This is a genomic window from Paenibacillus sp. FSL R5-0345, from assembly GCF_000758585.1.
Classification (GTDB): Bacteria; Bacillota; Bacilli; order Paenibacillales; family Paenibacillaceae; genus Paenibacillus_AQ.
Genome location: NZ_CP009281.1, coordinates 749,731 through 865,073 on the forward strand (window position 1 = coordinate 749,731; position 115,343 = coordinate 865,073).

The window sequence follows — 115,343 nt, forward strand, 5'->3', positions numbered from 1 at the left end:
TTCTTTTTAGATCCGAAAGTGGAAGAGATTAAAGTAGAAGCAGGGTCACGAGAAGTAATTAGTCAGCAGAATCTATGGATTGGTGAGCCTAAGATAGAAGACCTTATCAGTTATTTAAAATGCCCTATAACAATAGAGGGATTAATGAGTAAGTTGACTGAAGTTCCAAGACAAAACGTTATTATTAATGAGGATGACCCTCATCTAGCGTTTCAGGATTTTGTATTGAATGAAAACCCTTTTGACTTTGCTGCTTTAAGTAAATCTAAAGGGAGCTATTTAGGAGAAAAAGTTGGTAGAAATCAACCCTGTCCTTGTGGTAGCGGTAAGAAATTCAAAAAATGTCATGGCCAATAAATAAAGATGTCAACACCAAAAGTTCATTGAGAGAAGTTTGTTAATTATGGCAGATCAAATAGCACTCTACCCAACACATATGTGCTATTCACTACAAATGATTGAATTGCATCGGTGTTATAGCTCCTCAAATGAGGGGCTATTTTTCATATAAGAAGAAAATTTATACTTAATTTTAAGTATAAATTGGGCGGTTTTGTTATGGAAAAACCAGATTTAAAACACGAAGCAAAAATTATTACCACATTAGAAGGCTTTCAGTCTTTACAGGCAAGTAGTAGAACAGGGGGAAGTGCCGTTTGATTGAAGAAAGAACTCAAGCAGTTCATGAGGTTAGATGAACTGACTAATGAGACGGTGCAAGTTTTATTGATAAGATTGAAGTTCAAGCGGATGGTTAGGTAAACATTTATTACAAGTTTACCGCCACGCTCTTCTTACGGCTTTAATTACAGTGACAGACACTCAAGTCATCTGGAGTACGTTGCGATGTTGGAGATTCTCTTGAGAATCAATGTTGAAATTCCTCTTATAAATAGGATGTTAGAGGTGTTCTATTAAGATGATGGGAAAGGAATTCAACTTTTATAGAAGTTAAATAATCATGTCATTTACTTTAAAAGATGAACTGCTCGATTTGTTTTAATTCTTCTCCTTTTTAAGTCGCTGTTACTTTTACCGGATTCTGAATTTTGTTAAGGTTTAGTGATGTAGTAGGTAACGGATTTTAATCTTGCTATTATTATAATTGAAATGGACATTGTTTTTGTTTGGAGAAATCAGCATAAATTGCCGACCTACATTAAATTAGACTTCTTTTTCACAGAGTTATCTCTCACTCACTCTCCCCCAGCAACTCCCCAACAGAAGTATCCAGCGCTTTCGCAATGGCAACCACCTCATAATCCTGCACAAGTCTATGTTGACCTTCCAATCGAGATAAACTGGTTGGGCTGATGTCTAAACCGAAAGTTTGCAACTTGGCGAGGAAGTCTTTTTGCTTCATTTGCTTAGCTTTTCGAATAGCTATAACTCGGGTCCCTATGATGTTTTTGTCACCTGGGGGCTCTTTTCGATGTCTCATTTCCGTGTCACCTCACAATTTAACCAAATTGTATGCGAGGTAAAGGTTGTTTTAATGCGAATATCGAACTAAAATAAAATAAACCGATAAACGCATTAAAGTCTCTGCACATCGTCTATAGACATAGCTTTTCCAGGAAGGTGGGGGTGCAATGCAACATCTGAAGCGCAAATATGAGGAGGAAAAGCGAAAGCTGAATGTACTCGGACAGAAATCACTGGAGCAGGGAATTCCGTTAAGCAGCAATGAAGCGGTTCAGGCTCAGAGTCGTAAGGTTGACGAACTCATTAATCGGATGTACCAAGAAAAAAACGGACATGCAGCATCATTTCGTTTGAGTTTCTATCTTGGAGGGGATATGTTGAGCTTTCCTGCATGGTTTTTACAGACGATTCAAGGTCGATTGGATGAGGTGACCGCACAGATTGAACATCAATCCGAGCCTAGGCATGTTTTTGAAGAAGAGCGCAAAGCTTTTCAAGCGTTGTTTGACTCCATGGACATTGCAGGTATGCCAGAGTTTGAGTACTGGGAGGATAAGCTTCAATTGAAGCAAGCCATTCTTTATGAACGTCTATATCTACAAGGACTAAAGGATGGCATGCAGCTTGCAAATGCCTTTAATGCCCCTTCAGTTCTCACGGACTAAGACATGCCCTGTTGCTGCCGGAAAAGCACATAGGGATCGGAACCATAGGGGATAAACGCATACTTTATTTTCGGACTGTCCATGCGATAGTCTTTTTTTGTATATATGTTTGGAATTTTTGTTTTTTTCGATGCTGTTCATCCAAAAAGTGAGCAAACTTCCATTCATAATCTGAATAAAGGTAAACCTTCCCATATTGTCGAATAACCATACATATTGTAAATCTATATCAGATGAGGTTTTGCTATGTTTAAAGCGCTATTGTCTCTCTTTAAAAAATCCGACACTAAGCCACCACAGGCAGTGCGTAAGTCACAAACTCCCAAGTCGAAACCGAAGGTTGCTTCCACACGAATTGGAGAGTTAGGTGAGCATAAAATCAATATTCAACTCGACCAGCTACCTAAGGAGTGTAAATCGTTAAGCGATCTAATGCTCCCTAATCCCAAGTCTCGAACAGGTTACACCCAGATTGATCACATCGTTATCTCCCCGTATTGCATATTTGTCATTGAGACGAAAAACTACAATGGAGAAATTAAAGGTGGGCGAACGGATCAACAATGGTCAGTGAGCAACCGTTACAAGCTGTATAATCCGCTGAAGCAAAACTATGGACATATTAAGGCTATCGAGAGCCTGATACAAGGTAAAGCTACAGTGAAATTTATCTCTATAGTTTCATTTACGATGAGATGTCGGTTCAGTATTGATCCGGAGCTTCGGAAAATCCACTCAGACGAACTGGTTGTCTATGATGTGGAACTAAGTGAGTTTATCTCTAGGAAGCTGATCAGTTTAAAAACAGGAACTCCTGAACCTTCTATCTCTCCGGCGCAAATACAAACGATTTATGAGCATTTGCTTCAGGCCAACATAACCGATGCGGAGATTCGCAAGCTTCACGTACAGAGAATAAAGCAAAAAAACTAGAAGTACCTATGAGTTACCTATCATTGTACTAAGGGAGTTAACATAAATGATCAAACAACTACGAAGCTGGTGGAAGGATACAGAGATCCCTAACTTAATCGGTCGGAAAAAGGTGGACTTTTCCATTTTTCGTGATGGCACTCATATTCCAGTTGAGTTTCATCCAGATTTTTTGGAAGCTAACCAAGGTCAACAGCCTAGTTTAGGTGAAGGGCGAAAAGTTAAGCTGATCCATGAAGATGGGAACTATGAAGCCACATTATTTAAAATTGATCAAGTATCTGCTGGTCGGGAAGCTCTTCAACTCCGTTATAACGGAAATCAAACGTTGAAGAATTTGTTAATTGAAACCTTCTCGCATTCATATTCCTACATTATGCAAGAGAGAACGAACCAACAAGCAGATGATGCGAAGAGACCTCAGGTTGTTGTTCCTGAAGATCAAGCTGAATACATAGATTTCTTTGCCACAGGAGTTCCTTTCGAATACCGTTTAAAGTTTATAACGTTTAAGTCGAAGCCTAATGTTTGGTGGGTGAATCAGGGAACGACTATTCAAGCGGAGAAGGAAGAGGGGATTCTATGGGCGCCCTTACTGAATTCGCAAGGCCGAAAGCTATATCATTGGGAGACGATGAAGGAAGTTAAACAAGGAGATATCATCCTCCATTATTCAAATAAAGCTATTCGTTATGTAAGCCAGGTAACAGATGCGGCGGTGGATGCACCCAAACCAGGCTCTATGGCCAATACGAACTGGCAAGAGGATGGTCGTTTGGTTCGAACGGAGTATGTGGAACTCACTCCACCCATTATGCTACAACAGTTTAATCAGCAAATTATGCAAGTGAACTTAACCCAAGGTCCGCTTCATTCTGGAGGCGGAGTTAATCAAGGTTATTTGTTTCGCTTTTCAAGACAAGGACTTCAATTGCTTCAATCGCTAACTCCAGAGGTCACTTGGCCTGATTTTACCATTTTAGATCAAGATGAGGCTGCCTCCAATACGGAGAGCCCGCATGAGGTGATTCCTATTCTACCGCCATCAGATTCTAGTATTACAACATTGCTCCACCAAATCCAATCCCACATCCGTCGCAAAGGTTTCTTCTTCCCTGAGCAACTTATTGAAAACTTTTACCTCTCGCTAAAGACTAAGCCTTTTGTCATCCTGGCGGGGATATCGGGTACAGGGAAGACTCGATTGGTGAAGCTGTTTGCAGAGGCTCTTGGTGCAACGGGGAATAACGGTCAGTTTACTTTGATTCCAGTGCGACCGGATTGGAGTGATCCTGCGGATCTGCTGGGGTACAAGGATCTTTCGGGCAGGTTCAAACCGGGTCCGCTTACGGAAGTATTAGTAGAGGCGCGGAAGCCGGAGAATGGACATAAGCCATATTTTATCTGTTTGGATGAGATGAATCTGGCGCGGGTAGAGCATTACTTCAGTGACCTGTTAAGTGTGCTGGAAACGCAGGACTGGCGGGAGGGGAAGATCCAGACTCAGGATCTCATATCTTCTACCATGCTGGATACGTCTGAGGATCAAGTGAAGTTTGGCAGCCTAGGTGTCCCGGAGAATGTGTTCTTGATCGGGACTGTGAACATGGACGAAACGACACATTCTTTTAGCAAAAAGGTACTGGACCGAGCTAATACACTGGAGTTCAATTACATCAATCTGCAGCAGTATCCGGACATGAGTGAGCAGGAAGAGACGGATGATCCCGCTGATCTTGCCGAACTGAACCATCTTTTTCTGCGCTCCGATTATTTGCAGCTAGTGGATGCCTATGATGCCAACAAAGAGCTAGTTGTCCGGACGACAGAGAGATTGGTTATGATCAATGCTTTGCTTGAGGATGTCCATGCTCATGTAGGTTTCCGGGTACGCGATGCGATTTGCTTCTATATGATCTATAACGAACGGTACAAGCTGATGAGTGAGGAAGAAGCTTTTGACTGGCAACTGCTGCAAAAGATACTGCCGCGCATTCAAGGGAGCCATTCTTCGGTTCGCCGGGTATTGTTGAACTTGATGAAAGGGGCTCTTGGTACAGGATCTGGTGTGACGGTAAATATTGAAGATCTTATGGACAATGATGCTTCTCCACTCTACCTGAGATGGGCTGCTGGACAAACTCCCCCTACAGCCAAACATCCACAAAGTGCGCGTAAATTGGCTTTTATGCTTAGGAGGCTGGAGGAAGATGGATTCACCTCATACTGGCTCTCTTAATCAGGCGGTAGAATTGCTCCGTGTAGAAACGGAGCTTTTTACGCTTTTTCTTCAAGGAAGGCCATATCATCCTACTGTGGAGACCTTGCAGCTTCATCGTTCTTCTAGTCAGGAGTGGGTAAATGCTCAGTTTGGGATTACATGCTCCGAACGGCTTGGTAATGTTCAGATTAAAGTGTTTTCTCCTGAAGCTCACGGGATGGTGGACTGGCAGCCGGGGGAGTCTGTTTTTCCTTGTTTTTATGAGACACAGTCGTATGAGCTGGTGATCCAGAGGAAGACCGCTGCTAACCTCTCTTTTTATCATGAAAATGTGCTGCTTCGGCAGGCAATTAAGCCCCTAGGTGAGTCTATTCTTGCGGGTGTGCTGAACTTTGGGAATGAGGTCGGTTTGACGGAATGGGAGATCCGCAGTTCGGGACAGGCTTTGCTGCGGGTAGAGATGGAGATCTTCCCCTCTAAAATGGATTACAAGCTGGATTACCAGAATATTTTAAATGAAGTGAATGAGCAGATTTATAACTTGGCTTTTGATTTTTTGCGCAAAACCTACCAACTAACAGGCTTGCGGGAGACGCAGCATCAGAGCCTGACGGAGTTTTTCACCATACTTCAGCATGTGTTTAGACAGCTCTTGGATGCCGTTGAGCGGATTAACAAGAATCCCAATTACGCTCTGCTTCAGGACCGCCGACTAGTGGATGCCAATCGGGTCAAAAAGGCAGGAAGAGAGAACATCCGCGAGCTCGCGAAGCATCCCGAACGATTAAGAGAAGACATGAACCATGGATTCTTGACCATCGGCAGCCGAAATTACACAGCCACACATTTAATGGAGACACGAAGACGCCTCGCCTATGATACTAATGAGAACCGGTTCATCCGCTGGATGCTGGAACGCATTCATGGAAAGCTGAAAGAGCTCAAGGGTCGCTGGAAGATTAAAAACCGAACCCCAGATCCATTACTTATAAAAAGGTTAGACAACATGCTCACTCAACTAGAGCGGGTGCTCAAGATGGATTTTTTGCGTGAGGTTGGAGTACTGAGGCAGATGTCCGTTACACTGGTGCTGCAGATGGCCCCTGGATACCGCGAGGTCTATCGCTGTTATCTAATGCTGCTCAAAGGCTTGTCGATCCAAGGTGATCTGCTGCGCCTGTCTATGAAGGATGTCGCGCAGCTCTATGAATACTGGTGCTTCCTCAAGTTGAATCAGCTTCTGGGTCAGAAGTATAAGCTGGTGAAGCAGGATATTATTAAGGTGAATCGGAATGGTATTTTTGTTACACTTGACCGCTCGCAGAGCGCTAAGATGGTGTACGAGAATCCAGTTAACGGAGAGCAGTTCATCCTGTATTATAATGCGATTCCTAGCTCGGATAAGGCACCGACGCTCAATCAGCGTCCGGATAATGTACTGACACTCAAGAAGAAGGATGCTGGCAAAATCAAAGAGTATAAGTATGTTTTTGATGCGAAATACCGGTTAAATCCGGCTTATGAAGGCACTTCCTATCACGGGACTTATAGACAACCTGGCCCTGAAGAGGATGATATCAACACGATGCACCGCTACCGGGACGCCATAGTGTATCAGGAGAAAGACTCGGGGGAATACGAACGAAGTATGTTCGGTGCCTATGTGTTATTTCCCTATCCGGATGAGGAGCGGTATAAGACCCACCAATTCTACAAAAGCATCGAGCTATTGAATATTGGCGCTTTGCCGTTCCTACCGAATTCTACAAGCCTGGTGGAGCAATTCTTAGATGAGATTATTCAGGATAGTCCGGAAAAAGCTTACGAACGCTCGACTCGTCCACGCGGTACGAAAGAATACTATGCCAACCAACTCGCGGGCAAAAATGTGCTTGTTGGTTCTGTCCGGGGACCTGAGCAGGTGGAGGTGGCGAGACAGCATTCTTTTTACCATGTACCTTTGAAGAACCTTGCAAGCCAGAAGATAATAACCCAGATCGAATATGTAGCTATGTGTCAATCCAGAAGGAAATTCTTCGATCCTGCAAAGACAGGAATTCATTGGGTGGGTAAAGTGGTAGATTGGGAAGTGGTGAAACGAAAGGAAATAAAGGAGATTGTCTCTGAGCCTCATAAGGAAGAGAAAGATTATGTTAGATTCACTGTTGAGGAATGGATACCTTTAAAGCCTCACATTGCTTTAGGGGGACAGGGAATAAATACAGTCCTTTACACAAGCAAATATGTCCTAGACCGAGCGCTGGAAATCGCGGAGCTTCGCTTAGAAACGGAGGAAGATCTTCGTGAATGGCGTGAGAAGCGCCGAAAGGGCAGAGTGAAGGTGAAGGTGGATCATGAGCAGTTTGTGGATTTAGGGAAGGTTGTGGAAGTTCGGAATATTTAAAGTTAGTGAAAATGAAGTAAGGTTATTGTCCTGCTAATCTATCAAGCTTCCCGCTGGATAATGGCAGGATTTTTTATATTGGGTAAAGTTATGAAATCATTGAATTATAGCGCTGAGCTTCTCCCCTTCTCTCCCACACATATATCCACCCCGCAACTCAAGTATCACCGTTTTCGCAGATTGTGATCTTTCACCCGTTTCTCACCATCCCACAATCATCAAAAGATTAGTTAAAGGTTTAGGCTTTTCTACGTATTAACATATGTAAGTTTCTTCGCAACAAATTGCACAATTCGTTTAGCTTTTCGATGAAGGTGAGGTGTAAGGAGGGGGAGATGGAGGTTATCCAGGGTACTGTGGACCGTTACAAGAATATCGAAAGATCACGTGGTGCCATGATGTCAAAAGAGGAATTTACCCGGATGTACGATACGTACTACAAACGTGTTTACAAATATATTAGTTATCGTATTAATAACCACCACGTGTCAGAGGACATTTGCAGTCAGGTGTTTGAGACGGTGATGTGTAAGTATTATAGCTTTTCAGAAGAAAAATCGAATTTTGAGGTTTGGCTGTTTGCCATTGTAAGGAACGCTGTGACGGATTACTTCCGGGGGCAGAAGAAAAGAAGCTACACCTCACTAGATTCTTTGCTGGAGCTCATATTTCCCAAGCCGTCTCCGGAGGAACTGGCGATTCGTGAGGATAATAATCAAGCACTGTTCAAGGCGCTCTCCAAGCTACGTGAGAAGGAACGTAATATCATTGCAATGAAATATGGGGCTGGACTGAAAAATTCCGAAGTCGCACAGATCATGGGCGTCAGTGAGTCCAATATTGGTGTCGTATTGCATAGAAGTCTGAAGAAACTGCATATTTCCTTAAAAGCAGGAGGATTCAACCATGAATAAGAAAAATGATGATCTCACAAAATTCAGCAAAACCATAGAGCTGCTTGAGAATGTTGAACAGGATAACACAGCCGCCAAGGAAAGAATTTATAACCGTTTAGTATACAAGCTGGACCATGGAGCTCTTGAACTCAAATCAGAGAAAAAGGACGGGATAACGATGAAAAAAAGTAGCTGGAGAAATGCAATAGTGATTGGCAGTGCAGTAATTTGTCTGGGTGGCGCATTCTCTGCAACCTCCTATGCACAGGATATGTTCCAATCGATCATGGCAAAGTTTGAAGTAGGAAATCTCGAAATCACGCAATACGATAAGGAAATCCCTTCGGCTGGACAGTCAATGACTCCATCTGAAGAGGGAAAAGGCGGGGAGAATGTTGCCATTGAATTGCCGGTTGCAGCTAAGTTGAGTCTGGATGAAGCACGTGCGGAGCTTGGAATGAACTTCCCGGCACCAACCTGGATGGCAGACTATGAGTTTGTGAATGTTGTTCTTCAGGGGACCAGCATGGTTGAAGTGCAGTATAACTCCGGGGATAAAGCTGTTAATTTCCTAATCTCCAAGGGCGGCGACAATGGGATCAGTACTACGGAAGAAGTGAAGACAGAAATAATTAACGGGACTAAAGTTTATTTTGCAAATGGAATTGTGATTTGGGAAAAAGATGGCTTTACCGTTGAACTTTACGCTCAAGAAGACTTTGACCAAGCTACACTTGGGAAGATCATCGAAAGTTTTAGCATCGGTGCTCCTGTACAGTCCTTAGGAACTGAAGAAGTGAAAGAGAATTTGCAGAAGAATGAAGGGGTAGTTGCAGCTCCAGCTTCGGTTCCAGTTGTAGATTCAAAATAAGATGGTCTACTCAGGGTAGAGATGCCCATAGATACACATAAAGAAGACGCTAGGGGATTTCCCTGAGCGTCTTCTTTATATCGTTTTCGTTTTCAGCTTTTCTAAAAGAACTTTCCACCAGTGAATAGATTGCTCTAGTTGAGAATCGTAGTAGCTCTCCATGAAATCTACGACTTCTCGAGTGGAGCTAACTGCATCTATTTGATGGTAAATTTGATTTAATTGATCTTTTTTTATAAGTGACTGTTCAATTTTCTTCTCGATAATCGGGATCACTTTGTCAGTCTCTACAAAACGAAGATTCACAAGAGCGACAATCATATCTGAAATAGATTCTGCATTTTCTATTACCTGATAAATTTTGAGCGGGAGCTGCTTGCGCCCTTTATCAGTAATGGAAAACACCTGTTTGTCTGGGCGATGTTCTTCTTTGATAATCTCTACCTGTTCAACTAAGCCCTGTTTCGAAAGGGATTCAAAATGATAATACAGTTTGCTTTCAGATAGATTTAGCAATTTATCAAATGGAATAGGGGTGGATAGTTCTTTTTTTAATTTATAAGGATAATTATTTTCATCCATTAACTTACTTAAGATATAAATTTGAATTGACATCACAGAACCCACTCCTAATTGTTGGCTAAACTCTATCTTACCAAACCTAGGCGGTTATTTCAGCTGTATTTTTAACTTCAACGGGCAGTATAGTTTCTTTAGTCAGAGGTACAGGTTTATGAACAAACCGGACGATTACAACGTTAATCATCATAGCCCCGGCAAATACGCCTGCTAATCCCCATAAGAATGGTGCTGGGCTGATGGAACCAAACATTTGTGCCAAATAAGCTTGTACAGAATAATACATCGGTGTAATGCGGCCGAACCAATCGTATGGTGTATACATCATATCACGAGGCATGGTAGCACCATTGGCGATGGTTTGCATGAGCAGGATTGGAATATTTAAGACCATACCGCCTTCGCCAACTAGGAAGACCATAATCGCACACACGTTAAATGCAGCCATATACATTAGAATTTGCTGAGCAGCAACTGGTAACAGTAAGGATAGGTCTACATCTGCAATAGAGAATGCAATGGCTAAAGCAACGACTGTTGATAATACAGCGATTAATAAAGCTGTGAATTGAACGAACATAAACAGTTTTGTCTTGCTTGCTTTCCCGCGGTTCGCTTTAAAAGAAGCAACTAATTGCATGGAGGCAATCATTGCCCCAACATAACCAGCCATAGTTAAGAACATAGGTAACATGTTGTTGTGCATGCCGTCCGGAACATCATTGATGACAACATAATTCCCGACATAACTATTTTCAATTTGTGTAGCCATTGCGGTGGCTTGTTCTTCTGGTACGTTAAAGTTCATTAACACACCTTTTGCGGTTTGCTCTGAGAAGTTCGCGCTTAATTGTTTGTTAATTTCTCCTACAACGGAAGACATGGCTGAAGATACCATGGTGGCAGAAGCTTCATTGACTGTGAAATCAATACTTGCGGATACCTTACCGCTTTGAACGTTGGCGGAAAATTCTTCTGGAATATGGACAACTAGAGCTAACTTATTATGTTCTAATTCATCCATCGCCTTTTTATTCGATACATCGGTTTTTATCGTTTTGAATGGTAAGCTCTCCGAAAACTGACTCGAAATCTGAGCCCCATATTGACCTGCATCATCGTTGACGATAGCAATTTTTAAATCATCCATGTTCCCTGGAAGTGCTGTATACCCTGGTAAGAAAATACCAAGCATCGCAATGGCATAGAACACACCCATAAAAATAGAACCAATGGCCCCTTTGGACTTCAAAAACTGTGAAAACTTCAACTGTATACCTTCTTTCTTCTGAATAACACTTTTATTTTAGTACTCTAATTAAAGTACTTTTAACTGAGTGAGATTTATAGTACGATAATTCATTAGAAATGTCAAATTTAAGATACAATGGGTAAGTAGTGACTGAATCATCATTCGGATTGTTACATTGATATATAGTAGATGTGTTAATGTATGAATTAAAAGTGAATAACTGAAGGGACTTCGGACATGAAAAAGGTTATTGTAATTGGTGCAGGGATATTAGGGGCTTCAGCAGCTTATCAGATCAGTAAGCTAGATGCTGAAGTCATCATTATAGATCGTAAAGATGTTGGACAAGCAACAGATGCAGCAGCAGGGATTATTTGTCCATGGTTGTCTCAACGAAGAAACAAAGCATGGTATCGTCTTGCTAAAGAGGGAGCAAGCTTTTATCCAGCACTTATTCAAGAGTTGGAAGAGGCTGGAGAAACCGAGACTGGATACGCAAAAGTTGGAGCGATATGTATCCATGATGATTTGAAAAAGTTACTCGCGATGAAAGAAAGAGCGGAACTGCGCAGAGAGGACGCCCCTGAAATAGGGGAACTTACGATGCTGACGGATCTTGAAGCGCAAGAGAAGTTTCCATTATTATCGGAAGGCTATCATGCGCTTCATGTATCGGGTGCAGCAAGAGTGGACGGACGTGAATTACGTGATGCTTTGCTAAGAGCGGCACAGCGTAACGGTGCGCAAATGATTGAGGGAGATGCCATTTTAGAGCATGATGATCATGAAATTAAAGGGGTTAGTGTAGGAGAACAGACATTCACAGCGGATGAAGTGATTGTGTGCGCAGGGGCTTGGTCCAACGCTTTGCTTCATCCGCTTGGGATTATGCTCCAAGTACGTTATCAAAAAGCCCAAATTATGCACTTGAAGCTTGCTCAAGGGGCCAATACAGAGCAATGGCCTGTAGTAATGCCGCCTACAGATCAATATATCCTTGCATTTGCGGATCAAAATATCGTGGCAGGTGCTACTCACGAAAATGATGTCACAGGTTATGATACCTCAGTAACCGCAGGTGGAATGCAAGAAATCTTAAATAAAGGTCTTCAAACGGCTTCCGGTCTTGCAGATTGCAGCCTAAATGAGGTTAGAGTAGGGTTCCGCCCTTTTACTGCAGATTTTCTTCCCGTGTTAGGAAGGGTTCAAGGATGGAATAAACTAATTGTTGCTAATGGACTAGGATCATCCGGATTAACGATGGGACCCTTTCTTGGTGAGCAGCTAGCCAAGCTAGCCATGGATCAACAGGTAGATATTCAGCTTGAAGACTATGCATTAGAGCATGCGATAAATTGATTAGAACGAGCACGTATAAAAAAACCATCTATATAAGGTGAACTAAAAAACATTCTAAAAAGGAAAAGTGATGGAGGGGAAGTTTGGAACTGTAGGAACGTAGTGACCGCCTTTGTCACCGGATTTCAACCATGAAACATGGTAATAATCAAGAAATCTGGTGACAACAGCGGCCGGAAGTCCAAACATTCACCGCAGTCACGCACTTACCTTAATAGAAAAATCTTAAGTTCAACTAATATAGCGAAGGCTTTTTTTATCCTTTATACTGAAAAGACCAATTTATCTTCCTAGGAGTTGTCTAACGAACCATGATAAAGAAAGAAGTCGCGCATATACGCAAGCAATTTAAGCTGGATCACGACATGATGAGTATTTACGATATTCTCAACGTGTATATTATGAAGGAAAGCAACGAGATCTATCATTGGGAGCGCCTGCCATTTGGAATGGTGGACAGAGAAAAGCAGGAGCTGTATATGGGCAATTTCAAAAAACTGCTGACAGGTGAGTTAGATCAGAAGCTGTTCGAGTTGAAGTTTCAGGCGGAAGCGGAGGAGCCAGCGCAGGTGATGCTTCACCAAGCTTTGGTGACAGGGGATCCAGATGAATGGCAGGACCTGATGCTGCTGCTCGTGGACAGAATGATGGCGGATACTCATTATGAACGCGATACGGTGATCACTTTTGTTCGCGGACAGTATTACCGCCCGACCAAAGATAGAAACGATGAAGCCGAGGAAAGTGAGAAAAACGAAATGTTCGCGCATCCGTTTATTCTATGCAGCGTGAATTCCACGGAGAAGCAACGGAAAGCTCTCTTATTTGATTATGTGGAGCGGGAATTCAAGTACAATGTCATTGTAGATCCGATCGTCAAGCTAAGTACACCGGAGCAGGGCTTCTTTTACCCAAGTGTGACGGACAATTATTCCGATGTGAACCGCATTCTGTATTGTACAGGTAAATCGAACTTCCCGGATCCGCATTTCGTCGGAGAGGTCTTGAATGCCGAAAGATCCATGACGGCACTGGAAGAGAGAGCGATATTCGAGGACATCGTGAAGGAAGTGGCGGGCGAACAGCTTGATGCAACCACCCTCGCACAGGTGTACGAGGAGATCCATCAGGTCATCGAAACCAACGACGATAAGGAAGAACCTCCAAAGCTCGATTATAGAGATCTGGAACGCGTACTGACGGTAAGCGGCGTAGAGAACGTGACAACGGAAAAAGTGGAACGGGCGTTTGAAACGATCGTTGACGATAAGCATTATGAGATGAAGGCGAGTAGCGTGATGCCGAAATTCACTACCAAATCGATTAAGATCGAAACAAAGGTAGCTACGATTTCGGTCAGTCCGCAGGATTTAAAATATGTGAAACAGGTAAATCATCATGGGAGACGTTGTATCTTGATTGAGGTCGACGAAGATGCCGTGATCGAAGGATTTACACTTACTACAGAGACGCTTTAGACTCTTTTAACAGCGGGCTATCCTTAAAGTCTTTGATCAGACTTGGGATAGCCCTTTTTGTATTTGGATCAATTACGGTGCTTAAAGATATAGTTGATATATTCTTTTGCGCTACTATTAATTTCTTCATCACTGGTATGGAGCTGTAGCCTTGAAATAGGTTGCGCATCGTTTGGATCAAACTGATTTACAGAATTGTTATCAAACTATTAAAAAAAGTAGGGTTGTTCAAATCCCTTGGTAGAGCCAATGAAAGTGTTCCTAGTAATTTTGTAACCGCTCTCCTAAAAATGAGTTGGCATTATTTAGCATCTAATATTCCTCTGAATTGGATATTTTATTTATATATTGTTTTATTTCAATAGGATAATGTTACCTCACCGTAACACTGTCCTAGGTTGCTAGGAATATAATAAGTCTGTATTCGACACCAACCTTTATAAACCATCGGAGGAAACACAATGAAAATTAAGAAAACATTATCCGTTGCATTATGTGTAGCAGCTGTCGCATCTTTCTCATCTCAAGCAATGGCAAATCCTGTCGCAACGCCAACAAGCGCAACAGTAGCGCCATCTGTTAATCAAGTAGGACAAAAGTTTACACTAGCTGGTGTCCAAACAAATGCAAACACAGTATTGATTGCAACACAAACTACGGATATTAATTTGGATGGAGTTAAAGATACGTTATATCTCATCGGCGACAAAAATGAATCTCCTGATTTCGACAACATTAATCTCATTGTGGTAAACGGCAAAACAAACAAAGTGTTAAACGCAGGGATTAAAGACTTCGGTGGTTTGAACGCGAAAATCAGCTATGTGAGTGATTTCAATAATGACCATGCACTTGATGTGATGATTACTGCGTACTCCGGTGGCAACCAAGGTTCTACCAATGCTAGAATCGTAACTTTTAAGAATGATACCCCTTCTATTATTCTGGGCGGGGATTTGAAGGTGAAGGGCGAACGGGCATTATTCAGAACATTAGAAGCGGTTGATGTGGAAAATGATGGCGTGAACGAGCTGCTTGGAATCAGAATCCTCCATGGCGAAGCTACTTCAGTGGTAACAGGCTATGAAAAAGTATGGTTCGCATACAAAAATGGCGAATTCGCAGCTACCAAAAGTGAAACTACCAAAGAAGATCCATTCAAGCAACCTGCACTTGGTGAACTGACTGTTGGACAACCTTTCGCATTGCAAGGTGTTAAAACAACAGATAAATCGGTTCTTATCCGTAAACAAGTCAACGATGTAAACAAAGACGGTGTTAATGATAAAATCTATCTGATCGGTGACAAAGCTGATGAGCTTGGTTATGTAACCAACATCAACCTGGTGGTTGTAGATGGCAAAACAAACACCGTGAAGGATGCAAAAATCAGCGGTTTCGATGGCTATAAACCAGAAATTCAATGGATTGGTGATTTCAACGGGGACAAAGCAAATGATGTCATGTTTACAGCATTCTCCGGTGGTAACAACGGTACGACCGATGCTTACATATTGTCTTTCGCAGGTGATAAGGTACAGCCGCTTTTGAGTGTAAAGCCTGTTGTGGATGGTAAAACAGCATTTTTCAACACTTTAGAGCAAGTGGATCTTAATAAAGATGGTGTATATGATCTGGTAGGGACTAGAAAAATTCGCGGTAACGCTGAAGCTATCGTTCTTGGCGAGGAAAAAACAACCTTCACCTTCAAAGATGGTGCCTTCAAGGTTGTGGGTACAGAAACCATTAAATCCGATAGCAAGCCAGCGACTACACCAGCTACAACTACAACAAGTGAATACACCGTTGGCAAACGCTTTGAGCTTAAGGGAGTTCCAACGACAGCAAAAACAATTTTGCTAGCGAAACAAACAATGGATGTAACAGGTAATGGCGTTGCAGATAACGTATTACTGATTGGTAACAAGGATGCCGCAAATGGTGGCTTGGTTACAGATATCAACATCGTCGTTCTAGAAGGTAAAACTAAAAAAGTGATTAACAGTAATATCAAAGGCTTCGAGGGTTACCAACCAAAAATCAACTTCATTGGAGATTTTAACGGAGATAAATCTAAAGATGTCATGATTACTGTATACTCTGGTGGTAACAGCGGCAGCACCAATGCTTACGTAGTATCCTTCAAAGACAGTAGTGTTAAAGTTCTTCTTAACGAGTACGTGAAAGTGAATGGCAAACGTTCGCTCTACAATACAATGAAGGCTTCTGATGTAGACAAAAACGGAGTCTATGAAATTGTTGCAACAAAAACGATTCACGGTGGAGCTACTTCCGAAGTGAAAGGCGAAGAAACCTCTGTTCTGGCTTACAAAAATGGAGCATTTCAAGTCAAATCGACGACTGTGAAGAAATCTAAATAATCTTATAGCACAACCTAACAATGAGAGAGTTTCCAGATAGCCATAAATAAGTGGTTACTGAGGGACTCTTTTTTGTGTTTTTAGTTGGATTAACTTATGTACTTGGTGAGCACGTCTAAAACTAAACTCTCCCTTGCTCAATAAGTCTACTTAAGCGATTCAAGGCGTGGGATTGGGATGAAGCATCCGTTATACAACGTCTAGAGACCAAAGAAGAAATAGAATTCGCCTATAACTGTATGAAAAAAGAATATGATACGTTCGATAAGATTTCGGTCAGCACAGGATCGATTATTTTCGAGGATTCTTTAACGTTGGATTTAGGGGGCATCACTTGCCAAATTCTCAAGGTAGGAGGGCCGCATGAAGCAGACTCTTGTGTTGTATATGTTAAAGAAGCAGAGGTTTTATTTGCAGGTGATGCACATAGTGGAGATTATTATCATGGAGAAGGTAAGATTGATCCCATAAAAATGAAGGAATATGTTGAGTTTTTAACAACTCTTTCATTTACTACGTATATCCCAGGACACGACGCCCCTATGAGCAAGGAGCAAATCATTCATGTGCTAAGTAGATTTTGTGAAATGAAGTAAACAGGGACTCCCTTTCCCTATACCCACCCCGTAAACTCCAATATAGATGCTTTTGCAGATTGAGCTTCGGAATGTGCACCTTTTCGCCATTGTTTGGGTGATTCGCCCATAAGCTTCGAGAAGCATCGGTTGAAGCTGGAAATGGACTGAAATCCGACTTGTTCGGAGATGGAGAGGATGGAAGCATCCGTGCTTTTTAACTGCTTGCAGGCCTCTTCAATACGGGTACTGTTTAGAAAATCGAGAGGTGCAGTTCCCATGATCTCGTGAAACTTTCTTCGAAAATGAGTGGTGCTTAGATGACACAGATCAGCCAGGTCAGCGATGGTGATAGGTGTCATATAGTTTTTAGTGATGTATTCCAGAACCGGAGAGATGACAAAATCGCCTTTCAGGTTATGCTCTATTTCTTGTTCTGCCAAGGGTTCATTCCGGGAATGGATTCTAAGCAGTTCTATATAAAGCGATAATAATAAGCCGTAGGCACTTTCTTGATAGAAAGGATTTTTGTGCTTCAATTCCTCTACGACCGATGTCGCAAGGGTATAAACCTTGGGATGTTCCTCCTTGTTCAAAATACAGTTCATTCCCTGGATCGCCCACAAATTTGGTTCAAAGTCACTGTAAGCGCTTTTGAATGAATGCTGAAAAAGCTCCTCTGGCGAGAAAAAGATATAAGACCAAAGACTGGCTTCATTTGGCGAACTATACGTAGTATGAGGCAGATACCTAGGGATGAAGGTCACATCTCCGGCTTTAAAAGGTACAGATTCTCCTTTGATCTCCATGATGCCGCTATCCGAATGGCAAATGCCAATCTCAAGATGGTTATGAAAATGGAGATGTTCACTTTTAATATCGGAAATCTTCCAACGTTCACCGCTTAACAGTAGAATAGGGAAGTTTATCGGCAGGCTGTAGTGGCGGTATTCAATGACGGGCCTCTTTTTTCTGGGCATATTCTCAATACTCCCATTCTTATTACGTAGGTTGAGTAGATTATAGGTTAACGTTATACCAAATTCAACTATATAAAGAGAACTTGATATTATACAATTTGAGGAAAAGTGACGGAGGAGAAGTTTGGAACTGTAGGAGCGTTAGCGTCCGCCTGAAAGCTTTCCATAGGAAAGCTCGCTTCGGAAGCATAAGCAGTCTGCAGATTTCCACCGCGAAGAGCGGTATAAAATCAAGAAATCTGCAGACAACAGCGGCCGGAAGTCCAAACATTCTCTGTAGTCACGGCCAATCCCGAAATATAAGAACCACTAGTAAATGGTCGAAATTGCACAGTTTAGTTATGAATATGCTTAGAATCAGACTATTTTACTCCTTACAATAGAGTTAGTAAAGCGTTTACATAGGACGGACAGCTCTCAGCGCCAATGGGGGCGTGTGCGAAAGAGAGGAGAATCAAGATGCTTCAATTAACTTATGACAGAGAAGAGATTCTAAGCGTCATCGACAAGGTCGTTAGAAAAACAATGACGATGGATTTAACATGGGACTGGCCATGTGGTGTGGCTTATTATGGGGTATCCAGAGCTTATGCAACTACAGGAAATAAAGAGTATTTGGATATGCTTGTCCAATGGGCAGATGAATATATCGAGCTGGGTCTGCCGAATTGGACGGTAAACACCTGTGCTATGGGCCATATGCTGATCACCTTATATGAAGAAACAGGCAACCAGAAATATTGGGATATTGTGATGAGCAAGGTGGATTATCTTCAGCATAATGCGCTCAGATTCGGAGATCATGTGTTACAGCATACCGTTTCTACTTCGAATGATTTTCCAGAACAAGCGTGGGCGGATACGTTGTTTATGGCGGCATTTTTTCTGCTCAGAGTAGGAAGTAAATTAAATGATCAGGAAATGATCCAGGATGCTCTGAATCAATATTACTGGCATATCAAATACCTGCAAGACCCTAGCAGTGGCCTTTGGTACCATGGCTACAATAATGTGAAACAGGATCACATGTCAGGACTATATTGGGGCAGAGCAAATGCTTGGGGCGCATATACCATGTCGCAGGTCAAAATGCTTTTGAAAGACTGGTATTTGTATCCGCAATGTATGGATGTGGAGTGTTCACTGCGCGATCAACTGGCGGCACTTAAGCTTGTGCAAACGGAGAACGGCCTGTGGCGGACAGTGCTTGATGACGAAGAATCTTATGAAGAAGTATCTGCCTCTTGCGGGATAGCGGCTGCAATGATCAATAATGGCAACCCACTGCATACCAAATATGTGCAAAAGGCTCTAAAGGGCGTCTTGAACAATATCAGCGAGGATGGACGAGTACTGGGAGTATCGGGTGGAACAGCGGTTATGAAGGATCGGGAAGGCTATCGCAATATTCCAAAAGACTGGATTCAAGGCTGGGGTCAAGGCTTAGCACTCTCTTTTCTGTCCGATATGCTTAAATAGGAGGGATCCAAGTTGTCCAAGCAAACAACCGGGGCCTTTACACTGCCGGGCGAATCCGGTTATGAGGCACTGACCTTAGAGTTAGCTGAACGTTGGGGTGCCGATGTCATCCGTGACAGTGACGGCACGCAGTTATCTGATGAGATTATAAACGCAGGATACGGCATTTATTCTACAATTTGTATCATCAGAGATCATAACGAATGGGCATCCCAGAACCCTGATAAGCTGCAGCAGAGCTTTTTAATTACCAATCCGAAGATAGCGGTCGAGGATTATTTATCCATCTATTTGATGGAGGACTTTTTCGCTGAGCAATTTCGAGTAAATGATTCCAAAGAGGCGTTTAAGTACTGGCAGGTTTATGACCGAACTACAGGTGAAGAGATTCCAAGAGATCAGTGGAATTATGAGCGGGAATCAGGAAATGTGGTCATTACTGGCATTGCGCCTTGGCATAAGTATACTGTCAGCTTCATGGTCTACCGGATTTGGGAAGAGATCTCCATGTACAATCACACCACGAATCATTGGGAAAAAGAGCATTTGATGCAGATTGATCCCATCTATGTTGAAACGCAAAAATATTTACTCCATTGGATAGAAGATTGGTGTCATAAGCATAAGGAAACAACAGTGGTTCGGTTTACCTCACTCTTTTATAATTTCGCCTGGATCTGGGGCAGCAATGAGCGCAATCGCCATTTGTTCTCGGACTGGGGTTCATACGATTTTACGGTAAGCTCAAGAGCGCTTGATCTGTTTGCTCGGAAATATGGGTATTCGCTCACGGCCGAGGATTTTGTGAATGGTGGAAAATATCGAGTCAGTCATATCCCGGCGCAGCAGCGCAAGCTGGACTGGACGGCATTTATCAATGATTTTGTCATCGGATTTAGTAAGCAGTTAATTGATATAGTGCATAAGCACGACAAGCTGGCGTATGTTTTCTATGATGATAGTTGGGTTGGTATGGAGCCTTACAATGATCGCTTTGAGGAGTTTGGCTTCGACGGAATGATTAAATGTGTGTTCTCAGGGTTCGAGGCAAGAATGTGTTCAGGTGTAAAAGTAGATACCCATGAGATTCGGCTGCATCCCTACTTATTTCCGGTTGGATTGGGAGGGCTTCCTACTTTTATGGAGGGAGGTAACCCTACACTAGACGCCAAAAAATATTGGATCAATATCCGGCGTGCTCTACTCAGAGAGCCTATAGATCGAATTGGATTGGGCGGTTACTTGCATCTTGTAGAGCCTTACCCGGATTTTTGTGATTACATCGAAAAGATTGCAGGTGAATTTAGAGAAATAAAAGAGCTGCATCATAAAGGCAAACCGTATCATATGAAGACTAAGGTAGCCATTCTGCACGCTTGGGGCAAATTGCGATCTTGGACCTTGTCCGGGCATTTCCATGAAACGTATATGCATGATCTGATTCATATCAATGAGGCTTTATCTGGATTGCCGATTGAAGTACAGTTTATTGATTTTGAGGATATCCGTCAGGGAATTTTAAAAGATTATGATGTAGTGATCAACGCCGGCTCTGCTGGTTCAGCATGGAGTGGTGGAGAACACTGGAGGGACAGCAAGTGCGTGGACTTACTGACAGAGTGGGTGTATGAAGGTGGTACTTTTATAGGCGTGAATCAGCCTTCGGCGCTTGAAGGGTATGACAGCTTTTTCAGAATGGCACATGTTCTCGGTGTGGATGAGGATACAGGCTCCAGAGTAGCGCATGGAAAATGGACATACGAAGTGAAGGATGAACTTGGTTTAGTTCCTGCTGGGACTACCATTAAGCCCAAAAACAACCCTAATCTTACCGATGGATCGGCAGCAGTTGTGAATGAAACGGATGGTCTAATAACACTGTCTACTCATGCTTTCGGTAAAGGAAAGGGGATCTATCTTCCTTCGTTCCAATTAAGCTTTGAGAATACAAGATTGCTGCTGAATTTGATTCGTTTTGCGGGTAATGAGTTCACAGAAGCAAAGTACATTACAGATAACTTATATACAGAGTGTGCTTATTATCCGGCAAGTAAAATCCTCGTGGTGATTAACAATAGCAGTGAACTTCAAAGCACTACGGTTCAAACGGAGTATGGGCAACAAACCATGACATTAGATCCGTACGACACGATGATAAGAACAATTGGCGACTAGTAAAAATCGATGTAGGAACGGAAAAGCGATCCACGAGTATAAGACTTAAAAGCTCAAGCCTGCGGCAGTCAGTCTGCGGATGCTTGGGCTTTTTTTTTGCAGCGATAGACCATTCGCTCTTACCTACTCTAAGAAAAATTGTAACCAACGAAAAAAAACTATGCTTCCCCTCATGATAAATTGAATAAAGACTGATAAAATGAGGAATGGTTGAAAAGAGATCGGGATAACAGTGCTTTACTATATAATTTTTAAATAGACAGGTGAGGAAATGGTAGGTAACAAAGGAATAACAGATCAAATAAAAGAAGATAACTACAAAGTATTCGCTTTGCTTAGCCAGTATTTAAATCATTCACCAGACTTTATTCACGAAGATGAAATTGGAGAGATCGTAAAGTGTGGCGTAACTTATGAATACGCTTTTGGTCTACTATTGGCTTCTGCTTTTGGGATGGACACGGTTGATAATGCTGAGGATAAGGAATTGTTCAACAAATATTTTAACAATATGTTTCATAAGCTTGATGCAAATGAATTTTATGACAATCCATATTATAAGAATATCAAGATACCAACTATAAAGATTGGTAACAGTGATTTGAAATATGAAACCTATAAACCTTTTGAAGGGTTTGTATGTAACGATATCGTGCAGACAGCAGAGGGAAGACAAATTCCTCAAATCGGCTTTTTTGAAACGGAATTTAGCTTTCCCGCAGTATTAGAAAACGATAGGATCTGGATGACGATTACGCCTAATGAAATAGAAACGATGAAAGAAGCAGTGGATCAAGCGTTTGGGAATGTCCTTACTTTTGGACTGGGGCTTGGCTACTATGCATATATGGTATCTGAAAGAGTTAATGTTGAAAGCATTACGGTTGTTGAAATGAATGAAGATGTCATCAAGTTGTTTAATAACTATGTATTGCCACAATTCAAAAATGCTCACAAGATTAAGATTATCAAAGCAGATGCCTTCGAATATGCTCAAAAATATATGTCTAAGGGAAACTATGATTTTGTATTTACCGATTTATGGCATGATGTTTCGGATGGAATAGACATGTATTTAAAAATGAAAAAATTCGAAAAAGAAAGCCCTGATACTGTATTTACGTATTGGATAGAACAATCTATTTTATGTTATTTATAAAAAGAAGCTCAAGCCTGCGGTTATCTGCGGATGCTTGAGCTTTTTTGCTGTGTTGCACCGATTGACCCTTGCTATATTTTGAAGTTTTGTACGGTAAACCGGGTTAGACGTCCCGAATTTAGATCATGCTATGTGTTGAATCTGTTTATTTTATACATGTGGAGGAGGCCTTCCCTTGGATTGGCAGGATTTAATATTTAAATTCGTTGGTGGACTTGGGATTTTTCTGTTTGGTATTAAATATATGTCGGACGGGCTTCAGAAATCCGCTGGGGATAAAATGCGAGGCCTGCTTGAGAAGTATACATCCAATCCGATTTTGGGTGTTCTTGTCGGTATTAGCGTAACCGTATTGATACAATCTTCTACGGGGACAACGGTTTTGGCGATCGGGCTTGTAAATGTGGGACTGATGACTTTGCGTCAAGCTATTGGTGTAGTCATGGGCGCCAATATCGGAACAACAATGACAGCGTTTATTGTAGGGATCAAGATTGAAGAGTATGCCCTTCCCATTATTGCAGTAGGTGCTTTCTTCTTGTTCTTCATTCACAAAAAGCGATACCAGTATATTGGACAGATTATCTTTGGCTTTGGTACCTTGTTCCTTGGCCTTGGTACGATGGGAGGGGGACTTAAACCACTTCGGGAATTGCCTGCATTTACAGATTTTATGATTGAGCTGTCTCACCAGCCCGTCTTAGGCTTGATTGTCGGAACGGTATTTACAATGATTGTTCAGAGTTCGAGTGCAACGATTGGTATTCTACAGACAATAGCTGACGAAGGCATGATTAGTTTGCGGGGAGCTTTACCGATCTTGTTCGGTGACAATATCGGAACAACAATAACGGCGGTGCTTGCATCGATCGGTGCGACGGTGGCTGCTAAACGTACGGCTCTCGTACACGTTATTTTTAATATTGTTGGGGCAATTCTCTTCACGATCCTGTTACCGGTCGTATATAACATTGTCCTGTGGCTTGGAGAAGGTGTGAATATCCGTATGCAGATTGCTTATGCTCATGGTTTATTCAACGTTACAAATGCATTGATCTTCCTGCCTCTTATTCCAGTGCTGGCTTGGATCGTAACAAAGGCTATTCCAGGACAAATGCAGGAGATTCAGTTCAAAGCGATTTATCTGGATGAACGTTTTCTTGCGACACCTGCTATGGCTCTTGGACAAGCTCAGCATGAGATTGTACGGATGGGACAATATGCATACGAATCCCTTCAGGATGCAACAGGGTTCTTTTTCAATAAGGATACTAAATCTGCAGAGTTGGCACTTCAGAAGGAAGAGCTAGTAAATGAGCTGAACCGTAAAATCACCGATTATATCGTGAAAATTCACCAAAAGGGTCTTTCTCCGGGAGAATCTGAGAAGGCAACAGGCTGGTTCCAAACCGTAAGTGATCTGGAACGAATCGGCGACCACGCTGAGAATATAGTTGAACTAGGCGAATTCAGAATGACGAACAAGCTGGAGCTATCAGCCGAAGCGGCCGCTGAGCTTAAGGAAATGATTGAGGTTGCGAATCAGGCTGTGAATAAAGCACTAGTTGCCCTTGAACATAATGACAAGGATATAGCTAAAGAGGTGCTTCAACTTGAATTAAAGCTGGATGATCTGGAAATAGAGTACCGTAAGAATCATATTCAGCGTTTGCATAAGGATTTGTGTTCTGTTGGAACGGGGTCCATTTATCTTGACCTGCTGACCAATCTGGAGCGAATTGGTGATCATAGTAAGAATATTGCACAGTTCGTTTTACACGAGTAATAAAATGCACCTCTAAGAATAGACATTGGATAACCTCTTCTGGGTTGTGCGATAAAATTCTGGGAGGTGTTTTTTTGTGGCGAGTAAGGGATAGAAGAAACTTGATCTTATATTGATAGATACTGAGTTTCCCTTTCATGACATACAATAACGATATTATGAAAATCGATTATTCGAAATAAGCAGATACGCAAAAGGAGGGACAATCATGCTCTCAAAGATGACCATTCTAAATGAGGTGGGTGTTCTCGTTAATACAATCGATCAATTGTATACATCCAGCATCATTAATCGCAGAGGTAAGACAGCAGATGGCGAATTCTCCACAGAAGTAATTGCTGAGGAATTACTGAGACTGGATATAAAAAATCGACTGAAGGAGATCAATGAAGTAGTAAGAGAGAAAGGGTATCGCGTGGCAACGCATAACGGGGTTGTTACTACCGGGCATAAGGAAGAGGACTCTAATCGAAAAGAAGAGCGAGTTGCCATCCAATTATTTAACTTGAGTCAAAGTGGTACAATATTCGATCATATTGGAAGGATTATCGACTACCAGGTCCCTTTAAAAAATAATAGGGCAGATAAAGGATTAGGCAAGATTGATTTAATTTCTTTGGTGGATGATTGTATTGTTCTGATCGAATTTAAAATTAAAGAAAATCGAGAAACCCTCTTAAGATGTGTTCTTGAAATCGCGACATATTATCAGGTGCTGTCAAAGCCCAAGTTGTTGGAGAGTTATTCAAATGATTTTGGATCACCTAAACGCATAAAGAAAGCGGTTTTGATCGTTTTAGATTCCTTACAATATAAGGAGATGTTAGAACTTCGTAATGGGGAAAGAAGGCACTTGGAAAAGCTTATGGATGCGCTGGAGGTCCAAGTGTTTTGTATGGATCCTGTAAGTTTCGAAGTGCAGACGGTGTTTATTCATGAGGGACTTTGTAATCCGAAATCCGAAGGATGAAGCTGTACGGCTTCAGATTTACCGTTGGTTATGAAATAGTTCAATTAGTATTTACTAGACGACTTTGGTCGTCTTTTTTATTTTGCAAGGACTTCAGACCTACTTTGTTGAATTAATACTAATAAGGTAATATTTACATAACTATAGGCATATATTGAAATTTCAATTTCTTTATTTTATTTCAACAGAGGGAGTTTAGGGGAATGATAAGAATTTGTATTTGTGATGACGAGCAATTACATAGCTCCAAATTAGAGAAGATCATTATGGATAGTCTGGTCTTGTATCAAAACATAGAGTTAGATATTGATATTTATGAATCCGGAAAATCATTATTGAAAGCCTTAAATGCTAGAAACGAAGAGTATCAAATATTATTCTTAGATATTGAAATGGGGATTCTAAATGGAATTGAGGTCGCTAGGGAAATTAGAAAAATAGACAAAAATATGATTATCATTTATGTTACGAGCTATGACAATTACACTATGGAAAGCTTTGAAGTTTCACCTTTTCGATACATACTAAAACCTATACAAGAAGAACAAATAAGTAAAGTATTACTTCACGCAATTGATGAGGTCAGAAGGAATAACCAGTACTTATTCTTCAAAACTCAAAATCTTAACTATCAAATTAAAAGCGAGACGATTCTATCCATTTCCTCTGAGAAAGGTAGGATTATACATGTTGTAACCGTTAATGACGAATTTTCATTCTATGGCACAATAAAAGAGATTGAAGAAATGCTTGATCCATTATCCTTTATAAAAGTAAATCAAGGCACCATTTTAAATTTAAATTACATACATATTGTTTCAGGGACTGATATTATTCTCACCAATAAGGAAAGTTTTGCAATTAGTAGAGGGCAGAGGAAAATAGTTAAAGATGCCTATAACCATTTCATAAAAAGGAGGATTGGCTTTTGAGACATATTGAGGTTATAAGTATTGCGGTTCTAGCTATTCTCTATACGCTTGTTCAGGTCACATCAATTTCTATTTATTTTAATGGATTTCTTAACCTCAGAATATCAAAGTATAAATTCTATTCTTTAACCTTTCTTTCTATGGGAATCATAAAATTATTGTCTAATGACACAAACGCTATGGTCAGGTTGCTTTTATTTGTTGTTCTTTTAAGTATCTGTATATTGTACTCATTCTACGGATCAATGGCTCGGAAGATTTACCACATTATCTTTTTTACACTGATAACTACGCTTGCAGATTTAGCTCTGTCTATCATTACATATAATTATGATCAGAAATTTGAAGGCCAGTTATTTATTATGCTTGTCGTATATTTTAGTGCAAACTTTTTATCATTGTTAATTGTAATGTTGTCAGCAAAGCTGCTGCTCTATTTTAGATCTGATAATGAGATCGGATTAAGTAATAAGGAATGTTTGTTATTAAGCATTGTTCCCTGTCTATCCTTATTGAGTATATATTGGATTTTCCAATATAAAGATATTAATCAATTCGTTCCTTGTATTTTCTTGTTAATTGTTAATGTATGCATCATGCTGATCTACAACAGTTTAGAAGGGAAAAATTTTCTTATACATAAGTACTCCATAATGGAGACACAAAATAAATATTACGAAGAGAGCTTAGAGAATCAAAGGGAAATGTCTAAGCTAAAACATGATCTGAAAAATATTTTATTAAATATAGCCTATGGATTGGAGAGAAAAAAAACAGACGAGGTAAAAGAGGAGCTACAGGAGTTATTAAAAACCAATGTATTCTCATATAGATTATTAACCGGATGTATACCCATCGATGCTATTCTTAATAGTAAGCTAGAACAAACCAAGAAATATAATATAGAATGCACTTTAGACCTCCAAGTTCCTCATGACTTATTTATAGAACATACCATTGATCTAGCGGCCATTTTAGGGAATCTTTTAGATAATGCTGTTGAAGCCGTACTTAGATTAACAGAAGAAATAAAAAAGGAAATTGAAATTAAAATAAAGTTTAGCGAAGGTAAATTATTCATAATCATTGTGAATTCGTCGAATCATGTGAATGTGGACTTCTCCTATGGCCGATTAATCTCTGAAAAAGGGAAAAATAGGTACGGCATTGGAATCAGCAGTATCAATGAACGAGTCAAAAAGTTAAAAGGATACTCAGACTTTTCATACGATGAGGGCTATTTTAATTCAATCGTAGTTTTACCAATTCCATAAGAACAAACGGTGGCGATTTCCCATTCATAATAATTGAATGGGAAATCGCCTTTTTGTTATGCAGATTACAACGAGTATTATGCCGATTACAACGAGCAACAAAAAAACAGAAAATATTGGTTTATGATTTCAGCATAAGGAATGAAATGTGACGAATAGTTCCCACTAATAAAAAATGAAAAGTGAAATAGGAGGATGGAAAAATTGTATTTCACGGATAGAGTAATGGATTTCCAGCTTGATGATGAGAGTATCTTATTAATAAATACAATCTCTAGTGCATTTGACATTATTGATTCAGATACTTATGAACGGATTGAGGAAATGAAGAAGGGATATTCCAATTTTGATGATAAAGATGAGCTGATGCAAACTTTAATTAAGAGGGGCTACGTGTTTGAACAAAAAGAGAAAGAGCAAGAGTTCATAAGAAAGTATGCTGAGATACACCAAAAGTATATTGAGAAAAATCTGGTTCGCAGCTTTACCATTTGTCCCACGATGGGTTGCAATTTAAGATGTACCTATTGCTTTGAGGGGGACGAGAATCTAAGTAATAAAAAAGTAATGACTGAAGAACAACTAACTATAATCCTTAATTATATTGATACTTGCATTACTGCACAAACAGAGATTGACACGCCAAAAACATCGATTTCCTTGTTTGGAGGAGAGCCCTTGTTACCTCAAAACATGCCAATTGTACAAAAGACACTTGATTTTGCAAAAGCAAGGGACATCGAAGTGAGAATTGTAACGAATGGAACAACAATAAAATACTACAGTAAGCTTTTGAAAATGTATGATAATGTCATCGTTCAGATCACCTTGGATGGTTCAAAGTCTATTCATGATGTCAGACGAATTGGAGTGAGTGGAAGAGGAACCTTTGATCTCATCGAATCAAGTATTGATTTACTGACTGAAATGAAAATAAAAACGCATTTGCGAACAAACATAAATCAAGATAATATCGATTCTTTAAGCGATTTGGTCCATTTTATCAAGGAAAAGAAATGGGTGGAATCAGGCTATGTATATCCTTATGTGGCACCAGTATTAGAATATTGTGACGGTTCGAACAACTCTATGAAAGAGAGTGAGTTATACTCCAGAGTTCTTGAAATCGAACCCACATTAGGATCTGAAGATTCGATAATTAAAATGGTTGTTTCTCCATGTGTGAATTACCTACAATCCTTCTTTGATTCAAATAATCAAATGAAACCTTGGAAGCTAAATTATTGTGAGGCTACTTCTGGTGGTAATTTAGTATTCTCTCCCGATGGAAATATTTCTACTTGCTTAATGCTAGCCGGTAAGGGGCATCATCAAATCGGATCCTATGACGGGGAAAGTGTAAAGCTTGATCCAAATCTTGAGGGAATGTGGAAAGATCGAACTATACTACGAATTCCACAATGCAAAGAATGCAAATACGGTTTGATTTGTGGTGGGGGTTGTCCTATAGCAGCCATAGACATAAACCAGGATATTGATTGTCCTGTATGCAGTGATATTGAAGATACAATGAAAGCTTTTGTGAATACAAGAAAGCGTCAAATTCTACAAAAGGTGTGATGAGCATGGAGGGGCTGCTACAAGTAAAGCAATATGAAACTAGACAAGAGCTTGATATAGACGGTAATAGCTTTTATATATTATCGTTTGATCAATCCAGCCATATCAAAGTATCACCTAGAGCAAAAGAAATCATTGATAAGTTAGATGGAACGAACAGTAATGAGGAGATTATTAATGATCTCAATGCAAAAGGTATTAGTATTACAGACAAGGAATTCGATTATTTTATTAAAAAATTTCTTGTTCCTAAAAATATGATGACAAATTCCTCTAACAAATCTGGTGAGAAAAAAAAAAGCTACCTTTGGTTACATCTTCCGATCATTGAGTCATCGAAGTTCCGTGGACTATATTCAATACTGAAATATCTACTCTATAGTCGATGGGTTGTAATCCCATTGCTGATCATTGTAAGTATTTGTGGAGTATTTTCGGTGATGCATCTTTCAAAATATCCAACGGATATTTTTAATAACCTGAACACTATTCTTGTTATTTTTTTAGTGTATCTCTCCATGTTTATTCATGAGCTGGGGCATGCAACAGCAGCTTATAAGTACGATGTTAACGTTGGGAAAATAGGTATCGGAATTTATTTAACCTATTTTGTGTTCTTTATTGATATGACAAATACCTGGCGTTTAGATAAAAACAAAAGAATTATCAATGATGTCAGTGGGATGTACTTTCAAGTGCTCACTACAATTCCAATATTTGTGTGTTATATGATATCACATAATATTTCTTTACTTATCGGCATTGTTCTTATTCTAATGACGTCGGCGATGAACCTTATACCATTCTTAAGAATGGATGGATACTGGCTGTTGTCGGATTATCTAAATGTTCAAAATATTCAGGTCAAAGCGTTTAAGTCAATCAAAGAGATGACTGTAGAATTAATAAATGCAAAGAGAGCAAGAAAAATGGATGAACACTATTCAATCAGTAAGTCTGTATATGTGTATGGTATTTACAGTAGTGTATATGTACTTACTACATGTTTGATTATTCTGTCACTTCTGTACTCTGTCATGGGCTTAATTCAAAATCATGATTTGTTAATCAACAAATTTATATCCTTACAGCAAAATATAATACATGGAAATATATCTAATGTTTTAGTTGATCTAAATAACCTATTTATTCTGTTTATACCGGTGATCTTTGTTGTTAGCCTGTTGGCATCCTTCTTAAAAAGACTTTACCTCACTTTGAAAATTAAAGGAGGCTTGAAGGCACAATGATTGAGTGTGTAAATGTTAAAAAAGATTTTAGCACTGATAAAAATGTGCAGCATGTTCTAAAGGGAATTGATTTAACCATTGAGCAAGGCGACTTCATCACCATAATGGGGAAATCGGGAAGTGGAAAAACGAGTTTTTTAAATTGTATTTCATTGTTAACAGATGTAACAGAGGGTCAGATCTTAGTGGATGGAAGATCCATTGATACCAAGAACAGAAAAGAGATCGAACAGATCAGGCAAGATTACATTGGACTTGTATTTCAAAACTCAAATCTAATCCCTTGTTTGTCACCCTTAGAAAATTTGATTATTGCTATTCATGAAAATTTATCGTATGCAAAGAAAAAGAGTCGTGCAATGGAAATGCTAGAAAGAGTGGGATTAACAAGCAAACATAATCATAAGACACCGACACTTTCTGGTGGGGAAATGCAAAGAGTCGCCATTGCGAGGGCCTTAATTAATAATCCCAAGATGATTCTATGTGATGAACCAACAGGAGCTTTAGACGCTGCCACCGGCAAGAGCATAATGGACTTCCTTCTAGAAGTAAGTGCTTCTTATAACAGCGCATTAGTGATAGTTACTCATGATCATTCCATTGGAAGTCTGGGTAAACGACAATATTTAATGAATGAGGGGTTGTTAAATGAAATATAGAGAATTATTTAAACTCTATAATCTTAAAAACCTAAACCAAAATAAATGGTCAATGTTTTTTATAGCCCTTTCAATTGTAATTACAATGACCGTTTCGCTTATTTTGCCTCAAATAAGAATGAGTAAGCAGGAATACATTAATCAGGCTATGCAAGAATCTAACCCTGCTGATCTTGTAGTCACACAATCTTTTCCTTCTAAGAGCTTTGATAAAGCTATAAGCGCATATGAGCAGGAAGGAATTCAAACCTCCTATGTTCATTCAGCCCCTGTCTATCTTAAAAATGAAAATAACCAAATGATGCTCTATCTTCTATCAGGTTACGAAAATTTATCCGAGGATGAGGTTGTAATCTCTGAAGGATTGGCGAACAAGCAGCATTTAAATGTAGGAGATACAATCCATCTAATAGGAATTAAGGAACAAGATAAAGCTTTAAAGATCACGAGAATAGAATATCTCCCTATTGATGTTGTGGATGATGCCCAGGTTTCTGGTTATATCAAGACTAAAAATTTAGAATCCTCCTATCATTCTGACGCTGGATTAGTATTTATTTCTGGTAAATCCGGAGAGTTATTGAAACAAGAACTGCAAACCCTGGAGTCTGGTTATAAATACAAAACAATTGAAGATAGAAGAAATGAATTATTCTCAGACTTAGATAAACAGATTATGGCTTTGAATTTGATTAGTACAGTAGGGTACTTATTAGCAATCGCCGTGTTGATTAGTGGAATTACGATGTTGATTGTGAGAAGCCAAAAAGATATTGCTGCGTTCATGCTAATTCCTATCAAGATGAAGGACATTATTAAGGCAATGAAATTAGAGATCAATATCTTGATCTTTACCCCATTAATCTTGTCCGTTATTTTCAGCATTCCACTCGCAAAAATGATTTTAGCTGCGGAAAATATTAGTGTTAATTACACAGCCGCTTATATGATAAATATTCTTAAATTTGTAGTCTTTAATATTTTGGTATTCCTTTTGTACAGAAATGTTGCTCTAAAGTATATGGTCAATCTAGATCCTGTTCTTATTGTCAAAGGAGATCATGGTCTCCCTAAAAGGAATAGGCTAAGAAATTTCGGGATTATTCTATCTCTCCCAGTTGTCTTTTCCGTATATGCAGTTTTATTGGGTAGTGGTACATCCATGGCGAGTAACTTTATTTTATTAATTACGTTATGCGCTATTTTTATAGGGATATTACTGCTCATTGAGCTGATTACAAGACTTCCAGTATGGAAATATCATCGTAGTACCTTATATACATTTAAAGAAATCAAAAAAAATAAGCTCGTTTTTGTAATAGGGATTTTAAATTTAACCATGATGCTTTGGTTTATTCTAATAGGCTTTGGGTTAGCAAATACCTTGAAGGAATCTGTTGATATGGGGTATCAACAATCCTTACCCTATAACTATTTAATGAAGACAAGTGATGAAGAGGCTCTAAATCAGTTGTTGGTTAACTCCGGTGATATAAAGACATTCACGATAATGCACTATATGGATGCAAAGATAGAAAATGATGAGGTCTCCAACAAACAAGTTCGTATCAATGAAATTGACCAAAAGAACTATACCTCAAAATTTAAAATTACCGAGGGGCAAGATGTCTTTGAAGGAAATCCAAGAGAAATACTCATCTCAAAAGCATATGCAGACGCCTATAAAATCAATATTGGAAATACCCTGGAAATTACGAACGAAGAGAAAACTTTGAATTATAGAGTAAAGGGAACCTACGATTCTGCTGGTATCAATAATAATTGGATGTTGAAAGCTTCCGAAAATCAATATAGCGATACAATTTATTTGGTAAGAGCAATAGATGATGGATTCCTTAATGAAGTGAAGGATAGCTATATTGCTAACATGAATGTAGTTGGAGATTACCTGTTATCTAAAATGGATTCATTTTTAACTAGTTTTAAATATATCTGTTTTCTTTTCATCGTGGCAGCAGTCATATTTAACGTTAATTTACTTAGCTTAATGAATGATCTCAATAGAAAAGAGTATGCAATCATCCGGTCTTTAGGCATTGGTAAGAAAATTCTTGTGAAGCAATATATGATCAAAGCCATAATTAGCATAATATGTTCGCTTACGATGTCATTGGTTCTATTTTCTGTAGTTATATCCGTTGCTATTTCAGCTATTTCTAAAGGAAATGCAATTATTGATGGAAGTATGTATGTATTTATCATTGTTATATCTGTTTTGTTTGTACTTGTAGGAAATATATCTCTTTTCAGTGGAAAATATAATGATTTAGAAGTGATTAGAGAATGAAACTAATTATTCATATGACAACTGCGACAACTATTGTTACTTTTCTACAGTAACTAAATAAATATGAATGTTATATGTGAATTCATTTATGCCATCAATTGTTTCCGCTAATTCAAAATGAAAGGAGTGGAAGGTAAATGCATTCTTTAAACGCCACAGAATCCCTTTGGACTGATGAATCCGTAGAAAATTTGGAAACGAGAGAAGAGTATGGTTGTTTCTGCTTCTCCATTTGTTTCTCACTATGCTTCTGTTTCTGTTTCTAATTTAAACTAAATATTTCTAACTGGTTAGGTTTTCTTGGTAACAATAGTTGTGATATTCGTTCAAAGTAGTTAACCAGTTAGAAATATGAAGAAAGCAGTATGTTAGTACTTTTAAGCAGGAGCAAGGGGAGTAAACTTGAACCTGCTTAATTATTTTTTGGGGTGAAAAGTAAGGAGGGAGAAAGTTATGATTCCATTAGTTGTATTAGTTGTTGTATTTGCTTTATTGACTATAACGCTATCATGTTTATGGCTCTACAACGATTGTTTGTATCGAGGGATAAATCCTTGGATTTGGGTATTATTAATGATTGCGACCACTCCCATATTGGGATTCATTTTATATTCGCTTATCGGAAAAAGAGGAATATCAATTACGGGTAAGTCTATAAAGAATAAGTATATAGGATCTGCGGTTTTTATTACCATACTGTTGCTAATCTTTTCAAGTATCGGATTGGCATTTTATTCAGTGACATAAGTAGTACAGTTAGATTTAGCTGAGAGTGCTCTGTAGAGTTTCTACAGAGCTTTTTATTATTGTATAGTTCATTTCATTATTTTACCGGCTATGTTACTATGTCTACGATCTAAAAGGAATAATTTTGAATCGTAGGAGGGTTTTATGGAAATCGGTGCGATCACTTTTATTGTAAAAGACATGGAAAAGATGGTTACATTCTATCGGGATGTCATGAACATGGCTTTGGAATGGGATGGCGGCGTATTTACCGGGGTCCAGCTTAAGAGTGGTGTGTTCTTTAATTTATGCCAGCGGGATGTGCTTAGTATCTCAGGGCTAGGTTATCCTAATGGGTTGAATGGGACAATGGAGGTCTCATTTGGCGTTCCCTCGCCTGAGGAGGTCGACAAGGAATTTGATCGTCTGGTGACTGCCGGTGCAACGCCTATAAAAGAACCTATTTCGCAGCCTTACGGGTTGCGTGAAGCTGTTGTGGCTGACCCAGAAGGCAATTTGCTTGAGATCGTAGCGGGCATTCCAGAAAATTAATATCTGCGAACAACCGAGCGAAAGGAGGGACACTTTTGAGAACCCCAATAACTAACGTAAACTGGTTAGAACACCAAGAAATCATCATGCACGACTTACTCATTCAAGAAGCCACTTTAACCACCTATCCGATGGATGATGGCTTTGAAGCTGAGGTTCTAAAGATCAGTTCAGGCCAGGAAAGCTTTGTTTTGAAAACATGGAGTAAGAGCTCCAAACCAGATGTTCAGTTTCAATATCGATTATTGGAGGTCCTGTCCGAACGAGGAGTAGCCGTCTCTAAGCCAGTGGGCTGGGGGATTAATCCGGATGGGGATAAGGTGTTGTTAACAAGCTTTGACGGAACGCCAATTCTTAAAGTGAATGATAAGACAATGAAGAAGCTCGCGAGCATTTTAGCCAGAATTCATCAAATAGATATTGCTGAGCTTGAACATATACAACTACCTAAGTACGACTTCGTCGATTACTTTTTTCCTGAAGTGAGCGAGCACGCAGATCTTAAACAAGCACTGATTTCTCTGGTAAAGAAAACGCCAATGAAACAGGACCATATCATTCATGGAGATTTTCACTTAGGAAATATAGTTGAGGAACAAGAGCGGTTTACCGTCATTGACTGGACGAACGGCCAGTTGGGAGACCCAAGATATGATTTTGCATGGTCATTTATTCTGCTGAAAATCCACCTATCTGAGCGTTATGCCCGTGTGTTTCGTTCTGCTTATCTATTGGAGAATGACATGGAGCAGGAAGAGCTTGAGGTCTTTGAAGCATGGGCTTGTCTTAGATGGATCTTGCTGAATAGACGAGGTAGTACACCTAAAGGACCTAATGTAACGAAGAGGGTAAAGAGTTTAATAGGAAGTAATCAATTCTTAAAGGATTTGGAATTCGTAGGGTTTAAATGATCTTTTCCGCAATGAATATTTAACAATACTGACCGCAATCCTTTGCATGGAGGGCGGTCTATTTGCGTTTGTTCACTGCGGGGTCCCGGCACACCCAATTTTCATTGAATATTCAGTTTGGGTATTTATAATGCTTTTATGAATCAGAGCATGTGCTTGTATAGGACTTCGACTGTGAAAAGGAGGGTTTCCATGGTAAGGGCAATTCAAAAAAAATTATATCTCATCTTTGCATTCTTCATTGGACTGTTTATCGCTTCCTCCTTTTTTATCCGAGCGAAATATAATTATTTCGTATATGGGGACACGCCAGTTTTGGAAAAGCAACAGCTGGGCCTTTTTATTCTAGGGATTGTGGTGGTGCTGGCGTTAAGCGTTATTTTGTATAAAATATGCCTGAAGCTTAATCCGTACAGTTGGAAAATCGTCATTCCAGCCACATTGCTGTGTTCTTTTGCCATTCAGATCGTGATCATTTTTCTGTTTCCTCGCTTGCCGACGGATGATTCGCAGACGGTGCTTTCACTGGCACTCGATATGCTGTACAGGAATGATTATTCATCTTTTGACACGACGGGTTACTTGCATATGTTCCCGTTTAATTTCTCGATTGTTGTGTATTTAAAAACGTTACTACAGTTATTTCCGGATAATTATTTGGTGATCAAAATATTCAATATTCTATTTACACTCTTAACCTCGTTAATGATTTACCTGCTGTATAAAGAGCTCAATGAGAAGTCAAAGGATCGTGACTATGGCATTCTCGTGTTTGCTGCAACCTATATTCCTTCTTTGTTTATGAGTAATTTAATCTATAACGATGTGATTGCTACAGCCTTTCTAACAAGTGCTTTATATTTCGCTGTGAGATTTATAAAAAGAAAGTCCATAAAGGATATCCTCTTCGCAGCCATCCTTCTGGCAGTCGGCAACTATTTCCGAAGTATCGGTGTTATTGTTCTGATTGCTGTGGTGGTCAGTCTTTTGTTCAACATGCGTGCGATCGGGGTGAAAAAAGCTCTAGGCGCTTTGTTTATCACGATTTTATTGTTCAATACTCCGAGCTGGACGCAAAATGCTGTGCTGCAGGCGACGAGTGTTGTAGATGAACCGATTACTACAAATTCCGCACCTATCTATATGTGGCTAAATATGGGGGTCAATCTGGAGACGTTTGGGTTCTGGGATAACTGGCAGAGCTATACGATCTATCAGCAGGAGGCAAATTATAATAAGGCAGAAAGTACGGAGCTATTTAAAGAGGAAATCAGTAATAAACTCTCCGAGGCGAGCCTAAGCGACTTAGTGAAAATGTATTATAAAAAGATCGTTTGGACCTGGACGGAAGGCACATACCAGATGGAACGATATGGGCTGGGAAATGACGGATCATCCAGTAACGGCGGAAGAATGGGCTCTATCATGGACCGTTATAGCTACACTAACGCTGCAACAGATTTGTTTAAGGCGGACTCAAGTTACAGAAGCGGGCTGCTGTGGTTACTGTATGTTCTAAATTTCCTGATGTATGTTTGTATACTCATTCGTTTAATCGGTGGAATAAGAGCGAAAAGATATGAGGAGTCCTCTTTGATTCTTGTGGTGCTAGGCTTTATCGGATTCTATCTACTATGGGAGATTAAGTCTCGGTATATCTACCCGGTGTATCCGCTGCTGATCGTGTTATCCTATATGGGCTTTAAAGATGTATATGATTATATGTTAAAAAGATATTTTTCACGTTGACCATTTTTGCTCGGAAAGAGGGGGTTCAAAGATGCGGATTAAGCGATATCTCGCTTTGCTCATAGCAGTGCTAAGTTGTTCCATGGTGCTCGTCTCTTGCGATGCCATCAGCGCGCAGAAGATATCAAGTACAGATTCTGGTTCGAGGGCGAACGGGGGACAGGGCTTTAACGGTGGTCGGGGTAAAGATGGAGGTGTCTCTCCCGGCATGAATGGCGGGACAAGAAGAAATGGCAGCCAGGGTACGGATGGTGGCAGCGGGCAAAGCGGGCGGCAGTGAAAAATTTCATGAACTTGCCCCAAGCCTACGAAGATTAAGTGTGATAGGATAAAGTTACGTATAAATTCCCCGCAGGGGTAAGAAAAGAGAAAAGGGAGCATCATGAGAATCATTATATCGCCTGCCAAGAAGATGAAGATGGATACGGATTTTATGGATTGCCGCCAGATGCCGCAATTCATAAGCGAGTCACAGACTCTTCTGGCCTTATTACAAAAGTTGAATTATGAAGAAGCCAAATCGCTATGGAAATGCAATGATGCCATCGCCACGTTAAATGTAGAGCGGATTCGGGAGATGGATGTAACACGGAATCTTACACCGGCTATCTTTTCTTATGAGGGTATCCAGTATCAGTACATGGCACCTGGGGTACTTCAAATGGAGGAGCTGGAATATCTTCAGCAGCATTTACGGATATTGTCCGGGTTCTATGGAATCGTCCGGCCGTTTGACGGCGTTGTTCCGTACAGGCTGGAGATGCAGGCTAAGCTTAGCGGACCAGGTTTCAAATCTATCTACGAGTTCTGGAACAGGAAGCTGGCAGATCAGCTATTTTCGGAAACTGACATCATTCTGAATCTGGCCTCCAAGGAATACAACAAGTGCATCTCCCCGTATGTTGGCGGAAACGTTCGAATGATTAGTTGTGTATTTGGGCAGGAAATCGGCGGTAAGATCGTTGAGAGAGCGACTCTAGTCAAGATGGCCAGAGGTGAGATGGTACGCTTCATGGCTGAGCGGCAAATCACCTGTGTGGAGGATATCAAAGGCTTCGACGGGTTTGATTTCAGCTATGCGGATGAGCTGTCGGATGAGACTACGTATGTGTTTATACAGAAAAAGAATGAAGAGAGTAAGTAGTATACGGTGGGTAATCTTGAAGACGGTTGAACGACCAGCTTCAGGGTTACCTTTATTTTTTGCTCACCAAACGAGTTGTTAAATTTTAGGATTGTTGAAGGGGAAAGATTGCGGTGTAGAGAATAATGTTCGGATGGAATAAGAACAGGTGAAAGAGGAGGGCTTATGATTTTTAAAAGAGATCCATTGGACAAACAGAGCTTACTTAAAGAATTGGATTCACTAGGCTATTCCGACAGAGTCAAAAAAGTAGCGATATTAGGCCGTGATCATCTTGGATCTGCACAATACTCCCAATTACTAGCCTCTTTACTGGAGGATGGCGTTTATGAAGCACGTCTTGCTTTAATCGGTGCGATTGCAACACATGATGCCCCTATTATTCTGTCAGCACTGCGGCATCCCATGGCAAGTATCAGAAATACGGCTGCGGGTCTTTTGGCAAAGGTGGCTTCAGATGCTGATATTGAACGTGAGCTCCCCCATTTATCCCATGATTGCCGCCGCAAGCTGCTGCACAGTATTTCACAGATTAACCGTCAGAAATTAGCGGAACGCTTATTACCTGTAGTGTATGCCCGGTGGGGAGCGGAGGAAGCCGCGATTATATTGCAGGCCTGTTATTCGGCAACGGTAAGTAAATGGCTTGCTGATATCGGATATGCCATAAAAGACTGGAAGAAATTATCCAGCCGGCATTTTGACGTAGTAGCGAAATACTTCGAAACAACGCTAGAAAGCACACCACCCAGGGAAAAGGGATATGTCTGGTGGAGGTTCTCATCAGCTATGGAGATCCTATGCAATCTGAAGGCGGATCTGGTACTTGCGTGTGCGATGAATCATGGACCCGAGGGTGTCATACATCCTGCGTTAAAGGAGCAACTTGGCACGCTTGTACGCCAAAATCCGAATAAGGTGTATCAGCTGCTGACACGAACGGAGTCGCGGAGCGATCTGATTTCTTATGGTGTGCCTGAAGGGGTACTAAAAAGAAAAAAATATTTATCCATGGATCAATGGATTGAGATAGCGAAATTACTCGCAGATCACCCGATGCATTTAGCGAAGTTGCTGCATAATATTGCACCTTCCAACCGTAAAGTGATTTTTGATGCCGTGTATGAAGAAGATAAGCGCCGTGAACGCGTTTTTCCAGAAAGATTATTATATGTATTACCACATGCCTTGCGTGACAAGGAAGCCACCCGGATGCTTGGCCTTCGTGAAATCAATGATGACCGGGAGAGAACAATCAGACTCACTGCTTGCCGTTCTATTCTTCATTCAAGAGCGGGGCTTGAACAAGCAACAAAGGTATCCAGTTCAGAAGAACGTTCCACGGCGCTTATGCAACTGATAAGAAGTACGGTTCTGTCGAGACAGGGTATGCATGAGACTTTGGTATTTTTGAGCCGGATTAGAAATGAGCAGGATCCTGTTCGAGGTTTTGTGTTTAAGGAGCTTTCTGAAAGTCCTGCGTCTGTGTTCACCGATGCCCATGTACAAGAACTTACTAGGCTTGTTGATAGTGTTATAGATGCCAGAGATACTTCATATGGTACGAAGTTTTCCGTTCAACAACTGGCATTTGTTATTCTCCGGCATAACGCATTAAATCCTCACAGTGAGTTGTTCAAGTTCTCTTTAAATACGATCCGGAAACTGGCCCAGCAGAACGGACAGCTTTCACTTCCATCATTGGAGAAGAATTTACCCCAAGGAGTGGAAGAGGTCATCTTTGATGAAATCTATACATTAGCTGTACAGGGCAACAAAAGAGAAGACTACAATCTAGTGCTTAGCCTGGCCAGCTCATTTGGTAAAAGAGGCTACGGTATTGTAAAACTTCAAAATTTGTTAAAGGAAGCAACGAGAGCAAAGGCAGATTCTACAGCTATACAAGCAGTCAGACATTGGCTTTCGCCTCATACAACCCGTGATGCCAGAGTTAAGGAACTATTAGCTTTGGATAAATCGTATATTACGATCCATGAAGTATTCCAGCATCTGCATCAAAAACGTCAAGAATGGCTCGATCCCTTTATTTCGGGGGCTGCCATCAAAGGTAAATTCTTATCAGGTAAAACGATCTATCTTGTGCCAGCTACGGACGGATTCAACAGGTGGCTGCCGCGCCAGCAGCAAGCATTAAGTTCCTTATTAGAAAAAATCGCATTCGTCGATGCTAAGCGTAACCATTGGGAGCGTTCGAGAGTTATTAAGATCATGGCAAGTATGCCTGATCTTGGTCCGGATAGATTACTTGAGCTTTTACAGGATAAGGAAGTAACTGTAGTAGAAGCTGCACTTCATGCCCTTTCACTTATGGAAGAACCGGAGAAGGCACTTTCCGTTCTGCTGGAGAATCTGGATGGGGACCGGGCCCGTGTAGCCATGTACTCGATACCCAGATGCATCCGTAGAGTGAATCCAGTGTTACTGGTATCCATGCTGAAAGAGCTGCTGAATCGGGATAAGCTGAAGATCACTATCAGAAAAGAGGCCATCCGCTTACTGGGTGCTTATAGAAGCGATGACAGCATTCCACTATTGATAAACGAGTTCGAGAAACCAAATGGACACAAGGATGTAATCATTGCCATAGGGCATGCTGCGAAACAGCTTTTAGATGATGAGCGCGCTTGGAAGATTTTAAGTGCAATGGCCGCTTCATCAGAAAGTGATATCGCAAGAAGCTTGTTATCCCAACAGCCTAATGATCTTCCGCTAGACTATAGACTTCGCTATTTAAAATTAATCATTGAAATCGGAAATCATCCGGATGGGTTTGTCGGCAAGTATGCTTTCAGTTCTATGATGTGGTGGACCAATGGAAATGAAGGCATTGTTGCAGCTGCCACTGCTCAGGCTATTACGGATTTGAAAGACAGCACTAGATGGGAATTTGCCATGAACACGCTAATGCAAACCTGCCGCGATGGTAAGATCAATGAGGTTGTAATCGGCGTTTGTCAGAAATTAGCTAGTGCGGCGATAAAGGATGAATGGAATGCAACTACCAGTAGAGATTTGCCTCATCGGCAACGTCTCCTGAAACTTATCAACCAGCTGAACGCTTTGCCAACAATCACCCGGGTACACCTTAAACCTTTGTATACGGGATTGATTGAGTGTCTAACATCGGAGGAGACTTTACAGCAAGTTGTGATGAAGCTTTATATAGCAGTAATAGACTGGAATAATGTGAAGGAATCCGCCACGTATCTGAATCAGATGGTTAACAGTATTTCATATCAACCGCAGCTGTTGAGTGATGCCTACAAGCAGGTTGCGTATAATTTAAAAGACAGCATAGGCTACTGGAGTCCAGAGACTTTATTGGAAATTGTAGATGTGCTAGGGTCTGAGGGTAGTTACGAATCTCAGTATATTGGACTTTCGTTGCTTGAGGTTGCCGGAAGTGCTCTACTCTGGAGTCCAGAGCCTGCAGAGCGTTTGCGGGTGTACAGAAATCACACGAATATTGCGGTTCGCTCACTTGCGCTAAATATTTGGACGGTAATAGATTAGTTTTCATATTTTTAAGAATATATAAACACCAAAAAAGCTTAGGGCGATTTACAGCCTGAGCTTTTTTTGGTGTTTATTGAGTTATGCTTCCATCTTCTGTGCCGTGTAGAGGCGGTAGTAAAGCCCCTTTTGTGCGATAAGCTCATCATGTGAGCCGCTTTCGGCAATACCTTTATTAGATACATACATAATACGGTCGCAGTTTTTTACGGTGGACAGGCGATGCGCGATAATGAACGAGGTACGTCCTTTAAGGAGCTCATTCAGACCTTTTTGCAGCAAACGCTCAGTCTTCGCATCGATCGATGAAGTGGCTTCATCTAGTATGAGAATTCTCGGATCAGCCAAAAGCGTTCTTGCGAACGAGATGAGCTGCCGCTGTCCTTGAGATAGTTTGGAGCCGCGCTCGTTGACCTCTGTCAGGTAGCCTTGATCGAATTCACGGATGAATTCATCGGCACAGACGGCTTTCGCTGCGGCGATTACTTCTTCCTCGGTGGCATCGAGTTTACCGTAACGAATATTGTCCAAGATCGTACCGGAGAAGATGAAACTATCCTGTAGCATAATTCCCATTTGGCTGCGCAGAGACTTCAGTGTAACCTGCGAGATATCCTGATCGTCGATAAGAATCTTACCGCTGGAAATATTATAGAAGCGCGAGATCAGATTGACGACCGTAGTTTTGCCTGCACCTGTTGGTCCCACCAGAGCGATGCTTTCTCCCGCTTTGATCTTAAAGGAGATATTCTCCAGAATATTGAGTCCTGGGTCATAGGCAAAGGTCACATCGTCGAAAGTGACATGGCCCTCTACAGGTCGAAGTGTCTTCGCGTCCGGAATATCACTGACGGTAACTGGTTCATCCAGCGTCTCGAAGATACGCTCAAGATAGGCAACAGCGTTGATGAAGTTATTGTACAGGTTCGAAAGATTCAGAATCGGCTGCCAGAAGCGGGCAGCGTAGCTGCTCATCGCCAGAATGACGCCGAGGGTCATGTCTTGTGGACTAAGTGTTAGTAGGCCTACAAGGAAAATCAATGATGTAACGATCGTAGACAAGTTGTCTACCGAGAATGGAATAAGCATGTTGTAACGTAGAGCCTTCATCCATTCTGTACGGAAATTACCCGCCAGACGTGTGAAGATTCCTTCGTTACGTTGTTCCCGGGAGAACATTTGCGTCACACCAATACCGCTGATGCTTTCTTGCAAATAGGCGTTCAGGTTGGAGCTCTTATTGGATACCGCTTGCCAAGCCCGGCGTTGCCGAGTTTTGATCAGCATCATGATGCCAAAGAATACCGGAAGTCCTGCAAGGATGACAAATGATAGACGTACGTCAACGGCGAACATGAAGGCTGCAATAAAGAGCAAATTCACGATTTCTAGAATAAAGTTGATAATACCGTTGGACAGTACATCGGAAACGGCGTTGACATAGTTTACGACCCGGATGAGAATCTTGCCCTGCGGCCGGTCGTCATAATATTTGAAGGGCAACTCTTGCAGATGCTTAAACAAATCTGTACGGATATCAAAAATAATATCCTGCCCAACACTCGTCATGATGCGTGATCGTATAGTAGCCAGATAAACACTGACCACAATGGTCAGAAGCATCAGTCCAGCCCAGCCCAGCAGCGCAAGCTTGGCTTTTGCCGGAATGGTTACGTCGATCACATGCTGCATGATCAGTGGAGCCGATAGGGATATAGCCGCTGAAAGCGCACTGAGTATAAATGCAACAATCATTGGCGTTTTCTTACGTTTGATGTATACCATCGCACGCCGGAAGTGTTTTATATTAAACGGCGATTCCAGATTCTCATCGACGTCGAATTTATTCCTTGCCACTTGCGGTCACCTGCCTTCCAATACCCTCGTTCTGCAGTTTAAACACATCGTAGTAGTAGCCCCGTTTCGCCAGTAGTTCGGCGTGGGTACCTTCTTCAACCAGCTTCCCGCCATCCAGAATGAGAATGCGGTCAGCCTGCGCGGTCGTAGATACACGCTGCGCGATAATAATCTTCGTGCAAGGGTAATCCAGCTCGCGTAGACTTTTCTGAATATGTTCCTCCGTCTCCAAATCGACAGCAGAGGTCGTATCATCCAGAATTAGGATCGGACGGCGTACGGCCAAGGCACGTGCTAAAGCGATACGCTGTTTTTGACCTCCGGATAGACCGACTCCGCGTTCCCCGACAACGGTATCATAACCTTCAGGCATTTTGGTAATGAAGTCGTGTGCGGCCGCGAGCTCGGCATAGCCTTTTGCATCTTCTTCCGGAAGATCAGGATCGCCATAGGCAATGTTTCCATCAATAGTATCAGAGAACAAGAGTACATCTTGGGTCGCCATACCAATATTATCGCGGAGCTCATCGAGCTCTAGCTTTCGGACATCAACGCCGTCGACAAGTACGCGCCCCTCGGCTACATCATAGAATCGAGGAATCAGATTGATGATTGTTGTTTTGCCTGATCCGGTCGAGCCCATGATTGCTATAGTTTCACCAGGTTCAACGGTAAAGCTAACATCGTCAAGTACGATAGCGCTGTCATATTTGAAACGAACATGATCGAACTCAATACGGCCTTCGTAACGGCGTTTAGTAGTGGACTTATGTTCATTTATAATATTTGGCTTGGCGTAATAGATATCAACAATTTTGGATAAGCTCGCAAAAAAGCGCTGAATATCGTTGATAATAATACCGATGTTGCGCATAGGGTTGGATACAGCCCAGATCAGCGACGAGAAAGCCGTGAATTCACCGAAGGTGATCCGGCCGTTCATTAGGAACAAACCACCCACCAACATAAGAATTACGTTGAAGCCCTGAGCGAATGATTCCAGATAAGGAAAGTAATCAAGCCATACAAGGGCGGCCTTTTTGTTCGCCGTGGAATAGTTGACATTCTTCTCTGTGAATTTTTGGACCTCGAACTCCTCGCGGGCAAAAGCCTTAACCACACGGTTTCCTGAAATATTCTCCTGAGTTGTCGTGTTAAGCTGGGACAACCGCTCACGCAGGTCGATATACATAGGACGAACGCGTTTAGCAAATATGTAAGCCACAATAAAAATGGGCGGTGACAGGATTAGCATCCACAACGTCAGCTGAGCATCTATAGTGAAAAAATAGATAACAGCGGCGATGAAGATCGTTAGCGATTCAATGATCGTTTTGAAAATCCATGCCATCGAGTGCCGAACCATATCCAGATCCCCGGTCATCTTGGTCATGAGATCGCCGGTTCGGTTATGGTCGTAATATTCTCTGTCCTGTCCTTGAATCTTGTTGTACAAAAAAATACGGATATTGTACATCATGTTTTGCGAGGACTTTTCATACTGCATGGTTGTAAAATAAGCAAGTCCTGTACGCAGTAGAGAAAATCCAATCATGCCTAGGCAGAGCATAATTAATAATTGCCGTTCTTGTGTAAGATTCTGCAGGGCATTGTCACCCGCAATAAACGTATCGACAATGCGCTGACTGATGTACGGGTTCACGATCGTAAGACTTGAGCCCACCACCGAGAGGCAGAGCGCCAGAATATACCGTGTCCGGTTCCCCTCTAAGTTCTGCCAAAGCCATTTCAGTTCGAACATCTGATCACCTGTTTCTGTTTGTTCTTTCACTCTTGCCTGAAAAGAATGAATAAATCAAGGTGATTATAACACTATCAAATGACTAAGTATCGTTTACGGAAAAATTTCCTTGTTACATTATTGTTACAAAAAAATGAACTTATTAATGATGTGAATTTTACCTTGCATAATGAGGGTTTGCCATTCGGGCTTGGGCGTTCTAATTATGATAAACTGAAACAATGTAAAGTAATTAGGCTTGGTTTGGATAGAGACAGGAGGATGAGGAATGAGCTTTGTTGCTGTAAAAGGGGAGTACAAGCGTTACAAAATGGGTGAAAGTGTGATTGTTGCCAACGACGGAATTGATTTTGAGATAAATAAAGGTGAGTTTGCAGTGATTGTCGGTCCCAGCGGTGCAGGTAAATCGACGGTGCTTAATATTCTTGGCGGGATGGATTCTGCCGACGAAGGCCAGGTCATTGTGGACGGTACGGACATAGCCAAGTTCAGTGCCAAGGAGTTGACAGGCTACCGCCGCAATGATGTGGGTTTTGTGTTCCAGTTCTACAACTTAGTGCCGAATCTTACCACGCTAGAGAATGTTGAGCTTGCTTCTCAGATTTCCCCGCGTGCACTAGATGCGCGTAAGGTGCTGGAGGATGTGGGACTGGGCGCGCGGCTGGATAATTTTCCGGCTCAGCTGTCTGGTGGCGAGCAGCAACGTGTCGCTATTGCCAGAGCGCTAGCTAAACAGCCGAAGCTGCTCCTATGCGATGAGCCAACAGGTGCACTAGACTACAATACCGGCAAGCAAGTGCTCAAGCTGCTTCAGGATACCTGCCGCAATACAGGGACGACAGTCATTGTAATCACGCATAATCTGGCGATTGCGCCAATGGCAGACCGGGTTATTGAGATTAACAATGCTAAGGTACGGAAGATGGTAACCAATCCTTCGCCAGTATCTGTTGAAGATATCGAATGGTAAGGAGAAGTCACCTATGAAAAAGCGAGCGTTGTGGAAAGATATTTTTCGCGAAATTAGGCACACGAAAGCCCGGTTTATTTCGATATTTGCAATCATTATGCTGGGCGTTAGTTTTTTTTCCGGCATCAAGTCAGCCGGTCCAGATATGCTGGATACAGCCGGAACCTTTTACCAAGAGACGAGACTGATGGATTTGAAGGTGCAGACCAACTATGGTCTGACCGAAGAGAACATAGATCTGCTGAGTGATGTACCGGGTATCGACGAAGTTCAGCCGGGTTACAGCGCGGATGTATTCAGTGGCGATAATGCCTTGATACTCAAAGTTCATTCTTACAATTCAGATAAACCTCTTAACCAGTACAGCATAATTGAAGGTCGTCTTCCGGAGAATTCCGGAGAAATGGTATTGGATGACAAGCTGGTCGAAAAGTATGCACTAGGTGACAAGGTAACGTTCAGCGGAGCTGGAACGGATGCGGAGTTGTCGAACAACTTCGAAACCCTTGATTATACCGTAGTGGGCTTTGTGCGAAGCCCACAATTTATAGAGAAGAGTACCCGGGGCACCAGCGGAATTGGTAAAGGGACGGCGGATGCATTCGCAGCAATCCCGGAGTCAGATTTTAAGCTCCCGGTCTATACGGAAGCCTATCTATCCTTCAAGGATACAATCGGAGTGAAGGCTTATTCACCAGAGTATGAGGAATTGATCGAACAGCATACCAAGGCAGTAGAGCAGGCGCTGTCCGGCGTACCGGAAGCGCGTCTTACTGAGATGCGTGCGGAAGGTGAGAAAGAGCTGTCCAGTGGACGTGACAAGGTAGCCGCCGCCGAGCAGCAGCTCGCTGACTTAAAGCGCCAGCCAGAGGCGGTGCAGCAGGAACAAGCTGCAAATATGAAAGCCATTGCGGATGGACTGGTCTCAGCCAAAGCGGAATTGGCTGCAGGGGAGCAAAAGCTTGCAGAGCTAGCGCTTCCCAAGATCTATATCACTGACAGAAACGCCAATCCGGGATATGCCGAATATAAAGACAACGCTGACCGGTTGTCGGCAATTGCGAGCGCGTTCCCGGTATTCTTTTTCCTGATTGCTGCACTGGTCAGTCTGACAACCATGACCCGCATGGTCGAGGAACACCGCCTGCAGATCGGGACACTTAAAGCACTTGGGTATGGCAATCGTGACATTATGGCCAAATTCTTAGTTTATGGTACGCTTGCCAGCTTGGCGGCTTCGGTTGCAGGGCTTGCCCTCGGTTTTACCATGTTTCCGACCATTATCTATAATGCGTACAGTTCGCTTTATAATCTGCCGAATCTTATCAAAAGCTTCTATCCGTCATATTCCATCATTTCTATTATAGTGGCGCTAATCTGTACAACATTGACAGCTTGGATTGCCGCGCGGGTAGAGCTACGTAGCAACGCATCCGTATTGATGCGTCCGAAGGCGCCAAAGAGCGGGCAGCGGATTTTGCTGGAGAGAGTTACGTTTGTATGGAAACGACTGAGCTTTGTTCAAAAGGTTACCGCACGGAATTTATTCCGCTATAAGCAGCGGATGTTCATGACTGTGTTCGGCGTGGCCGGCTGTACGGCGTTGATTCTGACCGGGTTTGGTCTCAAAGACTCGATTGGCAGCATTGCACCTCAGCAGTTCGGTACGATCATGAAATATGATGCACTTGTGGCGCTGCATGAAGATGCGTCTGCGGATGCACGGGATGCCTATGAGCAATTGATCACTGGCGAGTCCAGCATAACCGGATCATTAAGTGTGGCGCAGGAAACGATGAAAGCGCACAGCAGTGGTGTAAATGATCAGGATGTGCATCTGTTCATTCCTGCATCTGTTGATGCTATATCCGATTATGTAGAGCTGCGGGATCGAGTGAGCGGAGAAAAGCGGATGCTCACAGACGAGGGAGCGATAATCTCGGAGAAGCTGGCTAAATTATACGGGCTTGAACTCGGTGACCTGTTGAGTGTGGTGGACAAGGATAACGAGACATTCAAGATTAAGGTGGCAGGGATTACAGAGAACTATGTAATGCACTATGTCTATATGACACCTGCGTATTATTCTTCCGTATTTGGACAAGAACCGGTGTTCAACACAGAGCTGCTGAACTATACCACGCACGATAAAGCATGGGAGGACAAGTTCGGCGAGAAGCTGACAGACAATGAAGGAGTGGCTGCGGTCAGCTTTTCAAGCAGCGTAGGCACTGCCTTTGACGACACCATGAAGAGTATGGACGTTGTAACCTTGGTGCTCATTGTATCGGCTGCTGCTCTTGCTTTTGTTGTCCTCTACAATTTAACTAATATCAATGTCTCTGAGCGGATCAGAGAACTATCAACCATCAAGGTATTGGGATTTTATGATAAGGAAGTAACGTTGTATATTTACCGCGAGAATTTGCTGCTAAGCTTACTCGGCATTGTTGCCGGATCGGGTCTTGGCATTATATTGCACAGCTTCGTCTTGAATACTGCTGAGCTGGATGCGACGATGTTCGCGCCGATCATCAAGTGGCCAAGCTATGTGTATGCCGCGCTGTTAACACTGTTATTCTCAGGCATAGTCATGGCATTCATGCACATTAAGCTCAAACGGATTCATATGATTGAGGCGTTGAAATCAGTAGAATAAGCGCAGCGTCCACACCAAAAACTAAAGTTAATTCTACTTAAACACAAAGGACCGCTTCGAACAGCCATTGTTATGGCTGCTCGAAGCGGTCTCTTTTGATTTGAGAGGTGACGTAATCTTCTAACGTGAGTCGATCGATAACTTCATATGCAAGATAGGAAATGGATTACCTTGCTCATCCAGTGCAGAACGCTCAAAAACTTCAAAACCCATATGCTCATAGAAACCTAAGGCCTGCGGATTTTGTTCATTTACATCGACGTAGTGTACGTCTAGTGTCTGTATGGCATAAGCAACGAGTGATTTACCGATGCCTTTTCCCATTGCAGCAGGTTCTACGAACAGCATTTCAATCTTGTTATCCTGAACCCCTATGAAGCCAAGGGATTGGTCATTCTCATCTATAAAAGTAAGCAGATGATTTATATGCTCCAACCCCTGTAGAACCAGTGGACGCAACGCATCAATGTCCTGTTCAGACAAGAATTGATGCGTATGCCGCACGGATGATTCCCAAATATTCAGTAGACGGTATAAACATTCTTCATTCCTATTGGTGATTGGTTGTATCGAGTCCATGTCTTCCCTCGCATTTCCACTTAATTCGAAGAAGATGAGGCTGCAGCCGCAGCCGACGCAGCCGCAGCCCCAGCAAGAGCAGCCTGCTGTGCGATCACAATGTTAGTGATGCTGGTGGAAAGCATCGAGGTTACAATGCCGCTTTGCACATCCTCTACATATTTGAAAGCTACCAGCGCAGCTGACAACAGTAGCAATTCCTGCTTTACAATGGACCAGCTGCCAAAGCCTTTTTTGGTACGCAGTAATTCGAAGGTCTCTGAGACTTCCGTAACCATGTCCTTATTGTTGGAGGAGAGCAAAGTAAGCACGCCCAGCGAAGAAAGGGTATATTCCTTATCTAACCGGATGCCATGTGCACGGAACGCATCTCGTAATGCCAGTACACGATCCGCTGCTTCAGAAGCTTCTTTTCCAAGAACCAGTACCTGTGTCAGAGCTTGGACACTGTTCCCCGACATAAATTCAGGCTTTAGTGTAGTGTAAAGCTGCTCCATCCGGTCGATGCCGCTGTCCACGTCGATATCGGAAAGGCCGAGCATGGCAGAGAAGATGTAATCATCATGTCCGGTAAGGAAACGGTGCTTCGCTTTCATACTATCGTAAAACATCTTTGCGCGTTCAACCGTACGCTGATACTGATCTGTTGTCGTATTAGCGGCGATTTGATAAGCGGCAACGACGAGATAATCAGAGGCTCTAAATTTGACGTCCTTCAATAAGTCATACACGGTCAGCGTATTTGCAAGCTGTTGTTCCTTGTCTGAAGAAAGAGAGAGCATAGTAGCAATACTGATTGCCGAATTCCCCCTAAACGAAGAAAACATTCCGGTATTTTCTTTAATAAGCTCGTGGCTCGCACGAATCGCATCCTCATCTGCACTTTTATTCTCTGCTGTGTACAGTAACCCCGCCAAACGGCTAACCATTGCATTATGCCAAGGAAAAGCCTTTTTGATCCTCTGTGCGTTCTCTGCGAACAATTCAACCCTTGCTGCATACTGCTCGTTCATTGGATACACCCCTCAGTTACCTTTTATTTCATATTACTACGAAGAAATTTGGAGGAGGATTCATTTGTGGCTCAAAATCAAAATTAGTTCATAACTAGCTTTTTGGCAGACTGCTTGCCTGCAGAGAGGAGGTTGTCGCTCAATTCAGGATTATTTACAGTCCGTGCAAGAATAAGAGAGCCAACCATAGTACTGAACAGTGCGCTACCTTTGGACGTGTCGATGCCAGCCAGAGTAGAGATAAAATCAATCATCCGCTCTAGCTCCTGTGTGAATACCTGCCGAACATCCTCGGAAGAGTGGGCTAATTCGGTAGAAAGGGCAGGAATAATGCAGCCCATCTCGGTTTTGTCGCGGTGATACGGACTTAAATAGTAATCAATGACCGCATTGATTTTGGGGTTCTGGTCTTCCTGATCCGCAACCTTCTGCAGAAGTGCGATGGTATCGCTGATGGCATATCGGCAGGCTTCGGCGACCAGCTGTTCTTTGTTGTCAAAATGTGAATAGAAGCCTCCATGCGTCAATCCGGCTCCTTTCATAATGAAGGGAACACTTACATCATGAATTCCATGGGTGCGAAAAGCCTGGGCAGCACTTTCAACAATTTTATTCCGTACTTTTATTTTATGGCCTTTGGGATAGGGCATTGTAATCACTCCACAGCATCATAATTCTACTTTTAAAATATTATAATCATCATAATAAAACCTGTCAATTTAGCGTTTCTGAGCACATCTAGTTTATGAAATGCTAAACAAGGTTGTTGACGGTTTTAAAATATGATGATTATAATATATTACGGTCATCATATTTTTAGTTAGATAAACAGGAGGTATCGGGAGATGAATAAACTTGAATCCGTAGAAACATTGGTCATTGGATCAGGTCCGGGAGGGTATGTGGCGGCGCTGCGATCCGCACAGCTTGGGATGAAGACGGCAATAGTTGAACGCGATCAGTTAGGTGGGGTCTGTACAAATGTAGGGTGTATTCCATCCAAAGCATTAATTGCAGAATCCCATCGTTATGAGTGGCTTAGAGCGTTCAGCTCTGCAGATGCGGCAGTGTCATTTAAGAATGCTCAGGATTTCAAGCAGGGAATTGTGAATAAGCAGGCAGGAGGAGTCAGCTATTTATTAAAGACGGCAGGCGTAAACATTCTGGTAGGAGAGGCTAGATTGCTTGATGAGCATACGGCGATTATCAGTCAGTGTGGGCAGGAGCAGACTCTTTCTTTTAAAAATGTCATCCTGGCCACAGGCTCTCGTCCGATTGAGCTGCAAGCCTTTCCGGTTGGCGGACGTGTTTTGTCTTCCACAGAAGCTTTGGCGCTGCCAGAGGTTCCAACAAGCCTAGTAGTTATAGGCGGGGGATATATAGGTGTTGAACTGGGGCAAATGTATGCCAAATTCGGAACAAAAGTAACGATACTGGAGGGAGGAGAACAAGTGCTGCCTGGATTTGAGCCGGAGCTTGTGAGCCCTGTTGGAAGGCAGTTGAAAGCTGAAGGGATTAAGATGATTACCGGAGCGACAGCTGTGAACGTAGTGCAGAGTGCGGATGCCATTACACTGCATTATTTAAAAAATCAGGAAGAGCAGTATGTGACAGCGGAATATGTGTTAGTCACTATAGGCCGAAAACCAAATACAGACGGCAATTTAGGGCTGGACCGTATAGGCTTGCCAGTGACGAGCAGGGGATTGATTGAGACAGATGAACAGTGCAGAACGGCTATTCCGAATATTTTTGCAATTGGGGATATTACGTTGGGTCCTGCCCTTGCTCACAAGGCATCTTACGAAGCCAAGATTGCGGCAGAAGCTATTGCTGGTCTCTCCTCCGAGGTTGATTATAGAGCCATTCCGCTTGTTGTATTTTCTGATCCAGAGCTGGCCAGTGTTGGCTTAAGTGAAACGGAAGCAAAGTCAAAAGGAATTCCGGTCGTTATCGGCAAATCCTCCTTTGGGATTAACGGGAGAGCCTTGGCTTTGAGAGAAACTGAGGGCTTCGTCAAAATTGTAGCGGACCCGACCTCTGGAATCGTTATTGGCGCCCAAATTGTTGGAGTAGAAGCATCTACACTTGTGTCGGAGCTTGCTCTTGCTATTGAGATGGGTGCAACTGTGGAGGACTTGGCGATGACCATTCACCCTCATCCCACATTGGGAGAAGTAATTATGGAGGCTGCCGAAAATGCAGTTAGGAAAATGAGAATGGGAGAGAGTGGAAAATGAAAATAAAAGCAGGTTTGTATATCGGAATTGCTATTGTGTTGATCGTTGGTGGGGCGCTTCTTGCTGTAAAAGGAAAGGATGCTGTCAGTCAGGCTGAGAGCAGGAAGCAAGGGATTCTAGATGCGGAGCAAAAGACCCTATTGTATCAGAACAGTCCAGGGTCAATTATAGAGGTCGGTGTGGCTGTAGGTGATTCTATAAAACAGGGAGAGGTATTGTTCAAGGTTAAATCCGCTGAAGAAGGAGAAACAGATGTACTCGCGCCAGAGGACGGATCGGTCAACAGGATTATTGTAAAGCCGGGAGATCAAATACAGCAAGGAATGCCAATGGCGATATTGCAGAAAAACAACTTTTATACAGACCTCTACATACAGGAAAGTGAAATCCAAAAGCTAGAGGTGAATCAAAGCATTAGCGTTCATTTTCCGTATTTGGAGCACCCAGAGGAGGTGACGGGTGTAATTGCTTCCATCGCAGTCGCTCCTCAATTTGCCAGCCTACGCATGTCACGTGAAAAAGGGCAAGCCGATTTAAGCATGTTTCTTGTCCGTGTAGCTATGGATGCGAATGCTGATTTGCTCCCGGGGATGACTGCGGAGGTGAAGCTCGATGAAATCACTGATTGATGAGTGGAAGTACGTAACGGGCAGTAAGTATTTACGCTTGATTTTTATCGGCCCGTTAATCGCAGCTCTGTTCTTCGGCTTGATGTTCTCAAAGAATCAAATCAGCGAATCGCATGTTGTAGTCATTGATGAGGATCACAGTTCGTATTCACGACAGCTGATCTCTAAAATAAATGCTTCTCCTTATATGAAAGTAACTAATGTGTACGCCAGTCCCCTGGATCCAGAAACATTACTGGCAAATGAGCAGGCAGTCGCGGTCATCATGCTTCCTAAAGAGTTGGAGCTGCGTCAGCAGCAGGGGTTATCAACGAATCTCGGCATATTAATGGATAACACAATGCCCTCAGGGCTAACCGGTATACGAACTGCGATTCAGGAAGTCATCCAGACGGAAAATATGACGCTTTCGATGACCCGTCTGGTTCAGAAAGGAATGGACGCAGAAACCTCTAAAGGGATTATTTCTCCATTGTCCCTTCAGCAGCGGATGCTGTTTAATCCGACCACGAGTTACGTAGGCTTTATGGTGCTTGGATTTGTAAATATTGTGGTGCTGATGATTACAACAAGCGCAGCGGGTTCAATTGTCCCTCGCTTGCGTCAGGAGGGGAAACTCTTTGCAAACGGGAACTCTCCTTGGCAGATTTGGGTTCGTAGTCTACCATACGCTGTTTTGACCACTATCTCGCTGCTCCTGTGTTATGGCTTATTAAAACAGGTGGGGGGAATGCGCTTTGTAGCGGAGCCTTATCTGTTCATTCTTCCGCTGTTTGTGTATGCCTTTGCCTTGTCTCTCATGGGCCTGTTGATTGGTTATACTGCCAAAGACGTATCCAAAGTTAATTTACGAACCAATTTCGTATTGTATCCGTCATTTCTTGCTACTGGAATCCAACTGAGTCCACTTGCGTTTCCGGAGTTTTTTCAAATTTCCGCTTGGGCATTACCGATGAATTGGCTGAATCGCCTCATACGCGGGATGGCTTTTCGGAATGGGGCGCTAACAGCCTACAGTCAGGAGCTGGGGGCACTGCTGATCATTATTGGTGTTGCATCCTTATTCATTGGATTGCTGGTGCTTCGGGAGGCGAAGAAACCCGAGGTTCAGCTCTCGACATCCGTTTCAGCTTCAGTAATTTAATTTACCCTAGTCGTGCAAAACGTCGTTCTGTTTTATTAAGATGCTTCACCCGTTCTTCTAAGCTGCGATCTGACATTCCGGCATAATTATACCAACGGAGATTCTTACGTATTCCCATTTTGCGGAAGGTCCCTCTGAACAGAATCTTGGTGATGGGGTTGCCAAAAATCCAGCGATAAAAGAAGTCAGGAGTATTCATAACAGTCAGCAGGGATACTCCTTTAATATTCGGCAGTAAGCATTTGAAGGGCCGTCCAGGTTTAATTTCTTCGTAGACAATGCCTTTAGCGAATACCTTATCAAGAAAGCCTTTGGTAAGAGCGGGCATGGCTTCCCACCATATAGGGAATATGAAGACAATATGATCCGCTGCTATAAGACGCTGCTGATAATTGGCGACTAGAGGGTCGATGGTTTTCTTTTGTCGCCAAGCAGCAAGTTCTTCGCAAGACATGACTGGATTAAATTCATCGGCATGCAAATCGATAAGATCAATCGTATGGCCTTTGGTGGTAAGACCTCGCATAACGGAAGCTAGTAAGGCCGCGGAATAGCTTCGCTGATGGGGGACATTCTCGGACGCTGTTGCTCCATATGGATGATCAAAAATAATCAGGACATTCATATAAATACCTTCTTTACGATTTATTGTTTCTCAGAAATTAAATAATGACTATGGAAACAATAATACGTTTTAAGTTTCCTTGTTGTCAATATTATTTCTAGGAAACTTTATTTATGATCTGTATCTTGTTAAAATGATCATAAGATGAATTTACGAGGAGACTTAACAGTGACGCATTCTTTCGAGAACTTACCTAATAAGGATATTTTGATAAAAAAATTGATAGAAATGATTCCACAATTACAAAAGCGATTTCAATCGGAGGATGATGAAGAGAAGGAATGGTTGATTCAGAACTGTAGTAATCCCCTTATCATTGATTTCCTCAAAGACTCCACAGTCATGACCCTGCATGTAATAGATGCAATTGGACAGCTTGAACCGGTGAATGGCACTACCATTTCGAAGCATTTCGGAATTCCGAAAGGCAGCGTGTCCAAAATCACTAGAAAATTAGTTCTGCAGGAAATGATTCGCACGGAGTTTCTCCCCGATAATAAAAAAGAAGTGCTGTTTCTTACAACACCTCTTGGAAAAGAAATATTCGATTTGCATCAAGCACTACATAAGGAGATGAATAAAGGGATAAATCGGTTTCTACAAAGATATAACACAGATGAATTGTTATTTCTGATCCAAGCATTCGAGGATACTTTGGAAGCATCATGGGTTCATTCGGAATCGGTTGCTGAAGAAGAACCATTAAATGCTGGAGAATCTCTTGAGGCAATGGAAATCGATGAAATGAGTCAAATCGTAGACATGCTTAACCAACTGGATACACGCAATCTTAAGAAAGCTAAGGCCATTCTTCAAGATGTGTTTTTTACCTCTTTTGAGTAGTTTCATAATTTGCGATAATGGCTTATTTTCTTTTCACCCTTCCACAATTGCTCTAAAAGCATGGCCAGTATAGTGCCGACAAGCAGACCATTACTGCAAATATATCGAAATGTGGAAGGAAGACTCTGAAATACCGCTGGAGGTAAAAACATAAGTCCGATGCTCACCAACAACGTTATTCCTAGTATCGTTAATCGGCGATGATCAAGCTGTTCCTGTAGCAAGGATTGGAATGCAATCCCTACGATTTGTACAAAAGTAGCTAGAAGTGCTGCACTGGCTACTGGCGCTGGAAGTAACGATAGCACATTGACAACGGACGGCATAAGCGCGATAACGGTTAGTAACAGACAGGCCATAAGAAATGGCCGAATTCGCTTTTGCCCCGTTAATTTCATAAAGCCCGCCGAGGCTGGCAATGGAACAACGCCTATCGTTGAGAATAGGGCGGCTAGTATATGAGAGATCCCTCCTGTCCAAATCCCTCTACTTAATGCTGTTTTTTCATCTTTCGGTAAAACCGGAACTACTTGTTTTACAGCGGAAATAGAAGAAATTGTATTGGATACTAACAAAAACGTAAACAACAGTGAGGTAATCACGATCCCTAGATCGAATTGAGGTACTCCCCAAGCAAAAATTTGAGGGAACTTCAAGACGGGATTTGAATCTGTAAATGTTGGGCCCACTTTCCCCAATGCTGCAAATAATGCCGAACCCAAGCCGATTCCAATCAGTACGGCGTAACTACTAATCCATCCTCTTCCTTTAATAGAGAGAATAATAACAAGTCCAAAAATAAAAAAGGATATGAGTGCTGCCATAACATCTGGTTCGGCGCTTGTTCCCTGTAACCCAAGCATGCCTTTGACTAATACACCGCTTAATTGCAAGGCGAGAATGAATAAAAATGAACCCGAAACTAAGGGTGTGAATAAAAATTGAAGCCTATAAACTAGCCCTGTAGTTCCTAATACGAAGAGAAGAAGACCGGCTACGATTAATCCTCCTTCTAGAATTTGTAATGTATACATTTGATCTTGCCCTTGAATGAAGGCTAAGTTGCCTAATATGACAAAGATACTTACCCATGATCCCGCAGGACCATCTGCAATAGGGTATTTATGTCCTAACCATCCCTGAATAAATGAACTGATTCCTACAACGAAAAATGTCCGCTGCATTAAGGTTGAAATTTGTTCAAACGACAATTGAAAAATACCTCCAATGACAATGGGCAGAGCCACTGCATTGGCTAGCAAAAAAATGAACCATTGTACAGTGCTGAGACTATCAGTAACACGTTTGTTCTCCATATCAACTCACCTTTACTATTGTTAACTATACAATCTATACGGAAAAAGAAAGCCACCTTTCGATGTGAAATCGTTAAAAGGTGGCTGGCTCGCTTCTTAATTTATTACCATTTGCGATATGGCAAAAACTTTCCGTTCATCGTCAGAATGATGCGGTCACCGTTCGGATCTTCTTGCTTTTGTACGTCGAATTGGAAATCGATTGCGCTCATGATACCTTCGCCAAGCTTCTCCAAAACAAGTTCTCTAATCGTTGGACCGTATACAAGCAGCATTTCGTATAGGCGATACAATCCTGGATCTGTAGGCGGCATATCGATGACATCGCCACGGTGTGGGATTTGTGTGAGCGCTTGAACGACTTGTTCGTCGAGTTCAAGCAATTCCCCCATTTTATCTGCTTCATTACGTGTCATTGTTGCTTGACCCAACAGTGCAGTTACAACCCAGCTCTCTGAATGCTCGCTTTCCTTTGCGATTTCGCCCCAAGTTAATCCTTTTGCAAATTTAGCGTCCAATATCTGTTGTGTCGCTTCTTTTCTATTCATATTTCATTGCTCCCTTTAGTTTAGTATAATGAGTATCGCTTAGTGCTTGTCGTGGCCTGTTATTTGTTCATATCCATTTACAATCAGATCGAGTTTACCAGTGTCTGGTGCTATCACCAGACCATGAACAGCTACCTCTTTCGGAATGAGCGGATGATTACGCACCAGATCTATGTTTCCTTTAATCGAATCTACGACATTCGTAAAGCCGAACAACCATTTATGAAGATCGATACCTGCATATTCAAGTGAAGAAAGAATTTCTGGTGTAGCGACTCCGCGATCCATTATTTTTTGAAGTGTTCCTTCAGGGTTACTTTGACTCATGCCACAATTGTGGTGACCGATGATATAAATTTCTTCCGCATTCAGTTCGTAGACAGCCGTTACGATACTGCGCATGATGCTTCCAAATGCATGGGTAATCGTTCCACCTGCTGTTTTGATGACTTTGGCATCCCCATTGTGTATATTTAGGGCTTTAGGCAGCAGCTCAATAAGTCGAGCATCCATGCACGTTACGACAATCATGCGTTTTTTAGGGAATTTAGTTCCCTCATAAGGTAGATACTCCTTGTCTTCTACGAACTGATCGTTATACTCCAAAATTTCTTGTAATAGCATTCTTGGGCCTCCTTTGAAGTGTTTTAGTTATCACTGTTTCAATGGCTACTAACTAGTGAATCAGGATATAACTAAGTATAGATATTCATGCTTAAATGCTGAATAAGTTGGCGAAACGCTATATGTCCGTTTGCTTTCATGACGAAAGGATTGATTTTTATTTTTGATCATATCGATTTTGCGATACTAGCATTACTAAAAGAAAACTCCAGAATTCAGTGGAAGGACATTGGCCAAAAGATACATATGACCGGCCAAGCGGTCGGAAATCGCATTAGGCGTTTAGAAGATTTGGGGGTTATCGAGCAATATACGATCGTTACTAATAAAGCAAAGCTAGGTCTGTCTATCACAGCCTTTATTACATTTTTTGTGGAATCAGCCAATCATCCTTTATTCCAGAAGTTCGTGATGGCAGAGGATGCTATTACCGAAGTGCATCGAATTAGCGGAGAAGGATGTTATGTGTTAACTGGACATTTTGCTTCTAACGAGGAGCTTGAGGCATTTCTGGCTCAACTTTTGAATCATGGGAATTACCGAGTGAGCCTATCCATCGGAAAAATAAAATCTTAATCCATACAAAAAAAAGAGGGGCGTAGACCCCTCTTTTCTTTGTCCAATTTATAATTTTTGAAAATGATGTAAGAGATTCTCTATTCTATCCTGAATCATTTGTTTCAAGGCTTCAGGCTTCACTGCTCTAACATATTGACCATAACGCATGAAATAATTAGCTAGAAATTCTTCTTCGCCTGGATTATAGAATCCCTTAATGACGGTTATCGGTCCAGCTTCTATTTTCATAGAGGGATAATGCTCTTTATAAAAAATATCCTTGGCTTGCTCCGCAATCTCAACTTCAAACTGAATACTGTGCTCGGATTGATAAAATTCTAAGGAACGACTAAGAAGTTCTTCTATAGAATAGCGGGCTGTGCTTTCCTCTTCTTCGATGAAGGTTATTCGATCACATCTAAACACCCTATAGGTATTCGTATTTAACTCTATTCCAGTAGCATACCATTGACCAAACTTCGCGGAAATTCTGAAGAATTGTACAGGGTAGCTTTTTGTCTGGTTATTTTTTGTGTATTCAATGTTACAGGCACATTCATTTAGAATACTTGCTAGAATTTTATCTAAAAAACGACTGACATGCTTATGCTGATACATTTCGAATTGTAGAACTTTTTTCATTTTATGAATCTGCTCGATTTGTATATTCGAAAGACAGTGCTCGAACTTTTCGTTTAGCTTATTAACACTTAAATGAAAAGGTGTAGATTGATAAGATTCTAGCGTCAGCATAGCAAAGTACAGTGCATACACTTCATCTATCGTGAAAATAATAGGGGATAACAATCTATTTTTTAAAATACCGTAACGTCCGTGTCTGCCGTGTTCTGAATAAATAGGCATCCCTAATTGTTCTAATGAAGTAATATCACGCAGCGCTGTACTTTTTGAAATATTGTATTTCTCCATAAGGTCACTTAGATTAAAAAACTCTCGCCCGTTTAAGTATCTCATCATGTCATTTAATCGTTCTGATTTCTTCATAATAAAAAGCCCCTTTTTAAGGTGTCATGTTTTGATACCTTTTTATATGATAATAAGTTCAAGGTCACATATCAAATCAACAAAGGAGATTTATACGATGAGTACAACACTAGAAGTAGCTATTTTCTTATCGATGAACGGAAGCGCAAAGGAAGCTATAGAATTTTACAAAAAGCATTTTAATGCAGAGGAATTGTTACGTGTTACCTATCAACAACTCGCAGAACGTGACAGCTCCATACAGCTTACGGATGAAAATAAGGAGTATATTACTCACTCTGTTTTGTTAATCGGCAGAACCAAACTAATGATCGCAGAAGAAACCATGAATCCGAGTGAAGCATATAGAGTGGGGAATAATACTTCATTATGTATCCAAAGTGCTGATGTAGAGGAAATTGAACACTTCTATAGTAGCTTAATCACAGATGCTCGAGTAAAAGTCATAGTTCCCTTATCTAGCAATGTATTTAGCAAAGCCTATGGGATTATTGAAGACCCATTCGGTATTCAAATTCAATTAATGTTTGATGAAAGATTACATTAACCCGAGAACGCTTTTTGCATTGAAAGTAAAACAAGTTCACTATCCAGCTGACCATAATTCAGGAATTGTCCTGATATTGGTTAGCTTTTTTCATTCATTTGCTGTTGTTCTTTCTGAAAAAGCATTGAATTTTTATGCATAAAGATGTATAGTATTTTTTAATTAACGTTAATTAAGTAAGGGTGTGAATGTCTTGACCAGAAACAAGCTGAAAGAAGTGGCGATGAGACTATTCGGAGAGAAGGGGTACGAGGGTACAGCCCTCTCTGAAATTGCTAAGGAAGTAGGCGTGAAGACTCCGGCGATCTACGCCTTTTTTGAGAATAAAGAGGATTTGTTTATGACGGTCTTTCGTGAGGCGATGTTGTCTTATAACACTTATATTCAGGAGCTGTCGGAAGAACAGAAAGTACTGAGTGCGCAGGAAAGTCTACGTGGGATTTTAGACAGACAATATCAATTTTATCAACAGAGTCCTGAAGCAGGCAAAATTGTACTGAGATATGTGGTCTTCCCGCCGGCATTCTTGAAGGAGACGATTGAGGAAGCATTCCTAGAGTCGGATGCGATGCTGACGAAGATTATTGAACAATTCATCTCGAAAGGGATGGAAGAGGGTGTAATTCGCGACCAATCCGTGGAGCTTCTCGTCGATGCTTTTCTCAACTTGATGGATGGTTTAAGCATGCAATACTTCTATTACACTTCTAAGGGAATATATGAGCGTAAGCTGAACCATGCGTTTGAAATGTATTGGAAGGGTGCGTCCTCATAGAGCTACAGAAGAAGATAACAACAGGGGGATGGGGAGAATGGCAGAAGTAAGTGAAGTAAAGGGGAACGAGCTTAGCTCGGGGGATTTTGAGAGAGAGCCGGTTCCAGCGCATTTGCGTAAAAAATGGCTATCTATGTCTCTCGTCTGGATCGCCATCGGAATTGACCTATCAGCGATGTTCCTGGGTGCTCAGCTTGGCAATGGAATGAATCTGACGGATTCACTCACAGCAACAATAATCGGTTCGTTAATCCTTGGGGTGATCGGAGCGTTATGTGCGTATGTAGGGGCGAAAACAGGGTTATCGACATCGATGATCTCTAGGTTTCTATTCGGAAATATGGGTGCACGTGTCGTAGCGGTTATCCTCGGTATTTTCTCACTCGGTTGGTTCGGGGTGCAGGTCGGGTTCTTCGCTTCAAATATGCAGACTGCTTTTAGTCAATTATGGGATATCCATTTGTCCTTAGGGGTGCTTTCATTCATAGGCGGGCTTTTGATGATGTCGACAGCTATTTGGGGGTATCAATCTATTGAACGACTAAGCACCTGGTCCGTACCGTTGCTTATTTTGTTTATCGGAGTGGCTATTTATTCCGCGTTCCACACCAAAGGAGCCTCAGCCGTTTGGGAGCCGATTAGCGGAGCAGCGATCCCGATGGGAACAGCGATCTCGCTTGTTATTGGTATCTTTATTGTCGGCACGGTGCTTTCACCGGATATCGCTCGTTGGGCACGCACACCAAAGCATGCTATAACCGCGGCCTTTATCGGCTTCTTTGTGGGTAACAGCTTCATGACGATTGTAGCTATTTTTCTATCTCGAATTATGGACACAGATGATCTGACGAATATTTTCATTGCGTTAGGACTTGGGCTTCCAGCCATTATCGTCTTAACCCTTGCCCAATGGACGACAAACACGAACAATTTATATTCTGCTTCGCTAGGGTTCTCTGTCGTGTTCCAAAAGGTTCCGAAAAAGCTAATTACTATTGTGGCCGGTATCTTTGCTACGTTGCTTGCCGTATTTGGTATCTATGATAAGTTTTTATCTTTCCTAAATATTATTACGGTGTTTGTCTCTCCAATCGGGGGGATCTACACGTCCGAATTTTTGCTTGTAGATCGAAAAAAATTCACTTTTGATGGTCTGGACCGCAATAAAAACTGGGTGATTCGCTCCTTAGCGGTATGGGTCGCAGCTACGTTATTCGCTTTTATGACCACCGCAGCGCCAGATGGATTCGGGTGGTTCCAAATCACAAGCGTACCGGCATTGGATGCATTTCTGTTCGCCTTTATAGTGCAATGGATTGTCGGAAAAATCATGACCAAGAAGGGATAACATCATGAGAATGAACAAACTAACAGAATTAAATGAGCAAGCGGTACAATATATTGCTGTGGGTGCAGCCGTTCTTGGAACAGGCGGGGGCGGTGATCCGCATATCGGTAAATTAATGGCGAAGGAAGCTATTCGTAAGCATGGCCCTGTTCGTGTGATCAGTCCTGAGGATCTGGAAGACGACGCTTTGGTTGTTCCTATATCCATGATCGGTGCACCAACAGTCATGAATGAGAAGATTCCTTCGATTCAGCAAATGATCAAGCCTTTGGATATGATTGAAAAAGAGCTTGGACGCAAAGTGAGCGCCATTATGCCGATTGAGGTTGGCGGCGGTAACTCCCTAGTTCCTGTAATTACGGCAGCGGAACGCAACATTCCTATCGTGGATGCGGATGCTATGGGACGGGCTTTTCCTGAATCGCAAATGGTGACGTTCTACTTGGACGGTATTGACTGCAGTCCGATTACGATGGCAGATGAACGCGGCAACGGAGTACTAATGCATGCGATCGACGGTGTCTGGGAAGAGCGGATGGCACGTGCGGTCACGATTCAAATGGGTGGGTCGGCTTCGATCTGTGATTATCCGGTAACTGGAGCGCAAGTAAAGCAAAGTGCAATTCCGCATACCTTGACGCTTGCGTATGAAATCGGAAAAACATTGTTCGAGTCCAAGGAATTGAAGCAGAATCCAATTGAAATGCTGCTGAAGCAGCTGAATGGATATGCGTTGTTCCAGGGAAAGGCAGTAGACATTCGCCGTCGTACAGAAGGCGGATTTACACGCGGTGAAGCGATCTTCGAAGGTACAGATGCTAAAAAGGGACGTTCGATGACTTTGTTCTTCCAGAATGAGTTCCTTCTTGCCACAGAAGATGGACATTCCATTGCTATTACTCCTGACCTGATCTCCGTGCTTGACCAGGATACCGGTATGCCAATCACGACTGAGAATTTGAAATACGGTGCTCGGGTGAGTGTGGTTGGTTTCCCTTGTGATCCGAAATGGCGCACAGCTAAGGGGCTTGAGACGGTAGGCCCGCAATATTTTGGCTATGATGCACCTTATGTTCCAATTGAACAATTGGCAACATCGAAAGGGGGCGCTGAGTAATGTCTAATACGAATGTAAATAACATGGAAGAAATATACCGCATCGGGATCGATGTCGGCGGCACAAATACGGATGCAGCCTTACTCGATTCGAAATTAAATACGATTCATACTATAAAAGTGCATACTACACGTGACGTCAATGAGGGCATTAGCGAATCGATTCGCCGCTTGCTTGAAGAGAGCAAAGTGAATCCAGCGCAGATTCGTTATGCGATGCTTGGCACTACACACTGCACGAATGCTATTGTGGAGCGCAAGCACCTCGGTAGAGTAGGCTTGATTCGGATCGGGGCACCAGCGACAACTTCGGTTCCTCCCCTCGCGGATTGGGACGATACGCTGAAAGCGACGATTGGTTCCCATGCTTATGTTGTTCACGGTGGTTATGAATATGATGGTCGAACCATTGTTGAGCTGAATGAAAATGAGGTTATCGATTGTTTAACAAAGATGAAGGGGAATGTCGAAGCGGTTGCGATTTGCGGTGTATTCTCTCCAGTGAACACCTCACAAGAGAAACGCGTGGAAGAACTTGCAAAGCAAGTTCTTGGAGCAGATATGCCGGTGACCTTGTCTCATGAGATTGGAAGTATTGGACTGCTTGAGCGTGAGAATGCCTCACTACTGAACGGTGCTTTACTGAACGTTATCGCCGGCGTTGTAAAGGGCTTTGAAGAGGCGCTTCAGGCCTTTGGTATTAAAGCTAGCGTGTATATTTGTCAGAACGATGGAACGTTAATGTACAGTTCATATGCGCTTCGTTACCCGATTCTAACGATTGCTTGCGGGCCGACGAATTCCATTCGGGGTGCGGCTCACTTATCAGGCTTGAACGATGCGCTCGTTGTTGATATCGGGGGGACAACGACGGATATTGGTGTTCTCACACAAGGCTTCCCGCGTCAATCCTCTGCTGCTGTTGAGATTGGCGGAATTCGTACGAATTTCCGCATGCCGGATATTTTATCCATCGGGATCGGCGGCGGTACTATCGTTCGCTTGGATGAAGCGCAGGATCAGGTAACGGTGGGGCCGGATAGCGTGGGTTACGAGCTGTTGAAGCGCGGTCTTATCTTCGGCGGCGATACGCTCACAGCAACTGATGTGGCGGTTAAGCTCGGACGATATGAGTGGAAAGATGCGCAGACAGAGAAGCTTAATGAATCGATCTGCCGAAGAGCGGATGAGATCATTACGCGAGATATTGAGGATGCAATTGATCGGATGAAGACAAGCTCGGACCCTGTTGACGTTATCCTAGTCGGTGGTGGGAGCATTCTTGTAGCCGATCAGCTTGAGGGTGTAGCACGGATCGTAAGACCCGATCACTACGATGCAGCAAATGCGATTGGTGCGGCATTAGGTGAGGTTAGTGGTGAGACGGAACGAATTTATTCGCTGGATGAGATGTCTTATGACGAAGCCAAGGAAGATGCTCGCAACCATGCGATAGAGCAAGCCGTTCTGGCCGGTGCAGATCGCGAGACTGTACAGATTGTGTTGTCTGAGGATATACCGATTGCCTACTTGCCGGGCAATGCCTTGCTGGTAAAAGTGAAAGCCGCAGGACGTTTATAAGAGGAATACCGATCTGCCTTGAGGAGTGAACGCTCTTCGAGGCAGATTTTTTTTGCAGAAAGGGTATTTAGAATACCTGTCGAAGTGGGTTATGTACATATTTTAACGATGGGAGAGAGGACAATGAAAGTGATTAGCACATTAGAAATCGTAGATGTACAGACAGGGGAACGAACTGCGCTCCGCTCGTTTGATTCTTTAATTGAGGCACCCAATTGGACGAGCGATGGTAAGCGCCTTATTTATAATAGTCAAGGTTGTCTTTATTCGTTCGACATTGCAACCTGTGAGTATGATCGATTGGATTCGGGATTTGCAACGGATTGTAATAACGATCATGTGCTGTCTTTTGACAACACTAAGATCGCAATAAGTCATCATACAAAAGAAGATGGTAAATCTCGTATATACATCCTTCCTATAGAGGGTGGCGAGCCGGTTCTAATTACACCGAATGCACCAAGCTATTTACACGGCTGGTCTCCAAATGGTGCTGAATTGGCTTACTGTGCTGAGCGCAATGGTCAGTATGATATTTATACCATTCCAGTAGACGGTGGAGTTGAGGTACAACTGACGGATTCTCCTGGGCTGGATGATGGGCCTGAATATTCACCAGATGGGGGACATATATGGTTCAACTCGGTGCGTACAGGGCTGATGCAGATATGGCGTATGAATGCCGATGGCACTGAGCAAACACAGATGACTTTTGATGAGAGTAATAACTGGTTCCCGCATGTATCGCCAGATGGTCAGACGATTGCCTACCTGAGTTACCGCAAAGGAGATGTAGATCCTGGCGATCACCCTGCAAATAAGGATGTTGAGATTCGATTGATGGCAAGCAGAGGAGGAGATTATCGCACACTAGTACAATTGTTTGGAGGACAAGGTACGATTAACGTGAATTCGTGGTCTCCGGATAGTAAGCACTTGGCGTTTATAAGTTATGTGGTGGAGGAATAGGAATAAAATACCGATAAAAATTATAGTGTTTTTATTTATATATAAATGGGGGAAAAGTTGGATGAAGAGGATTTTTAGTGTTTTGCTAATTGTATTACTGGTTATACCCGCGCTCGGCACTACAACCTTTGCGAGTAATACGGTGAAGGCTAAGGTGACTGAGAGCAGTACATATTTTAACGGAGAGAAAAAGGCTCTGAACGGGTTCAATATCTCGAACAATAATTATTTCAGACTGCGTGATGTAGCGGAGTATTTCTCGGGAACAGCCAGTCAATTTGATGTCACTTGGAACAAAACAAACAATGCGATAGAGATCATAACCGGGCAAGCTTATACGCCTGAAAAGAAAGCTAGCAGCAACTATTATAGTCGCAGTAGGACTTATTCAGCCACGCTGTCGACCTCTAAAGTGCTAGTGAATGGGCAGCTACAGTCGATTACGGCGTACAATATTGACGAGAATAACTATGTTCAGCTGCGAGATTTGGCGGGGAAGATTCCATTCGATATCGAATATGACGTTCAGTCTGATCGAATATCCTTGTTCTCCAAAGTTCCGGATCACGCTTACCGGGTGAAGACGGCGGTGGAAACCGAAAGTAACGCTGTATCTTCTTATTTTCCCAGATGGAAAAGCACAGTCTCTTCCTATCTGGTGAAAAATAATGATGGGACTGTAAGTGTTTTGGAGGCGAAAAAGGAAGTTACGATTGAATCGTATAATGAGAAGTTCGAACTAACGGGAAACAAAAGTATTCCTTTGGAGCTTCCGATATTTGGGGGCTTCTATAGCGGTGAGAACTATAACTACATTGCTTTTGGACAAGAGAACCGTGAAGAGAATGATAGCAAAGAAGTCATTCGGATTGTCCGTTATGATAAAAGCTTTAACAGAATCGATAGTGTCTCCATAAAGGGTGGGGAGAGTTATACAGTCAGCCCTTTTGATGCAGGCTCCGGTAGTATGGCTGAAGCTGGTGATACGCTGGTATTCCACACCTCACGTACTAGATACACGACAGAAGATAAACTAAATCATCAATCCCAGCTTACAATTATCGTGAACACCAAAACTATGACTGTGACGAATGATCTAGGAAGATTCCAGAAGAATCATGTCAGTCACTCGTTTGATCAGTTTGTATTGTTTGATGGTGCCACGCATGTTCTAGTGGATCATGGTGACGCGTATCCCCGTTCGATTGTTCTGAATAAAGGAGATGGAACCAGCTATAACGAGGTAGACCTGTTCAATATCCCCGGCAAAATCGGAGCGAACGCTACTGGTGTTTCTATAGGCGGATTCGAGATGTCTTCGGCGAACTATATTGTCGCTATGAATACGATTGATCATTCGCTTGTCAAGGAATATACGTCTTATGAAATGGTGGGACTGGAGAAGGATCAGAGAGATATCGTTCTTAGCGTACTGCCAAAAGCTAACCTGTCTAGCACAGCAGTGAACCACATCACCTTGGCTAAATATGTAGGTACAAACCAGATCGCTTCCATTCCAAAACTAGTGAAAATAACAGACGATAAGCTGATGGTGCTGTGGCAGGAATTTGATAAGGAGAATCATCCGGGTGACCTGAAATATGTTCTTATAAATGGAGAGGGTGCAACCACTGGCGGTATCCAAACGATTAAGAACTTTACACTTTCAGAAGGCAGCCCTATTGTTAGCGGCGATAAAATTGTATGGTATACCAACAATAAGGGATCCAGAGTGTTCTATTCGATCCCGTTAAATTAACGGATTCAATTAATAACAAAGTGGGTAAATTAGACTATAAGATATAAATAGGACCTTCTAAATAGAAGGTCTATTTTTTCATGCAAAAATCACATCATTCCATGGAGGTCGCTATGCATCGCGTAAATCTAAACCATGAACAATTCAACCAACAGGTGATTAATCACGCATCCTTTGGAATCGCCCTTATATCGCCAAATGGTTTGATTCTGACCGTAAACCCAGCCTTTGAACAGATTTTTGCTTATTCCACTGAAGAGTTTGAGGGTTTGCGGTTAGAAGACCTTTCTCACCCCGAGGATTTCGGCAACCTTCGTGATTTAAAAGCACTCTTGGGTGAGGAAACAGAAGTGCAGATGGAAAAGCAGTTTATCACAAAAAATGGAGATTATATTTGGGGACAGCTTACTCTCCACTTATTCAGCGACGAGTCGAACCAGCCAGCATATTTCATTTGCCAGATCGTTAACATTACAAAGCAAAAGGAATCCGAGCAACGCCTTCAGGAGTCTGTTGAACGGTATACGTCGCTTAAAAAATACAACCATGACGCCGTCATTTCCTTTGACCTTGATGGTCGAATCATTAACACCAATAGTATGACGGAAAAGTTAACGGGCTACTCCATCGAGTCCGAGTTGATCGGGATGAAGCTTGCGAGTCTGATTGGAGAAGAGAATGTCCAGCGCATTCTGGAAAGAGCCCTTTACGATAATACGGTTGAGCAGTATATCAATAAGCTTGTCACTAAGGATAGCGAAGTAGTTGAAGTGCTCACCAGTATTGCACCCATTTATGTGAACAATCATAATATCGGGTTTTACCTTATATGCAAGGATATTTCCGAGCAAAGGCAATTGTCGCTAGCTAAGGAAGCCGCAGAGTCCACGAATAGAGCTAAAAGTGAGTTCCTGGCTATGATGAGTCATGAAATTCGCACTCCCATGAACGGGGTGATCGGCATGACTGATATTCTGCTTGAAACAGAGCTCAATGAAGAACAACGTGAATATGTAGAAATCATTCGCAAAAGCGGAGGAATCCTGCTCAATATAATTAATGATATCCTTGATCTTTCAAAAATTGAGGCAGGCCGAAGCGAGCTACAAGAGGATACATTCGATCTGCGAACTTGCCTCAAGGACAGCTTTTCTGTTATCGCAATAAAAGCTGAACAAAAACATCTGGAGCTCACCAGCATCATAAATCATGACGTTCCTGAATTTATTTACGGTGACGAGGAACGCTTGAAGCAAGTGTTCTTGAACCTGCTAGGCAATGCTGTGAAATTCACACCGGCGGGCAGCATATCGGTAAAAGTGAGGCTTGTAAAGGAAGATCCCTCCCTGCTGGCCTTTACGGTAACGGATACTGGCATTGGAATTGATCCTGATCGACTTACTGATATTTTTGAACCGTTTGAGCAGGTGGATAGCTTTATGATGCGGAGACATGAAGGTACGGGGCTTGGCCTTGCCATCAGCCGCAGAATTGTCGGAATGATGGGTGGTGAGATCTATGCGGAGAGTGACGGCAAGAACGGTACGTCGGTTACCTTCACAATCAGGCCCAAGAAATCAGTGGTAATCTCTAGCCAAGAGGCTAACATTAACAAGCTTCATACCGCACGTGAGGCAAGAATTTTACTTGCTGAAGACAACTCTATCAATGCGCTAGTGCTGACCAAAATACTCGAAAAAATGGGTCACAGCGTTACCGCTGTAACAAACGGCATAGATGCGGTTGAAGCAGCAAGGAAAGAACCATTTGATCTTATTTTATTGGATCTTCACATGCCCATTATGAACGGCATAGAGGCTATGAAGATATTAAAAGATGAGCATCAAGAGAAATGTCCGCCCATCATCGCGGTCACGGCTAATGCTTTGAAGGGTGACCGTGAAAATTGTCTAGCTGCCGGGATGGACGAGTATATCAGCAAGCCTGTAAAGCGTGAGGTCATCGTAAAGATGTTAGATCAGTTTGTGATCTAATATAAACAGCATGACCTCTTAGTGATATTAACCCCTTCAGGTGAACAGTAAAAAGCCAGTCCATTACTGATACACTTGGAGGCGATCGCTCTATCCATTGAATTACATAGCATTGCAAGTTATACTTTGATGAGAAAACGGACCCGCTTATCCTTTAACAGATCCGTCCTTTATAAGGTAATGGATCTTATTTTTCGTAGGCATAATTTCATTCAGATATGGAGGCGTAACCTTGCAGCTAATTAATCAATCCGAAATACAAGAGAGGATCGACCTGCTTAAAGATCAGGATCTATACATCCATCTTGAGATGACGACGGGAGCATACGCTGCCCATTTCGATAGTTCAAAGCATCCGGCAGCTACTTTCATTACTAATGCTGTGATTCGATATTCACATGGTTCAATTTCCGGTAATGGGCCTTTTCGCGTCGGCTTAAAAATGTCGCAGGGCTGGATATACTCGGAAGGACTAACTCACTTTGAAGAGAGTGAGACAGAAAGATTGATTCTGGCCGGGCATGACAGTCAAGGCAAACTGGTCGTATCTTTACAATTAAGCCGGGAGCCGTTCTAATGGTAGAGGAGATGAGGAGTTCAGTGGAAAGACATATTCTAGTTATATTACCGCATCCGGATGACGAGGCCTTCGGTATATCAGGAACACTTGCCAAGCATGTGCAAAACGGCACCCAAGTCACCTACGCTTGTCTGACACTTGGAGAAATGGGCCGGAATATGGGCGTTCCGCCATTCGCAAATCGGGTAACCCTCCCACAGATACGCAAAAAAGAACTTGAAGAATCCTGCCGAGCGATTGGAATACAGGATTTGAGAATGCTTGGTTTCCACGATAAGACGATTGAATTTGAAGATCAAGCTCTGCTTGAGGGCCATATTGATGCGCTTCTGAAGGAGCTTAACCCCTCACTGATCATTACATTCTATCCGGGGTACAGCGTTCATCCCGATCATGATGCTACCGGAGCTGCAGTGGTTCGAACGGTTGGAAGAATGCCCAAGGCAGAGAGACCTCCTGTTCACTGTATAGCTTTCGCCAATAATATTGAAGAGATTGGAAAACCTCAGGTAATCATTGAAGTGAAAGATTTCCTGAAGCAAAAGATGGCATCCATTCAGGCGCATAAATCCCAATTCCAAGCCGCTGAACTGTTAGGCAGCAAAACGCTAGAGGATAAAGAAATCCAAGATCGTTTTGGAACAGAGCATTTCTGGATCTATCCATTTGAATAATACTAAGTCCGAGCTTATACGCTCGGGCTTTTTCTTTGTAGTCCACTGCGATGAGAATGCTTAATTTTTCTAATAGTAGTTATAAACATCTGTGTCTTTTTTTCAAATATATGGTAAGGTTTAAGGGTTGCTCAACCAAACCGGTTTCGTGAAACCAGGAGGTATATTCGTTTGAGAAAAGCAAATTTCAATCTTATTTGTGGTATAGTCGTTCTTTTGCTGTTATTCACTGCATGCAGCAAGGACAGACCCAAGTATGCTGAGCTTTTCACACATGTGGAAGAGCACCGGGCTGTGTTCATGCTGCCGCGCGAAGAAGGTCTTGCTGCTTTGAAAATTACCGATGGTGTGGGTGAATACGATACAACTTTAGGTACAATCATGCAGGATGATATCCTAACTGTTAATCAGATGGAGTTCATACAGCAGGTTGTGGTAGATGTTGAGACCAATAAAATCATAGGCTACAGGGTTGGAACAGTTGTCCCCAGATCGGAAAGCGGCTATCAAGAGGCAAGAGAGCTGGTACGTGCTTTTCTGGACCAATACAAACCTGTGGAAGAAGAGGCTGACAAAGTGGAGAAATCTGTCCAAAAGATCGACAGGATGGCTCTTCCGCTAAAGCCTTTAACAGGCGCTATCGAAGAATCATGGTCTTACGGCAAGGGCGAGGATAAATTGTATATAAACTACAGAATGTCAAACAGTTTTCAAAGTGATAATGAATTGCCGTTGAACTTGTATTTCAGCAGCTATGAGGGGAAGTAAGGTACGAAGAGACAAGATGTGATTTACAAAAAAATACACAAAGATTATGATATTTCCACAGGCAATTATATCCTTTTTTTCCTAAACTTTTGTTTGGACTAAATAATTGGAGGATCAAATGAAAAAGCACGACAAAATCATTTCCTTCATCTTCATACTTTTTATGATGGTGACGGCTATTTACTGGGCAATTACGACCGAAAGCTGGACCGTGATGGGCACCCTTGCATCCGTGATCTGTTTCGTACTTTTTGTATTATTGGGGCTTCGCACTATCCCTGTTTTGACAGCATTTGTGCTGGCGAACCCGGGACTCGAAGTGACTCAGGAAATTAGAGAGCGGGATAGAAGGCGCGCTTGGCTTCGAATTATTGGCTGGATATTGGCGAGTCGTATCCTGCTTATGCTCATTGGTTATGTATTTTTAATTATACAGAATGGTTATTCAGGGGGTCTGTTTAGCAAGATTGCCGAGACTTGGCATATATTCGGGATCGATGCTTCACATTATTTAGGGATTGCAGAGAATGGATACGTGACGGAAGGAGATCCGAAGTACCATATTGTGTTTTTTCCTTTCTTTCCAAACTTAATTAAAGTAGTTCAGGTATTCGTAGGGAATTATCTTGTTGCTGGATTCATCGTTTCAAATATCGCTTCTATTGTTGCCGCCTTGGTTGCTTATGAGCTTGCAGCACTAGACATGCATCGTAAGAATGCCATGCGAGTCGTGAAGTATATTTTCATATTCCCTGCCGCGTTCTTCTTCTTCATTCCGATGACAGAAGCGCTATTTCTGGCTTTATCTTTAATGTGTTTATATTTTGTGCGAAAAAAAGAATGGCTCATCGGATGCTTATGCGGTGCACTTGCAGCGTATACTCGTTCTCCAGGGGTGCTTCTGATTGTACCGGTTGCCATTGAATTTGGACGGGATCTGATAGGCAATTATAAATTACTAAATAAAAAAGCGTTTATACATAGAATCACCACTGCCGTTGGCTGTCTCGCTATCATATCAGTAGGTTTGCTGGCTTATCTGTATATTAATTACTACGTCACGGGAAATGCGTTTCAGTTTAGTATTTACCAGCGGGAGCATTGGTCTCAACGGTTTTATCTCTTTTTTGATACCGTAAGATATCAGATGGAATATGCTGTAGGCACTTTTAAGAGTGGAGATCATCGTTCTTTCCTTGGGATATGGCTGCCCAATTTAGTCGCTATATTCTCAGCACTAGTTATCATGTTTAGGGGTGCAAAAAAGATCCGACCTTCATACACCGCCTATTTCATCGTGTACTTTGCATTCGTAGTGGGTGCTACCTGGCTGCTCTCAGCCCCACGGTATTTGCTTGTTGCATTTCCGCTAGCTTTTGCTGCTGTTGCGCTTACGGAAGACAAATCAAAGGATGTTGCGCTTACTGTATTTTCAGTTGTGGGGAGTATATTGTATTTAGCGATGTTTGTGGCAGGATATCCAGTGTATTAATGAATCATGTTAAAATAGGAGAACGCCTAAACGCGTTCTTCTTTTTTGTGTGAATAACCTTATAGAAACGATGGTGGGTATGAAGATTGAGTACGACAATCAGGTGATCGAGTTTAATGTTCAATATGGAAATGGCAAGAAAATCTCCATTCATATAGATTCTTCAGGGCGTATAACACTCAAAGCTCCCAAGAAAACAAGTGAAGAGACGATTAAAAGCGTGGTTGAGCGTCATGGCAAATTAATAGTGGAGAAGCTGCAGAGCATTGAAGCAAACAAAGAAACGCCAAAGCTTAAAGAGTATGAAGACGAGGGCAAGTTCTTGTATCTGGGCAAATATTATTCGCTGCAAGAGCTAATAGAGACAGGGGATTTAAATGAGGAAGAGCTTAAACTGAAGCTGAAGAAGTTCTATTTTGCTAGCTGTAAAAAGATTGTAGGCGAACGGATTAATAGATATCAGACGCAGCTTAGAGTAAAGTCTAAGACCATTGACATTGTTGAGTCTAGAACCAAGTGGGGAAGCTGTAGCTCAGATAAAAAGCTAACCTTTAACTATCGCTTAGCGATGGCTCCAGTGGAGGTTATCGATTATGTAATCATCCATGAACTGTGTCATTTACTTCATATGAATCATGACCGCTCTTTTTGGAGAAAGGTTGGAAGCCTCATGCCGGATTATAAGGAGAAAGAAGAGTATTTAGCCAGATATGGGCGTGCTATGACGCTGTGATCATCAGGGTGTAATTCAAGTAGACCATTTTCTGGTGAATAAAAGAAAGATAAGAGGTAAAACTATTTCCACTAATAGAACTGGAAGAAATTTAAATGCGGAGGTAAATGATGACACAGAATAAAGGAAATTCACAACGCCAGATTCGAACTTCAATTCTTTGTTTGATCTGTGCCTGCACCGTCCTATTAAGTGGCTGCTCTAAAGCTGCCAATGAAACCACACAAGTAACTCCAACGCCTACAACAGAAGCCACTGCACCTGTGGCTACGAACAATGCAACAGAACAACCCAATGCATCATCTGGTACCAATACAGAGGGGCTTCCGGCGGATGTTAGCGTTCAGAGAGTCATTAAGGAAGTCACTTTAAAGGATGGATATCATAAAAAGATTGAGCTGCTGACTGATGGCGGCAAGCGGGTTACCATTACGGATCCGAGCCAAAAGATTGTTTTACAGCAGATTGAATATGATGGAAAGATTACTACGTCTAATGGTAAACAGGTTACCGTTAAAGTCGAAGGTGGGGGAGAGCAGACCATAACCATCCCTGATCATGTAGTGATCGAAGATGAGGACAAGCTTGGATTGATGCCAGGTGTTGAAATCGAATGGACAGTGAATGCCGAGGGTCAAATCGAAAGTGTTGAGCTGGAGGATTAAAAAGATATCGGGGTGGCTAGATGAAATTTCTAATCGTTCTTGGCAGTATAGTGGTACCCATTGTCATGCTAATGATACAACGGAAATGGATAAAGTGGCGCATTGTATTTAATGTGGCTTCTGTGTTGTCTGCGCTTATCTTAGGTAATATTTCTGCCCTAGCCATATATGAAATATTAAGGGATAACACGGTATTTATGACTTCGATCCATGCGATTTTTTTGAATCCAATGTTCCTTCTAACGGGAGCCTATCTTGGAGTATATCTGGTCTATCGCTTGATGTTGATGACGTATGAAGAAGTTTATGTATGATGTAGTTAAAAATAGGAGTGTCCCTGTGAAGGGACACTCCTATTTATTTTATACAGTGAAAGCTAAGAAGACTTTCCTACAACACTAGTGCCACTCTTCGTGATCTTGTAAGTAAGGATATCACCATTCCAGAAGTGGAATTTCAAGATGACCTCTCCATCTTTAACATCTTTAAAGAAGGCTGGGAGCAGCTTGATTTCTTTCGTGTTATACGACGGTGAGAAAGTATTGCCGAACTCCTTGAATGGAGTCCAATCTTGAGGGCCTGCATTGCCGCCAGCGGTATAGACAGCCTCCATCGTGGCAAGCTGGTTGCCATTAAAAGTAGTCGGAATCGCAAACGATTCAGTCGTACCTTTGGCATCACTTAATTTGGCAGTGTCATTCACGATGATCTTTAGTCTCCACGCAACGCCTTTGTTGAATTTCAGCGTTAACACAGCATTTTCACCGTATTTTTGGGAAGCTGTGAGCTTTTTAAGTTGGCTGGCCTTGAGTGTAAGCTCCTCGCCATTTAAGGTGTAATCTTTGCCTTTAGTTAGATGTTTGCCATTTACACTAATGGTAGTAAGCTTATTTCCGTTTAGATTAAGCTTCACTTTGGTGTCTTTGATGGTTGCACCTTTTTTAAGATAGACCAGATCGCTTTCGGTACTGGAGGAACGTTCCTTCAGACCGGACATTAATACACCCTGCAGCTCGGAATCGGACCACTTATAAGTTTTGCGGTTGAAATGCTGCCCATTATCCCAGAGCATAGAGGTCATTTTCTTTTCTTTTAAATAATAGGTAAGGTACTCGAAGAATTTCAGCTTCTCGCCTTGTTCAATCACACCTGTATCTTTATCGAAGCCCAGTAGTCCAAACTCACCAACGATAACCGGAATTCCTTTAGCTACGAATGTGTTGTAAACGTTATCAAAAGTTTGGGTGATATCGTTTTTTGTATCTTTTTCAAACGTGGTATAGCCGGCGATATTCACACTGAACGGCCAGAAGCCATAGAAGTGAACGGTAGCAATTATATTCGGATCGTTGAGAGCTGTAATCGTTTTGTAGAGCTGATCCATTCTAGGCTGCGTAGGAGAAGTCTCTAATGAAGGTAGAACTAGCGGACGTACATCATTCTTTCCACCGGAGTTCCGAACGATCTGATGGAAGGAAGTGTTGAGTTCTGTAAGCATTTGCTCCATCTTCGCTTCATCGGTGCTTCCGCCATCTGTGAAGCGGGGTTCATTGATGCTTTCGAACATCAGCTTATCGGATTTATCCTTGAAGCGGTCCGCAATTTGAGTCCATGCTGCGTTATAACGCGCGAGCGTTTCATCATGCTTCTCTTCCATATGACTTACCCATAACCAGGAGTCGTGATGGACGTTAATCATTACATAAAGCTTGGCGTCCAGCGCCCAGCCGACCACTTCTTCGACACGGTCGAGATAAGCTTTTTCAATGGTGTAGTTCGGTGCTTCACCTATGTGTGAATCCCAAGTGATAGGAATCCGGATACTTTTGTAGCCTTGTGCGGCGATTTTCTTAATCAGTTCTTGGGTCACACGCGGATTTCCCCAGGAGGTTTCATCCTCACCTGTAGCATCTAGAGTATTGCCAAGGTTCCATCCGGGCTGCATATCGTCTACATAGGATTGGATTTTACTCTTTGGTGCTGCTTTAGCTTGTTGCTCGTCCTTGGTAGCAGCGGCGGCAATGGATGAGAACAAAGAGAGCAGAAGAGCGGTAACAAGGGTCAATGATAAGAAGGATTTCTGGATTCGAGTAGTCATTGAATTCTCCTTTGTAAGATCATTTTTGAGGATGCTTAAACCTGACCTTTCCTCAAGCACTTTGGTACGTAGATGAACACTGGCACCTCCATTTTTTTGTTGTAAACGCTTACCAAATACCCTAACATAGAACATTTGTAGTGAGTACCTTACTAATTTGTGGTAAATTCATATGGAAATTAGTGATTTGAATTGATCCCAAGAGTGATGGAGGAATAACCAGTGAGCAGATTTCATTACATAGGCTCGGCTACAGAGCTTCCGTTAGGAGAAAGAGGCAGTGTACTGTCAGCAAAGACATATGATGAAGTGAAAAATTCACCAGAGTATAAGAAACAAAGAGAGGCTCTGCGCCTGCAAGGCATAATTCCTTTGGATGACATTGCAGATCTATCTCATTTAAGAGATGAGGACTGTCTTGTATATGACTCGGAAGAAGATGCAGCGGGTATTTTTATAGAGGAACTTGGGTATTGGAACGATGAGATTCGCAAGCATTTTCGGAGTCCGTTTGTGTATCGGATTTCACCTAATTGGGGTAGCTTCTCTGTATCCCCTGAGCTAAAGAATACTCTACCGGGTTCGTATAACGCCTCACTCAAGTGTTGCCTGGAGTTATTTAAACTTATGACAGATATCGGAGTAGCTGGCACCGTGTTTGAGCTTTATACTTGCTGGGCAGAGGAGGAAGGGCACCCACGTAATAAAAAGTATGACCGAATCTTTGATTTGGCCTCTTTGTCACTGGAGGATGGTTTTGAGCTGAGAGAAAAAGAGTATATTGTGGTTGAAATGGTTTGATATTCAATAGATTTATCTCCAACTACTTGTTATACAAAAAACAAATATTGCATGACAAAAGCATCTATATTAGATATGATGAAGCATGGAAAAATTAATATTAGCAATAGGTGCCAATTATGAATGTTTCGGAAATACAATCATAGATTGGTTAAATGGAAAGCGGGTGTGAATCCCGCGCGGTCCCGCCGCTGTGAAAGAGGAGTCCTTGCAAGGTACCACTGGGAAACTGGGAAGGTAGCAAGGGTGATGATACTTGAGCCAGAATATCAGCCTGTTTCTGATACACCGTTAAACTCTACGAGCGATAGAGAGGTGTTTGATATAGTATATGCCTGCTATTGTTGCGGTTCACTATCTTAAACCTCTTGACGTTATGTTGAGTGGTTTTTTTGTAGTGCTAAAAAAGTTTATTCTGTTTTTTATCATAGGAAAAGAAGGGAAGGGTTATGGAAACATGAAGAATAATAAGTTTTTAGCTTGGTTACTCATTGTAGCTGTATTTATCACGACGTTCTCTACAAGCGTAATCCCGGCTCATGCGAATGAAGCAATTGCCGATAGTGCAGTTGTAACAACAGAGGTTGATCAAGCTCTAGTAGAGCAGATTAATGCGTTAGTACAAGAGCCAGATACAGAGAAGCCTACGATTTTGATAGAAGGTATACAAGATAAACAGGAAGTATCCAGTAAAGATGTAAGCTTCAAAGTAGTGGTTACAGACAATGTCTACAAAGACATTATTCCAGTAGTAAAGCTGAACCAAGTCGTTCTGTCAGCTACTAATGGTGAGTACAAAGCATCTCTTAACCCGGGTAGTAACGTAATCGCAGTAACGGCTGTGGATGGCGCAGGAAACAAAGCAGATAATGTAACCTATCAGGTTACTTATAAAATCACTGCCAAAGAACAGTTAGATAAAAGCTTGGCCTACATCGTTAACACCGTAAAGAATCCGTCATTTGGAACAGGCAGCGGAGAATGGTCGATTCTTTCTCTAGCACGTGCGAACTACAAAGTACCTAACGGTTATTACAATCTCTATTACAACAATGTAGTTACGAAAATAAGTTCGATGATCAAAGAGGATGGAAAACTCGACGCTAACAAAAGCACAGAGAATTCCAGAGCGATTCTAGGCCTTACCTCTATCGGAAAAGATATCACGAATGTTGCAGGTCATGACCTAAGAAATGCACTCGCTGATTATCAATATATTCAGAAGCAAGGGAACAACGGTCCCATATTTGCTCTGATTGCACTAGATAGTTATAACTACGAAATTCCAGTATTATTCCCTGATCCTGATGAGAAGGGAGTAATCTATCAAAGCACAAGAGAAAACCTGGTTCAGTACATCTTGGATAGAGAAGTTAAAAAAGGTGCAGCAGATGCTGGAGGCTGGGCATTAGGTGTAACCAAAGCCGACGTCGATATGACCGGGATGGCGATGCAAGCACTTGCACCTTATTACGCAAAGGATCCTAATGTAAAAGCTGCCGTGGATCGGGCGATTGCATGGTTATCGAGTGTACAAAATAATCAAGGCGGATTCACAAGCTGGGGAAGCACAAGCAGTGAGAGCATCGCACAGGTTGTTGTTGCCTTAACTGGCGTAGGTGTAGATCCGCACAGTGACCCTAGGTTTATTAAAGAAGGAAATTCACTTATAGATGCTTTACTTAGCTTCTCTGGGCCGGATGGTGGATTCAAGCATATTCTCACCGGTAAAGTAGACGCTATGGCTACGGATCAAGGTACATATGCACTCGTATCCTATGATCGTCTGATTAATAATAGCAAACGTCTCTATGACATGACGGATGTTCAATTAGAACAGCCTACTACCGTTGTAGCAAAACAACAATTAAATAAAAACCTTGCCTATATCCTAAACACTGTAAAGAATCCGTCATTTGGAACAGGCAGCGGGGAATGGTCGATTCTTTCTCTGGCACGGGCCAATTACGAGGTTCCAAGTGGCTATTACAATCTTTATTATAACAATGTAGCTGCTGAAGTAGCTAAGCTAATGAAGGATGGAAAACTCGACGCTTCGAAAAGTACTGAGCATTCCAGAGCGATTCTAGGACTTACCTCGATCGGAAAAGATATCACGAATGTTGCAGGCTATGATCTAAGAAATGCACTTGCAGATTTTCAATATGTTCAGAAGCAGGGGCTTAATGGTCCTATATTTGCACTGATTGCCTTAGATAGTCATAACTATGATATTCCTGTAGTAGAAGGCGTTACAGATCAAACCACAAGAGAAAAACTGGTTCAGTATATTTTAGAAAAAGAAGCACCGACTGGTGGATGGGCGTTATTTGGTACTAAAGCCGACACCGATATCACCGGAATGACGATGCAAGCACTTGCACCTTACTATGCAAAGGATCCTAATGTAAAAGCTGCTGTGGATCGGGCGGTTGCATGGTTATCGAGTACGCAAAATGATCAAGGTGGATTTACAAGCTGGGGAAGCACAAGCAGTGAGAGCATCGCACAGGTCATTGTTGCTTTAACTGGTGTAGGCGTAGATCCGCACAGTGACCCAAGGTTTGTTAAAAAAGGAAATTCGCTTATAGATGCACTGCTTACCTTTGCTGATCCGGATGGTGGATTTAAGCATATTCTCACTGGTAGAGTAGATGGTATGGCTACGGACCAAGGTACGTATGCACTTGTGTCTTATGACCGTCTGATCAATCATAGTAACCGTCTTTTTGATATGAATGATGTGGTGATTGAACAACCACCTATACAACCAGAGGGGCCAAAAGAATTCCCGTTACCTTCTGGTGATAAGCCGGAAGTTATCATCAATGATGATGCTCATGATTATATCGTTCCGATCAGCGCCGGAGATAGCAACAAGGAAATAACAGTAGTTATTCCTAAAGGTCAACAATCGAAGGTTAGTGTTAGTTTACCTATTAACAGCGACCTTCCTCAGATTGAGGCTGCCAAAGGTGACGTATCTGTAGTCATTCCTAAGGGTGCAAAAGTTACAAGCGGAGATGCCTCTGCGATTGAACTGATGTCACCTTTAACAGGCACAGAAGCTGCACTAAAAGATAGTCTGAATCAGATTATTTCTCAGGATAAGAAGCTGGAGAGCATTATTCATGCTTTTTCCATGGGTGGCAGTGCAAGAGTAGAATTCAGTCAATTTATTACGTTAACCTTTAAGGACCTTAAAGGAAAAGATGCTGCTTATATTCAAAATGGCACACCTCATGCGATTCAAAAATTTGCAAGCGATGACTTAGGCTTTGCAAGCGGTAAGTCTGAGTATGCCTATGATAGTGGAAATGATTTAATCGTAAAAACTAATCATTTCACTGATTACATTGCGTATTCCTCCAGTGCAGTACAAACGCCTGGTGGTGACGGTAATGGTGGCAATGACGGTGGAGGAACCACTCCATCGAAGACATACGTAACCCTATCCGTGGATAAGCTTACGATTAAGAAGGGATATGTTGTTCCATCTGTACAGGTAGAGCTACAATCTGGTGACACAGTATGGTCTGTACTAGAGAGAGTGCTAGATAGCCGCGATATCGACTATAGATATTCTTGGAACAGTACATTTGGAAGTGTGTATGTTGAATCCATAGCTGGCGATGGAGAATTTGACCATGGTAGCGGTAGTGGATGGATGTATAATGTGAATGGAAATTATCCTAATTATGGTGCATCTTCATATAGTCTGAGTTCAGGGGATAGAATTCAGTGGCGTTATACTACGAATTTGGGTGCGGATCTAAATGCACCGATGCCAACCCCATCTGCGACACCAAAACCAACGCCTAAACCTAGCGGTACTCCTGCTCCTGGTGATGTAATTAATCCAAGTGAGCCGAATGTGAGTCCATCTCCAACAGCGACTCCTAATGGCATTGAGCAACTGTATAAAGACGCCGATAAGATCTCATCATGGGCGTTCTCAGCGATTGAAACAGCTACAGTAAAAGGGTACATCCAAGGTAACAATGGTCAGGTGAATCCGAAAGATCATATTACAAGAGCAGAATTTACTAAGATCCTAGTATCAGCATTGGAACTGGATATCAAGAGTGACAAAGGAATTACCTACAAGGATGTCGCTCTGGGAGATTGGTTCTATCCTTATGTGAATGCTGCGCATAAAGCAGGGTTAATTACAGGCTTTAATAATGAATTTAAGCCAAATGACAAGATTACTCGCGAACAAATGGCAGCCATTATTGTCAGAGCATTATCAATCCCGGCTACGAAGCCAGGTACAGCTATTAAAGATATCAATACAGTGTCTGCATGGGCTAAAGCAGATGTGGAAACCATTGTTGCCACCGGACTTATGTTAGGTGATAATAATCAGTTTAAACCTAAAGAGCTTGTAACGAGAGAAATGGCAGTTGTTGTTGCTACTAGAACCCATGATTATAAGAGTGGCGACAAAGCGGTTAGTCCATATATTCAGAACACAGCAGCCTTTTTGCAAAAAACAGTAACAAACCCGGTCATCGCCTCGGTTGGCGGGGATTGGACAGTGTTCGGGCTGGCACGTTCTGGTGTGAAGGTTCCAGATAGTTATTACGCTAAGTACTATGCGAATGTAGAAGCAACCCTTAAAGAAAAAGCTGGGAAGCTCCATAGCGTAAAATATACGGAATATGATAGAGTTATTTTGGCATTAACTTCAATCGGCAAAAATATTGATAAAGTGGCGGGTTATAACCTACTGGAACCGCTCGCGGATTTTGATACTGTAATCAAGCAAGGTATTAATGGACCTGTGTTTGCCTTGATCGCACTGGATAGTAATCATTACGACATTCCAGTAGTTAAAGATGTAAAGACGCAAACAACAAGAGAGCTGCTCATTGATTACATTTTAGGCAGAGAGATCAGCGGCGGGGGATGGGCATTAGGCAGTAATGCTACTGAGGCTGATCCGGATATCACTGGGATGGTTATTCAAGGCTTAACCCCTTATTACAAAACGAATGCCAAAGTAACGGCTGCTGTAGATCGTGGAATAACTTGGTTATCCAAAACACAAACAGCAGACGGCGGCTTTGCAAGCTGGGAGTCTACGAACTCCGAGAGCATTGCTCAGGTGATTGTAGCTTTAACTGGACTTGGTATAGATCCGCATAAGGATTACAGATTCATTAAAAATGGCCGTTCAGCGGTAGATGCGTTGCTTGGCTTTGCTGCACCTGAAGGTGGTTTTTATCACGTGAAGCAGGGTGGAGTAGGCAACGGAGGCGCGAAACCAGGAGAAGTAGATCTTATGGCTACGGATCAAGCAATGTATGCACTGGTTGCTTATGATCGGTTCGTTAAAGGTCAGACGAGTCTTTATGACATGACAGACGTTAAATAGAACTATATTTAGAAGAGATAAGCAAGGGGAGCGTGTATACCCTTGCTTATTATTTAAGGTGGGGAACTTAAGAAATGAACAAGAAAAAATGGCTAACAGCGATACTAATTATTGGTGTGTTGGCGATTTCCTTTTTTTGGGGCGGGAATTATCAGAAGAGCCCGAACAAGGTTGCGAGTAACATTGCAGAGTCTCAGGTTGTAGAATCAGACAACACGGCTTCGAATCAGAATGTTGATGTAGAGCCTTCAGCCTCAAGTGATGCCGAGACAACGGAGATAGCACCTACAGCTACGCCTGGCGAAACAGCTAAGCCCGTTGAAACGGTAAAACCAACTGAAGAGGTAACGCCGACCGAAACTGCGGTAACAGATGTTGAAAAGCCGACCGCAACACCTAAATCGGATACACAGGCACAACCGACCGCAACACCGAAAGCGGCTAAAACGTCCGTGCCGGAAACGAAAGCGACGGCAAAGCCAGTAACCAAACTAGATTCAAAAGTAGCGACAACAGAAACCAAGCAGGAACCAAAAAAGGATAAATTCCTTACCGATCCAGTGCCGAGCGGGAAACCTAAGCCAGTGGAATGGCAAGATGCAACAGTAGATAAGAAGAAGCAATTAACGGCTACCTTGTCCGTGTCGGCGGCTACGATTTTAGATAACATGGATATTTTTAATAAGGATAAGCTTGAAGTATTGCCGGCAGATGGTATCATTTATAAAGCGCAGAAGGTAACCTTTTATGAAGGTGAGTCTGTGTTTGATGTTTTGTTAAGAGAGATGAAGAAGAATAAAATCCATATGGAATTCAGCATGACGCCGATCTATAACAGTAATTATATTGAAGGTATAAATAACCTGTATGAATTTGATGCTGGAGAGCTTAGTGGATGGATGTACAAAGTTAATGGCTGGTTCCCTAACTACGGCAGCAGTCGTTATGTTCTTAAGGATGGCGATGTCGTTGAATGGGTATACACTTGTGATTTAGGTCGAGATGTAGGTGGTTATGTAGCCACAGGAGGAGCACAGAAATAATGAAGGATAGCTTTTCTACCTTTCATCCGTTTGTGAATTTTCTATATTTTGTTGTGGTATTGCTGTTTAGCATGGTGTTCATGCATCCCATATTTCAGGTGATTGCCCTTATCAGTGCAGTGGTCTACTCCTTTATGTTAAAAGGAAAGAAAGCCGTTCGATTTAATCTGCTGTACATGGTTCCTTTTCTACTATTTATGGCGATTATGAACCCTGTTTTTAATCATCAAGGGGTAACGATCCTGTTCTATTTGAACAATGGAAATCCCATTACGAAGGAATCCATTCTTTATGGTGTAGCAGCGGCGTGCATGTTTGTGACGGTAATCATCTGGTTCTCCTGTTATAACGTCGTGATGACCTCGGATAAGTTTATTTATATATTCGGAAAAATACTGCCGGCACTGTCGTTGATTTTTTCGATGGTGCTTCGTTTTGTTCCTAGATATTTAGCGCAAATCAAGGTGATTTCGAATGCCCAAAAATGCATAGGCCGGGATGTCACACAGGGAAATCTCCTCGCTCGAGCGCGCAATGGGATTACGATCCTATCGATAATGACCACCTGGGCTCTGGAAAATGCGATTGAGACGGCGGATTCTATGAAGTCAAGAGGATATGGATTGCCTGGACGTACAAGCTTTTCGATCTTCCGTCTAGATGCCCGGGACAAAGTAGCCCTCTTGATCATGACAGGCTTAATTGCGATGGTAGCCATCGGCGCAGCGATGGGTGAGAACACGATGAGATATTATCCGTCAATTAAAGCGAGCGCAATTACACCTTTTAGTATCCTTGTATATATCGCTTATTTTGCGCTATGTATGATCCCTGTGCTCATCAATATGGTGGAGGCAATGAAATGGAAATCTATCGAATCGAAGAACTAAGCTTTGCTTTTCCTGAACAAGAGCAGATGGCTCTTTCGAATATCAATCTTACGATTGCAAGCGGAGACTTTATTACTGTGTGTGGAAAGTCAGGCTGCGGCAAAAGTACCTTACTAAGACAACTGAAAACAATCCTAACCCCACATGGCAAACGCCAAGGGGCGATTTATTATAAGGGTCAACCTGTAGAAGAGATCGATCAACGGACACAAGCAGCGGAAATCGGTTATGTACTCCAAAGTCCGGACAATCAAATTGTGACAGACAAGGTGTGGCATGAGCTGGCCTTTGGCCTTGAAAGCTTAGGTTATGACAATTCTACGATTCGTTTGCGCGTGGCTGAGATGGCAAGCTTTTTCGGAATTCAGACCTGGTTCCATAAAAGTGTGACTGAGCTATCAGGTGGCCAGAAGCAGTTACTCAATTTAGCTGCGATTATGGCTATGCATCCCTCGGTTCTAATCCTTGATGAGCCTACCTCTCAGCTAGATCCTATCGCGGCTTCCGATTTTTTGGAGACGGTCAAAAAGATAAATCGCGAGCTTGGCACAACCGTTATCATGACCGAGCATCGTCTGGAGGATGTTCTTCCGCTTACAGATCGACTGATTGTGCTGAATGAGGGCGCTGTGATTGCCGATGATACCCCGCAAAAGGTGGGTGAAGTCTTAAGCAAACTGAATCATCCGATGTTTCTGTCCATGCCCTCACCGATGCAAATTTACGCAGGAGTAGATAATGACTTAGCGTGGCCTGTTACTGTGAAGGAAGGACGCCAATGGTTGGATGCTTTTCTAGAGGATAAGACCCCTGCAACAATGGCAGAATCTCATCCAAGCACGAAAGAGGATGGCCCTGTTGTCATAAAGTTCAAAGATGTATGGTTTAAATATGATAAACACGGACCCGATATCATTAAAGATTTGTCTTTTGAAGTGAAGCAGGGGCAATTCTACTCTATTGTAGGTGGAAATGGAACGGGGAAGACGTCGACGTTGTCGCTGATGAGTGGCATTCTTCAGCCGTACAGGGGGAAGGTTCTAATCGGTGGGAAGAATCCAGCGAAGATGAACGCCAAGGAACTGTTTACTAACAATCTGGGTATTCTCCCGCAAAATCCACAAACCTTATTTGTGAAAAAAACAGTCGAGCTAGATCTATTCGAAATGTTATCCCAGCTTCCTTTAACGAAGGGAGAAAAGGTGGCTAAAGTCGAGGCTGTGGTTAAGTTCGCAGAACTGGAACATCTTCTCTCGATGCATCCGTATGACCTTAGCGGGGGAGAACAGCAGCGTGCGGCGCTGGCTAAAGTGCTTTTGTTAGAGCCAAAGATTCTGCTGCTGGATGAACCGACGAAGGGACTGGATGGGCCTTTTAAAGAGAAGTTAGCTTTATTCTTACAGAAGCTTAATGCTGAAGGTGTTACCATCGTAATGGTTTCGCATGACGTTGAATTTTGTGCCAAATATGCGGAAGTTTGCGCCATGTTTTTTGATGGAAGTATCATTACTACGAATGAAGCGCAGAAGTTTTTTGCGGGAAACAGCTTCTATACGACTGCCGCCAACCGTATGGCGCGTCATGTATGGAGCGAGGGAGTAACGATAGAGGGTGTGATTGATTTATGTCAACGAAGCAGGTGACGAGTCGTCGTTTGAGTCGTCGAACTTTATTAGCGGGACTGCTAATCTTTGTAGTTATTCCAGCTACAATTTTGTTAGGCATTCTCGTCCTAGATGATCGCAAATATTACTTTATTAGTCTATTGATCGTCCTCTATACAATGATTCCGTTTGCGATGGTGTTCGAGAATCGGAAACCGCAGGCGAGGGAATTGATCGTCATAGCAGTGTTAGCAGCCATTGCCGTTGCTGGACGCGCAGCCTTTTTCATGCTGCCACAGTTTAAGCCAGTAGTTGCTATTGTCATCATTGCAGGGGTGAGCTTGGGGGCGGAGGCAGGGTTTTTGGTGGGCGCTGTTGCGGGCTTCGTCTCTAATTTCTTTTTTGGTCAGGGACCTTGGACGCCTTGGCAAATGTTCTGTTTTGGCATTATTGGTTTTCTGGCGGGCATTTTCTTCAAGAAGGGTCTGCTTAAAAAGACTAAGCTGTCTCTCTGCATTTTCGGAGGGCTAGCTACTTTCTTGGTATACGGAGGCATCATCAATATAGGCTCGCTGATGATGTTCACTTCAGAGTTCTCATGGTCGGCTTTGATGACCACTTATATTTCCGCCTTTTGGTTTGATATGGTGCATGCGATCTCCACGGTGGTGTTTTTGTTTTTTATTGCTAACCCTATGATTGAAAAGTTGGATCGGATAAAAACGAAGTATGGGTTGATTGAGCCTTAGGGTGTTCGTGCGGGGTGTTGTGCGCATTGCGCTGGCGGACGCTCCGCTTTTCCACAATCAGTCCGTTCTCTCCGCTGCCATCAGCGCGAAACCCAAAACACAAACAACCTAAAGGGCTTAATGAACCCACCTTCGGTTTTTAGCCGAAGGTGGGGAGGTAGTGACTAGTGGCTGTGATACTAGCCAACGAGAAACATAATGAGAAGAGAATATACCCAGTGGCGATGCTCCAGTAACCGGAGTATCGCCTGTTTTTTGCTTCTTAGACAAATGTAGCCTAACGATAATTGACGTCTCCACTTCAACGGAATCGTCTAGCTCTATGCTTCCCTCATGAAGAAAGACAATTTCCCCTTCCATTACTCCCTATCCATCGCAACGGACAATTGGCCGTGGCACACATAAAGCAGCTCGAAATCATACAGCTTCCTTCCCGGGAACAAGCGGAGCGCGACCATCTGGAACTGCGCGTAATGAATGGAGGGAGTCCACTCATGGAAGGGGAATCGCTTGCGGACCGGATGTTGGAGCGGGGGCTTGGTGGGACAGCACCTTATATAGAATTAGATAAAATAACGGAATCGTGCAAAAAGTAACTTTCATAGCTAAATAAAAATCTCCATCATTCTTATATAATAAAGGTAATAATAAGACAAAAGTTGTTCTATTGTAATCCGGAATAGTACAAATGAAAGAAAGGGATATTCATGAAGAAAGGGATTAACATCTGTTTATCCCACCTAATGGCACCCTTGAATTCATCCCTTAGCTGGCGGATACCTTGTCCGTAAGTCCAAGCCGAGGCGGAATCCGCAGCCTAACAAGGAAGCTTGGATCAACATAAAATAACCTCTATGAGTGAGAAGAATAGGATGGATGCATCGTGAAAAGGTATGGGGCAGTCGTGATAGGCTGTGGTTATATGGGCTCACTTCACTTGGATGCCATATCAAAGCAGGAGAGGGTCCGGTTGATTGGTGTCGTAGATTGGAACCAGGGCAGGGCCTCCCAAGTGGCAAGCCAATACGGAGCCGAGTGTTGGAGTACAGATTACCGGGCCTTGATAGAGCGAGAGGATGTGGATATGGTCATTATCGCCACGTACCCGTCCTCCCATCTGGAGATTGCAAAAGCATGCCTCGCGGCAGGAAAGCATATCCTATGCGAAAAGCCGATGGCGGGCAATGCACGGGAAACGCAGGAATTCATGAAGCTGGCCCGTGGAGCCAAGACCAAGGTGCTGATCGGTCACATCCTTCGTCACAACACCACTTACCAGGCAGTTATGAAGATGATCCGGGAGGGTGCTATCGGCTTCCCCCTGGTTATTCGGTTAACCCAATTGAAGCCCTCCAAGAATTGGGATTCCCATCTGTCCCTGCTCCGGGATGTCTCACCGATTGTGGATTGCGGCGTCCATTATATCGATGTGATGCGTTGGGCCACAGGGGCGGACGTGGTAAGCGTCAACGGGATCGGGCAGCGTCTCTATGAAGAAGTCCCGCCGTACACTTACAATTACGGACTCATGACCCTCCGTCTATCGGATGGCTCCATCGGCTACTTCGAGACAGGGTGGGGCAAGGGGATGCCGACTGACAACCGGAAGGAATTCATCGGACCGGCTGGCCGGATCCGTATCATCTACAAGAATGATCGACCGCGAGAGGAGCAGCATCTGGGAAATCTGGTCGAGGTCGAAGATAACCGGAAAGGAACGGTTCAGAAGATCAATATGGACTTCTCCGTGAAGCCTACGGGTGCCCAACTGGACTATTTCCTATCTATGCTGGAGAACAACTTGCCCGCTATACCGGCAATGGAGGATGCCTACCGGGCAATGGAGATCGCTCTCCTGGCCGACCAGGCAATCCATGAAGGAATTACGTTACCTTGCGCGAAATAAGGGTGGAAGGGAGGAGGCGCCCGCCCGAGAGGGATATAGAGCGGGCGGTCTCCTTCATCCGCATTACAGGTAACGCAGAAGGCTGTGCGAAATCTCGGGGATCGAGACTGCGTATTGAAAAACCGGATAAACGCGGGTCTTAATAAACAAGTTAATTAATGGGGTTGTTTTGCTGCATTAGCCCCAGTAGGACTCCGAACGGAAGGGAATGAACCATGGAAAGAAAATTGGAAACCTTAGTAATTTCTCACCTGATAAATCAGACGGATGTTTCACATACAGAAGAAGTCCAGATCATCAAGCAGTATCAATGGCTTAAAGAGTATAGTCCTGTCGTTACAGCGAGATTAAATTACAGTCAGGAGGATCTAAAACTTCAGTTTAAGGTTTACGAAAAGAATCCAATACGAACATATAGAAACATGAATGATCCCGTGTATAAGGATAGCTGCATCGAGTTCTTTTTTCAGCCTAATCCGGATTCGGACCAGCGCTATATGAATTTTGAATTTAATGCGAACGGCACAATTCTCTTGCAGATAGGAGCGGATCGGTATGATCGCTTCCCAATCACTATCAATCCGGCACTTTTCCGCATCCTATCCACCACAGATCAAATTAATGCTAAAGGGGAAGCGTATTGGGAATTAAGCTTTTCGATCCCATGGGCTTGGGTACAATCTTATTTTCCGGATTTTCGGGCAGTGCCGGGAAAAAAGATAAGAGGAAACTTTTACAAGTGCGGCGACGATACGACCTATCCGCACTTTGGAACATGGAGCAGAGTTCATTCGAACAAACCAGAATTTCATAGCAGCAGTGATTTTGGGATTCTGTACTTAGAGTAACTGCATAACATAGTGTTAATGAATAACTTCCGAAGCCGCATATGCGGGGTTGGAGGTTTTTTATCTTTTTTAGAGAAATTAGTTTTGTTCTAAGACAAGGGTAGCCTAACGATAATTGTCGTTCCCTCTCCAACCGCACCGTCCAACTCTATGCTTCCCTGATGCAGAGAGACAATTTTTTTAACGATCGCAAGTCCGAGACCATTGCCATTGTTGTTTCCGTTCCGCGACTTGTCTATTTTATAAAACCTTTGGAATACGGCGTTGAACTCTTCCGGGGAGATCCCCATTCCATTATCGCTGATAGTGACAGATACTTCTGCTGCATTACGATCTATACTGATGCGGATTTTCCCGTTTTCCGGTGTAAACTTGATGCTGTTGCTGAGTAAATTCATCCATACTTGCTTCAGTTGATCTTCATCGCCCATAATTTTGACAGCTTCCGGTAGTTCTAAATCAATAACAATGCCTTTGGCTGACCATTGCGGCTCACAGGTTACAACGATTGTTCTAATCTGCTCATCAAGATTGAAGGGACTTGCGTTGAAGGGATGATGTTCAGAATCCAGAGATGCGAGCTTCAGTAGATTATCACTTAGCCTCGACAGTCGTTCACTCTCCGCAATGATGATATCAAGATATTCACTGCGTTCCTCTTCCACGATCAAATCATGGTTCTGCAACGCTTTGGCAAAGCCGGAAATAGACGTAAGCGGTGTCTGGATTTCATGAGAAACGTTGGATACGAAATCCTGCCGCATCTGTTCTAACTGTTTAAGTTCTCCTGCCATCTCTACATAACTTTGTGTTAATTCCCCGATCTCGTCTATTCGGTTCATTTTAAGCTCCACCTCGAAATCACCCTTGGCCAGCCTTTTTGTCGCATTCGTTAGTGCTTTGATCGGCTCTACCAAATATCTAGCGGCAATAAGAATGCACACACTACCCAGTAAGAGCACGAGTAATAGCACAAAGAGCACCATCCGATTGACGATATTTTCGTTCTCGGCAGAATACTGCAAGAACATCGCACGCCACTCTCCGTCCAACATAAAGGGTATACCGATAAAGATATCCTTATCTTTCGCAGAAGAGCGGTAGAGCTTTCCTTGCAGCACTTGTTTGACAGCTTCGGGGGGGACAGTGACAGCCGGACTACCCTTGAGCCCATAAAAGGTATGTTCTCCGGCATGATTGTACAGGTGGATAGGGTGTGCGGATACCTTAACCATACTATTCAGGAACTCATCCGTATCCATGGGTTTGGCGTCATCATAGCGGTGAATGATTTCTTTTCCCACTACGATCATTTCATTCTGCCCCTCGTAACTTATTTGTTTCTGAAAGACATACAATCCAATGAAAAAGGAACAGATTAGACTAAAGATAATGATGCCTAGAAACGTGAGAATGACACGTACATACAGAGTCTTGATCATGGCGTAGGAATCAGCCTGTATCCCAGGCCGCGGGCCGTTTCGATTTGAAATTGCTCGTCGTTGCCGCTGAATTTCTCCCTCAACCGACTTATATGTACATCTACAGTCCGTCCGTCTCCTTCATAATTCAATCCCCAGATTTGAAGAATCAACTGTTCTCTTGTAAAGATTTGCCCGGGGTGACTGGCCAACAGAAACAGAAGCTCAAATTCCTTCAAAGGAATCATGACCGGTTCTTCACCGCGCGTGACCTGGAAAGTACGGCGGTTGAGCAGCACATTACCTAATTGCACAGACTGTGAAGAAACGACCAGCGAGCGTTTAAGCAAAGCTTTTACTCGCATCACGAGTTCAAGCGGATCGAACGGTTTGGTTAGATAGTCATCCGTACCCAGTTGAAAGCCTTTCACTTTGTGTGCAGATTCCGCTTTAGCCGTCACCATGAGGAGGGGGATATTGGCATCAGACCGCCTGATTTCTCTGCAGAGATCCCAACCATCCAATCCTGGCATCATAATATCTAGAATGACGAGATCAACTCGCGAGTTCTCTATTATGGACAAGGCTTTTGTACCATCCCTGGCTTCTTTAAGTTCAAAACCTTCTTTTCGCAAAAATAAAGACATTAGCTTTCGGATGTTATCATCATCATCAGCGATAAGTATAGTAGCCACGATTTTCCTCCTCTATTAAGCTTTCATTATATCTGATTTGTTCTTGGGAGTAATGGCGTTATCCGAACTGCCAACCTAACAGATTCCAATAGTAGAAGAACAGAGTCATCGCCACAGCCGAAAGCGCCACTAACGTATAATGCACACGCTTGAAAGCTGTCCAGTATTTATTCTTCCAAACCAGTATAGCCGAGATTAGCAAAGCTAAAGTCAGACCAACCAAAATGATTGGCATAACTAAACTGAGAGAAAGCGAAAGCCTGATTCCGCTGAACTTCTGCATTATGTCCATGGACATAACCACCATAAATAACGTGACGAAAGATAGCAGCGCCCAACCAGCAGTTCCCGCAGACAGTCGGATGGCCCATTTTTCCGGAGGCGTCATCGCCTTAATCTTGCGTCTGGAGAAGAGTAGTCCGAGCAATGCAGTGATGAGAATCAACCCCGAGAACCCTAGTACGATAAGCCAAAATTTATTCTGATCCAACAGTGGCGTACGCTCCAGCGGCATATCCGGGATCATCCCTAAGATCATATGTGTAACTTTACCGGACTCATTCGTGCGGAAGGCAATTTGATCGGTGCCTCCTTCGAGTTGGAACAGATTCGGACCGACTTCACTATACAATTGTTGCTCACTGCCACTTCCCAAGGATAGCTTATTATCCTCAACCGAGACGTTCAGCTGGGCAAAAAAGTTGAAAAACTTATCAATATCACTGATGTTTCGGCGTGTGAATTGATAGGCTCCTGCATATTTCTGAATAGATTCATCAGAAGCAATGAATTCAGGCTGCGTTGCATCAGGAGAAGGGTAGTAGCGGTTGAAAAAGGCTTGGATGAGACCTGCTGCCGAATCACTTCCCTCACCGCCGTTGTAGGATACAAAGATGCCTACATCCTTGGCAGGCACAAGATACAATTCTGTATTGAACATGGGGTCGGAACCACCATGAGTGATCAGTGTGAGATCATTGATTCGTTTCTCTGCGAACCCAAGATCCACTCCCGGCAGACGTTTATCGAATTGAAACGCCGTTGAATGCATTAGTTCTGCCGTCTCGGGTCTCAGAATCTGTTGGCTACCATATTTCCCATGCTGTAGATGTGCAATCATGAAGTGCGCCATATCTACTGCAGATACGGTACCAGAGCCGGCAGGACGAAAACCACCCTCAAATGTAGGTGTGCCAGGTACAAAGCTGCCGTTTTCGCTGTTATACCCTACAACTTTGTAGGGGATGAAGGAATCCGGTAAAGGCTCTACAACAGTCGAATATTTCATGTCGAGCGGATCGAAAATATATTTCTTTATATAATCATTGTAAGGAACACCGCTAACTTCCTCTACAATTAGACCTGCGAGTGTAGCACCGTAGTTTGAATAAGAACTTATCTGTCCGGGTGGTCTTACCCGTGCCAACATATGCTTATTGAGAGTTTCCGAGATTGACCCCGGCAATTTTGCAGGGTCTGTAGTGATTTGATAACCAACGCCACCCTCTTCGAACCCTGCTGTATGTGTCATCAAATGGCGCATCGTGATCGGTTCAGGATAAGTAGCAGGGATCTTTACTGATTTCAGGTAGGTATTAATATCCGTGTCCAGATCAATCTTACCTTGTTCGACCAACTGCATCACTGCTGTCCAGGTGAATAACTTAGTCGTTGAAGCAATTCGAAACATGCTGGTTGTCGGGTCAACTGATTCAGCTTTTTCCAGATTGGAACTGCCATAACCTTTGGCCAAAATAATTCTGTCGTCCTTTACGATGGAGATGACCGCTCCCGGAATTTGTAGCCGATTCATATCTTCTTCCATGATCCCATCTACGAAGGCAGTTAGACCTGCGGTATCATCGAGATTGGCAGGTGCTTCAGTCTGAGTTATGGGTAGCGCGGTTTGATCCGTCCGGGTCTCGGCCGATGCTTGTTTCCCGAAAAACACTAGGTTCGTACCTAATCCGGCGCTAATTACAACCAATAGGGTGAGACCAGCGATTAGTCTTTTTTTATAGATGTTAACATTATTATCCTCCGTATTATCATTTATCGGGATTGGATGATCATCCACCTAACGCTTATAAACATTATCAGAGTAGTGTGAATGGAACGTTAACAAGACTATTTTCATCAGAAGGAAATAAAGACAATTAGGTTACTGAGAATAATACATAGAGAGTTAACGAAAATGAAAGATCTAGGAATGGAAGGATTTAAAGAAAGATGGGATTCAGATTTTCCGATAAACGCCTAAAATGGGCTATCTGAAACTATTCATAAATCAAAGTAAACAGCGGTAGTCAAGGACGTGATTTCATTGTCCTTAGCTATCGCTGTTACTATTAGTGTCAGTCTGCTCTTCTACACTTTCCCGTTTATCGATTAGCGGTAACGCTGTGCGTGGCATTCCCCACATTATTTCTCCGATGGGTGACCTCAAGGGCAGAGAGGTCGCCATCCAGCGCTTTGAGTCCGGGGAGTAACAAGGCTGCGCTAGCACATAACATTGGAAGCAGTCCAGCGATTAGGAACAATACAGGCACACCGTAGTGCTCAGCAATTGCGCCGCCTGCAAAAGCGCCAAAAGGCTGTAAGCTGCCTCCGATCAAAAAGCGAATAGAATTGACTCTTCCTTGCAGATTACTCGGAACTAGGCGTCCGTGTAATGAAGAACTTAAGGAGCCGAAGAAGGGGCTTAAGGTTCCGGTTGCAAAGACGGCAGCGAGAGCAAAAGGAAAACTAGGAACTAACCCCCATAGCGAAGTCACTAAACCTATGGTCCCCAGACTGCCGAGCATGACAAGCCGCCTTTTTTTAATTTCCCCTATCATGGAAATCACACTTAGCCCGACCAATGTTCCAAGAGCGAAAACTGTACTTAGAGTACCCATCGTCGCCGCATCGCGGTGGAGCACTTCGCGTACAAAAGGGACCATCATCGTCCAGACGGCAATTGAGCTTAAATTACTGATGGAGGCCATGACCATAATCATTAGCATTGCAGGGAATTGTTTATAGAAGGTAAAGCCCTCGGCTATTTCACGAACGTAAACGGAGAGGGAGAAACGGCCTTGGGTTGGAGAGGCTTTCGGCAGCTTTTGCAAGCTGAGTAGGGTAGTGATGGCGGCTAAGTAACATAACATGTTGATGCCAAGAGCTGGCAGCGCTCCACTGGCAGCGGTTAACGCACCGGCTAAGGCAGGTCCCAGCAGGGCTGCTGCGCTTTTGCTCCCATCAATGATAGCAAAAGCCCGCACCAGCTTCCGGCTGTCGGCAACGCCAGGAATAACAGCCATCGCTGTTGGCATGAACAGTGCGGCACAGGCGCCGCTGAGGCTCGCGGCAACAAAGAGATGCCATAGCTGCAGTTGGCCAGCCAAGCCCATGCCGAGTGGCAGTGCTATGGCTAGCAATCGAATGGCTGCCAAGGCGGCCATAAAACGGACCCGGTGCAATCGGTCGGACAGCGGTGAGCCGAGCAGGCGTAGCAGCAGTTCAGGTATGCCGGAGCTGAGCGCGAGGGCTCCCATCGCTAGCTTGGATCCCGTCAGCTCATAGACGAGCCATTCCATAGCCAGTAAGCCGAAAGCATCTCCAAAAGCGCTTAAAGTAATGGTCGAGAGTAGACCATAATAGCTGCGTTTTATCATAGCTAGGTAGCTCCTTTTTTTATGCTTAACTCTCCAGATATGTCCCGATTTGCTGGGGCAGCCCATTTAAGGCTTCTAAACGCAGGCTGTACGAAGTGTTTTTAACATTGGTATGGACAATGACCAGTCCGGCTGCTCGCAGCGCAATAAGATGGTAGTGGATTGTACTTTTGGAAAGTCCCACCTCACGCACGATTTCCGTGAAATTCAGTTGTTTGCCTGTGAGTAAACGAAGGATATACAGCCGCGTCTCATCCGACAGCGCTCGGGTAAGGCGGAGTAGTGCTGGAGCAGGCCGTCCAGCTTCCGGAGGGAGAACATCACAAGAGTAGCTGGTGAATACGAATTCATCATACATAGAGGTAGTAACCAATGGACGAGCATGATATTGCGGAATAATAATGACCTGCTTCAGATGCTCAGTTGGATAGAGGCGCATTCCTTCGGTTGCTGCTTCAAAGACGTCCATGTCATTGTTACCGTTCAACGTCGCTCTTCTTGATTCGGCTTCCTGTTCAAGTCCCTTGATGATATTAGGGTCAATTCCACTGAAGTATCCCGCATTCCATTCGCGCAAGATGTCAGAGGCAGTGTCTCTGAGTTCCGCAAGGTTAGAGGGAACCGATTGACCGAAACGTCCGGAGATTTCATACAGTTCGCCCGAAGATAAACCGTCGAACCAAACCAAAAATCCTTCTACCGAACGCTCCCCCGGACAAGACCAAATATAGGGAGCCAAACTGAAATCATCAAGTTTCTTAACGACCTCTTGCATTTTACGAAGCAGCATTGGCGCGAATCTTGCTTGAACATCGCGTACCCAGAGCTTGCCGGAATCCATAGCAGTATGGTTTTGCTTGCTTAGAAAAGCGGTCATACTACTAACACATTCATACATGGGTGCAAAATCGACTTCTACTTTATATTCCATGACTTGCTCCATTCCTTCAGTGAGTTACTGAATCAGAATTAGTTCTATAAATATAGAACTGTTAATTGGTTTCATTGTAAACGAACTAATCATTCTTTTCAATAGCCATTAGACTGAAAAATAAGAGAATTTTTTATTATGAAAAAAACAGTTCCACTGGGCACGTTTTGTGCACTAGGAACTGCTTGTTAATGTATACACAATTTATTTGCTTTTAAGGAGTTCACATTCTGTCTACAGGTTCATAATGAAGAGACTAGGTTAAGAAGTAAGCCAGGCGAGGAAACCGATAATAAACCAAATGAAGAGCTAGTCCAACCAATCAATGAAATATAATCAATTGATTATATAAGCGTATGGTTATATAATGAATCTGAAAATGAAATAAAGAAGGTGTTATTGGACTTGAAGGACGCAAATGATTTGACTCAGGGTCCTATTATGCCTACCTTAATGAAATTAACGCTTCCCATTATTGCAACGAATTTCATCTCTACTACTTATGGTCTAGTCGATATGATTTGGGTTGGAAGATTAGGAAGTGGTCCGGTTGCCGCGATTGGTACGGCGAGTTTTTTCATTAATCTAGCGATTGCTTTATCGACAATGGTTACGATCGGCACAGGGATTAAGGTGGCGCATTGTATGGGATCTGGTCAGATAGAGAAGGCTAAATCTTATATAAAGAACGGATTTATGATGTCTACTTTACTAGGACTTCTCTATATGTGTTTAGTTCTATTAACCAAGAATCAGTTGATTGGTTTTTTTGATCTTGGAAGTGATGACGTTGAACGGATGGCTAGACAATTTCTAATGATTTCGATCTTTGGGACGGTATTTTCTATTGTTAATACATTGTTTGCAACCCTTTTAAACGCTATGGGAAATAGTAAACAACCGTTTCAGATCTTCTCTATTGGTCTTATGGTTAATATTGTCCTCGATCCATTTTTAATTTTTGGCTGGGGCAGTTTTGAAGGATGGGGAGTCGCTGGAGCAGCTATTGCAACATTAACGGCGAACATCTTGGTTACGGCTCTTTTTATCATGAAGACAAGAAAGTCAGAAATCATTTCAAACACATCAACGTGGGACAGTAGCCAAATGAAAGAAGTCATCCGCATGGGGCTTCCCATTACGATCCAACGGGTTACTTTTACGATCATATCGATCATCATTGCCAAGATCATTGTGCGTTTTGGGGCGGATGCCATTGCGGTTCAAAAAGTTGGGATTCAAATTGAATCTATTTCTTATATGACCATTGGAGGACTACAGGGAGCTATTGCTGCTTTTTTTGGTCAAAATTATGGAGCACGCCGATTCGATCGAATTAGGCAAGGTTATCGTCAGGCGCTAATCTTAACCTCCATCTTTGGTGTGATCGTGTCGCTTATATTTATTGCGTTTCCGCAGCAGCTATTTTCATTATTTTTATCAGACCAGACGAGTATGGCATTAGGCGCAGATTATATGCGGATCATCGGATACTCACAATTGTTCATGTGTATGGAATTGATGACAGTCGGTGCTTTTAACGGCATTGGTCAAACTCACATTCCACCGATCTTTAGTATTACATTTACTGCACTCCGAATTCCGCTAGCCCTGCTATTATCCGAACCTTTTGGCTTGAATGGAGTGTGGATGTCGATTGCGCTAAGCAGTGTGTTCAAGGGTGTTATTCTTGTGTTCTGGTTTAGAAGATCTTTGTTCAGAATGAACAAACAGCAGGTAGACTACTAAGCAAAGGATGAGCGTAGAAATGGCTTTATTAAATCGTAGACTCATACAGCTCTTAAGAGATAACCATTTGAATAAGGAGCTTTTTCACGGTGAATTTGGTTTGGAAAAAGAAAATGTCAGAGTGGATCCAGAAGGGAACCTTGCGCTGACACCACATCCAAAAGCCTTTGGCAACAAAATGGAGAACCCCTATATTCAAACGGATTTCTCAGAGAGTCAGATTGAAATGGTGACACCCTCTTTTGATTCTATTGAAGAGACTTATAACTTTCTGGAGGCGCTGCAGGATATTGTGTCGCTAGAGCTTAAGGAAGAATATCTGTGGCCGAGTAGTAATCCTCCCATGCTGCCGAACGATAAGGACATTCCCATTGCCAAGATGGGTAATCCGGTAGAGGACGAGTATAGACATCAGTTAGCGGATAAGTATGGACGCAAAAGACAATTGCTGAGCGGAATTCATTATAATTTCTCTTTTGACGAACCATTTCTTAAACAGCTTCATGACATTGTAGATCCGCAGATGAGCTATAAAGATTTCAAAGATGCTACTTATTTAAAAATAGCCCGCAACCTATTGCGATACCGCTGGCTTCTAATCTATTTAACAGGTGCTAGTCCTGTTTTTGATAAGACTTATATGGAGCAATGTGTCGCACGAGGCGAGTCGGATGATCAGAATAGCTATTATGTTCAAAATATGAATTCACTTCGGAATAGCGAATGCGGATATCGAAATGAAAAACCTCTTTATGTTTCCTTTGATTCACTTACGGACTATGTACATGATTTACAAACGTTGATCGACTCAGAGGAATTATTAAGTGTAAAAGAGTTCTATAGCCCAGTTAGAGTGAAGACGGCAAGAGGCAAACATCCGTTAGAGGAGCTGCTGCAGGATGGGATTGCTTATATAGAGCTTCGTTTTATTGATCTGAATCCACTCTATAAAATAGGAATTAGCAAAGAAACAATGACTTTCATTCATTTGTTTATCCTGTACATGCTATTGAAAGAGGACGAACCGTTCGGGGTAGAGGATCAGAAGATGGCAAACCTTAATCATGATCAATTGATCATGGAGGGGATCAAAGGCTGCTTGCATGATTACGGAGATTCTTGCGGGACGATGGAGCAGAAGGCTTTAACTTGTATTCAAGAGATGCAGGATATGATTCAGTTGTTGAACCCAGAAGATAAAGAATTCACGAACATTCTGAACGAAGCCAAGGATAAGATTCTGAATCCAGATCAGAGTTTTGCCGCGATTGTGAAGTCAGAAGTTCAACAATCCTCTTTCGTACAATATCATCTGAATAAAGCTAAACAGTATGCTGAGGAAAGTCTTGCGAACGGATACCGATTTGTGGGATATGAGGATCTGGAGCTATCTACACAGCTTCTACTAAAAGCAGCAGTTAAACGTGGGATTAAATTTCAATTGCTCGATCGAGAAGAGAATTTCGTTCTACTTACAAAAGGCGATCATAAAGAATACGTTAAGCAAGCTACGAAGACATCCTTGGATTCTTACAGCACGGTACTAATTATGGAGAATAAAATTGTTACGAAGGAGGTCCTCAAACAACAGGGCATTCGTGTTCCCGCAGGTGAAGCATTTGGAGATCTGGAAGCAGCAATGAATGCATATGATACTTATCGTGATAAGGCTATTGTGATCAAGCCCAAATCAACGAACTTTGGACTCGGTATTACTATTTTTACAGATGAATTCTCCAAAGAAGATTATCAAAAAGCCTTCGCAATTGCCTTTGAGCATGATCGAACAGTACTGCTTGAGGAATTTATGACGGGGAAAGAATATCGTTTTCTAGTGATGGGCGATGAAGTAGTCGGAGTATTGCACCGGGTTCCGGCGAATGTGGTCGGTGATGGTGTACATACGATAGAAGAGCTGGTCCACGAAAAAAATAAGGATCCGCTAAGAGGTCGTGGCTACAAAACTCCGCTTGAGAAAATTCAGATCGGCGAAGCCGAAGAGATGTTCTTGAAGAACCACGCTCAGGCTTGGAGCGATGTTCCTCCATTTAATGAGGTGATCTTTCTACGGGAGAACTCAAATATTAGTACCGGTGGAGACAGCTTAGACTTTACAGATGAGATCCCAGACAGCTATAAAGATCTAGCCATTCAATCGGCTAAAGCTGCGGGGGCCACGATTTGTGGGGTAGATATGATGATTGATGATATTAAGGAAGATGCGGCAGGTACCAATTATAGCATTATTGAGATCAATTTTAATCCAGCGATTCATATTCACTGTTACCCCTATAAAGGGAAGAATCGCAAAGCGGACGAACGAATTCTGGATCTATTGTTTGGCGAATAAACAGAAGCTCAACCAGTACTTTTGGTTGAGCTTCTGTTTTTAAAATAGTGCAGTATGCACCTCAACTCACTACTTGTTTATGCTAGGAGTTACCCGCTGCTGCAACGCCACTAAAGTTTCTGGCTTGGACGTTATTAAATTGATCTGTTGCCAGTGCATTTGTGAAGATTTCTGCTGTGTACTGAATCTGACCTGCTGCGACAGCCAGCGCTGGTGGGACATCTACTGCTGAGAAACCAAAAGCTTCATTTTCTCTGCTGATTGCTACACCAAATGTTGTGGTGAAAATAATCGTTCCGTTTCTGCGAACATTAATGGTATTGGTGTTGAAAAGAGGATTATTCTCTACTTTCAAAAAACCCGACAAAAGTACGCGGACATTGCCTTGATTGTCAGGCGTGACCCCTACAGTCTGAATACCGATATCTCCAAAAACAAGGGGAGTTGCTGCTAATGGGATAACCACGGGTGTGTTATCTGAAGCAGCTTGGTTGGAAAGTCGTAAATCTACAAACTGGATTGTCATATTATACTCACCTCCTAGAAATAGAATATGAGAGAAGAAGGTTTAACTCTTGGATTCATATAAAATTCATCAGTTACCTACTTGAATGGTTGTATGTTCACCCCTTGTGACACTCTTGTAACAGAGATTCGCTACGATAGCTTACGAGGTGAGAGAATGAAAAAATCTAAAGCTTTTATAGTGTTAATCTTATTGTTGGTTGTAGGGTGTAGTTCAGTAACTCCGCAAGCCAATCAAGAACTGAAGAAAGAAGAGAAGAAGGAAGAGAAGACAGAAAGGAATGAGAAGCTAGCCTTCTGGGAGGTCCAGAGAAAAGGAACCAATTTTATGAATTCAAAATCGTTACCGGATAACTATAAAGCTGCCAAAGAGCAGAATATTGAATTCATTCGGTTGGCACCAGATAAATGGGCAAAAGACAGTGACTATTTATTTAATGACAAACCAGATACGAACCCGGATAAAGATTTCCTAATAGGGAATGCAGATAAGTATGAAGGGATTGTTGAAGAGGATTTTGCCGAGTTAAAAGCGGACTTAGATGCAGCCGAGGCTCGGGGCTCAAAAGTAGTACTGACCGTCCTAAGTCTCCCCGGAGATCGCTGGAGGCAGTTTAATAATTACGAAAATGATGATCGGATATGGAAGGATTTCAGTTATCATGAACAAGCGGCAGTATTTTGGAGAGATCTAGCAAGCCGGTTGAAAGATCATCCAGCGGTAATCGGTTATAACTTGATTAATGAACCACATCCTGAGACTGCAACGGGATTTCATGACTTCTGGACACAGGACTACAGCGAATGGTATAGCTCAGTGGAGAACACCCCTGCGGATTTAAATCTTTTATATGAAACGATAGTGACCGCTATTCGTACCGTAGATTCCAAGACACCAATCATCGTAAATTCTGGCCTGTATGCTACACCTTGGGCCTTTAAATATTTGAAACCCCTCGAAGATGAGAATGTCTTGTATGCTTTTCATATGTATGAACCGTACGAGCTAACCAGTCAGAATAAGAAAAAAGGGTTCACCTATGAATATCCTGGGACGATAAAGGTCGGGGACAATAAAACAGAAAAAGCCTTTAACAAGGAAGCCCTAAAGGAATTTCTAGAACCAGTTGCACAGTGGGCAAAGGAACATAACATTCCCGCAAATCGGATTGTTGCAGAAGAGTTCGGAACGAATCGATTAGTAAAAGGCGCAGATCAATATATGGCGGATTTAATTTCGATTTTTGATGATTTCGGCTGGCACTGGGCGTTTTATGCTTTCCGCGAGGATACTTGGGACGGTATGGATTATGAGCTTGGCACTGAGCCTCCAACCTGGGCGTATTGGCAAGCGATAGAGAAAGGCGAACAGCCTCCCCGGACAGCAGTGGATAACCCAATATGGGAAGTTTTGAAGAAAGGACTGGAAAGAAAGGAGTAAATGATGCTACTTGAACATTCTAATTGCCGATGATGAGAAACATATGACCACCATATTGAAGACTTATTTTGAAAAAGAGGGCTATAACGTTTGGGTAGCTGCGGATGGGGAGGAGGCGCTGGAGCTCTTTTTTTCGAATAAGATCGATCTTGTGGTCTTGGATTGGATGATGCCTAAGCGAAGCGGGATTGAGGTGTGCAATGAAATCAAGCAGGTTAGTTTAGCTAAAGTGGTGATGCTGACCGCCCGATCTTCCCATGACGATGAATTTAGCGCTTTAGATATCGGTGCAGATGAATATATTAGAAAACCATTTGATCCACGGATTTTAATGCTGAGAATTAAAAAAATGCTGGGTACCGAAAAAGTAGCTGCTATACGGGACTTAGAAATTGATTTTGAACGGAAGAAAGTGTACAAGAATGGGGAGGAGCTGTCCCTTTATAAAAAAGAGTTCGAGTTGCTCACCTTCCTATATGAGAATAAAGGCCGGATTTTGTCCAGAGATTCTTTGTTATCTTCCGTTTGGGGAATGGACTACCTCGGCGAAGAACGAACCGTGGATACACATATTAAGCGATTGCGCGATAAGATTGGAGCTGATCACGTGATCACACACAGGGGAATGGGGTACAGCTTCCATGATAAAAATCAATAAAATAAGCACGAAATTATTGATTATGGTAAGCATCATTCTGCTGATTGTGTTTGGGACATCCTATTTATTGCACAATTTTTTCTCGTCCGATTATTACCTTTACAAAATGAAAACCAAGATTAACGCTATTTATGACGAAGTAAAGGATCTCAGTCTGGATCAGCTTATGGACAAGGAAACAGCGATCGAGAACAATAACAATATAACGATTGTTAGGGTTGAAAATAGAGGAAGTACAACAGAAATTAACGACAACATACAATTTGCTCTCTTTAAAGATAAGGTATCACTCAATAAGTTCTGGATTACGGAAGAAGTCTTACAAAAGGTAAACGAAGGAAATACGGTGAATCTGTTATTTAATCAGGGGAAATTAAAGTCCAGCCTGTTAACGAAAATATATGAGCAGGATGGCAGTTTAATCCTCATCGGCACTGTGGTTGTGCACAATACAGATGCTTTAAACATCGTAAATCAACTCAGCTTCTACTCCGTTCTTTTGGGGATTATTATCAGCTTGCTGTTAGTGGCTTATTATTCGAAAAAGATCATTACCCCATTAGAGCAGTTACAGGATGTGGCGAAGGATATTTCCAATCTTGATTTTAAACAAGTGACGATTAAATCGGGGGATGAAATTGAAGAGTTATCTAAAAGCATTAATCAGATGAGTCAACGCCTAAAAAGCGTCCATGCAGAACTGGAGAAGAAAAATCAAAGCTTAAACACACTGATCTCAAGCATTTCACATGAAGTGAAGACACCGTTATCTTTAATCCAAGCCTATACGATTGGTATCCAAGACGGTCTGGATGATGGTACCTATACGGATATCATTTTGGAGCAGGTGAAATACACTTCAGATATGGTGGATTACTTGATTAAGCTGTCCAAGATTCAAAAGACCGAAGTGCATAAAGAGAAATTCGATCTTAAAGAGCTTTTGCTCAAAGTGATCTCACAATATAACATTACGCTTAAAAATAAAAACCTGACCTTACAGACTGACTTCCATTCGGTTAAACGATCCATCGTTGAAGAGGATATCAGCCAGATAGAGATTGTATTCAACAACTTAATTAGTAATGCCATTAAATATGGGGAAGAGAATGTCTTTGGAATCTCATTAGTAAATGATACTCACGACACTCTGAAGTTCACTATTACTAATAAAACCTCGCGCCTGAAAGAGAAGCACTTAGCCTATATCTGGGACCCGTTCTATGTCATCGACGAGTCTCGGAATAAAGAAATCTCCGGAACTGGACTTGGCCTGTCTATCGTCGCGGAGATTCTAGCTAAAAATGATCTGAAATACGAAGCCACATTAGAGGATTCGTATATTAGTTTTAGTGTTTGGTTTGATGTTGAGGTTACAGAAAATAATTGCTAGTGGGAGGAAAATGTCCCTTAAGAAATCTTCAGTTATTGTTGCAACTCTTTCACTCTTAATCAACCTCATAATGAATATGTATCAGGCACTATCAATGATTAAATGTTTAGATTAGGGAAAACCTCCCTAATTTTGTGAGATTTATCGTGCTCCAAGCGATAATTAGGGAAAATCTCCCCAATTATCAGGGTGTTTCATTCATAAAGAGGGTATTCTCGTATTTATTAGGGAGGATTTCCTTAAAAGTCACAAATTGAGCCGATAATTTACTAATTTTAGGGAGGATTTCCCTAATCCGCAAAGTGGTGTGATGTGGAGTTTAATGCAACGCTAGTGGAATTGAATTGCAGCTCATAATAAATGAAGCACTCCTTCAAGGAGGATTCATTCGCTTTAAAGCTATCGGCAGAGACACGATTCTACACATAATCGTGAATGGTTTTTAGATTAAACCCATAAATATGGTGAAAAGTAACGGAGGGAATTTTGGAACTGTAGGAGCGGAGCGTTCGCCTGAAAGCTTTCCGAAGGAAAGCTCGCATCGGAAGCATATGCTGTCTCCGGATGTTATCCGCTGATAGCGGTAAAATCAAAAACATCTGGAGACAACAGCGACCGAAAGTCCAAACATTCCCGCAGTTACGCCCCGTCATCATATTCATCGTATTATCTCCATAGCCATCACCTAATCCATCACTATATCATCAGTTAAGCTTCAAAAGCGCCGAATTATCAACAAAAGTAGCCGTATTAAACAGCATCAATACATCCTTGATATCATTCTGAGCCATGTACTCACTGATACTCCCGTTATAATAACGAATGTCGATCACGTGGATTTCCGGTACATGCTGAGTCAAAAAAGGGATGACACTATGCGCATAGGAGTCCTTGATGACGAGCAGCTTCTCCTGTTCGACTTCTTTAGGATCAAGCTGGCTTGTGATTTTCATAAGAGCATGAACGCCGCCTAGAAAATAAGAGTATTTATCTTTTTTCGTTAGATAGCTTGGATCGTACATACTTGATAAGGTCTCACCGGTATCTACAATATGCATCTTGGTGGATACTTCATTAATTGGCTTATACTCTTGAATGGAATCTGGCACCACTCCGATAAATTGACTCCGCGTATGGTAGCTTCCAAGGAACGAATCGCTTACCGTCTCAATCTCGAATTCGCTCTGGGACAGAGGCTGCCATCCCATACTTTCAGCATACGCTAAGTAAGCCAAGTAGGCGCCGTAGGTTGTCCAGTGATGATCGGTCCGATAATAAATGTCCTCTGCAGCATGCGGAGTAAGCACATCAAATCCATTTATAAAAGTTAGGCTATCACTTACTTCATCAGCAATCTTTTGATTCACCTCAGCTTGTGAGTATACAGGTGCTAACCAGGGCAAACGTTCGTTGTACAAGCCTACCGATGTAGGCGCAAGCAGAAAGGTCGTTTTGACTTCAGGATTTTTATCAGCAAAACGTTTCACAGCCGCTGCATATTGCTGAACCTTAGTGTAATCAGGGGCATCGAATTTTTCGAATAAGTAACCGTCTTTCCCCTTATAAATCCCGTTATTCTCTTGCTGCAGCCTCATTTGCTCCACCGCCGATTTCACCCATACCCATTTGGCTCGAAAAGGGAAATGATCGGTTACAAAGTTTTCTGCCTCTTCCGCATAGGTGTGGGATAATAAATTATCCCATGTCAGACGGGGAGCGCTTTGCAAATAGCGATTCTCTAGCTCGGAGAAACGTTGAACAGGCAGTAAGAAAAAAGTTATACCCACCAGAAACAACGTCGCGACAAATCCCACCACTAGTATTCGATCCGTCCTCTGCTTCATAAACAATCACCCCCTAAGTCGTTAGAATCGGAAATATAAGAATGGGTTAAAGGTAGCATCCACTAAGTAAGCGACAGATAAGAAGAATAAGACGCCATACCAGACCAGAGCAGGAATCGATCTAGCATCCATACGCTTGGAGAGTTTCAAAGGTATGGAGGCTAAAGTTAATACCACGAGTAGAATCGCGTTTGTGTAAGTGAAGTATAAAGTAGTGGTATTCCACAATGGCTGGCCATTAAAGCCGAGCATCGCTTGCAAGTAACTAAGTACCAACGGAAGTTCTTCAAAGGCGAACAAGACCCATCCAATGAGAATAAGCACAACGGCATAGAGATGCCTAGTCCAGCGCGGTAGACGGCTCAGCAGTTGTAGTCCCCACCATTTTTCAAAGATAAGAATGACCCCGAAGTATAATCCCCAGAACAGAAAGTTCCAGCTCGCCCCGTGCCAGATTCCTGTGAGCAGCCACACAATAAGGATATTGCGAACTTGAATACCTAACCCCCGGCGGTTGCCTCCAAGCGGGATATATACGTAATCACGAAACCAACTGCTTAAGGAAATATGCCATCTCCGCCAGAAGTCAGTTATACTCTGTGATATATAAGGTTTGTTGAAGTTTTCGTTAAATCGGAAGCCGAACATAAGGCCGAGGCCAATCGCCATATCCGAATACCCACTGAAATCAAAATAAATCTGAAAGGCAAACGCAATAATGCCAAGCCAAGCGGTTAAAGCAGGCATGGACTCCAGATTGGAGCTGGATATGGTGTGCCAGAGCAGGCCAATGTTATTGGCGAGCAGCACTTTTTTGGCTAGTCCGATAATGAATCTTCTTACACCTTCCGCGAACATGGGGATATCCACCGAACGCTCACGTAGTTGCTCTGCAATAGTGTTATATTGAACGATAGGACCGGCTACTAATTGCGGAAACAGAGCTACAAACGTCCCGAAATCAATCCAATTCCGCTGTGCTTTGGTAGTTCCTCTGTAGACATCAATGATGTAGGACATGGATTGAAAGGTATAGAACGATATCCCAATAGGTAATGGTAAATCAGTTAAAGGGATATGAGTGCCGAGGAGTTCGTTTACATTCTGGATGAGAAAATCTGCGTATTTAAAATACGACAATAAGCCCAGGTTAATAATGACGGAGCTAACCACAATGCACTTGCGCTGCACCGTAGTTAGCTTCGGTCTACTAAGAAGTAGACCAAAGCCGTAATCCGTAACGGTAGACAGCAACATAATTACAATGTAGACGGGTTCGCCCCATGCATAAAACACCAGACTGCTCAAAAATAATATGAGGTTTTTAATCCGCCAAGGCGAAACGTAGTAGAGTGCAAGGACAGCCGGCAGAAACAGGAATAGGAAGAGTAGGCTGCTGAATACCATCGCTAATTATTTTTTAGTAAACAAGGTATCGAATTCTGTCACCAACTGATCCGCACTCTCGGAAATCACGAACAAAATGTAATTGCCTTTTTTGACCAGCTTATAATTTTGGGCGTTCTCATATTGATCCGGAAGGTATTGTTCGAACTGCTTTTGAATATCTGCCGCACGCTCTTTGACTGCGGTTTCGACAGTAGAGATATCTTTGGCATCTTTAACTTTTAGAATAGCAATTTCATTACTTTTCACATTCATCATTGGCATTCTAATGCTATAATCTTCAAGTAATGATGGAGCTAGATGGTACAGCTGACTCACCATATCTTCTTCAACTTCCATTAATGAAGGCTGTTCCACTTTTGCAAGCATTTCGTCGACCATCTCTTTCGCCGTCAGATTGGTTTCTACTGCGGCTTCATTGTTACTGCTGGCACAGGCGCTAAGCACCACACTTAATACAATAGTTAACGCTAGAATGAAGGTATGCTTTTTCAATTAGGTCACTCTCCTTGGTGTGTTTGATCTACAATTCTCTAGTTAACTAACGTATAGAGTCTATAGAATGTTGCGCGACACTTTCTTTCGAATACTTTACCCCAATTTTGTGGAAATATGTTTGAAGGAAAAGGTCATGCAAAGATCTTCCTCTCTTAGCTTGCGCAATGGTTGGTTATACTGTTACTGTAAGATAGATAGTTTTGAATAGAAGGGGATTGAACGGAATGATCGAAGAACTAAACAATAATGAATTACCGGAGAATTACGAGGAATTAAAGAAAGCTGCGAACCGCTCTGCGGATTGGAGAGCCCGTCTAGAAGCAGTTGAAGAACTGGGACAGACTAACCACAAACAAATTATCGATATCCTGACGCGTTTAATGGAGAGCGATCCTGTATATACAGTTCAAGAAGCGGCTTACCTTAAACTGAAGGCATTCGGAGAAGATGTTAAAGCGCCATCCAAGAATAAACCGGAGTTAGTGAAAGGCGTTTCCAAAATACTCCTAAGAATTAAGAAGAGCCTGCCTAGAGATCATTCGTACGAGGATTTCAAAGAGAAGCTGAAGAAGATGAGAATCGACGTCTATGACACTTATGAAGGCGAAAAAGGCGATGACTTCGACGCGTGGCTGATGAAGATGTGGACTTCCGCGAACAAGTAAAGGATGACAACATGCAAACTAACAAATTAACAGAACAATTTCAAGAATACCTTAAACTGTCTGCTGACCTACGTCCTGACTATATTGCCAGCTTAGGTAAGGGTGATAATGAAGCGAAGATTACGGCGATTTTTCCGGAAGCCCCTGAACTGTTGAAAGCTATTTATAGCACAGTTTCAGGTACAAGCAGTGAGGAAGAAGAACCAAGTCTGATCGAATTTATTCCGGGGTATCGTCTAATTCATATTAATGAATATGAAGCAGAGATGAAGATTTTAGCTGGAATATTGGAGGAAAAAGGCCATCAAGCGGATGGCGTTATCTTGCCGATCTTAACGAATTACGGTAGCGACTTCATTTGTTACCATAAATCCGCGGATGGTGTGGAACGAGTATGTGACCTGCTGCATGATTTTGGGGATCTGATTGTAATGTATGAATCACCTGAAAAGTTTCTGGAGACTTTATGTGAGTTCTACAAGCAAGAGGTTTATTTCCTGGATGAAGAGGGTTACCTCGATTGCGATTTAGTAAAAGAGGGCGAAGTAGGCGCAGCCTTGAACCCGGATGCAAAATACTGGTCTGAATAATTAACAAGAGCAGCAGTCCGATTATGGACTAGCTGCTCTTGTTGTTTTTAAGCCTCAGTAAGCTGAAGCCTCCTGTTTCATATCGATTTTAATCTTGCGCAGCACGTTTCTCCTGCTCCCGCAGCTCTATTCTCCGTATTTTACCGGAGGCAGTTTTCGGAAGATCCTGAATGAACTCGATTTTACGAGGATATTTATAAGGAGCGGTCCACTCTTTAACATGGGATTGCAGTTCCTTCACAAGCTCAGGAGAAGCCGTAGTCTCATCCCTTAGTACAATAAAAGCCTTAACGATGTGTCCGCGGATTTCATCCGGACTAGCAACGACCGCGCATTCTTTAACTGAGGCATGCTTCATAAGGGCTTCCTCTACCTCAAAAGGACCAATGGTGTAACCCGAGCTAATGATAATGTCATCTCCACGGCCCTCGAACCAGAAATAACCGTCTTCATCCTTCCGCGCCCGGTCGCCGGTTACGAAGAACTCACCGTGAGTGCAGCTTTCTTTTCTGCCGGGGTCTTTGTAATAGGTATGGAATAACGCTGGCATGCTTAAGTGCACTGCGATATCTCCAACGACTTCAGCAGGTAACGGAATCCCGTCTTCGTCTACCACTTCAACTAGACCGGGAGCAATAGACTTACCCATTGATCCTATTCGAATTGGCGTATCTTTAAGTGTTCCGATGATAAGCGTACTTTCGGTCTGTCCGTAGCCATCACGAATCGTGATATTGAATTCACGTTGAAAAGTGTTGATGACCTCTTGATTCAAAGGCTCTCCAGCGGAAACTGCGCAGCGAAGGTGGGACAAGTCATATTGACTGAGGTCTTCCAATTTAGCCATTAAGCGATATTCGGTTGGTGTACAGCATAACACCTCAATATTGTGATCCTGCAGCAGCTGCAAATATTTTTTAGGATGAAAAGATCCACTATATACAAAGCCGGTCGCCCCGTTACCAAGGACGGACAAAAAGGGGCTCCAAATCCACTTCTGCCAGCCCGGTGCCGCTGTTGCCCAGACGGTGTCTGTTTCTTTAATATCAAGCCATTGAGGGGAAGTGATCCGCAAGTGAGCATAACCCCAACCATGACTATGAACGACTGCTTTAGGGTTGCCGGTTGTTCCAGAGGTATATGCCAAGATCGCCATATCGTCACGGTGGCTTTCGACTGTATTGAACGCATCCGGTTGATCAATCATTAGTTCTTCTAGACCTAACCATCCGTTACCGAGCTCGTCAGAGCTGCCAGATACGGAAAGACGGTAATCCAGAGCAGGCAGATCCTCCGAGATTTTATTTACTTCCTCAGTAACCTCTGACCAGGCAATAACGGCTCTGGCTTCGGCATGCCGCAGACGATAGGATAAATCCTTGGCGCGAAGCATTTCTGATGAAGGGATAATCGCAAGTCCTAGCTTCAGACATGCTAAATAGATGACATAAGCGATGATTCGACGTGGAACCATAACAAGAACACGATCCCCTTGCTCGAGACCGAGTGCTGCGAGTCCCCCGGCAAGTCGGTTAGCTTGTTTGCGAAGTTCTCCGTAAGTGATTTCCTCGTAGTCTCCCAGTTCATTCAACCACTTAAGTGCAATCTTTTCCGGTGCATGACGTTCCATTTCCGAAGTGAGATTGTAGTACTCAGGTGCGATCCACTGCTGATTATCCAATATGAACCTCTCCTATATCAAACAAGATGTGTATAGCTGTTACACTTAGTATAGCACGTTATCCTAGTACCAGGTACTAGTACCTTGATGCTTAAATTTGATATCATAGGGTTCAGAAGGTTAAGATAACTTGTGTAAATATAAATCCAGAAAGTGAGAACTATGTTATGAATCACACAACTTTTGATGAAATATTCGCTATTATGGAAGCCTCTTTTCCCACTTCCGAGATCAGAACCTATGAGGGACAACTGGCGTTATTGGATGTTCCACATTACCGATTGATTACCGAAGTGAATGCTGAGGGGAAAATCATTGCTTTTATAGCTTGCTGGGAGTTTCCAGGATTTCGATTTGTAGAACATATCGCAGTGGACCCAAGTATAAGAGGTGGAGGCATTGGTAAAAAGCTGATGGAGGAGTATATCCGTAAGTCAGGCAAACCTGTGCTTTTGGAAGTTGAACCGCCATTGGGTGAAATGGAACAACGGAGAATCGGTTTCTATGAGCGGCTGGGCTTTCATTTGAATCCTTATGAGTATGTGCAACCCCCTCTGCGTGAGGAAAATGCTGATTTACCGCTTCAAATCATGACCTATCCTAACCCTGTCGATGAAGAAGAGTTCAATTTATATCGAGAAATTTTATATACAGAAGTATATAAGGTTACAACACCGTATCAAAGTTAATCTCTTCAGCAACCCGTACGATCCTTTTTAGGACAAGCGGGTTGCTGTTTTTATTTTTGGTTAAATGAACGATATTTTGATTTTTTTAATTACAAAATGGGTACAAGTAAGAAACAACTTAGAGACATAATCTTATTTTTTTTGAGCTAAAGTAAGAACAAAGATTGAACTTCCAAGGAGGGCTTACTTATGAAAAATAAAAAAATAATCATAGCAACAATGGTGTTTGGGATGGTAGTTACAGGATCAGCCGGTGTATATGCGGGAACTAAACTTCAAAAAATCACTGCATACCTCAATCACAGCATTGGTTTTAAGGTGAATGGTACGGCGTATACGCCGGTTGATAATAAAGGGAACGCGTTGGCGCCAATTACTTATAACAATACAACCTATCTTCCTGTACGTGCGATTGCTGATGTGATGAAGGTGCTTGTGACCTTTGATGCGGTGAACAATCAGGTTATTCTGGGCACAGGAGGCTCGGTGACTGACACTATTTCTCTGACTCCTGTACAATACAGCAGCACTCAGAAAGAAGAGATTGTTAAAGCCTTCGCCAATTTCCAAGGTTTCGAAACAGCCTATGCACCTACTCAAATGGTGAGTGGAGACGCATTTCAAAAAGTAGTGGGTTCTGATGATGGTGTGAACTTTCTATTTAAGCAGATGAAGGTGAACATTTCTCCTCGTGATTATGCTTACGATTACAAAGGTGAAACTGTAAAGCTCTCTAATGGAACCGAAGCTAAATGGTACAGCCCATCCAGCGATTCGTTGTTCTTGACCTATAAACTGGATGATCGTTTTGTTACGATTAGTTCCCCAAATAAAACACTGAGTAAGACGCAATTAGAAAAAGTAGCAGTAAATGTAGTGAAATGGAGTAAATAAGGTTTTCTTTAACACTTCTCTTTGTGCTTTAAAAAGTAAAGCAGCAAGTCTCCCATAGTTGGAGAGGCTTGCTGCTTTTTTTTGTGTTTGAGAGCTGATCATTTAAAGCTTTTACTTACTGTGCTGTTTATTTGGCAGCTTTTGACTTGGTGTACTTTTGCCATGATGTTCTTTATTCTTTTCAGCTTTCTTTTGGGTGTCGTGTACTTTTTCTACAAAAGCATGAGTATCGTCCATGTTTATCCTCCTTGATTGGTAACCTTGCCGTTACTGTAACCACTTTTGTAAGAATACATGCATGATGTACTTTACAAACTTCTATGTTTATAAAGACATTGCGAAAATATTTGATAGTTACTATAAATGGATGCAAGCATTTCATAGAACAGTAAGGGAGACTGATTATGAACAGGTTATTTAAACAAGCTGTATCCATGACCTTAGCTTTCGTTATGGTACTGGGAATTACATTCACAGGAATGCCAGCTTATGCTGAAGACAGCAATGGGGATGCTGGATTACTGCAATTACAATCGCTAGAGCCTGTTACATTATTGGCAGGTAATTCTACGTGGAAGTATCTAGATCACGGAACAGATCAAGGGACGGTATGGCGTTCCGTGTACGACGATTCAACATGGGCTTCTGGTCAAGCACCGCTTGGTTATAAAGATAATGGAACCGGAGTCAGCAGCAAGCAATTTGGTGCTCTGAACACAAATATAAGCTACGGTTCTAATAAGAGTATGAAATATCGTACTTCTTACTTCCGTACAAACGTAACGGTGAATAAGGAAGAGATCACGAAATCCGATAAAATCATGGGCAACTTCGCATTTGATGACGGAGCTGTACTATATTTGAACGGTAAAGAAATCTACCGTGAAGCTATGCCAGCGGGTGAAATCACTTTTCAAACCAAAAGCTCAACTAACTTAAGTGATCCAAACGAATATACCAAGGTAGACCTTACTGAAGTCGTAAAGGCTAACTTGAAGGATGGAAATAATGAGCTTTCAGCTGAGGTTCATCAGTCGAGTGATGGTAGCTCTGACTTGTACTGGGATATGAACTTGATTGCTTATCCGGTAGTAGAGACTGTAGAACCTGGGGTTGGGAAGCCTGAGTCAATCGCGCTTACCTTTAACGGAAACCCTCAGACTAGTTTGGGGTTCAATTGGTATGCACCTGAGAAAGTAACAGGCACCAAGCTTGAAGTAGTAGAAGCTTCTAAAGTAGTGAATGGTCAGTTTCCAGTAGATGCTCAAACTTACGAGGGGACATCTGTTACAACAAGCGTGTATATGACAAAAGCGGATAAGTCAGCCAAGAAACCAGTGGTACTGACTAGCC

General features: G+C 42.5%; 97 protein-coding genes and 1 riboswitch (2 of these 98 only partly in view). Of the genes, 70 read left to right on the top strand and 27 right to left on the bottom strand.

The window, feature by feature from the left end; all coding sequences use genetic code 11:
• Positions 1-357: the final stretch of a YecA family protein gene (locus R50345_RS31570; RefSeq protein WP_042124088.1), read on the top strand. It extends 1,836 nt beyond the left edge of the window; the window shows 357 of its 2,193 coding nt (coding positions 1,837-2,193); the start codon falls outside the window, past its left edge; the stop codon is at positions 355-357.
• A gap of 835 nt (positions 358-1,192) precedes the next feature.
• Here R50345_RS31570 and R50345_RS03335 read toward each other — a convergent pair.
• Entirely contained in the window at positions 1,193-1,441 is a 249-nt protein-coding gene (locus R50345_RS03335) for a helix-turn-helix domain-containing protein (protein WP_042124091.1), read from the bottom strand.
• 151 nt (positions 1,442-1,592) lie between these two features.
• Here R50345_RS03335 and R50345_RS03340 point away from each other — a divergent pair, with 151 nt between their 5' ends.
• From R50345_RS03340 to R50345_RS03365, 6 genes are all read left to right on the top strand, one after another.
• Positions 1,593-2,090, top strand: a complete 498-nt coding sequence (locus R50345_RS03340) for a hypothetical protein (protein ID WP_042124093.1) — start codon at positions 1,593-1,595, stop codon at positions 2,088-2,090.
• Positions 2,091-2,336: 246 nt separating this feature from the next.
• A complete protein-coding gene (locus tag R50345_RS03345; RefSeq protein ID WP_042124095.1) occupies positions 2,337-3,023 on the top strand; it encodes a nuclease-related domain-containing protein in 687 nt (228 codons plus the stop codon).
• Between the two features lie 46 nt (positions 3,024-3,069).
• Positions 3,070-5,262 carry an McrB family protein gene (locus R50345_RS03350; RefSeq protein ID WP_042124097.1) on the top strand — a complete coding sequence of 731 codons (2,193 nt, stop codon included), beginning with the start codon at positions 3,070-3,072 and terminating at the stop codon, positions 5,260-5,262.
• Positions 5,234-7,648 (top strand): restriction endonuclease-like protein, encoded by a 2,415-nt coding sequence (locus R50345_RS03355; RefSeq protein ID WP_042124099.1) that lies wholly within the window; start codon positions 5,234-5,236, stop codon positions 7,646-7,648. The genes R50345_RS03350 and R50345_RS03355 overlap by 29 nt, the downstream gene beginning before the upstream one ends.
• 335 nt (positions 7,649-7,983) lie before the next feature.
• Complete coding sequence (locus R50345_RS03360) at positions 7,984-8,562, top strand: sigma-70 family RNA polymerase sigma factor (RefSeq protein ID WP_042124102.1); 579 nt, start codon at positions 7,984-7,986, stop codon at positions 8,560-8,562.
• A complete protein-coding gene (locus R50345_RS03365; RefSeq protein WP_197069742.1) occupies positions 8,555-9,415 on the top strand; it encodes a hypothetical protein in 861 nt (286 codons plus the stop codon). The genes R50345_RS03360 and R50345_RS03365 overlap by 8 nt, the downstream gene beginning before the upstream one ends.
• Before the next feature lie 75 nt (positions 9,416-9,490).
• On the opposite strand, the gene R50345_RS03370 is transcribed toward R50345_RS03365, so the two are convergent.
• Positions 9,491-10,030, bottom strand: a complete 540-nt coding sequence (locus tag R50345_RS03370; RefSeq protein WP_042124103.1) for a PadR family transcriptional regulator — start codon at positions 10,028-10,030, stop codon at positions 9,491-9,493.
• Positions 10,031-10,076: 46 nt separating this feature from the next.
• Positions 10,077-11,264 (bottom strand): YhgE/Pip domain-containing protein, encoded by a 1,188-nt coding sequence (locus R50345_RS03375; RefSeq protein ID WP_042124105.1) that lies wholly within the window; start codon positions 11,262-11,264, stop codon positions 10,077-10,079.
• A 219-nt stretch (positions 11,265-11,483) separates the two neighbouring features.
• Between R50345_RS03375 and R50345_RS03380 the strand changes: the two genes are divergently transcribed.
• The 4 genes from R50345_RS03380 to R50345_RS03395 all read left to right on the top strand — a co-directional run bounded on the left by R50345_RS03380 (position 11,484) and on the right by R50345_RS03395 (position 17,060).
• Complete coding sequence (locus tag R50345_RS03380) at positions 11,484-12,605, top strand: NAD(P)/FAD-dependent oxidoreductase (protein ID WP_042124108.1); 1,122 nt, start codon at positions 11,484-11,486, stop codon at positions 12,603-12,605.
• 311 nt (positions 12,606-12,916) lie between these two features.
• Positions 12,917-14,083 carry a DUF4317 domain-containing protein gene (locus tag R50345_RS03385; RefSeq protein ID WP_042124109.1) on the top strand — a complete coding sequence of 389 codons (1,167 nt, stop codon included), beginning with the start codon at positions 12,917-12,919 and terminating at the stop codon, positions 14,081-14,083.
• Between the two features lie 461 nt (positions 14,084-14,544).
• On the top strand, positions 14,545-16,464 hold the full coding sequence (locus R50345_RS03390; RefSeq protein WP_042124112.1) for a hypothetical protein: 1,920 nt from the start codon (positions 14,545-14,547) through the stop codon (positions 16,462-16,464).
• Positions 16,465-16,703: 239 nt separating this feature from the next.
• Positions 16,704-17,060, top strand: a complete 357-nt coding sequence (locus tag R50345_RS03395) for an MBL fold metallo-hydrolase (protein WP_052414449.1) — start codon at positions 16,704-16,706, stop codon at positions 17,058-17,060.
• A 17-nt stretch (positions 17,061-17,077) separates the two neighbouring features.
• On the opposite strand, the gene R50345_RS03400 is transcribed toward R50345_RS03395, so the two are convergent.
• On the bottom strand, positions 17,078-18,019 hold the full coding sequence (locus R50345_RS03400; RefSeq protein ID WP_042124113.1) for an AraC family transcriptional regulator: 942 nt from the start codon (positions 18,017-18,019) through the stop codon (positions 17,078-17,080).
• Between the two features lie 459 nt (positions 18,020-18,478).
• Here R50345_RS03400 and R50345_RS03405 point away from each other — a divergent pair, with 459 nt between their 5' ends.
• From R50345_RS03405 to R50345_RS03490, 18 genes are all read left to right on the top strand, one after another.
• Positions 18,479-19,498, top strand: coding sequence for a glycoside hydrolase family 88/105 protein (locus R50345_RS03405; protein WP_042124115.1), 1,020 nt, complete (start codon positions 18,479-18,481; stop codon positions 19,496-19,498).
• Positions 19,499-19,510: 12 nt separating this feature from the next.
• Positions 19,511-21,673 (top strand): 1,3-beta-galactosyl-N-acetylhexosamine phosphorylase, encoded by a 2,163-nt coding sequence (gene gnpA / locus R50345_RS03410; RefSeq protein ID WP_042124117.1) that lies wholly within the window; start codon positions 19,511-19,513, stop codon positions 21,671-21,673.
• Positions 21,674-21,944: 271 nt separating this feature from the next.
• Complete coding sequence (locus R50345_RS03415) at positions 21,945-22,832, top strand: spermine/spermidine synthase domain-containing protein (RefSeq protein WP_042124119.1); 888 nt, start codon at positions 21,945-21,947, stop codon at positions 22,830-22,832.
• A gap of 175 nt (positions 22,833-23,007) precedes the next feature.
• Positions 23,008-24,618: a Na/Pi cotransporter family protein gene (locus R50345_RS03420; RefSeq protein ID WP_042124121.1), complete on the top strand. Its 1,611-nt coding sequence runs from the start codon at positions 23,008-23,010 to the stop codon at positions 24,616-24,618.
• Between the two features lie 208 nt (positions 24,619-24,826).
• Positions 24,827-25,588 (top strand): hypothetical protein, encoded by a 762-nt coding sequence (locus R50345_RS03425; RefSeq protein ID WP_052414450.1) that lies wholly within the window; start codon positions 24,827-24,829, stop codon positions 25,586-25,588.
• 203 nt (positions 25,589-25,791) lie between these two features.
• Positions 25,792-26,520 carry a LytR/AlgR family response regulator transcription factor gene (locus tag R50345_RS03430; RefSeq protein ID WP_042124123.1) on the top strand — a complete coding sequence of 243 codons (729 nt, stop codon included), beginning with the start codon at positions 25,792-25,794 and terminating at the stop codon, positions 26,518-26,520.
• Positions 26,517-27,794 (top strand): GHKL domain-containing protein, encoded by a 1,278-nt coding sequence (locus R50345_RS03435; RefSeq protein WP_042124126.1) that lies wholly within the window; start codon positions 26,517-26,519, stop codon positions 27,792-27,794. The genes R50345_RS03430 and R50345_RS03435 overlap by 4 nt, the downstream gene beginning before the upstream one ends.
• A 195-nt stretch (positions 27,795-27,989) precedes the next feature.
• Entirely contained in the window at positions 27,990-29,375 is a 1,386-nt protein-coding gene (locus R50345_RS03440; protein ID WP_081953989.1) for a radical SAM/SPASM domain-containing protein, read from the top strand.
• Positions 29,376-29,380: 5 nt separating this feature from the next.
• Positions 29,381-30,625 carry a zinc metalloprotease gene (locus R50345_RS03445; RefSeq protein ID WP_042124130.1) on the top strand — a complete coding sequence of 415 codons (1,245 nt, stop codon included), beginning with the start codon at positions 29,381-29,383 and terminating at the stop codon, positions 30,623-30,625.
• Positions 30,622-31,287, top strand: coding sequence for an ABC transporter ATP-binding protein (locus R50345_RS03450; RefSeq protein ID WP_042124132.1), 666 nt, complete (start codon positions 30,622-30,624; stop codon positions 31,285-31,287). The genes R50345_RS03445 and R50345_RS03450 overlap by 4 nt, the downstream gene beginning before the upstream one ends.
• The gene (locus tag R50345_RS03455) at positions 31,277-33,595 is read left to right on the top strand and encodes an ABC transporter permease (RefSeq protein ID WP_042124133.1); all 2,319 of its coding nucleotides are present in this window, start codon (positions 31,277-31,279) and stop codon (positions 33,593-33,595) included. The genes R50345_RS03450 and R50345_RS03455 overlap by 11 nt, the downstream gene beginning before the upstream one ends.
• Positions 33,596-34,048: 453 nt before the next feature.
• A complete protein-coding gene (locus R50345_RS03460) occupies positions 34,049-34,342 on the top strand; it encodes a hypothetical protein (RefSeq protein WP_042124136.1) in 294 nt (97 codons plus the stop codon).
• A 144-nt stretch (positions 34,343-34,486) separates the two neighbouring features.
• The gene (locus R50345_RS03465; protein WP_042124138.1) at positions 34,487-34,873 is read left to right on the top strand and encodes a VOC family protein; all 387 of its coding nucleotides are present in this window, start codon (positions 34,487-34,489) and stop codon (positions 34,871-34,873) included.
• 35 nt (positions 34,874-34,908) lie between these two features.
• Positions 34,909-35,784 carry an aminoglycoside phosphotransferase family protein gene (locus R50345_RS03470; protein ID WP_156114715.1) on the top strand — a complete coding sequence of 292 codons (876 nt, stop codon included), beginning with the start codon at positions 34,909-34,911 and terminating at the stop codon, positions 35,782-35,784.
• Between the two features lie 192 nt (positions 35,785-35,976).
• Positions 35,977-37,533, top strand: coding sequence for a glycosyltransferase family 39 protein (locus R50345_RS03475; RefSeq protein WP_042124140.1), 1,557 nt, complete (start codon positions 35,977-35,979; stop codon positions 37,531-37,533).
• 31 nt (positions 37,534-37,564) lie between these two features.
• Positions 37,565-37,813, top strand: coding sequence for a hypothetical protein (locus R50345_RS03480; protein WP_042124141.1), 249 nt, complete (start codon positions 37,565-37,567; stop codon positions 37,811-37,813).
• Between the two features lie 102 nt (positions 37,814-37,915).
• Positions 37,916-38,677: a peroxide stress protein YaaA gene (gene yaaA / locus R50345_RS03485; RefSeq protein ID WP_042124143.1), complete on the top strand. Its 762-nt coding sequence runs from the start codon at positions 37,916-37,918 to the stop codon at positions 38,675-38,677.
• A gap of 165 nt (positions 38,678-38,842) precedes the next feature.
• On the top strand, positions 38,843-42,211 hold the full coding sequence (locus R50345_RS03490; RefSeq protein WP_042124144.1) for a HEAT repeat domain-containing protein: 3,369 nt from the start codon (positions 38,843-38,845) through the stop codon (positions 42,209-42,211).
• Positions 42,212-42,292: 81 nt separating this feature from the next.
• Here the strand turns inward: R50345_RS03490 and R50345_RS03495 are convergent, their stop codons facing one another.
• Together R50345_RS03495 and R50345_RS03500 are read right to left on the bottom strand one after the other, a co-directional pair.
• The gene (locus R50345_RS03495) at positions 42,293-44,068 is read right to left on the bottom strand and encodes an ABC transporter ATP-binding protein (RefSeq protein ID WP_042124145.1); all 1,776 of its coding nucleotides are present in this window, start codon (positions 44,066-44,068) and stop codon (positions 42,293-42,295) included.
• Entirely contained in the window at positions 44,055-45,860 is a 1,806-nt protein-coding gene (locus R50345_RS03500; protein WP_231574028.1) for an ABC transporter ATP-binding protein, read from the bottom strand. Before R50345_RS03500 ends, R50345_RS03495 begins: the two co-directional genes overlap by 14 nt.
• 238 nt (positions 45,861-46,098) lie before the next feature.
• On the opposite strand from R50345_RS03500, the gene R50345_RS03505 reads away from it, so the two are divergent.
• Both R50345_RS03505 and R50345_RS03510 read left to right on the top strand, forming a co-directional pair.
• Positions 46,099-46,800, top strand: coding sequence for an ABC transporter ATP-binding protein (locus R50345_RS03505; RefSeq protein ID WP_042124149.1), 702 nt, complete (start codon positions 46,099-46,101; stop codon positions 46,798-46,800).
• 13 nt (positions 46,801-46,813) lie between these two features.
• Positions 46,814-49,459, top strand: a complete 2,646-nt coding sequence (locus tag R50345_RS03510; protein ID WP_042124151.1) for an FtsX-like permease family protein — start codon at positions 46,814-46,816, stop codon at positions 49,457-49,459.
• 120 nt (positions 49,460-49,579) lie between these two features.
• On the opposite strand, the gene R50345_RS03515 is transcribed toward R50345_RS03510, so the two are convergent.
• From R50345_RS03515 to R50345_RS03525, 3 genes are all read right to left on the bottom strand, one after another.
• Positions 49,580-50,038, bottom strand: coding sequence for a GNAT family N-acetyltransferase (locus R50345_RS03515; RefSeq protein WP_042124153.1), 459 nt, complete (start codon positions 50,036-50,038; stop codon positions 49,580-49,582).
• Between the two features lie 20 nt (positions 50,039-50,058).
• On the bottom strand, positions 50,059-51,051 hold the full coding sequence (locus tag R50345_RS03520) for a DUF4003 family protein (protein ID WP_042124155.1): 993 nt from the start codon (positions 51,049-51,051) through the stop codon (positions 50,059-50,061).
• A gap of 83 nt (positions 51,052-51,134) precedes the next feature.
• The gene (locus R50345_RS03525; protein ID WP_042124157.1) at positions 51,135-51,701 is read right to left on the bottom strand and encodes a TetR/AcrR family transcriptional regulator; all 567 of its coding nucleotides are present in this window, start codon (positions 51,699-51,701) and stop codon (positions 51,135-51,137) included.
• 195 nt (positions 51,702-51,896) lie between these two features.
• On the opposite strand from R50345_RS03525, the gene lpdA reads away from it, so the two are divergent.
• Genes lpdA through R50345_RS03540 form a run of 3 tightly spaced genes read left to right on the top strand, consistent with a single transcriptional unit; the run spans position 51,897 to position 55,064 of the window.
• The gene (gene lpdA, locus R50345_RS03530; RefSeq protein WP_042124159.1) at positions 51,897-53,291 is read left to right on the top strand and encodes a dihydrolipoyl dehydrogenase; all 1,395 of its coding nucleotides are present in this window, start codon (positions 51,897-51,899) and stop codon (positions 53,289-53,291) included.
• Positions 53,288-53,920: a biotin/lipoyl-containing protein gene (locus tag R50345_RS03535; protein WP_042124161.1), complete on the top strand. Its 633-nt coding sequence runs from the start codon at positions 53,288-53,290 to the stop codon at positions 53,918-53,920. Before lpdA ends, R50345_RS03535 begins: the two co-directional genes overlap by 4 nt.
• Complete coding sequence (locus tag R50345_RS03540; RefSeq protein WP_042124163.1) at positions 53,904-55,064, top strand: ABC transporter permease; 1,161 nt, start codon at positions 53,904-53,906, stop codon at positions 55,062-55,064. Before R50345_RS03535 ends, R50345_RS03540 begins: the two co-directional genes overlap by 17 nt.
• A gap of 1 nt (position 55,065) precedes the next feature.
• Here the strand turns inward: R50345_RS03540 and R50345_RS03545 are convergent, their stop codons facing one another.
• Positions 55,066-55,689 carry an NAD(P)H-dependent oxidoreductase gene (locus tag R50345_RS03545; protein WP_042124164.1) on the bottom strand — a complete coding sequence of 208 codons (624 nt, stop codon included), beginning with the start codon at positions 55,687-55,689 and terminating at the stop codon, positions 55,066-55,068.
• A gap of 168 nt (positions 55,690-55,857) precedes the next feature.
• On the opposite strand from R50345_RS03545, the gene R50345_RS03550 reads away from it, so the two are divergent.
• Positions 55,858-56,532: a helix-turn-helix domain-containing protein gene (locus tag R50345_RS03550; RefSeq protein ID WP_231574029.1), complete on the top strand. Its 675-nt coding sequence runs from the start codon at positions 55,858-55,860 to the stop codon at positions 56,530-56,532.
• Positions 56,533-56,534: 2 nt separating this feature from the next.
• On the opposite strand, the gene R50345_RS03555 is transcribed toward R50345_RS03550, so the two are convergent.
• The 3 genes from R50345_RS03555 to R50345_RS03565 all read right to left on the bottom strand — a co-directional run bounded on the left by R50345_RS03555 (position 56,535) and on the right by R50345_RS03565 (position 59,020).
• Positions 56,535-57,848 (bottom strand): purine/pyrimidine permease, encoded by a 1,314-nt coding sequence (locus tag R50345_RS03555; protein ID WP_042124168.1) that lies wholly within the window; start codon positions 57,846-57,848, stop codon positions 56,535-56,537.
• 104 nt (positions 57,849-57,952) lie between these two features.
• Positions 57,953-58,396, bottom strand: a complete 444-nt coding sequence (cynS, locus tag R50345_RS03560) for a cyanase (RefSeq protein ID WP_042124170.1) — start codon at positions 58,394-58,396, stop codon at positions 57,953-57,955.
• A gap of 39 nt (positions 58,397-58,435) precedes the next feature.
• Positions 58,436-59,020: a beta-class carbonic anhydrase gene (locus R50345_RS03565; RefSeq protein WP_042124173.1), complete on the bottom strand. Its 585-nt coding sequence runs from the start codon at positions 59,018-59,020 to the stop codon at positions 58,436-58,438.
• Positions 59,021-59,158: 138 nt separating this feature from the next.
• Between R50345_RS03565 and R50345_RS03570 the strand changes: the two genes are divergently transcribed.
• Positions 59,159-59,596: an Lrp/AsnC family transcriptional regulator gene (locus R50345_RS03570; RefSeq protein ID WP_042124175.1), complete on the top strand. Its 438-nt coding sequence runs from the start codon at positions 59,159-59,161 to the stop codon at positions 59,594-59,596.
• A gap of 48 nt (positions 59,597-59,644) precedes the next feature.
• Here the strand turns inward: R50345_RS03570 and R50345_RS03575 are convergent, their stop codons facing one another.
• Positions 59,645-60,583 carry a helix-turn-helix transcriptional regulator gene (locus tag R50345_RS03575; RefSeq protein WP_042124177.1) on the bottom strand — a complete coding sequence of 313 codons (939 nt, stop codon included), beginning with the start codon at positions 60,581-60,583 and terminating at the stop codon, positions 59,645-59,647.
• A gap of 97 nt (positions 60,584-60,680) precedes the next feature.
• Here R50345_RS03575 and R50345_RS03580 point away from each other — a divergent pair, with 97 nt between their 5' ends.
• From R50345_RS03580 to R50345_RS03650, 15 genes are all read left to right on the top strand, one after another.
• Positions 60,681-61,130, top strand: a complete 450-nt coding sequence (locus tag R50345_RS03580) for a VOC family protein (protein ID WP_042124178.1) — start codon at positions 60,681-60,683, stop codon at positions 61,128-61,130.
• Between the two features lie 184 nt (positions 61,131-61,314).
• Positions 61,315-61,905, top strand: coding sequence for a TetR/AcrR family transcriptional regulator (locus R50345_RS03585; RefSeq protein WP_231574030.1), 591 nt, complete (start codon positions 61,315-61,317; stop codon positions 61,903-61,905).
• A 37-nt stretch (positions 61,906-61,942) separates the two neighbouring features.
• Complete coding sequence (locus R50345_RS03590; RefSeq protein WP_042124181.1) at positions 61,943-63,253, top strand: cytosine permease; 1,311 nt, start codon at positions 61,943-61,945, stop codon at positions 63,251-63,253.
• 4 nt (positions 63,254-63,257) lie between these two features.
• Positions 63,258-64,370 (top strand): S-methyl thiohydantoin desulfurase family protein, encoded by a 1,113-nt coding sequence (locus tag R50345_RS03595; protein ID WP_042124183.1) that lies wholly within the window; start codon positions 63,258-63,260, stop codon positions 64,368-64,370.
• The gene (locus R50345_RS03600; protein WP_042124185.1) at positions 64,370-65,950 is read left to right on the top strand and encodes an ROK family protein; all 1,581 of its coding nucleotides are present in this window, start codon (positions 64,370-64,372) and stop codon (positions 65,948-65,950) included. Before R50345_RS03595 ends, R50345_RS03600 begins: the two co-directional genes overlap by 1 nt.
• A gap of 123 nt (positions 65,951-66,073) precedes the next feature.
• A complete protein-coding gene (locus tag R50345_RS03605; RefSeq protein WP_231574031.1) occupies positions 66,074-66,919 on the top strand; it encodes a TolB family protein in 846 nt (281 codons plus the stop codon).
• 61 nt (positions 66,920-66,980) lie between these two features.
• Positions 66,981-68,678, top strand: a complete 1,698-nt coding sequence (locus tag R50345_RS30085) for a hypothetical protein (RefSeq protein WP_052414451.1) — start codon at positions 66,981-66,983, stop codon at positions 68,676-68,678.
• 80 nt (positions 68,679-68,758) lie between these two features.
• Complete coding sequence (locus R50345_RS03615) at positions 68,759-70,672, top strand: PAS domain S-box protein (RefSeq protein WP_231574032.1); 1,914 nt, start codon at positions 68,759-68,761, stop codon at positions 70,670-70,672.
• Positions 70,673-70,904: 232 nt separating this feature from the next.
• On the top strand, positions 70,905-71,249 hold the full coding sequence (locus tag R50345_RS03620; protein WP_042124189.1) for a YojF family protein: 345 nt from the start codon (positions 70,905-70,907) through the stop codon (positions 71,247-71,249).
• A 23-nt stretch (positions 71,250-71,272) separates the two neighbouring features.
• Positions 71,273-71,926, top strand: a complete 654-nt coding sequence (gene bshB2, locus R50345_RS03625; RefSeq protein WP_042131839.1) for a bacillithiol biosynthesis deacetylase BshB2 — start codon at positions 71,273-71,275, stop codon at positions 71,924-71,926.
• A gap of 171 nt (positions 71,927-72,097) precedes the next feature.
• Positions 72,098-72,694, top strand: a complete 597-nt coding sequence (locus tag R50345_RS03630) for a hypothetical protein (protein WP_042124192.1) — start codon at positions 72,098-72,100, stop codon at positions 72,692-72,694.
• 118 nt (positions 72,695-72,812) lie between these two features.
• Positions 72,813-74,186: a hypothetical protein gene (locus tag R50345_RS03635; RefSeq protein WP_042124194.1), complete on the top strand. Its 1,374-nt coding sequence runs from the start codon at positions 72,813-72,815 to the stop codon at positions 74,184-74,186.
• Between the two features lie 79 nt (positions 74,187-74,265).
• Positions 74,266-74,919 carry a M48 family metallopeptidase gene (locus R50345_RS03640; protein WP_042131840.1) on the top strand — a complete coding sequence of 218 codons (654 nt, stop codon included), beginning with the start codon at positions 74,266-74,268 and terminating at the stop codon, positions 74,917-74,919.
• A 110-nt stretch (positions 74,920-75,029) separates the two neighbouring features.
• Positions 75,030-75,584, top strand: a complete 555-nt coding sequence (locus R50345_RS03645; RefSeq protein ID WP_042124196.1) for a hypothetical protein — start codon at positions 75,030-75,032, stop codon at positions 75,582-75,584.
• Between the two features lie 20 nt (positions 75,585-75,604).
• On the top strand, positions 75,605-75,898 hold the full coding sequence (locus tag R50345_RS03650; RefSeq protein ID WP_042124198.1) for a hypothetical protein: 294 nt from the start codon (positions 75,605-75,607) through the stop codon (positions 75,896-75,898).
• Positions 75,899-75,960: 62 nt separating this feature from the next.
• Here the strand turns inward: R50345_RS03650 and R50345_RS03655 are convergent, their stop codons facing one another.
• Positions 75,961-77,682: a cellulase family glycosylhydrolase gene (locus R50345_RS03655; RefSeq protein ID WP_042124200.1), complete on the bottom strand. Its 1,722-nt coding sequence runs from the start codon at positions 77,680-77,682 to the stop codon at positions 75,961-75,963.
• A gap of 222 nt (positions 77,683-77,904) precedes the next feature.
• Between R50345_RS03655 and R50345_RS03660 the strand changes: the two genes are divergently transcribed.
• The 6 genes from R50345_RS03660 to R50345_RS03685 all read left to right on the top strand — a co-directional run bounded on the left by R50345_RS03660 (position 77,905) and on the right by R50345_RS03685 (position 88,149).
• Positions 77,905-78,483: a hypothetical protein gene (locus tag R50345_RS03660; protein ID WP_042124202.1), complete on the top strand. Its 579-nt coding sequence runs from the start codon at positions 77,905-77,907 to the stop codon at positions 78,481-78,483.
• 91 nt (positions 78,484-78,574) lie between these two features.
• Positions 78,575-78,775, top strand: a riboswitch (cobalamin riboswitch).
• Between the two features lie 165 nt (positions 78,776-78,940).
• Positions 78,941-83,863 carry an S-layer homology domain-containing protein gene (locus R50345_RS30090; protein WP_231574033.1) on the top strand — a complete coding sequence of 1,641 codons (4,923 nt, stop codon included), beginning with the start codon at positions 78,941-78,943 and terminating at the stop codon, positions 83,861-83,863.
• 74 nt (positions 83,864-83,937) lie between these two features.
• Positions 83,938-84,906: a DUF4430 domain-containing protein gene (locus R50345_RS03670; protein ID WP_042124204.1), complete on the top strand. Its 969-nt coding sequence runs from the start codon at positions 83,938-83,940 to the stop codon at positions 84,904-84,906.
• Positions 84,906-85,796 carry an energy-coupling factor transporter transmembrane component T gene (locus tag R50345_RS03675; protein ID WP_042124206.1) on the top strand — a complete coding sequence of 297 codons (891 nt, stop codon included), beginning with the start codon at positions 84,906-84,908 and terminating at the stop codon, positions 85,794-85,796. Before R50345_RS03670 ends, R50345_RS03675 begins: the two co-directional genes overlap by 1 nt.
• On the top strand, positions 85,769-87,439 hold the full coding sequence (locus tag R50345_RS03680; protein ID WP_042124208.1) for an ABC transporter ATP-binding protein: 1,671 nt from the start codon (positions 85,769-85,771) through the stop codon (positions 87,437-87,439). The genes R50345_RS03675 and R50345_RS03680 overlap by 28 nt, the downstream gene beginning before the upstream one ends.
• The gene (locus tag R50345_RS03685) at positions 87,421-88,149 is read left to right on the top strand and encodes an ECF transporter S component (protein ID WP_042124210.1); all 729 of its coding nucleotides are present in this window, start codon (positions 87,421-87,423) and stop codon (positions 88,147-88,149) included. Before R50345_RS03680 ends, R50345_RS03685 begins: the two co-directional genes overlap by 19 nt.
• Before the next feature lie 117 nt (positions 88,150-88,266).
• Here R50345_RS03685 and R50345_RS31105 read toward each other — a convergent pair whose 3' ends face one another.
• A complete protein-coding gene (locus R50345_RS31105) occupies positions 88,267-88,509 on the bottom strand; it encodes a hypothetical protein (protein WP_156114716.1) in 243 nt (80 codons plus the stop codon).
• A 32-nt stretch (positions 88,510-88,541) separates the two neighbouring features.
• Between R50345_RS31105 and R50345_RS31110 the strand changes: the two genes are divergently transcribed.
• From R50345_RS31110 to R50345_RS03695, 3 genes are all read left to right on the top strand, one after another.
• Positions 88,542-88,745 carry a hypothetical protein gene (locus tag R50345_RS31110; RefSeq protein WP_156114717.1) on the top strand — a complete coding sequence of 68 codons (204 nt, stop codon included), beginning with the start codon at positions 88,542-88,544 and terminating at the stop codon, positions 88,743-88,745.
• A gap of 308 nt (positions 88,746-89,053) precedes the next feature.
• A complete protein-coding gene (locus tag R50345_RS30095; RefSeq protein WP_269321989.1) occupies positions 89,054-90,055 on the top strand; it encodes a Gfo/Idh/MocA family protein in 1,002 nt (333 codons plus the stop codon).
• A 215-nt stretch (positions 90,056-90,270) separates the two neighbouring features.
• Positions 90,271-90,903: a carbohydrate-binding family 9-like protein gene (locus tag R50345_RS03695; RefSeq protein WP_042124212.1), complete on the top strand. Its 633-nt coding sequence runs from the start codon at positions 90,271-90,273 to the stop codon at positions 90,901-90,903.
• 89 nt (positions 90,904-90,992) lie between these two features.
• Here the strand turns inward: R50345_RS03695 and R50345_RS03700 are convergent, their stop codons facing one another.
• The 5 genes from R50345_RS03700 to R50345_RS03720 form a co-directional block, all read right to left on the bottom strand.
• Positions 90,993-92,345: a HAMP domain-containing sensor histidine kinase gene (locus R50345_RS03700; protein ID WP_042124214.1), complete on the bottom strand. Its 1,353-nt coding sequence runs from the start codon at positions 92,343-92,345 to the stop codon at positions 90,993-90,995.
• Complete coding sequence (locus R50345_RS03705; protein WP_042124216.1) at positions 92,342-93,019, bottom strand: response regulator transcription factor; 678 nt, start codon at positions 93,017-93,019, stop codon at positions 92,342-92,344. Before R50345_RS03705 ends, R50345_RS03700 begins: the two co-directional genes overlap by 4 nt.
• 58 nt (positions 93,020-93,077) lie before the next feature.
• Complete coding sequence (locus tag R50345_RS03710; RefSeq protein WP_231574034.1) at positions 93,078-95,096, bottom strand: serine hydrolase domain-containing protein; 2,019 nt, start codon at positions 95,094-95,096, stop codon at positions 93,078-93,080.
• Positions 95,097-95,400: 304 nt separating this feature from the next.
• Positions 95,401-96,675, bottom strand: a complete 1,275-nt coding sequence (locus tag R50345_RS03715; RefSeq protein ID WP_042124218.1) for an MFS transporter — start codon at positions 96,673-96,675, stop codon at positions 95,401-95,403.
• A gap of 25 nt (positions 96,676-96,700) precedes the next feature.
• Positions 96,701-97,606 carry an ArsR/SmtB family transcription factor gene (locus R50345_RS03720; protein WP_042124220.1) on the bottom strand — a complete coding sequence of 302 codons (906 nt, stop codon included), beginning with the start codon at positions 97,604-97,606 and terminating at the stop codon, positions 96,701-96,703.
• A gap of 405 nt (positions 97,607-98,011) precedes the next feature.
• Here R50345_RS03720 and R50345_RS03725 point away from each other — a divergent pair, with 405 nt between their 5' ends.
• Together R50345_RS03725 and gshAB are read left to right on the top strand one after the other, a co-directional pair.
• Positions 98,012-99,355, top strand: coding sequence for an MATE family efflux transporter (locus R50345_RS03725; protein ID WP_042131844.1), 1,344 nt, complete (start codon positions 98,012-98,014; stop codon positions 99,353-99,355).
• Between the two features lie 19 nt (positions 99,356-99,374).
• Entirely contained in the window at positions 99,375-101,705 is a 2,331-nt protein-coding gene (gene gshAB, locus R50345_RS03730) for a bifunctional glutamate--cysteine ligase GshA/glutathione synthetase GshB (protein WP_042124222.1), read from the top strand.
• An 82-nt stretch (positions 101,706-101,787) separates the two neighbouring features.
• On the opposite strand, the gene R50345_RS03735 is transcribed toward gshAB, so the two are convergent.
• A complete protein-coding gene (locus R50345_RS03735; protein ID WP_042124224.1) occupies positions 101,788-102,231 on the bottom strand; it encodes a hypothetical protein in 444 nt (147 codons plus the stop codon).
• Positions 102,232-102,387: 156 nt separating this feature from the next.
• Here R50345_RS03735 and R50345_RS03740 point away from each other — a divergent pair, with 156 nt between their 5' ends.
• The 3 genes from R50345_RS03740 to R50345_RS03750 all read left to right on the top strand — a co-directional run bounded on the left by R50345_RS03740 (position 102,388) and on the right by R50345_RS03750 (position 105,722).
• Positions 102,388-103,671, top strand: coding sequence for a glycoside hydrolase family 5 protein (locus R50345_RS03740; RefSeq protein WP_156114719.1), 1,284 nt, complete (start codon positions 102,388-102,390; stop codon positions 103,669-103,671).
• A 10-nt stretch (positions 103,672-103,681) separates the two neighbouring features.
• Positions 103,682-104,329 (top strand): response regulator transcription factor, encoded by a 648-nt coding sequence (locus R50345_RS03745; protein WP_042124226.1) that lies wholly within the window; start codon positions 103,682-103,684, stop codon positions 104,327-104,329.
• Between the two features lie 106 nt (positions 104,330-104,435).
• Positions 104,436-105,722, top strand: a complete 1,287-nt coding sequence (locus R50345_RS03750) for a sensor histidine kinase (protein WP_231574035.1) — start codon at positions 104,436-104,438, stop codon at positions 105,720-105,722.
• A 704-nt stretch (positions 105,723-106,426) separates the two neighbouring features.
• Here R50345_RS03750 and R50345_RS03755 read toward each other — a convergent pair.
• The 3 genes from R50345_RS03755 to R50345_RS03765 are packed head-to-tail and all read right to left on the bottom strand — an operon-like array spanning position 106,427 to position 109,468.
• Positions 106,427-107,566 (bottom strand): DHHW family protein, encoded by a 1,140-nt coding sequence (locus R50345_RS03755; protein WP_042124230.1) that lies wholly within the window; start codon positions 107,564-107,566, stop codon positions 106,427-106,429.
• Between the two features lie 21 nt (positions 107,567-107,587).
• The gene (locus R50345_RS03760) at positions 107,588-108,973 is read right to left on the bottom strand and encodes an MBOAT family O-acyltransferase (protein ID WP_042124232.1); all 1,386 of its coding nucleotides are present in this window, start codon (positions 108,971-108,973) and stop codon (positions 107,588-107,590) included.
• 6 nt (positions 108,974-108,979) lie between these two features.
• Entirely contained in the window at positions 108,980-109,468 is a 489-nt protein-coding gene (locus tag R50345_RS03765; protein ID WP_042124234.1) for a DUF4358 domain-containing protein, read from the bottom strand.
• A gap of 227 nt (positions 109,469-109,695) precedes the next feature.
• Here R50345_RS03765 and R50345_RS03770 point away from each other — a divergent pair, with 227 nt between their 5' ends.
• Positions 109,696-110,136: a HEAT repeat domain-containing protein gene (locus R50345_RS03770; RefSeq protein ID WP_042124236.1), complete on the top strand. Its 441-nt coding sequence runs from the start codon at positions 109,696-109,698 to the stop codon at positions 110,134-110,136.
• A gap of 11 nt (positions 110,137-110,147) precedes the next feature.
• Positions 110,148-110,726 (top strand): SMI1/KNR4 family protein, encoded by a 579-nt coding sequence (locus R50345_RS03775; protein ID WP_042124238.1) that lies wholly within the window; start codon positions 110,148-110,150, stop codon positions 110,724-110,726.
• An 88-nt stretch (positions 110,727-110,814) separates the two neighbouring features.
• Here R50345_RS03775 and mbcS read toward each other — a convergent pair whose 3' ends face one another.
• On the bottom strand, positions 110,815-112,410 hold the full coding sequence (mbcS, locus tag R50345_RS03780) for an acyl-CoA synthetase MbcS (protein ID WP_042124241.1): 1,596 nt from the start codon (positions 112,408-112,410) through the stop codon (positions 110,815-110,817).
• Positions 112,411-112,574: 164 nt separating this feature from the next.
• Here mbcS and R50345_RS03785 point away from each other — a divergent pair, with 164 nt between their 5' ends.
• Positions 112,575-113,096 carry a GNAT family N-acetyltransferase gene (locus tag R50345_RS03785; RefSeq protein WP_042124243.1) on the top strand — a complete coding sequence of 174 codons (522 nt, stop codon included), beginning with the start codon at positions 112,575-112,577 and terminating at the stop codon, positions 113,094-113,096.
• Positions 113,097-113,285: 189 nt separating this feature from the next.
• Entirely contained in the window at positions 113,286-113,990 is a 705-nt protein-coding gene (locus tag R50345_RS03790; RefSeq protein ID WP_042124246.1) for a stalk domain-containing protein, read from the top strand.
• Between the two features lie 111 nt (positions 113,991-114,101).
• On the opposite strand, the gene R50345_RS30100 is transcribed toward R50345_RS03790, so the two are convergent.
• Entirely contained in the window at positions 114,102-114,227 is a 126-nt protein-coding gene (locus R50345_RS30100; protein WP_052414454.1) for a DUF4023 domain-containing protein, read from the bottom strand.
• Positions 114,228-114,394: 167 nt separating this feature from the next.
• On the opposite strand from R50345_RS30100, the gene R50345_RS31795 reads away from it, so the two are divergent.
• Positions 114,395-115,343, top strand: partial view of an S-layer homology domain-containing protein gene (locus tag R50345_RS31795; RefSeq protein ID WP_081953992.1) — the beginning only. It continues 3,416 nt past the right edge of the window; 949 of the gene's 4,365 nt are visible here — the first part of the coding sequence; its start codon is at positions 114,395-114,397; its stop codon lies off the right edge, out of view.

Bases quoted from the DNA above. Each gene is read 5' to 3' on its own strand.
- R50345_RS03335 (WP_042124091.1), bottom strand. From the start codon at position 1,441: ATGAGACATCGAAAAGAGCCCCCAGGTGACAAAAACATCATAGGGACC.
- R50345_RS03340 (WP_042124093.1), top strand. From the start codon at position 1,593: ATGCAACATCTGAAGCGCAAATATGAGGAGGAAAAGCGAAAGCTGAAT.
- R50345_RS03345 (WP_042124095.1), top strand. From the start codon at position 2,337: ATGTTTAAAGCGCTATTGTCTCTCTTTAAAAAATCCGACACTAAGCCA.
- R50345_RS03350 (WP_042124097.1), top strand. From the start codon at position 3,070: ATGATCAAACAACTACGAAGCTGGTGGAAGGATACAGAGATCCCTAAC.
- R50345_RS03355 (WP_042124099.1), top strand. From the start codon at position 5,234: ATGGATTCACCTCATACTGGCTCTCTTAATCAGGCGGTAGAATTGCTC.
- R50345_RS03360 (WP_042124102.1), top strand. From the start codon at position 7,984: ATGGAGGTTATCCAGGGTACTGTGGACCGTTACAAGAATATCGAAAGA.
- R50345_RS03365 (WP_197069742.1), top strand. From the start codon at position 8,555: ATGAATAAGAAAAATGATGATCTCACAAAATTCAGCAAAACCATAGAG.
- R50345_RS03370 (WP_042124103.1), bottom strand. From the start codon at position 10,030: ATGTCAATTCAAATTTATATCTTAAGTAAGTTAATGGATGAAAATAAT.
- R50345_RS03380 (WP_042124108.1), top strand. From the start codon at position 11,484: ATGAAAAAGGTTATTGTAATTGGTGCAGGGATATTAGGGGCTTCAGCA.
- R50345_RS03385 (WP_042124109.1), top strand. From the start codon at position 12,917: ATGATAAAGAAAGAAGTCGCGCATATACGCAAGCAATTTAAGCTGGAT.
- R50345_RS03390 (WP_042124112.1), top strand. From the start codon at position 14,545: ATGAAAATTAAGAAAACATTATCCGTTGCATTATGTGTAGCAGCTGTC.
- R50345_RS03395 (WP_052414449.1), top strand. From the start codon at position 16,704: ATGAAAAAAGAATATGATACGTTCGATAAGATTTCGGTCAGCACAGGA.
- R50345_RS03400 (WP_042124113.1), bottom strand. From the start codon at position 18,019: ATGCCCAGAAAAAAGAGGCCCGTCATTGAATACCGCCACTACAGCCTG.
- R50345_RS03405 (WP_042124115.1), top strand. From the start codon at position 18,479: ATGCTTCAATTAACTTATGACAGAGAAGAGATTCTAAGCGTCATCGAC.
- R50345_RS03415 (WP_042124119.1), top strand. From the start codon at position 21,945: ATGGTAGGTAACAAAGGAATAACAGATCAAATAAAAGAAGATAACTAC.
- R50345_RS03425 (WP_052414450.1), top strand. From the start codon at position 24,827: ATGCTCTCAAAGATGACCATTCTAAATGAGGTGGGTGTTCTCGTTAAT.
- R50345_RS03430 (WP_042124123.1), top strand. From the start codon at position 25,792: ATGATAAGAATTTGTATTTGTGATGACGAGCAATTACATAGCTCCAAA.
- R50345_RS03440 (WP_081953989.1), top strand. From the start codon at position 27,990: ATGGAAAAATTGTATTTCACGGATAGAGTAATGGATTTCCAGCTTGAT.
- R50345_RS03445 (WP_042124130.1), top strand. From the start codon at position 29,381: ATGGAGGGGCTGCTACAAGTAAAGCAATATGAAACTAGACAAGAGCTT.
- R50345_RS03450 (WP_042124132.1), top strand. From the start codon at position 30,622: ATGATTGAGTGTGTAAATGTTAAAAAAGATTTTAGCACTGATAAAAAT.
- R50345_RS03455 (WP_042124133.1), top strand. From the start codon at position 31,277: ATGAAATATAGAGAATTATTTAAACTCTATAATCTTAAAAACCTAAAC.
- R50345_RS03460 (WP_042124136.1), top strand. From the start codon at position 34,049: ATGATTCCATTAGTTGTATTAGTTGTTGTATTTGCTTTATTGACTATA.
- R50345_RS03465 (WP_042124138.1), top strand. From the start codon at position 34,487: ATGGAAATCGGTGCGATCACTTTTATTGTAAAAGACATGGAAAAGATG.
- R50345_RS03475 (WP_042124140.1), top strand. From the start codon at position 35,977: ATGGTAAGGGCAATTCAAAAAAAATTATATCTCATCTTTGCATTCTTC.
- R50345_RS03480 (WP_042124141.1), top strand. From the start codon at position 37,565: ATGCGGATTAAGCGATATCTCGCTTTGCTCATAGCAGTGCTAAGTTGT.
- yaaA (WP_042124143.1), top strand. From the start codon at position 37,916: ATGAGAATCATTATATCGCCTGCCAAGAAGATGAAGATGGATACGGAT.
- R50345_RS03490 (WP_042124144.1), top strand. From the start codon at position 38,843: ATGATTTTTAAAAGAGATCCATTGGACAAACAGAGCTTACTTAAAGAA.
- R50345_RS03505 (WP_042124149.1), top strand. From the start codon at position 46,099: ATGAGCTTTGTTGCTGTAAAAGGGGAGTACAAGCGTTACAAAATGGGT.
- R50345_RS03510 (WP_042124151.1), top strand. From the start codon at position 46,814: ATGAAAAAGCGAGCGTTGTGGAAAGATATTTTTCGCGAAATTAGGCAC.
- R50345_RS03515 (WP_042124153.1), bottom strand. From the start codon at position 50,038: ATGGACTCGATACAACCAATCACCAATAGGAATGAAGAATGTTTATAC.
- R50345_RS03520 (WP_042124155.1), bottom strand. From the start codon at position 51,051: ATGAACGAGCAGTATGCAGCAAGGGTTGAATTGTTCGCAGAGAACGCA.
- R50345_RS03525 (WP_042124157.1), bottom strand. From the start codon at position 51,701: ATGCCCTATCCCAAAGGCCATAAAATAAAAGTACGGAATAAAATTGTT.
- lpdA (WP_042124159.1), top strand. From the start codon at position 51,897: ATGAATAAACTTGAATCCGTAGAAACATTGGTCATTGGATCAGGTCCG.
- R50345_RS03535 (WP_042124161.1), top strand. From the start codon at position 53,288: ATGAAAATAAAAGCAGGTTTGTATATCGGAATTGCTATTGTGTTGATC.
- R50345_RS03540 (WP_042124163.1), top strand. From the start codon at position 53,904: ATGAAATCACTGATTGATGAGTGGAAGTACGTAACGGGCAGTAAGTAT.
- R50345_RS03545 (WP_042124164.1), bottom strand. From the start codon at position 55,689: ATGAATGTCCTGATTATTTTTGATCATCCATATGGAGCAACAGCGTCC.
- R50345_RS03555 (WP_042124168.1), bottom strand. From the start codon at position 57,848: ATGGAGAACAAACGTGTTACTGATAGTCTCAGCACTGTACAATGGTTC.
- cynS (WP_042124170.1), bottom strand. From the start codon at position 58,396: ATGAATAGAAAAGAAGCGACACAACAGATATTGGACGCTAAATTTGCA.
- R50345_RS03565 (WP_042124173.1), bottom strand. From the start codon at position 59,020: ATGCTATTACAAGAAATTTTGGAGTATAACGATCAGTTCGTAGAAGAC.
- R50345_RS03570 (WP_042124175.1), top strand. From the start codon at position 59,159: ATGACGAAAGGATTGATTTTTATTTTTGATCATATCGATTTTGCGATA.
- R50345_RS03575 (WP_042124177.1), bottom strand. From the start codon at position 60,583: ATGAAGAAATCAGAACGATTAAATGACATGATGAGATACTTAAACGGG.
- R50345_RS03580 (WP_042124178.1), top strand. From the start codon at position 60,681: ATGAGTACAACACTAGAAGTAGCTATTTTCTTATCGATGAACGGAAGC.
- R50345_RS03590 (WP_042124181.1), top strand. From the start codon at position 61,943: ATGGCAGAAGTAAGTGAAGTAAAGGGGAACGAGCTTAGCTCGGGGGAT.
- R50345_RS03595 (WP_042124183.1), top strand. From the start codon at position 63,258: ATGAGAATGAACAAACTAACAGAATTAAATGAGCAAGCGGTACAATAT.
- R50345_RS03600 (WP_042124185.1), top strand. From the start codon at position 64,370: ATGTCTAATACGAATGTAAATAACATGGAAGAAATATACCGCATCGGG.
- R50345_RS03605 (WP_231574031.1), top strand. From the start codon at position 66,074: ATGAAAGTGATTAGCACATTAGAAATCGTAGATGTACAGACAGGGGAA.
- R50345_RS30085 (WP_052414451.1), top strand. From the start codon at position 66,981: ATGAAGAGGATTTTTAGTGTTTTGCTAATTGTATTACTGGTTATACCC.
- R50345_RS03615 (WP_231574032.1), top strand. From the start codon at position 68,759: ATGCAAAAATCACATCATTCCATGGAGGTCGCTATGCATCGCGTAAAT.
- R50345_RS03635 (WP_042124194.1), top strand. From the start codon at position 72,813: ATGAAAAAGCACGACAAAATCATTTCCTTCATCTTCATACTTTTTATG.
- R50345_RS03640 (WP_042131840.1), top strand. From the start codon at position 74,266: ATGAAGATTGAGTACGACAATCAGGTGATCGAGTTTAATGTTCAATAT.
- R50345_RS03645 (WP_042124196.1), top strand. From the start codon at position 75,030: ATGACACAGAATAAAGGAAATTCACAACGCCAGATTCGAACTTCAATT.
- R50345_RS03650 (WP_042124198.1), top strand. From the start codon at position 75,605: ATGAAATTTCTAATCGTTCTTGGCAGTATAGTGGTACCCATTGTCATG.
- R50345_RS03655 (WP_042124200.1), bottom strand. From the start codon at position 77,682: ATGACTACTCGAATCCAGAAATCCTTCTTATCATTGACCCTTGTTACC.
- R50345_RS30090 (WP_231574033.1), top strand. From the start codon at position 78,941: ATGAAGAATAATAAGTTTTTAGCTTGGTTACTCATTGTAGCTGTATTT.
- R50345_RS03670 (WP_042124204.1), top strand. From the start codon at position 83,938: ATGAACAAGAAAAAATGGCTAACAGCGATACTAATTATTGGTGTGTTG.
- R50345_RS03675 (WP_042124206.1), top strand. From the start codon at position 84,906: ATGAAGGATAGCTTTTCTACCTTTCATCCGTTTGTGAATTTTCTATAT.
- R50345_RS03680 (WP_042124208.1), top strand. From the start codon at position 85,769: ATGGAAATCTATCGAATCGAAGAACTAAGCTTTGCTTTTCCTGAACAA.
- R50345_RS03685 (WP_042124210.1), top strand. From the start codon at position 87,421: ATGTCAACGAAGCAGGTGACGAGTCGTCGTTTGAGTCGTCGAACTTTA.
- R50345_RS31105 (WP_156114716.1), bottom strand. From the start codon at position 88,509: ATGGAAGGGGAAATTGTCTTTCTTCATGAGGGAAGCATAGAGCTAGAC.
- R50345_RS03695 (WP_042124212.1), top strand. From the start codon at position 90,271: ATGGAAAGAAAATTGGAAACCTTAGTAATTTCTCACCTGATAAATCAG.
- R50345_RS03700 (WP_042124214.1), bottom strand. From the start codon at position 92,345: ATGATCAAGACTCTGTATGTACGTGTCATTCTCACGTTTCTAGGCATC.
- R50345_RS03715 (WP_042124218.1), bottom strand. From the start codon at position 96,675: ATGATAAAACGCAGCTATTATGGTCTACTCTCGACCATTACTTTAAGC.
- R50345_RS03720 (WP_042124220.1), bottom strand. From the start codon at position 97,606: ATGGAATATAAAGTAGAAGTCGATTTTGCACCCATGTATGAATGTGTT.
- gshAB (WP_042124222.1), top strand. From the start codon at position 99,375: ATGGCTTTATTAAATCGTAGACTCATACAGCTCTTAAGAGATAACCAT.
- R50345_RS03735 (WP_042124224.1), bottom strand. From the start codon at position 102,231: ATGACAATCCAGTTTGTAGATTTACGACTTTCCAACCAAGCTGCTTCA.
- R50345_RS03740 (WP_156114719.1), top strand. From the start codon at position 102,388: ATGAAAAAATCTAAAGCTTTTATAGTGTTAATCTTATTGTTGGTTGTA.
- R50345_RS03750 (WP_231574035.1), top strand. From the start codon at position 104,436: ATGAAAACCAAGATTAACGCTATTTATGACGAAGTAAAGGATCTCAGT.
- R50345_RS03755 (WP_042124230.1), bottom strand. From the start codon at position 107,566: ATGAAGCAGAGGACGGATCGAATACTAGTGGTGGGATTTGTCGCGACG.
- R50345_RS03760 (WP_042124232.1), bottom strand. From the start codon at position 108,973: ATGGTATTCAGCAGCCTACTCTTCCTATTCCTGTTTCTGCCGGCTGTC.
- R50345_RS03770 (WP_042124236.1), top strand. From the start codon at position 109,696: ATGATCGAAGAACTAAACAATAATGAATTACCGGAGAATTACGAGGAA.
- R50345_RS03775 (WP_042124238.1), top strand. From the start codon at position 110,148: ATGCAAACTAACAAATTAACAGAACAATTTCAAGAATACCTTAAACTG.
- R50345_RS03785 (WP_042124243.1), top strand. From the start codon at position 112,575: ATGAATCACACAACTTTTGATGAAATATTCGCTATTATGGAAGCCTCT.
- R50345_RS03790 (WP_042124246.1), top strand. From the start codon at position 113,286: ATGAAAAATAAAAAAATAATCATAGCAACAATGGTGTTTGGGATGGTA.
- R50345_RS30100 (WP_052414454.1), bottom strand. From the start codon at position 114,227: ATGGACGATACTCATGCTTTTGTAGAAAAAGTACACGACACCCAAAAG.